Raw genomic sequence first — 112,111 nt, forward strand, 5'->3', positions numbered from 1 at the left:
CGAGCCGGTTTTCCCCCGCACCCCGCGGCCCCGGGGGGGCGGGCCGGGCGCCCCGGACACGGACGGCGCCCCACCGCGGCGCCGCTTTCCCCTCCCCGCCCCCGAGAGCCCGGCCCCGGGGCCGCGGTCGGCCCCGCACCGCGCGTACCCGACTTTCGTCAGATGACGGGACCGGCGCCGGACGTTACCTTCCGAGATATGAGAACCTCCCCGGCAGCGATCCCGCCCGGACACGCCGCCCTGGCGTGCTCGGTCCTCGTGGCTCTGCCGGCTCTTGTGTGGCCCCTCCTCTTTCTCCTCGTCCCGCTGCCCGCCCTGCTCACCGGGCGCCTGTCCTCGGATCCGCGCCCTGCTGTCGCCGTGTACGCGACCGGCGCGGCGGGAGGCGCCGGATGGCTGCTGTTGTCCGGTCAGCCCTTGGGACTGTGGATCACCGGGAGCGTCCTGGTGCTGTTCGCCGTGCCCCTCCCCTGGTTGGTGGGCCTGTACCTGCGCAACGCCGCAGCCCTGGAGGAGGCGGGGTGGGATCGGGCGCGGTTCCTGGAGAGCGAGGCGAGACTCGTCGCCGAACGGGTCCGCATGCGCGAGCGCTCCCGCATCGCCGGCGACCTCCACGACGCCGTGGGCCACGAGCTCAGCCTGCTGTCGCTGCGCGCCGGCGCCCTGGAGATGGCGGAGGACCTGTCCGAGCGGCGGCGTTCCGAGGCCGCCGAGCTGCGCGAGGCGGCGGCACGTGCGGCCGACCGGCTGGCGGAAGCGCTCGGTGTGCTGAGAGTCGATGGCGAGACCGCGCCTCTGGGTCCGGCGGACGACACCCTCACCGCCCTGGTGGAACGCTCCAGGGCGTCCGGGATGGAGGTGGTTCTGAGCCAGGAGGGCGACACGCGTGCGCTGCCCGTGCTCGTGGACCGGGCCGTGTACCGGGTGGTCCAGGAGTCCCTGACCAACGCCGCCCGGCACGCTCCGGGCGCGGCCGTGCGGGTCACTGTCGAGACGGGGGCCGACGAGGTCGTGGTCCGGGTCCTCGGATCCGCGCCCGGGAAGGGATACCCGCGAGCCCACGGGGTGAGTGGCGGAACCGGGCTCGAGAGTCTTCGCGAACGTGTCAGGCTGGTCGGCGGGACGTTCGGTGCGGGGCCCGAGGGACCGGGCTGGGCCGTGTCGGCGCGTATGCCCGTACGGGGGCGGCCGCACCCCGGGGGCGCGGCGGCACGGGACGAGCACGCGGAACCGTCGAGCCTGAGCACCCACCGCCTTGCCCGCCGCCGTACCGGGTGGGCGATAGGCCTGATCGTGGGCCTCGCCATGACAGCGGCTCTCCTGGGATACGGGCTGGCCCTCGCCCTCAACGCGCACCAGGCCGCGACCGCCACACTGGAACCCGAGGTCTTCGAGCAGTTGCGCCCGGGCCAGGACCGGGCCGAGGTGGAGGCCGTCCTGCCCGAGAACCGGCTGGACGCGGCCTCCACAGGCGGGGAGGAGAACGGGATGCGGCCGGGACTGGAGTGCTCCCTCTACCGGTCGAGCCCGCAGATCTTCGACGGTGACCACGATCGGTACCGGCTGTGCTTCGACGCCGAAACCCTGGTGTCGGCCGAGGTGGTGACGTGGTGAGGAGGGTGACGCCGGCCATGGTGCGAGTGCTGCTGGTGGACGACGAGGCGATGATCCGCGCCGGTGTGCGTTCGATCCTCGCCAACGACCCGGGGATCGAGGTGGTGGCGGAGGCCGCCGACGGCCGGGAGGGCGTCGAGATGGCACGTGCGTACCGCCCCGACGTCGCCCTGGTCGACATCCGCATGCCGGTGATGGACGGGCTGGACGCGGCGGCCGAGATGCGGCGCGTCGCACCGGGAACGGGCGTGGTCATCCTGACCACCTTCGGCGAGGAGGAGTACGTGGTCCGGGCCCTCGCCGGAGGCGCCGACGGGTTCCTCCTCAAGACGGGCGACCCCCGTGAGCTGATCCTGGGGGTCAGGGCCGTGGCCGAGGGCGGCGCGTTCCTCTCCCCGCGGGTGGCACGGCGGGTCCTGGACGAGCTGGACCGCGGCCGGGCCGCGGAGCGCCTCGCGGCCGGCGGGCGGGTGAGCGGCCTGACCCGACGCGAGCGCGAGGTCCTGGCCCTGCTCGGCGCGGGGCTGTCCAACCTGGAGATCGGTCGCAGGCTCTTCCTCGTGGAGGGCACGGTGAAGGGCCACGTCAGCACGATCCTCAAGCGCCTGGGGGTCCGCAACCGCGTGGAGGCGGCGGTACTGGCGCACGAGGCGGGCCTGGTCGACCACGCCGGGAACGCCCCCGGGCCCCTTCCGGACGGCGGCTGAGGGGCCCGCCGGGGTCCGCCCCGCGGGGCGGACCCCGGCGCCGGTCAGTCGGCGCCCAGCCCCTCGGCCGGGGCTATCCGCGCCGCCCGCCGGGAGGGGAGCACGGTGGCCGCCGCCGCGATGACCAGGGCGGACACGAGGACGAGTGCCAGCTCCGCCCAGGGAACAGCGACGACGAGGGGTGCGGTCCCCCCGACGACCGCGTTCACCCCGACCAACCCGTAGGGAATGCCGATCACGAGCCCCAGCAGTGCGCCCAGGACGGCGATGACCGCAGCCTCCACCGCGAGTGTGCTCCTCAGCCCCCCTCTGGTCAGTCCCAGCGCCCGCAACAGGGCCAGTTCCCGCGTCCTCTCCAGGACGGACAGGCTCAGGGTGTTCGCCACTCCGAGGCTGGAGATGACCACCGTGACCAGGAGCATCGCCAGCGACAGGTTGACGAGGACGTCGAGGACGTCGGTGAGGCCGGTCCGTTCAGCGAGGGCTCCGCTCAGCGTGATCGCGGGGTCCGCCCCGGCCACCCGGCTCATCTGCTCGGCGAGGGCGTCGTAGTCGGCCCCGGCGGCGGCCGTGCCCCAGACCATGCCCCGCTCGTCACCCGGGGCGACCGCGTCCAGGGCCTCCTCCCGCACCACGGGGCTCGCGGCCCCGGAGGAGGTGGCGAGCTCGGACGCGTACAGCGTGAAGCGGTGCGCCTCGCCGTCGACGGACAGGTCGACGGTCTCCCCCTGCGCGGCGCCGAGCGCGTTCAGCTGGTCCTCGGACACCAGCATGGCCGGGGCTCCGGTGCCGTCCGAGGCCAGGTCCTCGGCCCCGACGGCCCGCGCCAGCTCGGGGGAGACCCCCACCAGGGTGGTCTCGCCCAGACCCTCGACGGTCACCTGTTCGGTGCGCGGCGTCTCCACCAGCACCAGGTCGCCGATGTCGCGGACCATGTCCACGGTCGCCGCGGGCACCGAGCCGGTGTCCGCCCGCGCGCTCACGTCCACGGGGAACCGGTCGTCCAGATCACCGTCGATGGTGGCCCGCCCTGTGCTCGCGGCCGTGGCCAGGGCCGCGATCAGCCCGAGCCCGAGCACCAGGGTGAGGGTGGCCGTGGCCGCCCTGCCCGTGTTGCGCCGGAGGTTGGCCCCCGCCAGCTCGGCGATACCTCCCCGAAGACGCAGCAGGCGGTCGGCCCCTCCGACGAGACGGGAGATCGCGTAGCGCAGGGCCATGAGCAGGCCGACGGCGCCCACGGAACCGCCTGCGATGGACACGGGCAGGTTCTCGGCGAGCATGCCGAACACCATCACCGCCGCACCGGTGACGGCCGCGGCGAGCCCCACCGCGTGGACGGGCCGGAAGCGGACCCCGTTCTGGAGCGGAGCCGAACGCAGTGCCTCGACCGGTGCGGTCCCGGCGGCCTTGCGGGCGGGGAACCACGCGGCGCACACGGTGGTGGCCACACCCGTCAGGAACGCCCCGGCCAGGGCCGGAACACCGACGTGCAGGCCGCCCCCGGTCAGTTCCATCAGCGAAGCGCCCGCGTACCCCGCGCCCACGCCCGCGGCCACACCGATCGCCGAACCGATGGAACCGATGATCAGCGCCTCGGCGAGAACCAGGTTGCGCACCTGGGACCTCTCCGCGCCCACCAGCCTGAGGAGCGCGGTGTCGCGGCGCCGCTGGGAGAGCAGGATGGTGAACGTGTTGGCGATGACCAGGGCGGCCGCGAGCAGGGCGATGAGGGCGAACACGAGCAGGATGAGTTCCAGCTGCTGGGCGCCGCCCGCGAACCGGTCCGCCGCCAGCCGGGACTGTTCCTCCGCCGTCATCGGGTGGAGATCGTCGGGCAGGTCGGCTCCCATGCTCTCGACCACCGCCTCCGGAGAAGTCCCGTCGGCGATGTCGGCCGTGACGCTCAGCGGGCTCTCCCCGGCGAAGAAGCCCTCCGACGTGTAGAACTGGTACTGGACCCCGGTCAGCGGCCGGAATCCGATGTCGGCCGCGCCGACGACGGTCATGTCGGTCGTTTCCCCGTCGCCTCCGAGGAGGCTCACGGTGTCGCCCACCGCGAGCCCCGCGGAGTCGAGGGTCGGTGCGTCGGCCACCATCTCGGCGGCGTTCGCGGGCCACTCCCCCTCCGCCAGCTCGAACCACCGGAGTTCGTCCCGGTCGGAGATGCTGTAGAGGTTGGCGGTGGCGCGGATCTCGTCCGTGACGAGCTGGACGGTGCCCGCGTGGAGGGGGGCCGTGGCCGTGACGTCGGGGTGCTCGGCCACCTGCTCGGGCCATCCGGCACCGGGATCGGCCGCCTCCGGATCGCGGTCCACGATCACGTCGGCAGCCGACAGCGGGGCCGCGGCGACGATGCGCAGGCCGGCGGACGAGGTCGCGGCGAACACGGCGGTGGCCGCCAGGAACAGCGTGCCGAGCACGATCGCCGACAGGACCGAGGCGAGCCGGGCGGGGTGGGCGGCGATCTGCGCCCAGGCGTAGCCGGGCATCAGCCCTCCGCCCGGGCCATGGCGGCCAGTACCTCGGTGGTGGTCGGTCGTTCGATGGTGCCGTGGAGGGCACCGTCGGACAGCAGCAGCACCCGGTCGGCGTAGGTGGCGGCGACCGGGTCGTGGGTGACCATGACGATCGTCTGTCCGAGCCGGGTGCCCGCCTCGCGCAGCCGGCCGAGGAGTTCGTGGCCGGTGGAGACGTCGAGGGCGCCGGTCGGCTCGTCCGCGAAGACCACCGCGGGCTCGGTCAGCAGGGCTCGGGCGATCGCGACGCGCTGCTGCTGGCCTCCCGACATCTCGGAGGGGCGGTGCCCGAGCCGGTCCCGGATGCGCAGGGAGCCCACGATCTCGTCGAAGAACGCCCGGTCCGGGGTGCGGCCGGAGAGCTTGAGCGGGAGCAGGATGTTCTGCTCCGCCGTCAGGGCCGGCAGCAGGTTGAACGCCTGGAAGACGAAACCGATGCGCTCGCGCCGGAGCCGGGTCAGCCGCCGGTCGTCGAGGCCGGCGAGGTCCGTCCCCTCGACCAGCACCCTCCCCGAGGTGGGCGTGTCCAACCCGGCCAGCAGGTTCATGAGGGTGGATTTTCCGGAGCCGGAGGGCCCCATGACGGCGACGAACTCGCCTCGGGAGAAACCGAGGCTCACCCCGGCCACCGCGGTCACCGCCGTCTCGCCCCCGCCGAACCTCTTGACGAGGTCGACCGCTTCGAGAGCGGTGTCGTCCACTGTGATGGTCTGCCTGTTCATGGCGCCTTCCCTCGTCGGACCTTCGGGGTCCCACGCTAGGAAGGCGCGGTGTCGCGCCGACAGTGCCGACCGACGGGGGCCGCCCCCGACGATCGTCGGGGGCGGGCGGGGGCCGGGGCGGGCCGGCCCCCTCAGAAGCGGCTGCCGGGCCTGGCCACGCTCACCTCTCCGGTGAAACCGCGGGCCGCGTGCCTCCTGCCCTCCTCCCACATGCCGGGGTCGGCGAAGTGGGTGAGGACCAGGTGCCCGGCTCCGGCCTCGGCGGCCAGCTCCCCGGCCATCGCGGCGGTGAGGTGGCCATGACCGTTCAGTGCCTGGTCGTCGGCCTCCAGGTAGGTCGCCTCGCACACGAACAGGTCGGCGCCCCCGGCCGCGCGCACGACGGCCTCGCAGTACCCCGTGTCGGAGGAGAAGGAGACCACCCTGCCGTCGGGGTCCTCGAAGCGGAGCGCGGCCGAGGGGACGCTGTGGTGGGCCCGGAAGGAGCGGAAGGACGTCCCGGCCGCCTCGTAGCGGGTCGTCCCGTCCATGGCCATCTCCCGGGGCTCGAAGGACTGGGCGATCGGGCTGTTCATCGTGGGCAGCGTCGGGATGCCGAAGACCGCGTCGAAGGCGGCCAGGCGCGGGGCCTCCCCCGCCGGGTAGTACAGGGGGATGCGCGGCAGGACCTCGGGGAAGGTCCACCGGTAGGCCCAGGCCATGAGGTCCAGGCTGTGGTCGGCGTGCAGGTGCGTCACCACGATCCCGCGCAACCGGTCGAGCCCGTAGCGCGAGCAGTAGGCCAGCAGGGACCCCGGCCCGGCGTCGACCAGCAGGACGCCGTCGCCGGTGTGCAGCAGGTAGCAGGAGGCGGGGCCCTCCGCCGTGGGCGCCGTGGCGTTGGATCCGAGGATTTCGAGTTCGAGCACGGTTGCTCCTTCGTACGGTGGCCTGGCGGTCTCAGGGGGCGGGGACGAGCAGGGTGGCGCGGCCGGGGACGACCGCCAGCGACACGGAGCGGCCGATCCGGGCGTCGGGCGGGACCCGGACCCCGAACACGTGGCCGTGCGCGTCGACCGTGAGGCGGACGGCGTCGCCGACGAACTCGGCGTGCACCACTCGCGCGGTCACCGCGGCCCCGTCGTCGCGGTCGGTGACGGTGAGGCTGTCGTCGCGCAGGAGGAGGCGTGTGCGGCCGTGGCCGGTCGGTCCCGTCCCCAGGTCCTCCGCCGGGATCCTCCACCGCCCGTCGAGCACCGCGGCACCGTCCGGGGAGCGCTCCGCCTCCAGCAGGACCGCGCCGGCCAGGAAGTCCGCGACGAAGGCGTCGGCGGGGTCCTCCCAGAGTTCTCGGGGGGTCCCGAACTGCACCAGGGTCCCCTCGCGCATCAGGGCGATCCGCGTCCCCAGGGAGAGGGCCTCGCGCTGGTCGTGCGTGACGATCAGCGTGGCGCACCCCGAGGAGGAGAGCATGGCGGACAGCTCCCTGCGCAGGCCGCCCCGCAGCTGGGGGTCCAGGGCCGCCAGGGGCTCGTCCAGGAGGAGGACGTCCGGTTCGACGGCCAGGGCCCGGGCCAGCGCCACGCGCTGGCGCTGGCCGCCGGACAGCTGGCCGGGCCGGCGTCCCGCCAGCTCGGTGAGCCGGGTCAGCTCCAGCATCTCGGCGACCCGTCGGCGCCTGCGGTCCGCCGGGAGCCGTCGGGCGCGCAGGCCGTAGGCGATGTTGCCCGCCACGCTCATGTGCGGGAACACCGCGTAGTCCTGCGGGACCAGGCCCACGCCCCGGCGGGCCGGGTCCAGGTGCGTGATGTCGCGCCCGCCCAGGCCGATGGCTCCCCCCGCGACCGGGGTGAGCCCCGCCACCGCGCGCAGGGTGCTGCTCTTGCCGCAGCCGGAGGGGCCGACGACGGCCACGGTCTCGTCGGGCCGCACCTGCACGGACACCCCGCGCACGGCCTCGGTGTCGCCGTAGCGGATGGTCAGGTCGGACACGGTGAGACCGGGCGCCCCGGTCTCGGGTTCACGGGGATCGGTCACGGAGTGCTCCTCAGGGCGCGCCGCCGGGCCAGCACGATGGCCGTCAGCACCGGGGCGACGAAGGCGATGAAGATGATCGACTGCGCGGACGCGGGTTCGAGCCTCTGTGTGGAGTAGGAGTCGAACAGGGCGAACGGCACGGTGGGCGTGGCGGGCGGGTTGACGAAGAAGGAGATGTTGAACTCGCCGAAGGAGAGGGCGAACACCATCGTCACCGCCTGGGTGAGGGCGGTGAGGCAGCCGGGAACGGTGACCGTGGCCAGGACCCTGGCCGAACCGGCCCCCAGGCTGCGCGCCACCCCTTCGTGGAGGCGCAGTTCCTCGTCCGCCAGCGCGGGGACCAGGGCGGCCAGGGTGAAGGGCAGCGTGAACACCACGTGTCCCATGACCAGCAGCAGCCCGCTGGGGCGCAGTGCCGCGTAGGCGCTCACCAGGGCGACGCTCAGCGCGATGCCCGGCACGGCCAGGGGGACGTTGACGAGGTATCCCGTCAGCCGGGTCAGCGGCGAGGGGTGGCGGGCCACCCACCAGGCCAGGGGTCCGGCGAGGACGAGGTTGACCGCCACCACCAGCGCCGCCACGGCGAGGCTGCGGACGATGACGGGGGCGAGCGGGGGCCAGGCGTGGGCGAACCAGTCGAGCGTGAACCCTCCGCCCCAGGGCCCCTGCGAGAAGTCGACGCTGGTGGCGACCACCAGGGTCGCCAGGATCGGGATGAGGACGAAGGCGCAGACGGCCCGGGTGACGGCGCGGTTCACGAGGCCACCGCCCGACCGACCAGGCGTCCCAGGCCGCGTCCGAGGACCAGCGCCGCGACGGCCATGGCCGCCAGCAGCACCGCCAGGGTGGAGGAGGCGGCCAGACGGTAGCCGGTGGTCAGTGCGTTGGCCACGTCGAGCGGGAGCAGGCGGATGCCCTCGGAGAGCGTGGCGACCGTGCCGTACCCGCCCAGGGCGATCGCCGCCGCGGTGCCCCCGGTCTCGATGAGCGCGGGAAGCAGCAGGGGCAGGGTGACCGTGGCCAGTACACGCGCCTTGGAGGCGCCCAGGGTGCGGGCGCTCTCGGTGAGCGAGTGCGGCAGCCCTGCCGCGGCGGCGCGCAGCGGCCCCAGGACGCGGGGCAGCGAGAAGTAGACGTAGGCGACTAGGAGGCCGGGCAGGGTGTAGGCCAGGCCGGCGAACCCCTCCCACAGCGGTGCGAGCAGCCCGGTCCTGCCGTTGAGCACGATCGCGAAGAACCCGATGATGATGCCGGGGAGGGCGATCGGCAGGGTGAGCAGGGCGTCGGTGGAGGCGCCTCCCCTCCAGGCGCGGTCCTGCCGTGCCTGGTGCAGCACGACGGGGACGGCGATCACGAGCGTGGCCAGGACGGCCACCCCGGCGACCAGCGCCGACGCGGCCAGGGACTCGCGGACGGACGCCGAGGCCAGGGCGTCGGCGTAGTGCTCCAGGGTGGGTCCCCCGTCGGCCGGGGCGCTGCCCAGGCCGAGGGAGTTGCCCACCAGCACCGCGACCGGGTAGGCGCTGAACAGGCCGATGACCGCGAGGGCCGGGAGCGCGGCGGTCCACGGGGGCGGCGTGCGCAGGCGCACGCGCGCGGTGCCGGGGGCCACTAGAAGCCGACCTCGCTCTGGTACATGTCGATGAACTCCTGCTGCCGCTCGCCCTGTTCGAGGTAGTCGATGGTGATCGCGCGCTCGTAGTCGGCCTCGGGCAGGACCTTGTCCGCGAGCTCCTCCGGCATCCCGCCGACCACCGGGCGCATGTACCCGTCCGCGAAGAGGCCCTGGCCCCGCTCGGAGAAGTAGAAGTCCAGGAGCTCCCTGCCGTTCTCGGCGTTGGGGGCGCCCTCGACCAGGCCGACGATGTAGGGGATCTGCAGCGACCCCTCCTCGGGGATGACGACGCTGACGTTCGCGCCCTCGTCCCGGAGCTTGTAGCCGTTGAAGTCGGTGTCGATGAGGATGGGGATCTCGCCCTGGGCGACCTTGGCGGTGGCGGTCTGGGCCGAGGTGGAGGCGCCGTTGTCCTTCAGCTCGGCCAGGTAGTCCAGGCCCGGCCCCCAGTCGGACAGGTCGCCGCCGAGCGCGTGGTTGACCGCCGTCGCGGCGGAGTAGCCCACGGCCGCCTGGGTGGGGTCGAGGTAGCCGACCTTGCCCTCGTAGGCGGGGTCGAGGAGGTCCTCCCAGCCTTCCGGCACGGGCGCGCCGTCCAGGTGGTCCTCGTTGACGATGAAGGCGATCGTGCCGGTGTGGACGGCCGTCCAGTTCCCGTCGGGGTCGCGCAGGTCCTCGGGGACCTCCTCCGCCCCCTCCGGCACGTGGGCCTGGAGGACGCCGGCCTCCACGAGCTGTCCGGCGAAGGCGATCCCGGTGTAGGCGACGTCGGCGACGGGCGCCCCCTTCTCCGCCTGGAGCGCGGCCAGGGCCTGTCCGGAGTTCTTCGGGTCGTTGGGGGCCTGGATCCCGGTCTCCTCGGTGAAGGCGGCCAGGACCTCGCCGTAGTTCCCCCACTCGGCGGGAGAGTTGTAGGTGATGACGGTGCCGCCGTCGCCGGTGGCCGAGGCCGGGGGGAGGTCGGCGTTGCCGCAGGCGGTCAGGGCGAGGACGGCGGTGATCGCGGCCGCACTCGGGACGCCGCGGCCGTGGGCGAGGGTCATGGGGATCTCCGTGGTCGGCGCGGCGCCCGTCGGACACCGCTGTTCCGGATCGTGTGATTAAACGATTAATCAGCACTGTGACCTGCCATGACGCAAACGGTGTCCACGGCTTGAACTCCCGAGGAACAGCGCTCGGCGCCACCAGGCCCGCGCCGGTTCCGGTCCCTGCGGGCACACGGTACTTTTCGAGTCCACGGCCGCCGTCCCCGAGGAGTGCCATGCCCGAACCGACCAAGCGCGCGACCCTGCGGGACGTCGCGGCCGGGGCGGGCGTCTCGGTCGCCCAGGCCAGCTTCGCCCTCAACGGCACCGGCCGCGTGGCCCCGGCGACCGCGGAGCGGGTCCGCCGCGTCGCCGCGGAACTGGACTACCAGCCCGACGGCCGGGCCCGGGCGCTGCGCACCGGACGGCGCTCCGCCTACGGCGTGGTGATCCGGAACATGCGCAACCCCTTCTTCCTGGACGTGCTGCGCGGCATGGAGACCGTCGCGCACCGCAAGGGGGCGCTCCTGCTGATCATGAGCTCGGACTACGACCAGGAGCGGGAGGGCGCCGCGCTGCGCAGGCTCGCCGCCGAGGCGGTCGCCGGGATCGCCATCGCCCCCATCGGCCGGCGCGGCCGCCTCCTGGAGTGGATGGACCGCCACACCCATATCCCGGTGGTGGCCTTCAACTGCACACCGGAGCCCGACCGCGAGGGGACCGCGAGCCGCCTGTCCACGGTCGGCCCCGACGACGACGCCGCCGTCTCCCTGGCCGTGGCGCACCTGGCGGAGCGCGGGCACCGCGAGGCCGCGCTGCTGACGGCGCCCGAGGCCCTGGCCGCCGACTGGGGGCGCGAGGAGTCCTTCCTGCGCCGCTGCGCGGAGCACGGGATGGCCGGAGACGTGGTGCGCGGCCCGCTGGACCACGAGGCGGTGGCCCGCAGGTCGTCGGAGATGATGGCGCGTCCGGGTCACCGCGCCCTCGTCGTCAACTCCGACCACCTGAGCGCCGCCGTCTACGACGCCGCCCGCTCCCGGGGCCTGCGCGTGGGCCGGGACGTCAGCGTCGTGGGCCACGACGACCTGCCCACCTCCGCCCTGCTGGACCCGGGCCTGACCACGATCGCCGTGGAGCGCGAGGCCCTGGGGGAGCAGATCATGGACCTGCTCGTGGAGGGCCCCGGCACCGCCGTGCGGCTGCCCGTGCGCCTGGTGGAGCGGGGGTCGGTCGCGCTCCTGGCATGAGGCGGCCGGGGGGCGGGGGCGGGGGAGCGGCTCCCCGGGGCCGAGGAGCGGCGCCCGGGGGACGGCGTGGGCGCCCCGGCGTGGAGCCGGAGCAGCGTGGGCGCGGTGTGGGCCGTCTCCACCGTTCGGCTGAACCCCTGAGACGGGGTGGGACCGCATGCCACGGCGTGCAACTGCAACCAGGACTGCAACCAGCCACGCAAGAGGGGCCCCGCGCCGAAGCGCGGGACCCCTCGTGATCTGCGGAGGATCGGGGATTTGAACCCCGGAAGGCGTTGCCACCTAACCGCATTAGCAGTGCGGCGCCATAGACCTGACTAGGCGAATCCTCCTGGCTGTGACAAGACTACAGACACCACGGACTGTTGCGCAAAACGAGGGCCCGGATCGCGGCACGGGGACACGCCGCGCGCGGGTGGAGCGGCGGAGCGGAAGGCGCACCCCGGTCCGCCGCTCCCGTGGCGGGGCCGCCGCGCGAGGGCCCCGCCACGGTGTTCCACCGGGGCCGCGGGGCTCGTGCCCCGCGGCCCCGACGGGGTCAGCCGGTGTAGTTCGGGTCCTGCTCGACCGGGGGCGCGGGGGCGGCCTCGGGCGCGACCGGGTCCGGGGCGGGGGCCGGCTCGGCGGGAACCCCCTCGCCCGGGCTCGGCGCCTCGGAGGGGGCGGGCTCGGGCTCAACGCACTCCTCCGGCACGCCGGCCCCGCCCTCCTCGGGGGCGACCACGCCCTCGGCGGGAGCGGCCGGGGCGGGAGCCGCCCAGCAGTCGCCCGGGGCGGGCTGGTCGGACGGCTCGTCGGCGGCGAACGCCGGGGCGGCGCCGAACAGGGCGAACGCCGCGATGCCGGCGGCGAACAGGCTGGTCTTCAGACGCATGGTGGGTCCTTCTGGTCGTTCGGTGTGTGCGGGGTACCGCCCCGCGCGGCGGTCCGGGGCCGGGGTCAGCCGGAGATCTCGACCGGCGTGCCGATCGGCAGGTTCTCCGCCATCCACGTGATGTCGTCGTTGGAGACCCGGATGCACCCGTGGCTGACCTGGCGTCCCAGGGCGTCCTCGTCGTCGGTGCCGTGCACCGCGAGCTGGCCGGGGCCGCCCGCGAAGGTCTCCAGCGTCTCGGAGAAGCCGCTCAGCCCGAAGGCGTAGACGCCGTAGTCGCCGTCCGGGTCCGGGGGGCGGAGCAGCTCGGTGAAGTAGTAGCGGCCGGGCGGGGTGGGGGTCTCGTTCGCCCCCGTGCCGATCACCCCGGCGCGCACCTCCTCCTCTCCGTCGTGGACGGTGAACTCGAAGGCCTCCGTGTCGATCTCGACGCGGAACGCGGTGGTGGACAGCTCCACCTCGTCGCTCCTGATCCAGCCCGTGGAACCGTTGGGCCGGACCGGGAGGAGCACCTCCAGCCACTCGCCCTCGTTCCGTTCGACGAGGAACGTGCGGTCCACCCCGAAGTCGTTGGGGCTCGTGAGGGTCTGCGACGCCTCCGCGTCCTCCTTCTCGGCGTGGACGTCGACCTCCCCGCCGACGACCGTGGCGATCTCGACCGCCTCGGCGCCGGCGTCCCCGCTCGCCCCGGCGGCCGGTTCCCCGGTCCCGGGTGCGTCCTCGGACGCGGGTGCGGACGAGCAGGCCGTGAGAGCGGCCAGGGCCGCGGCGGCCGCGAGTGACGGCAGGGCCCCGGTGGTTCGTCGGGGCGGCGTGGATCGACGCATGGAATCCGTCCGGCTTCGTTCGGGGAGGCGTCCGGCGGACCGTTTCCCTGCCGGACGGGATCGAAGAATCGCGGACGGATGTGAAGAACCCGTGTGCCCGTCGTGTGTCTCCTGTGTGGTGACCTGGGGCGGCCCGGAACCGCTGGTCCGGGGCCGGTGGGGGACACGTACGATCGAGCCGCGGCCGGCCCCGGGACCGGCCGCCAACCGAGCCGAGCGGAGGTCGCCGTGTGCGCGCATGTGCTGGTCGCGGAGGACGACGTGAACCAGGCCGACCTGATCCGTCGCTACCTGGAGCACGAGGGCCACTTCGTCCGCGTGGTGCACGACGGGCGCGCCGCGGTCGAGGAGCACCACCGCGAGCGGCCCGACCTGGTCGTCCTGGACGTGATGATGCCGGTCATGAGCGGCCTCGAGGCGTGCCGCACGCTCCGCGCGGAGTCGGACGTCGCGGTGCTGATGCTCACCGCGCGCTCCACCGAGGAGGACCTGCTGACCGGCCTGGACCTGGGCGCGGACGACTACGTGACCAAGCCCTACAGCCCGCGTGAGCTGATGGCGCGGGTGCGCACGCTGCTGCGCCGGTCGCGGCGGGACCCCGACGGTCCGGACCGGGTGCTGCGCGCGGGCCCGGTCGCGGTGGACCCGTCACGGCACGCCGTGCGGGTGGACGGCGAGCCGGTGGAGTGCACGCCGGCCGAGTTCCAGCTGCTCGCCGCGCTGGCCGCCCGGCCGGGGCGGGTCCTCACCCGGGCCCAGCTGCTGGAGTACATCCACGGCATGAGCCGGTTCATCACCGAGCGCACGATCGACGTCCACGTGAAGAACCTGAGGAAGAAGCTGGAGCCGAACCCCCGCAAGCCGGTGCGGCTGGTCACGGTCTACGGCGTCGGCTACAAGCTCGTCGGGGCCGGCGATGGCACGTCGCCGGGATAGGGGCGCCCCGCGGGCCCGCGGCCGCCGGGCGCGTCCCCGGGCCGGGGGAGCCCTGCGGCACAGCCTGCTGGCGCGCCTCCTGGCCAGTTCGGTGCTGGTGGCGGTCTGCTCGATCACCGCGACGGCCTGGCTGGCGGTGCAGGGGACGTCGGAGTCGATCAGCGTCCAGCAGGGCGAGACCCTGGCGGTGGACACCCGCATCCACGACACCCTCGTCGCGTACGCGGCCACCCACCCCGCGTGGGACGGGGTGGGGTCGACGGTGGAGGAGCTGGCGGACGAGACGGGGCGGCGGATCGCCCTGACGACCGAGAGCCACGGCCTGCTGGCGGACTCGGCGGGCGGTGACCGGCCGCTCCCCCACCGCACGTCCTCGGTGATCGACCCGCTGGCGGTGGACGTCACGCTGGCGTCCGACCTCGCGGGGCGCATCGACCCGCGCGCGGTGGGACCGTTCGCCCTGCCCCGGGAGGACCGGTCCCGGCTGCTGGAGGTCGCGGAGTCGGGCGCGGCCTGCCTGAGCGGGGTGTACGGGCTGGCCGCGGAGGTGGAGGCCGGCCCGAGCGGTCGGCCCGCCGTGACCGGGGACCCGGTGGACGACGCCGTGTGGGCCGACTGCGGGCTCGACGCGCTGGACGAGCCGACCGGGAGCGAGCGGGAGGCCCTGGCGGAGTTGAACCGCCTGGTCGCCTCCTGCCTCGACCTCGGGGAGGGCGGGCTGCCCGGGGCGGAGTTCCGCATGGACGGCGCCGCCGGGGTCCCGGTGGCCGAGCCCGTGGGGGACGGGGCCCCGCCGGCGGCGGACGAGGCGCGCGCCCCCCGGGAACCGGTGGAGGAGCGGCCCGGGGACTCCGGGACCGACCCGGGCGTGCCCGCCGTTCCGAGCGAGGAGCCCTCCGACGGCGGATCGGTCGAGGCGCCCGTGGAGGAGCCGGCTCCGCCCGGGCTCCCGGAGGCGCCGATCGCCCCGGGCCAGGAGGCCCCGGCGCCTTCCCCGGCCCCCGACCCCGTGGCCTCGCCGCCGTCCGAGGAGCCGTCCCCTCCCGCGCCCCCGAGGTTCGACGCGCGCACCTCGGCCTGCCTCGACTCCGGTGTCCGCGAACAGCTCGATCCCTACGTGGCCCCCGCCGCGCTGCTGTTCATCGACGACCCGTCGGAGGAACCGGAGACCGGCCTGTCCCTGTCCCGCGAGGGCCTCCTGCGCGTCGCCGGGGTGGTGCTGCTGGTACTGGTGCTGACGGTGGTGGTGAGCGTGGCCGTGTCGACCCGCCTCGTCCGCCCGGTCCGCGCGCTGACCGACGCCGTGCGGCGCATGCGCGCCGGGCAGGGGACGGCGCGGGTCGAGGTGAGCGACTCGGGGGAGATCGGGCAGCTCGCGGCCGCGTTCAACGAGATGTCGGAGCACCTGGCGCGGTTGGAGGACCAGCGCAAGGCGATGGTCAGCGACGTCTCCCACGAGCTGCGGACACCGCTGAGCAACCTGCGGGGCTGGCTGGAGGCCGCCCAGGACGGGGTCGCGGACCTGGACCGGGAGCGCATGGGGATGCTGGTCGGCGAGACGCTCCTGCTCCAGGACATCATCGACGACCTCCAGGACCTGGCGCTGGCGGACGCGGGGAAGCTGCGGCTGTCCCCGGAGCCGGTCGACGTGGGCGCCCTGGCGGCGCAGGTGGTGGACGGCCAGCGCCTGCGGGCGGAGACGGCGGGGCTGCGGCTGGTCGTGGAGGTGGAGGACGCGGTGGCCGTGGTCGACCGGACCCGGCTGCGCCAGATGGTCGGGAACCTGGTGGGCAACGCGCTGCGGCACACCCCGGCCCCCGGGACGGTCGCCGTCCGGGTGCGGCGCGCGGACGGGGCGGCGGGCCCGGCGGGCGGGCCGCTCCGGGACGGCTCCGGCGGCGACGTCGTCGTGGAGGTGGAGGACACGGGGGTCGGCATCGCACGGGAGGACCTCCCGCACGTGTTCGACCGGTTCTGGCGCGCGGACAAGTCGCGCAACAGGCGCACCGGCGGCAGCGGCCTGGGGCTGGCCATCGTGCGCGGTCTGGTGGAGCTGCACGGCGGATCGGTCTCGGTGGAGAGCGTGCGGGGCGAGGGCACCGTCTTCACGGTGCGCCTGCCCTCGGCAGGCCCTCCGGACCGGCCGGAGCCGCCGGGGCCGTCGGCGTCCTGAGCCCCCGGCCCGGCGCCTCCGGCCCCCGCGGCGGGGTCCCGGTCCCCTCCGCCTACTCCAGGCCGCGGCGGCGCAGCAGGGGCTCCATCCGCGGCTCGCGGCCGAGGAAGCCGCGGAAGGCCTCCATCGGGTCGGTGCTCCCGCCGACCGAGAGCACCCGCTCCCGGAAGCGCTCACCCTTCTCCCGGGTGGGGCCGCCGTTGGCGGTGAACCACTCCACGGCCTCCGCGGCGAGGACCTCGCTCCACACGTACGAGTAGTAGCCGGCGCTGTAGTCGTTGGAGAACACGTGCATGAAGTAGGCGGTGCGGTAGCGGGGGCGCACCTGCGCCAGGCCGAGGCCCCAGGCCTCCAGGGCCCGCTCCTCGAAGGCGGCCGGGTCCACGGCCTCTCCGGCGCCGATGCGGTGCCAGGACCAGTCGAGCAGCGCCGCCGCGAGGTACTCGACGGTCGCGAAGCCCTGGTTGAACCGCGTGGCCGCGGCCATCCTCTCGACGAGCTCGGCGGGCACGGGTTCGCCGGTCTCGTGGTGCCTGGCGTAGTTGGCGAGGACCTCCGGCCGGTGCGCCCACATCTCGTTGGCCTGGGAGGGGAACTCGACGAAGTCGCGGGGGACGCCGGTGCCCGAGAAGCGGGGGAAGCGCACCGCCGAGAACAGGCCGTGCAGGGTGTGGCCGAACTCGTGGAAGGCCGTGCGGACCTCGTCGAGGGTGAGCAGCGTCGGCCCGGACGCGGGCTTGGTGATGTTGAGGTTGTTGACCACCACGGGCCGTTCGTCCAGGAGGAACGACTGGTCGACCAGGTTGTGCATCCAGGCCCCGCCGCGCTTGGTGGGGCGGGCGTAGGGGTCGAGCAGGAACAGCCCGAGCCCGGTCCCGTCCTCCTCGAACACCTCCCACACGCGCACGTCGGGGTGGTAGCCGCGCAGGTCCGTGCGCTCGGCGAAGGTGACGCCGTAGAGGAGGGTGGCGGCGTGGAGGACCCCGTCCCGGTAGACCCGGTCCAGCTCGAAGTAGGGCCGCAGGGCGCCCTTGTCGAAGTCGTGGCGCGCCAGTCGGACCTTCTCGGCGTAGAAGGGCCGGTCCCACGGTTCGACGGGGTGCCCGGCGTGCTCGGCGAGCGCCTCGGCCTCCTTCCCGGCGTTGCGGACGGCGGGTCCGACCAGCTGACCGAGCCGTTCCTCGACCGCCCCGACGGTCCTCGCCGTCTGGTCGGAGACCTTGAGGGAGGCGTGGTCGGGGTGGCCGAGGAGGTCGGCCCGCTCGGCCCGCAGCGCGGCGATCCGCGCGGCGAGACCGAGGTTCTCCGGGGCGCGCTCCGTGCTGAGGGTGTACAGCCGCTCGCGGGTGGCGCGGTCGGTGAGCTGGGCGAGCGCGGGCTGCACGGTGAAGTTGAGCAGGGGGAGCACGTACTCCCCGTCCTTCTCGACCGCCCTGATCTGGGCCTCGTCCAGACCGTCGAGCAGTGCGGGGTCGTGTACGACGAGCGCGGACTCCGAGGAGGCGCGGAGCACGTTCTGCGCGAACTCCGTGGCGAGGCCGGCGAGCTCCTCGTTGAGCTGCCGCAGCCCGGCCTGCTGCTCCTCCGCGAGGTCGGCCCCCGCGGCGGTGAAGTCGGTCCTGTACCGCTTCAGGAGGCGGGTCTCCTCCGGCCCCGAGGCGGTGACCTGCTCGATCCGCCGCCACAGGGCGCGGTGGAGGGAGATCGCGTCCCGGTGGTTGGCGGCCCTCGGGGCGATCTCCTTCTCGATCTCCCTGATGCCGTCGGTCGCGTCCGAGCCGGCCAGGGTGCGGAACACGGCCTCGACGCGGCGGAGGGTCCTGCCGGACCGTTCCAGGGCCGCGAGCGTGTTGTCGAAGGTCGGGGGCTCGGGATCGTTCGCGATCGCGTCGACCTCGGCCAGGTGTTCGGCCATGCCCCGCTCGAACGCCGGGAGGAAGTGCTCCTCGCGGATGCTCGCGAAGTCGGGCAGCTGGTAGGGCAGACCACTGGGAGCGAAGAACGGGTTGTCGGTCAAGGCTCGGGCTCCTCGTGATTCGTGCGCGTCGGCCTGGCGGTCCGTGTGCCTGGAATGGACACGTGTGCCGGGAATGCCGGTGCCGTTCTATCGCGGCCTGCCCGCGCTGTCACACCGGTTCCGCCCGGGGCGCGCACGCTCCCGCCTGGAACCGCTGTCCCGTCGGGGTTTCCGGGAACCGGGGTCCCCGCCCGGACGTCCGAGGCAGGGGGGACGGCTCCCGTTCCCCCTCCCGAGCCCCGGGCACGCGCGGCTCCGGACCGGCCGCACTCCCCCGCAGACGCCCCCGGAGGCCCCTGTGCACCGTCCCCCGCACCCCCCGCCGTCCGCGCAGCCGGGCCGGGTCCCGCCCCGGACCGCCGGGGGCTACGCCCGGGCGTACCGGCGGCGGCGCGTCATCGGGTTCGTCCTGTTCGGGGCGGCCCTCGCCGTCATGGTGGGGAACGGCGCGACGATGATCGTCGCCGCCGAGGCGGAGGGGCCCTTCGGCCTGTTCAGAGGCATGGCCTGGGCCCGGACCGTCCAGGCCTGGGCCGACACGGTCGGCGTCCTCGCCCTGGTGGCCGTCCCGCCGCTCATGGGGTCGGCCCTGGTGTACACCATGGTGAACCATTGGCCTCCACCGGATCGGATCCCCCCGTGGACGACGCCGGAGGACCTGCGCGCCGCACAGGCCCTCGTCCGGCAGGGGCTGATCGGCTCCGACGCCCGCACCGGCCAGGTCGCACGGGCGGTGTCGGACGCGCTTCTCGCACAAGCCGCCTTCCTGCCTCCGCCGTTCCGGTCCGCCGTCGTCACCGTGTCGGTCGTGTGCGGCGCGCTCGTGGTCTCGGTCGGTCTCTACGGGACCGTCCGGTCCCTCCTGGAGGAGGACCTGAACGGCCTCGCGACCGGTGTGCACACCGTCCTCGTGTTCATCGGCTTCCTGTGCCTGATCCCCCTCGCGAGTGCCAGGCAGGCGAGGGCGCGCCGGTACCTCGCCCTGTACGACGCGGCCCACCGGCGAGCGCCCCGGTACGGCTGACCGGGCGCCCCGGCGGCCGGACCCGTGTCCGGCCGCCGGGCCTCTCCGCCGTGGCGCGGCCCCGGCTACCCGGCCATGTCGCGGTACCGCCGGACGCAGAGCGGGAAGAAGACCGCGACGATGGCCAGCGGCCACGCCACCGCCATGAGCAGCGCGTTCTGCGCGATCCAGGTCTCACCGCCCCAGCCCGGGTTGCCGAACAGCTCGCGGGTGGCGGTGACGGTGGAGGACAGCGGGTTCCAGTCCGCGGCCGTCCCCAGCCACAGGGGCATGGTCGCGGTGGCCGCGAACGCGTTGGACAGGAACCCCAGCGGGAACTCCAGGGTGTGCACGGCCGTGACCGCCCCCTCCCCCCGGACGGCCAGGCCCACGTAGATGCCGAGCCACACCAGGGAGAAGCGCAGCAGCAGGAGCAGGCCGACCGCCGCCGCGGCCTCGCCCCCGGTGCCGTTCCACTGCCACCCCGCCAGCAGGCCGCAGCCGAGGAGGATCGCCAGCGTGATCGCGGACCTGAGCATGTCGGCCGCGCAGCGCCCCACCACGACGGCGGACGGCGCCATGGGCATGGAGCGGAAGCGGTCGGTGACGCCGCGCGCCATGTCGTGGGAGACGGCGGTGACCGTCTCGCCCACGCCGAAGACCATGGTCATGGCGAACATGCCGGGCATCAGGAACTCGCGGTAGTCCCCGCCGCCGGGCACGGTCATCGCCCCGCCGAACAGGAACCCGAACATCAGCAGCATCATGACGGGGAAGAGCAGCCCCGCGACGAGCTGTCCGGGACGGCGCAGCCAGTGGAGGACGTCGCGCCGGGTAATGGTCCACCCGTCCGCGACCGCCCAGCGGACGCGGGCGGCGAATCCGCCGGCCTCCCCGTGGGCGGAGCCTGCGGCGGACGGAGCGGACGGAGTGGCGGTCGCGTTCATCGTGTGGTCTCCTCCTCGGCCTCCGTGAGGTGCAGGAACACCTCGTCCAGGGTGGGGCGGCGCAGGACGACGTCCTCCACGCCGATCCGCTGTTCCTCCAGGGCCCGCACCACCTCGGTGAGCGCCGCGACCCGGTCCTCCACGCCGACGCCGACCCGGCGGTTCTCCACGTCGGTGTCCGGCTCCGCTCCGACGACCCGCCGCACGATGCCGGCCGCCCCGGCGAGCGCCGCCGGGTCGCGGACCACCAGGTCGAGGCGGTCGCCGCCGAGCCGGGACTTGAGCTCCCCGGGGGTGCCCTCGGCGACGACCCGGCCGGAGGAGACCACGGAGATCCGGTCGGCGAGCCGGTCCGCCTCCTCCAGGTACTGGGTCGTGAGCAGGACGGTCGTGCCGCCCGCGACCAGCTCGCGGACCGCGCCCCACACCTCGTCGCGGCTGCGCGGGTCGAGTCCGGTGGTGGGCTCGTCCAGGAACAGCACGGGCGGTGCCAGGATCATGCTCGCGGCCAGGTCGAGGCGGCGCCTCATGCCGCCGGAGTAGGCGCCGACCGGCTTCCTCCCCGTGTCGGCCAGGCGGAACCGCTCCAGCAGCTCGTCCGCGCGCGCGGCGGCCCGCCGGGAGCCCAGGTGGTGGAGGCGGCCGAACATCTCCAGGTTCTGGCGCCCGCTCAACACCTCGTCGACGGCCGCGTTCTGTCCCACCAGCCCGATGCTCCGGCGCACCCGGTCCCCGTGGGCGGCCACGTCGTGTCCGGCGACGCTCGCCGTGCCCTCGTCGGCGCGCAGCAGCGTGGTGAGCACGCGCACGGCGGTGGTCTTGCCCGCCCCGTTGGGGCCGAGCAGCCCGCACACGCTGCCGACGGGCACATGGAGGTCGAACCCCCTCAGCGCCCAGCTCCGTCCGTAGCGCTTCCCTAGGCCCCGCGCGGTGACCGCGCCCCCGGTCGTCTCCACGGTGATCTCCTCTCCGACAGCCGATCCCCTTTGCCGTACGGCGTACTGTACGGTCTACGGTCCAGAGAACACAAGGGCGCCGGGGATCATTCCTCACGGGGTGAGGCGCACGGCGGGCGGCCCCGGCCGCCCCTCCCGGTCGGCCGGTTCTCCGGGCCCCGCGCCCCCGGGGACGGACGGGGGCCGGCCGCCGAAGGGGTGGGCGGACGCCCGCCGAAGGTGTCCGCCCCCCACCGCCGCGGCGCGGTCGGCGGCGGGCGGAGCGCGCCGGAGTGCCCTATCCCCCGGTTCCGGGCGGGGCCACCGCGTGGCGGGCCTGGTGTGCCAGCCGGGCGTCCGCGCCGTCGGCCAGGTCCCGGAGCACGTCGTCCAGGGACGCGAAGACCTCCCAGGCGGGCAGCTCCGCCGCCTCCGCCAACCGTCGGGTGACGAGGAGCTCCAGCCCCTCGACGCGAGCGCCCTTCCAGATCTTGTCGGAGAGGCTGACCAGCAGGTCCTCCAGCGTCCGGCCCTCGGCGGACCAGTCCCCGTGGGTGGCGCAGAACCCGGCCAGACGCGCGGGCACGCCGCGGGACAGCAGCAGCCGCTCCCCCGCCTCCTCGTGCAGGCGCCCCGGTCCGGTCAGCTCCCCGGGATGCTCGGTCTTGCCGATGTCGTGCACGGCGACGCCGAAGCGGACGGCCCCGGCGTCCACCGGCAGGCCGGGGTGGCGGTCGGCCAGCCAGGCGAGCAGCGCGACCGCCGCTCCGTGGACGAGGTCACCGTGCGCCACCAGGCGGGGCGGCGCCCCGACGTCGGCCAGGAGCCGGGCGGCCTCGTCCGGTACGGCGATGACGTCCATGGGGTTCGGACTCCGTTTCCCGCGCGCTCCCGCGCGCACCGGGGGGACGGCCGCGGGAAGGCCGTGGCCGCGCTCCACGATAGACCCGCCGGTCCGGTTCCCTCCGGGGCCGCCCGCGGACGCCGGACGCCCCGGAGCGCCTCCCCGCGGGCGGAGCTCCCGCGCGCCCGGGGCGGGAAGGACCCCGCCCCGGACGGTCGGCGGTCTCCGCGACAATGCGGTGACCGCAGTCGACACCGAGGAGCACCCATGCCCGACCAGGACCAGCGCTGCGCCTGGGCCCGGAACGCGTCGGACCTGATGAAGGCCTACCACGACGAGGAGTGGGGCAGGCCGTCCCGGGACGACGCGTACCTGTTCGAGCTGCTCGTGCTGGAGGGCGCCCAGGCCGGGCTCTCCTGGTCCACGGTGCTCGGCAAGCGCGAGAACTACCGCCGCGCGCTGCACGGCTTCGACCGCTCCCGGATCGCGGGGTACGGCCAGGAGGACACCGACCGGCTCCTCGCGGACCCCGGCATCGTCCGCAATCGGCTCAAGGTGGCCTCCGTGGTGCGCAACGCCCGCTCCTTCGAGCGGGTGCGCGAGGAGCACGGCAGCTTCGCCGCCTACCTGTGGGGCTGGGTGGACGGCGAGCCCGTGGTCAACCGCTTCACCGAGCCGTCACAGGTCCCGGTGAGCACCCCGCTGTCCGACCGTGTCAGCAAGGACCTCAAGGCGCGCGGCTTCAACTTCGTCGGCACCACGATCGTGTACTCCTACCTCCAGGCCGTCGGGGTGGTCGACGACCACCTGGCCGGGTGCCCCGCCGCCTCCGCCTGAGCCGCCGCGCGCCCCAGTGGTCCGCCGTTCTCCCGCACCCTGTTCCGTACGGTGTACTGTACGCCATACGAAAGAGGCGGGCACGACCCCGCCGCCCCCCACTGGAGGAGAGAGCCATGACGTTCCTCGTCGCGGGCGCCACCGGAACCGTCGGCCGCCACGTCGTCGACCAGCTGCTCGGCGCCGGGCTCCCGGTCCGCGCGCTCACCCGCGATCCCGGTCGCGCCCGTCTCCCGGAGGGAGCGCGGGCGGTGCGCGGCGACCTCACCGACCCCGACAGCCTCGTCCCCCACCTGGAGGGGGTGGTCGGCCTGCACCTGATCACGTTCGGCGGGGACGACTACGCGCCCCTCGACACGGCGCCGAGGATCGTCGAGCTCGCCGAACGGGCGGGGGTCCGCCGGGTGACGGTCCTGTGCGACTTCCACCCGGGTCCCGTCGAGGAGGCCCTGGCCGCGAGCCCCCTCTCCTGGACGCTCCTGCACCCGGTCGAGTTCATGGCCAACACCCTCGACTGGGCCGGGTCCGTCGTGGAGGAGGGCGTGGTCAGGGAGGTCCGCACCCACCCCAGCGCCCTGGTGCACGAGGCGGACATCGCCTCGGTGGCGGTCACCGCCCTCACCGAGGACGGACACGGCGGCCGCGCCTACCCCCTCACCGGCCCCGAGGCGCTGACCCCCGGGGAGCGGGTGGCGGTGCTCTCCCGGGCGGTCGGCCGGGAGATCGCGCTGGTCCGGACCAGCCCCGAGGAGGAGGCCGGGCGGCTGCGCGCCCTGGGCCACGACGAGGAGTACATCGGCTTCGCCGCCCGGCTGGCCGCGGACCCCCCGGAGGTGGGAACCCGGCCCCTGCCCACCGTCGAGGAGGTCACCGGGCGGCCCGCCCGCGGGTTCGCGGCGTGGGCCGAGGAGCACAGGGACGCCTTCCTCGGCCGGGGCTGACCGCTCTCGCGGGGACCGCGCACCGGGAGCCCGTCCCCCCGTGCCGCGGGCCCGGGGGCTGCCCGGAACCGGCGGCCACCCGGCGTGACCGCCCTGCCGTACACTGACCGGGCACCGGACCGGAAGAGCAGGGCGGTCAATGTCCACTCAGCACACCACGAGCGGCGACCCCGCGCGCAGCCTGGCCTTGCTGTGGCGTACCCAGGAGCCCACCAGCAGGCGCAACAAGCCCGACCTGAGCGTGGACCGGATCGTGTCCGTGGCCTCCGGGCTCGCCGACGCCGACGGGCTCGCCGCGCTGTCCATGCGCAAGGTCGCCGAGCGCCTCGGCGTCGGCACGATGTCCCTGTACACCTACGTCCCGGGCCGGGGCGAGCTGATCGACCTGATGCTCGACGCCGCCTACGCGGGCCTGCACGCGGACGGCGGACGGCCCGACGGCTGGCGGGACCGGCTGGGCGCCATCGCGCACGCGAACTGGCGCCTGTTCCTGCGCCACCCGTGGATGCTCCAGGCCTCCCGGGGGCGCCTGCTGGGCCCCAACCTCGTCGCCAAGTACGAGTACGAGCTCTCCGCGGTCGACGGCCTCGGCCTGACCGACGGGGAGATGGACTCCACGGTCAGCCTGGTCAACAGCTATGCGGAGGGCGCCGCCGCCCAGGCCGTCGCGGTCGGCGAGACCGAGCGGGCGTCGGGCATGACCGACGGCCAGTGGTGGCGCGCCCACGGCCCGGTCCTCGCCTCCCTGATCAGGGACAGCGACTATCCGACGGCCTCCCGCGTCGGAAGCTCCGTCGGGCGGGAGCACCGGACCGTCTACCCGGCCGAGCACGACTTCGCGTTCGGGCTGGAGCGCGTCCTGGACGGGATCCAGGTCCTGGTGGACTCCCGGTCCTCCTCCGCGGACGGCGTGTAGTTCCGCCGGGCACGGCTCCCGGCCCCGGCCGCCGGGGGCGCGGACGGGTCGGACGGCCGCGCGGCCCCGCCGGCGCCGACCGCGACCCGCCGGGAGGGAAGGCGCCCGGTTTCCGGTGCCCGGCGCCCCCCGGGTCGATACGGTGAGGACCGGACCCACACGGAGCGAACCGGGGGAGCGGTATGGGGGACATCGGCCTGTCGTTGATCGGGGACCTGTACCGCAAGTACCGCGACCCGCTGGCGAAGGTGCGCGACGCGCAGCGCGCGTTCCACCGCGCCACGCGGGACCGCATGACCCCGCAGCTCGACGACCTGGAAGCGGAGATCACCTACCTGCTCCTGCGCGAGACCCGTCCGGACACGGTGATGGAGCTGGGCACGTTCCACGGCTGGTCCACGACCTGGATCCTGTCGGCGCTGCGCGACAACGGGACGGGGACGCTGCACTCCTTCGACATCGTGGACAACGTGGTGGCGAACGTGCCCTCCGAGCTGTCGCTGGGCCGCTGGGAGTTCCACAAGGGCGACATCCGGGAGAACATGTCCCGGGTTCCGGAGGGGATCGGCTACCTGTTCGTGGACGCGGCCCACAACGGCCGGTTCGCGCGGTGGTACCTGTCGGAACTGTTCCCCCGGGTCGCGCCCGGGACCCCGGTCAGCGTCCACGACGTCTTCCACGGCAGGCGGGCCCTGCCGCTGACCGAGGGGGCGGTCGTGCTGGCGTGGCTGCGGAGGACGGGCACGGACTTCTTCACGCCGTCCCGCAGGAGGGCGCCCGCCCCGTACACGGCGCTCCTGGAGCTCAAGGAGGAGCTGGGCCTGGGGGAGCCGGTGCGCACCAGCAGGGACAACCCGATGATCTACTTCCGGATGCCCGAGCACCTGCCGTCCGCGTGAGCCGCGCCCCGACGCGTTCCGGGCGCGGGACGCGCCGGGGCCGCCGGGCTTCCGCCGACCGCGCGGCGCGCCCTTCGCGCAGGGGCGCCCCGTCGGGGTCTGCGCCCGGCCGCCCCTCGGCGACCGCGGGCGGGGCCCCGGTCAGGGGGCGACGGCGCCCCGCTCCTTGACGAACTCGGTGATGGAGGAGACCACGTAGTCGATCATCTCGTCCGTGAGGCCCGGGTAGACCCCGGTCCAGAACGTCTGGTCGGTGGCGATGTCGCTGTTGTCCAGGTTCTCCGCCACCCGGTGCGGGCGGTCGAGGTAGGCGGGGTGGCGGGTGAGGTTTCCCGCGAAGAGCAGCCGGGTGCCGATCCTGCGGGACTCCAGGAACCGGACCAGCTCCGCCCTGCCGAACGGCGCCTCCGGATCGACGGTGACGACGAACCCGAACCAGCTCGGATCGCTGCCCGGCGTGGCCTCCGGGAGGATCAGGCCGGGCACCCCGTCCAGGCCCTCCCGCATCCGGCGCCAGTTGCGCCGCCGCGCCTCCCCGAAGGAGTCCAGCTTCTCCAGCTGGGTGAGGCCGAGCGCGGCCTGGAGGTCGGTTCCCTTCAGGTTGTAGCCCACGTGCGAGAACGTGTACTTGTGGTCGTACCCCTGCGGCAGGGTGCCCAGCTGGTAGCTGAAGCGCTTCCGGCAGGTGTCGCTCTCCCCCGGCTCGCACCAGCAGTCGCGGCCCCAGTCGCGCATGGACTCCACGACGCGCGCCAGCAGGAGGTTGGACGTGAGCACGCACCCGCCCTCGCCCATGGTGATGTGGTGGGCCGGGTAGAAGCTGACCGTGGAGAGGTCGCCGAAGGACCCCGTCACCTGCCCGTCGTAGTACGAGCCCACCGCGTCGCAGTTGTCCTCGACGAGGAACAGGCCCCGGTCCTCCGCGATCTGCGCGATCTCCCGGGCCTGGAAGGGGTTGCCCAGGGCGTGGGCGATCATGATCGCCCGGGTGCGGGGGCCGATCGCCCTCTCCACGCGCTCCGCCGTCGTGTTGTACGTGCGCAGGTCGATGTCCACGAACACGGGCACGAGCCCGTTCTGGAGGATGGGGTTGACGGTCGTGGGGAACCCCGCCGCCACCGTGACGACCTCGTCGCCGGGGCGCAGGCGCTCGTCCTCCAGCAGGTGGGAGGTCAGGGACGACAGCGCCAGCAGGTTGGCGGAGGACCCCGAGTTCGTCAGGTGGGCCTTGCGGCGCCCGAGCCTCCGGGCGAACACCGACTCGAATCGGCGCGCGCTCCTGCCCGCCGCGATGCGCATGTCGAGGGCGGCCTCGGCGAGCGCCACCCGGTCGTCCTCGTCCAGGACGGCGCCGGACGGCCAGATCTCCGTCACGCCCGGCACGAACTCGCGCTCGGTCCGCCTGGACCGGTGGTAGGCGCGGACCGCGTCGAGCACGGCCGCGGCCTCGTCACTCGTCTCCATGCGTGGTTCTCCCCTCCTGGGCGGGCGGTGCGGGAGGGCGCAAGCGCCGCCGACCGCCCCCGTGGACACCGGATCTCGGCCGTCCGGGGTCTGTGCGCCCCGGCACGGCGCCGGACACACTAGGGCATGTTCCGCGAAAGCCCCCGCCGCGCGGGGGCCGGCGCCCGCGCGCTCCGGGGGAGCGGGGACCGCCCGGCCCCCGGCGGGCCGGGCCCGGGTACGGCGGTGTCCCCCTCCGTCGCGCTCTGGCAGTATGTGCGGCGGCGCGACCGGAGTGGGCCGCGGCAGCCGGCGCTCGGGAGCCGGCCGACACGAGGGAGGTCGTGTGTCCTCGACGCTCGGAAGCACGGGAGCACCGGTGCGGCTCGGGGTGCTCGGCTGCGCCGACATCGCGTGGCGGCGCGTCCTGCCGTCCGTCGCGGCGACGTCCTCGGTGCGGCTCGTCGCGGTCGCCAGCCGGGACGCCGCCAAGGCGCGCCGGTTCGCGGACCGCTTCGGCGGCGAGGCGGTCACGGGTTACGCGGATCTCCTCGCGCGGGACGACCTCGACGCCGTGTACGTGCCGCTGCCCGTCGGCCTGAGGCACGAGTGGGTCGGGCGCGCCCTGGCGGCGGGTCTGCACGTCCTCTCCGAGAAACCCCTCACGGTCGGCCCCGACACGTCGGCCGAACTGCTGGCCGAGGCCGGGCGGCGCGGCCTGACCGTCATGGAGAACTTCGCCTTCCGGTACCACCGGCAGCACCACGAGCTGAGGCGGCTGGTCTCGGAGGGCGCGATCGGGCGCCCGCGCGCGCTCATGTGCGAGTTCGGGGTGCCCGAGCGCGCTCCCGGGGACATCCGGCACGACCCCTCGCTGGGCGGTGGGGCGCTCCTGGACGTGGGCGTGTACCCGCTGGCGCTGGCGCAGTTCCTGTGGGGCGACGGGCTCCGGGTGGGCGGCGCGGTCCTGGAGCACGGCGCCGACACGGGGGTGGACGTGCGCGGCTCGGTGCTGCTGCGCGCCCCGGACGGCAGGACGGCGCAGGTGGGGTTCGGGTTCGGGCTGCACTACCGCAACGAGTACACGGTCTGGGGGGAGGCGGGCGCCGTCCGGCTGGACCGCGCCTTCACCCCGCCGGAGACACTGCGGCCGACCCTGGAGCTGCGGACCGGGGCGGGGGCCGAGGACCTGCTGTCGGAGCCGGACCACCAGTTCCGCAACCTCCTGGACGCCTTCGCCGACGGTGTCCGCGGGGTGGCGCCGGTGGACGCGGCGCCGGTCCTGGAGCTGGCCGACCTCGTCGACCGCGTCCGCCGGAGCGCGGCGGAGGCCGTCACCGGCTGACCGGCCCGGGGTTCAGCCGCGGGCGAGTCCCACGAGCGCGTCCGCGAGTTCGGCCGGGGACGGCAGGGCCGCCATCGCCTCGCGCACGCCCGCGGCCCCCCGGGCGAAGGACGGGTCGTCCAGGAGGCGGGAGGCCGACCGGCTGATCGTCTCCGCGGTCATCGCCCGGTGGGGGACGGTGATGGCCGCTCCCCCGTCGGCGAGCATGTCGGCGAGCATGGGGTCGTCGAACCAGCTGGGGACGATCACCTGCGGAACGCCGTGCGCCAGCCCGGTCAGGACCGTCCCCCATCCTCCGTGGTCGACCATGGCGTCGCAGGTGGGGGCGAGTGCGTGCAGGGGCACGTACTCGGTCAGGCGTGTGTTGGCGGGGACGGGGCCGAGGGCGTCCTGTTCGCGGGCGGGAAGAGTCGCGACGACCTCCGCGTCCAGGTCGGCCAACCCCTCCAGCAGCGCGCGGAACAGGGCCCTGCCCCCGCTGTCCTGGCCCATGAGGGTCGTGCCGAGGGTGAGGGCGATGCGGGGGCGCTCGGGCGGGGTGCGCAGCCAGTGGGGGATCACGGCCCTGCCGTTGTAGGGGACGTAGCGCATCGGCAGGTAGGTGAGGTCGTGGGGGGTGGGGACCCTGAGGGAGGCGGGGATCTGTTCGATGGTGGCCTGTCCGTGGACCAGGGTCTCGGAGTACTCGACGCCGTGGCGGGCGGCGCGGGCGCCCAGCCAGGCGGCCAGGGGGTCCTCCCTCTCGGCCGGGGGCTGCTCGGCCATCCGCGCGAGGAAGCGGCGGCGGGTGCGGGCGAAGATGTCGGCGCCCCACAGGTAGCGCACGTGGGCCGCCCCGCACGCCTGCGCCGCGATCGCCCCCGCGAAGCTCACCGATCCCCAGACGACCAGGTCGGGCCTCCACTCCCGGCACAGCGCCACCAGGTCCTGCTCCATGGGGTCGTTCACCATCCGCCACCACCACGGGACGACCGTGCGGTAGCCCTCCAGCAGGTACTCCCAGGAGACCTCGTCGTCGGGAGCGGTCACCCGCCCGAACAGCGGGGCGTCGTTCAGGGTGTCGTGGAGGTCGAAGACCTTCATCGTCCGCCAGAAGCCGTGGTCCCGGCCGACCGGGACGAAGGGCAGGCCCGTCGCCGCCACCGTCGGCCCCAGCGCGGGCTGGCTCGCCACCCGCACCTCGTGCCCCGCGGCCCGCAGGGCCCACGCCAGGGGCACCATCCCCAGGAAGTGCGGCTTCTCCGCAGCCACCGTCAACAGCACACGCAACGTCCCGCACCTCCTCGAAGCGCTTCGGCAGACTAGGGGAGGGGACGCGGCGCGTCCACCCGGGCGGTCGGTTCGGGGCGGGTGGCACCCCGGCCGGAACTGGTAGACATGGCGCCGCGCCGCGGGATGCCCCGCGCGTCGTCCGATCCCCCCAGCGCCGACGTCGGCCGCGACCCGAGGAGAGCCCACCGTGCGCGTCGTCGTGGCGTCCCTGGCAGAGAAGACGAACTTCCTGAGCCTGGTCCCCGTGGCCTGGGCCCTGCGCGCGGCCGGGCACGAGGTGCGGGTGGCGAGCCAGCCCGCCCTGGGATCCGTCGTCCGGCACACCGGTCTGCCGTTCGTCCCGGTCGGCCGGGACCACGGCTTCTGGCGGCACCTGACCGCGCGCTCCTCCTTCGACGGGCTGCGCGGAGGGGTGCCCCTCTTCTCCGCCTTCGGCAGCGGGCGCGGGCAGCGCCCCTGGGCGGAGGAGCTGGAGGACTACAGGCAGGTCGTCACCTGGTGGTGGCGGATGGTGAACGACCCCATGCTGGACGACCTGGTGGCGTTCTGCCGGGAGTGGAGGCCCGACCTGGTCGTGTGGGAGCCCATCACCTTCTCCGGCGCGATCGCGGCGCAGGCGTGCGGGGCGGCCCACGTGCGCCATCCCTGGGGTGCGGACGTCTTCGGCGCCGTGCGCGCGCGGTTCCTGGCGCGGATGGCCGAGCAGCCCGAGACAGACCGGGAGGACCCCCTGGCCGCCTGGCTGGGGGCGCGCGCCGCCCGGTACGGGGTGGAGTACTCCGAGACCCTGGTCCACGGACAGGCCACCATCGAACAGATCCCCGCCTCCCTGAGGATGGACACGCCCTCCCACCTGGACTACCTGCCCATGCGCTACGTCCCCTACAACGGCAGGGCCGTGGTCCCCGACTGGCTGCGCACCCCACCCGAGCGCCCCCGCGTCGGGCTCTGCCTCGGGACGAGCACGGCGGCGTGGCTGGGCAGGTTCGGGGTGGACGTGCCCATGGTCCTGGAGGGGCTGGCGGACCTGGACGTGGAGATCGTCGCCACCCTGCCCGCCCACGAGCAGGCCAAGCTCGGCGCCGTCCCCGCCAACACGCGTCTGGTCGAGTACGTGCCCCTGCACGCACTCGCCCCCACCTGCGCCGCGATGATCACCCACGGGGGGACGGGCACCGTCCTGACCGGGCTGGCGCACGGGGCGCCCCAGCTGGTCTCCCCCCGGCCCACGTTCGACGAGTCCCTGCTGGCCTCGTCCGTGGCCGGTCTCGGTGCGGCCCGGGTGCTGGACCCCGACCGGCTCACCCCCGACGCCGTGGCCGCCGGGATACGCGCACTCCTGGACGACCCCCGCCACACCCGGGCCGCCGACGCCCTGCGCCAGGAGATGGCAGCCATGCCCACACCCGCCGACCTCGCCCACACCCTCACCGACCGGCGCTGACCGGCGCCGACCCCGCACCGAACCCCGGGGCGAATACCTGCGGAAATGGCGCCGGTATCACTCCGCGCCCCTTCCTATGGTTCACTGACCCGGCACCGGGCGCAGCACGGGAAAGCTCTCCATGAACAATCTCCCGGAGACGGTGGGGGAGAAGCACGATTCCGACTCAGCACGCCCCGGCGGATCTACGCAGGCACCGAGAATTTGAGGAGCACCCGTGCCCATTCTGGAAGTCAGGGGAGTGAGCAAGAGATATGGCAAGAACCAGGCGGTGGACGATGTCAGCTTCTTTATCGAGGAAGGTGAGACCTACGGCCTCCTGGGGCCGAACGGGGCGGGCAAGTCCACCACGATCGGCATGATCACCGGCATCCTGGAGCGCGACTCGGGGTCGATCACGGTCGACGGCATCGAGCACAGCGTGACGAACAGGAAAAGCAAGTCCCTGATCGGCTTCGTCCCGCAGGAGCTCGCCCTCTACCACGACCTCAGCGCGCGCGACAATCTCCGCTTCTTCGCCCGACTCTACGGGTTGTCGAAATCCGAGGCGCGCGCCAAGACCGAAGAGGTCCTGGAAACGGTCGGCCTTTCCGACCGCGCCGGTGAGGCCGTATCCCAATTCTCGGGCGGAATGGCACGCCGTCTCAATATCGGTCTCGGCCTGCTCAACAGCCCCCGACTCCTCATTCTGGACGAGCCGACGGTCGGCGTGGACCCGCAGAGCCGAAACTCCATCCTGGAGAGCGTCCACACGCTGACCCGGGGCGGGGTCTCGGTGCTCTACACGACGCACTACATGGAGGAAGCGGAGCGCCTGTGCGACCGCGTCGGCATCATCGAGGCCGGGAAGATCCGGGCCGAGGGCACGCAGCGTGAGCTGGTCTCGCAGGTCGGTGAGGACGACACGGTCCTGATCACCCTGGACGCCCCCGGTGAGAGGGTGCTGGACGTGCTGCGCGCGCTGGAGCCGATCGACGAGGTGTCCTCCGAGGGGACGCAGGTCCGGCTCCTCACCTCCAACGCCAGGGACGCCCTCCCCCTCATCCTGGACACGCTCACCAGGGCCGGCGCCGGGATCCGGTCGGTCGAGGTCCAGGAACCGGACCTCGAGGCCGTCTTCCTCAGCCTCACCGGGAAGGGACTCCGGGAGTAGCGATGTCGAACGGACCCAACACGCTCACCATGATCGCGGCCATCGTGGCCAAGGACGTACGCCAGCGGCTCCGGGACGGCAGCCTGCTGGTCTTCGGGCTCCTGCTGCCCCTCGGCGTGGCCTTCTTCTTCAACATGCTGCTCGGCGACGACACCTCCCGGCAGACGGGCTCCGAGTACGTCGTCGTCGACAGCGACGCCGGTTCCCTCGGCCAGGAGTTCGTCGACGCGGCCCTGCGGCCCCTGGCCGACGACGGGGTCCTGGAACTGACCACGGCGGACACCGAGGACGAGGCGCGCGCACTGGTCGAGGACGGCGGCGTGGACGCCGCGTTCCTCGTCCCGGAGGACTTCACCGAGTCCCTGGAGAACGGCGACGACGCGGTGCTCACCGTCGTCGGGGACGCCGACGCCCCCGTCGCGACCCACATCGCCCGGGAGATCGGCCGCGCCTTCGCGACCGAGCACCTGCGCATCCGCCTCGCTGTCGCGTCGGGCTTCGACTCGGAGCCGAGCCCCGAGGACGCGGCCCTCCTCCTGGAGGAGGCCGAGGCCGCCGAGGCGCCTCTCGTCCTGTCCGAGGACGCGGATCTGGAGTGGCGGGAGCTGGGCAACGCCACCTACTACTCCGCCTCGATGGCGTTCTTCTTCGTCTTCTTCGCGGCGATGTTCAGCGTCACGAGCATCTTCGACGAGAAGGCCGGCGGGACCCTGGCCCGCCTGCTGGCCAGCCCGGTCCCGCGCGGGGCGATCCTGATCGCCAAGCTCACCAGCGGCCTGGTCATCGGCCTCGCGAACATGGCCGTGCTGGCCGTCGCGACCTCGGTCTTCTTCGGCGCCGACTGGGGCGACCCCCTGGGCGCCGGCGCGCTGATCCTCACGGGCGTGACGGCCGTCATCGGCCTCACCGCGGCCGTGGCGAGCTTCGCCCGGAGCTCGGAGCAGGCCGCCAACTGGCTGTCGGTCCTGGCGATGCTGCTCGGGGTGTTCGGCGGAGCGCTGTTCCCCATCTCGCAGCTCAACGGCCTGGCGATCGTCAGCTACCTGACGCCCCACCGGTGGTTCCTCCTCGGACTGGGCGAACTCTCCGCGGGAGGTCTCGACGTGGTCCTCCTTCCGTGCGCGGTGCTCCTCGCCCTCGGCCTCGTGGGCACCACCGTCGCGCTGTTTCGTATGGGACGGATGGTGAACGCATGAAGCCGCTGATCATCGGGGTCCTCAACCTCCGTCGCGTGTTCCGGGACCGGACGAACATCTTCTTCGTCCTGCTGCTCCCCTTCCTCATGGTCTTCATGATGGGCCTGATGTACGGAGGGGGGCAGCCCGTGCTCGCGGTCTCCTCCCCGTCGCAGGCAGGGCTCGCCGACCGCCTGGTCGACGCGCTGGAGGAGGACGAGCGGATCGACGTCCTGCACATGGACGAGGGCGAGATGCGCGACCTCGTCGAGGGCGGTGACGTCCAGGCCGGGCTCGTCATCCCCGACGACTACGAGGACCGGATCCGGGACGGCGAGCGCGCCGAGCTGGAACTCGTCACTCGCAGTGACGACCTGGCCGCCGCGGACGTGGGCATCTGGGTGCGCTCGGTCGTGACCCGGGAGTCCTCCCTCCTGAGCACCGCGCAGGTGACGGGGGCCGTCCGGGACGACGGTTTCGACGAGCGGTTGGAGAACGCCTCGGAGACCGAGGTGTCCGGCATCGAGGTGGAGGTGACGACCTCAGGGGACGCCACCTTCCCCGAGGGCCTCTCCTCCCACAGCCTCGCGGCGCCGCCCCTGCTGCTGCTCTACACCTTCATCACGGCGCTGACCACGTCCCTGGGCATCGTGCAGGCGAGACGCTCGGGGGTGCTGCGGCGCATGTACGCGTCGCCCACTTCGGCGGGGTCCATCGTGCTGGGCGAGGCCCTGGGCCGGTTCCTCATCGCCCTGACCCAGGCGCTGCTGATCCTGTTCGGATCGGCCCTGATGTTCGGCGTGGACTGGGGCGACCTGCCGGCGACCTCTCTGGTGGTCACGGCCTTCTGCCTCGTCAGCAGCGGAGCCTCGCTCCTGCTCGGCAGCCTCGCCCGGACCGAGGGGGGCGCGTTGGCCGCGGCCGTGGGGATCAGCCTCGGCGCCGGGGCGCTCGGGGGGACCATGCTCCCGCTGGAGTCGTTCGACGAGACGATGACGACGATCGCGTTCCTCACCCCGCACGCGTGGGGTTACGACGCCTTCAGCGAACTGATCCGCAACCAGGCGACCCTCACGGACGTGCTGCCGCACATCGGCGTGCTCCTGGGGTACGCGGCGGTCCTGCTGACGCTGGGCGTCTGGCGCTTCCGCGGCGCCGTCACCGCGTAGGGGACGGGCCCGAAGCGGCGGGTTGCCGCGACCGGAGGACCGGCCGCGGCAACCCTTCTCTCCTCAGGCGGCGGTGGCGGACCCCCTACCGGGGGCCGTCACCGCCCGGGGGGGACGACGTCAGCTGCAGCTCACGAGGCTGAGGCCGCTGTTGAGGAGGACGCCTTCCTCCAGGAGGGACTCCGACTCGAGGACCTGCAGGTCGAGAACTTCGCTCACGGCCATTTTTTCACCTTTCAGGAGAAAGGAATCCCGGCCGGGGCCTCGGAACAAACCGTGACCCCGCCGCGACTCCGTCCGACCTTTGTGGCCAGGACTGCATCACGATAACAGCGCACTCGCCGGGAATCTGTGCCGATTTACCCGGGGGCGATTCCTCCGAGCCGCCCATTCCCCGCACGGCGCCGGTTCCGCCAATGACCCCCGCAGTCGCCGGCAAGCCCGGCGGGAGCCCTCTCCTCCCCGGCGCCGGCCTGGACGGAGGGCCTGCCCGGCCGACGCCGCCGCGGTGTGCCGCCGGTCCTTCCGGCGCCGCTCCCCCGGCCTCCCGGACGCAGGACGGCCCGGACCGCAAGGGCGACGGATGCCTGGTGAACCGGGCCTTGCCGGCCCCTCCGCCCGGCACGCCCCGGGGCCGTCCCGCAGGGCGGGACGCCACCGCGGACGCCCCGTGCCGAGGCCCGGGGCGTCCGGTCCGGAAACGGGACGGAAAGGGCGACTAAGGTACGTGGACCGAGCCCGCGTGTCCCGCTGGCGGGACACGCGGCGAGCGCCCCGTCACCCTTTGCCCCCGGGTTCCGGGAATGGGTTTTCCCCACCGTGCGCCGGGAAGGGCGCCGACGCGAACCGATAAAGAGTCGAGGTAGGAGAGCGTGACAGAAAAACCCGTGGAAACGCGCAGGATCCGGTTGTCCCCCACCCGGAGCCTGGAAACGGAGGGCGTCGTCCGGGCCCTGGCCGAGAAGGGCGTCGGGGAATTCCCCGGAATGGAGGACCTGGTCCGGCCGCTCCCCCGCGACACGGCGGACGTCACGGAGCAGTTCTTCGCCGTCTCCCCGGCCGACGGTACCGTCCTGGGGTTCTGCTCGCTGTCCCGTCTGGACACCGAGAGGCGGTGGATCCAGGTGGACGTGGTCGTGGACGAGGGGTCGAACGCGGTCGGCATCGCCCTGGAGGCGACCGTGCTGACCGTGGACCGCGCGTTCAGGGCCTGGCCGGTGGACGAGGTGCGCTTCTGGTCCGCCGGGGACAGGGCCACCGGCCTGCGGAACCACCCGACCATGGTCATGGAGGAGAACCCTCCCGCGGCCGGCCTTCCGCGCTCCCCCGGCTTGGAGGACGCCTCGCACTTCGTCATCCAGCGCGCGCGCTGGGAGCGCTACGGCGCCAAGTTCGTCCAGCGGCTCTCCCAGGCGCCGAGCAGCAACTGAGAGCGCCCGCCCCCACCACCCCAGAGAAGAGGTTCGGCACCGATGGCCGCAGTTGACCGGAACGAGATCCTGGCCCAGATCAAGGTCCAGGCGATGACCGTCCTGATGTTCACGTCGAACGAGCCCCAGTTCGACCTCCCCGAGCCCTCGCAGATGAGCGACCTGGACTCGTTCTCGATCGTGCAGCTGGTCCTGGCCCTGGAGGACGTCTACAACGTGTCCGTCCTGGAGGACATGTCGGAGTTCTCCGGTGAGAGCTTCGAGGACCTGACCCAGTTCATCGCGGAGCGGATCCAGGAGCAGGCGGTGGCGCCGAAGCAGGTGTGACCGCAGCGGGGCGCGGGCGGACGGGGGTTCTCCGTCCGCCCGTCCTCCGTGTGGGGGCGCGTCCCGCTCGCGCGGGCGCCGGGGAGACCGCGGACACCGTCACCTGAGCCCCTGGAATCACGTGGACCCCGGCAGGACCACCGGTCCCGTCGACGCCTCAGTTTCCCCGGCGCCGGGCCGCCAGGTCCTCCAGGACGGGCACGAGGTCGGCGGGGCTCGGCATCTCCCGGGACTTCTCCGACAGGCGCCGGGCGCCCTCGGCGAAGCGGGGCTCGTCCAGCAGCCGCCCCACCTGGCGGGTGACCTCCTTGCCCGTGAGGTCCGTGCCCTCCAGCGTCAGACCGCCCTCCAGCTCCGTGACGTTGGCGGCGAGCAGCGACTCGTCGAACGCGTACTGGGCCATGGCGAACTCGGGGAGGATCAGCTGCGGGACGCCGTGGGCGACCGCGGTGCAGAAGGTCCCCGCTCCCCCGTGGTGGACCACGGCGGAGCAGCGGGGCATGAGGGCGTGCAGGGGGACGTGCTCCACCACGCGGACGTTGCCGGGGATGCTCCCGAGGCCGGCGGTCTGCTCCGCCGAGAGCGTGGCGACGACCTCCACGTCCAGTTCGGCGATCGCCTCCAGGAGTTCGCCCAGGGGCAGGCGGTACCGGTCGTCGAACCTCTCCGGCGTCCCGGAGCCGAGGGTCAGGCAGACCCTCCGGCGCCGTCCCGGGGCGCGCAGCCAGTCGGGCACCACCGCGGTGCCGTTGTAGGGGACGTATCTGAGGGGGATGTGGCGCGTCCCCGGGGCGGGCGGCAGCCGCAGCCCCGCGGGATAGGGGTCCAGGGTCGCCTGGCCGGAGACCAGCTCCTCCGAGAAGTCGGTTCCCACACGCTCGGCACAACTCTGCAGCCACTCCGCGAGGGGGTCCTCGCGGTCGCCGGCGGGTAGCTCGGCCAGACGGCCCAGGAACCGGCTCCGCGTGCGGGAGAAGACGTCCAGCCCCCACAGCACCCGGGCGTGCGCGGCCCCCGAGGCGCGGGCGGCGACGGGGGCCGCGAAGGTGGTCGGCTCCCACAGGACGAGGTCCGGACGCCACCAGCGGCAGAAGTCGGTCAGGTCGTCGAGCATCGGCGCGCTGACCGGGTGCCACCAGAGGCGCACGAACTCGCGGTACCCCTCCGACAGGTACTCCAGCCCCTCTGCCTCCGCGTCGCTCCTGGCCATGTCGAAGCCCGCGGTGTCCCCGAAGCCCAGGCCCTTCAGCGTGACCAGCAGCTGGTGGAACAGGTGGTCGCGGCCCACGGAGACCGCGGGCAGCCCGGTGCGCGCGATGGTCGGGACCAGCGCCGGCTGGCTGGCCGCCCGCACCTCGTGCCCGGCCGCCCGCAGAGCCCACGCCTGGGGGATCAGGCCCAGCAGGTGGGTCTTCTCCGCCTGGCTGACGATCAGGACGCGCATGGCTGTGGACCCCTTGGTGCGGAAGTGTCGAACGGGTGGGCGCCGCCCGCGGCTCAGGTCAGGGAGTGCAGGCAGACCAGGAGGGTTCTCGCCTCGATGTTGAGGTAGTGGCTGTGCCGCACCAGCCGCATGAGCTGGGAGGCGGTCACCCACAGGAAGTCCGGCGGCGCCTCGACGGGCAGAGCGGGGTCCGCCTCGACGATGCGGTACCTGGTCTGGGCGTGGTGGAAGCGGCCCCCCTCCTCCGAGAGCAGCGCGTCGTAGCGCACCCGGTGGGCCGGCGGCGAGACCGTCTCGTCGGCGAAGGGCTCGGGGCGCCCGAGCGCCGCGGCGGAGGCCGAGTACTGCACGGTGGGCGTGATCTCCACCCGGTCGAGGGTGCCGGGTTCGGCGCGGGCGCGGACCAGGACGTGGAGGACACCGTCGATCTCGCGCACCAGGAAGGCGGCGAACCCGTTCCGGGTCGGCGCCAGCAGGGGTTGGACCCAGGAGGAGACCTCGCGGATGCGGGCCTCGACGGAGACCATGATGATCCTGAACCCGGCGCCGTCGCCGGCGGTGATCTCGTCGTCGGTCCGGTGCCAGCCCTCGGCGCCGGAGAGCGGCAGGATCTGCGACCGGTAGTCGACGACCGTCTTCTCCTCGGTGAACCAGCTGACGACCGCGGTCATCGTGTGCCGGGACTCCTCACCGTAGGAGCGCCGGAGCGCCCGGCCGAAGCGGTCGTCCGGTTCCGGCTGTCCGTCCCGGGTCACGGGGAGGCAGGACAGCACGGTCCGGGCGTCCATGTTGACCAGGTTGTCCCGGCGCAGCGCGTCCTGGATCTGGCGCAGCGTGAACCACCGGTAGTCCTCGTGCTCGGGGACGTCCCCGTCCACCTGGACGATGATGTTCCGGTTGTGCTTGCGCCAGAACCACTCGCCCTGCTCGGACTGGAGGACGTCCACGAGCACCCGCCCGCCGCGCGGGGCGCGGAAGTACTCCACGTAGGGGGTGGGACGGCCGCCGTGAACCCCCGTGTAGTTGCTGCGCGTGGCCTGCACGGTCGGGGAGATCTGGCGGAGGTTGACGTTGCCGGGCTCGAACTTGGCCTGCATCAGGAAGTGGGGCACCCCGTCGAACTCCTTGACGAGGATGCCCAGGATGCCGATCTCCGGCTGGTCGATGACCGGCTGGTGGAAGGTGGTCCCCCCGGCGGAGGCCCGCAGGCCCCGGACCGAGAAGAAGCCCCCGCTGGCGTGGACGAGGTCGCCTGTCCCCTCGGCGAAGGACCAGGGTCCGCCGCGGTCGAAGCCGACCCGCCCGACGGAGAGCATCCGGTGCCGCGGCCTGCTCTCCCACCACCGGGCCAGATCGGCGTCGGACTCCAGGGGCGCTTCCGGGTCCGGCGCCGCGAGCGGGAACCGGACCTCGTCGGCCGCGTGGGTCACAGCCTGGCCAGGGTCTTGGTCAGCGCCTCGATGATCCGCCGCTGCTCCTCGCGCGGCAGGGAGGGGTACATCGGCAGCGAGAAGATCTCGCCGGCCAGCTGCTCGGTCACCGGCAGACTGCCCTTCTCGTAGCCGAGGTGGGAGAAGCCGGACATCGTGTGGACGGGCCAGGGGTAGCTGATGTTGAGGGCGATGTCGTGCGCCTTCATCTCCTCGATGATCCGGTCGCGCTCGGGGTGGCGGACCACGTAGAGGTAGTAGGCGTGCTCGTTGCCGGGCGCGGTCGCGGGCAGGACCAGGTCCGTGTCGGCGAGCGCCTCGTCGTAGATCCGCGCGACCTCCCTGCGGCCCGCGACGTACTCGTCCAGGCGGCCGAGCTTGCGGCGCAGGATCTCGGCGTGCACCTCGTCCAGCCTGCTGTTCTGGCCGTTGGGGGTGACGACGTAGTAGCGCTCCTGGTCCATGCCGTAGTAGCGCAGGCGCCGCAGGCTGGCGTCGACCTCGGGGTCGGAGGTGATGGTGGCGCCCGCGTGGCCGTAGGCCCCCAGGATCTTCGTGGGGTAGAAGGAGAACGCCGCGGCGTGGCCCATGGATCCGGCGACCCGCCCGTGGTGGGTGGCGCCGTGCGCCTGGGCGCAGTCCTCCAGCACGACGAGCCCGTGCTCGGCGGCGAGGGCCTCCAGCGGGGCCATGTCCACACACTGGCCGTAGAGGTGGACCGGCAGGAGGCAGCGGGTGCGCTCGGTGATGGCGGCGGCGACCTGGTCGGTCCGCATCAGGTAGGTGTCCGGGTCGATGTCGACGAAGACGGGCTTGGCGCCCACCAGGTCGATGGCCAGGACCGTGGGGGCCGCCGTGTTCGACACGGTGATCACCTCGTCGCCCGCGCCCACCCCGAGGGCGCGCAGGCCGAGGACGATCGCGTTGGTGCCGTTGTCGACGCCGGCGCAGTGCGCGACCCCGTGGTACTCGGCGAACTCCTGCTCGAAGGCGACGAGGGAGGGGCCCCAGATGAGCTTCCCCGACTTGAACACGGTGTCCACCGCGTCGAGGATGTCCTCTCTCTCCTTCTCGTACTCCTCCAGGTATCCCCAGACATAGGTCGTCATGTGTTCCTCCGTTTTCAGGTCTTCCACGGCCGAAAGAACCGGGAACCCGGGTCGTGGGCACAAGGTGTCGCCCCGCGCGTACGGCGGGCGAACCGCCGGCAGGTGCGGTGGGGAGGGGGGTCCCGACCGGGGCGAGGTACATACATAGCAGAGGGGGAGCAGGTTCAGAGCTCCCGGATCAACCGACCTCGACCATTTTCTTGGCCGCCATGTCCAACGTCGCCGAAGCCCACTCCGGAAGGCTCATACCTGAGCTCTCCGCTGCTTCCTGCCATTGTTTCCGGCGTTCGGGGTTAATGGCCACCTGAACATACATCGTCTCCGGCACCGCGTCCTCGCCCCGGGCGTGGAGCTTGATCCGGCGGCGGAGTTCGTTTCGGGACCAGCGGCCGGCCTCCGCCTCGGAGAGCCACTTCTCCTGTTCGTTCTCGGGCAGCCCGCACACCTCTGCGTGGTGCTGGAAGCTCAGCTTCTCCCGTCGGCGGCCGGGGATGAACTTCCGGGCGACCCACGCGTAGTTGCGCAGGGTCTGGTAGTCCAGGGAGGTGTTCTCTATGGCCTGTTTGTACCGGTGGGGGTAGTTCTCCTGGCCGTAGATCAACCAGTCCCCCAGCCACCAGGCGGAGGCGTCGGAGATGACGAAGATGTGCTGTCCCCAGCGCTCCCAGTCGCCCATGGCCATGCCGTCGGGAAGGTGGAGGCTCGTGCGCCGGGTCGGGTTCCTGCTCCCCGTCCGCCGGCCGGCGAGGTCCACGGCGGGCCGGTGCTCGACCCCGCCCCGGGACTTCGTCCTTCCGTTCGTGTGACCCGGATTCGTCATAGTTTCCATGTGGTCCCCTCATCGACCCTCCCGCTCGGCAAGAGAAATCAACGCTCGGATCAGGATCATTCTCCCGTAGGGAAAATTGGGCTGACATCGGTAAGAGGGCTCACTGCGGGGGATTTTCGAACCGCGGAGGCAAAAGCTCGTAGAAGCGGCGAAAACAGGATTGCAGAAAGCACGCATGAAATGGAGAGCTGTCGGCGCGGAGACACCGACCCCTCGACAGGGGACTCAGCGGGCGCAGCGCGTTTGCATTACCCTGAACCAGACCAAAGCGGTCGACAACAAGGCCTGAACCTGAGTACCCCCTCGGTTGAATTCATGCTTGAAACAACCCTGCACACCGCCGCCGATACATCCACCGGCATGGCCGCGGACACAGCGTATGAGATAGACAAGCGAGCAGCAACCCCCAAATAATAGACACCTTGAGCAATAATTTGTTCACGGTGCGTCACGCAAGTGGGACCAGATTCCTTTTCTTTGGCCGAAACTTCTCCCGCCGATTCGCCGCCGGACCGCCGGCGCATAAGGCATTGCAAGGGAAGCGGACGCGCGTCCTCGACAAAAATAGCCGCCCGGATTAGATTCCCCTACCCTTCCCGAGAACAGCGAGGATTGCCGATGCGTATCTTGTTCACAACGTTCTCCGAGAAGGCTCACTTCATCGGAATGGTGCCCCTCGCGTGGGCTCTGCGCGCGGCCGGGCACGAGGTGCGCGTCGCCAGCCAGCCCGAACTGGCCCCCACCGTGGCGGCGACGGGCCTGCCCTTCGTCGGCGTGGGCACGGACCACCTGCTTCCCCAGGTCATCAGCTGGGTGGGGCGGATGGGGGAGGACATGCGGCCGGACTTCGACATGATGGGCGTGGCCGCCGCGGAGCCGCCGTCGTGGGAGGCGCTCCGGGCGGGGTACCGCGACGTGCTCGTCCCCCTGTGGTGGAAGGTCGTCAACGACCCGATGCTGGACGACCTGGTGTCGTTCTGCCGCGCATGGAGGCCCGACCTGGTCGTCTGGGAACCCCTGACCTTCGCCGGGGCGATCGCGGCACAGGCGTGCGGTGCCCCCCACGCGCGGTTCCTGTGGAGCCTGGACCTGTTCGCCGCCATGCGGGTGCAGTACCTGGAGCGCATGGGCGAGCGGCCCGGGGCCGACCGCGACGACCCCCTCCGCGCCTGGCTGGAGAACCGCGCCGCCCGCTACGGCGTCGGCTTCTCCGAGGACCTCGTCCGGGGGCGGGCCACCCTCGACCCCGTCCCCGACTCCCTGGGCGTCCCCGTGCCCACCGGCACCCGTCGGCTCCCCCTGCGCTACGTCCCCTACAACGGCAGGGCCGTGGTCCCCGACTGGCTGCGCACCCCGCCGGCGCGGCCCCGCGTCGCGCTCAGCCTCGGCATCACGGCCACACGGCGCCTGGGCGGCCACACCGTGGACGTGGGCACCCTCCTGGAGGGGCTGGCCGACCTGGACGTGGAGGTCGTCGCCACGCTGTCGGCGCCGGAGCAGGCCAAACTCGGCGCCGTGCCGCCCAACGCGCGCCTGGTCGAGTACGTGCCGCTGCACGCCCTCGCCCCCGCCTGCGACGCCATGATCACCCACGGTGGCGCGGGCACGGTCCTGACGGGCCTGGCCCACGGGGTGCCCCAGGCCGCGGTGCCGCACCACATGTACGACGAGCCGCTCCTGGCCTCGCTGGTGGCCGCGCAGGGGGCGGGGGTGGTCGTGGACCCGGCACGGGTCTCTCCGGACACGGTCCGTGAGAGTGTGCTGCGCCTGCTCGGCGATCCCGCCCACGCGGGGGCGGCGGGGCGGCTGCGCGAGGAGATGGCCGCCATGCCCTCCCCCGCCGACGTCGCCCGGGACCTGGCCGGCGCGGCGGGAGAGGGCGCTGGGCCGGCCCTCACTCGATCCTGACGTCCGGGACGTACTGGATCCAGCGGCCCCCGGCCTCGCGGAAGCCGACCTCCTTGGCCATGATCTCCTCGGCGTGGTTCCACGCCAGCAGGAGCGCGTAGTCGGGGTAGGAGGCCGTGAAGGCCTCGTGTCCGAGGACCCTGACGCCGGAGCCGGGGGTGAGGCGCCCCTGCTTGGCGGGCGTCGTGTCGCAGACGAACTCCAGGAGTTCGGCGTCGATCCCGCAGAAGTTGAGCACCGTCGCGCTCTTGGCGGTGGCGCCGTAGCCCACCACGCGCCTGCCCTGGTCGCGGAGGGAGCGCAGCTCCTTCGTCAGGCTCTCGCAGTTCCCCCTGACCCGGTCGCCGAAGGAGCGCAGCGCCTCCGGCGAGGTCAGGTCCCGCTCCTCCTCCTCGGCCAGGATCGCGGACACGGCCCGCGAGGGGGTGCGGGCGCCCTCCTTGGCCAGCGTGTAGCGCAGCTCCCCGCCGTGGGTGGGCAGGCGCTCGACGTCGACCAGGTCCAGCCCGAACCGCCGGGCCATGTTGCGCACGGAGGTGGCGGTGAACAGGAAGAAGTGCTCGTCGTAGAACTGGTCGAAGGACGCCTTCGCGCTGACGTCGCCGAAGTAGGGGTCCTCGAAGACGAACACCCCGTCGGGGGCCAGCAGCTCCCCGATCCCCTCCAGGACCGAGTCCACGTACGGGATGTGGCAGAACGTGTTGGCGGCGTAGACGACGTCGGCGGGGCCGTCCTCCTCGCGGACGCGCAGCGCGGTCTCCTTCTCGAAGAACGCGTTGCGCACGCGGACGCCCTTGGAGCGGGCGACCTCGGAGACGGCTCCGGACGGCTCCATCCCGAGGTGGCGCACCCCGGCCCGGGCCACGGTCTCCAGCATGACGCCGTCGTTGCAGCCCAGCTCGACCACGAAGGGGTCGGGCCCGGTCAGGTGCTCGGCGAGCAGCTTCTCCGCGGTGGCCTCGAAGTGGGCGCGCATGACGGTGGAGCCGGAGGAGTAGTAGGGGTAGCCCTCGTGGAACATGCGCTCCCTGGGCACCTCCTCCATCAACTGCACCATCTGACAGTCCGGACAGGCGCCGACGGCCAGGCGGTAGAAGAACTCCTCGCCGGTGTCGTCGGGCTCGCGGAAGGCGTCCGACAGCGGCTGGCGGCCGAAGTCCATGAACTCGGTGACCGTTCCTCGGCAGACACGGCACGTGGTGGTGGGGACCAACCTGAACTCCTCGCGGGCGTCGTGGGACGGGCGCGCCGGGGGTCGGCGGCCCGGGATCGTCGGGCGGCCGGTGGTCGGCCGCCCGACGGGCGGGGGTCAGTCCGTGGTGTTCTCCTGCTGTTCGAGCCACCACGGGCTCTCCTCGGCCCACTCGATGGTGCGGGCCACCCCCTCCCGCAGGGAGGTGGTGCTCTTCCACCCCAGGAGGGAGAGGATCTTCCCGGCGTCGGGGATGCGCCGGTCGAGGTCCTGGTAGGAGTCGCCGAACCTGTCCCGGGTGTCGATCGACGTGAGGCCGACGCGCCCCCCGGTGAGCTCCACGACGAGGTCGACCGCCTCGCGGATCGTGACCTCGTCCGAGCTGCCGACGTTGAAGCACTCCCCGTCCGCCTCGGGCCGGGTGCCGATCTCGACGGTGGCGTCGACGGCGTCGTCGATGTAGGTGAAGCTCCGGGTCTGGCTGCCCTCGTCGTAGACGATCGGGGGCTCCCCGCGCAGCGCCCGGTGGACGCTGCGGCTGATGAGGAAGGCCGGGCGCTGGCGCGGCCCGTAGAGGTTGAAGTAGCGGACGATGGAGGCGTTGAGGCCCCGCTCCCGCATGTAGCCGAACGTCAGGTGCTCGGCCAGCGCCTTGCTGGAGGAGTAGCTCCACCGGTTGGCCGACGTCGTCCCGAGGATCCGGTCGGCGTCCTCCTTCCAGGGGACGTCCGGGTTCTTGCCGAACACCTCGCTGGTGCTGGCGAAGACCACCTTGGCCCCGACCCGCTGGGCCCGGTCGAGCACGTTGCGGGTCCCCGTGAAGTTGACGTCGATGACGTCGAGGGGGGATTCCAGGTAGCGGTCCACCCCCACGACGGCGGCGAGGTGGTACACCACGTCCACCCCGCTCGTGATGGCCTCGGCGAGCTGGTCCGCGGAGCTGACACTGCCCCGGACGTACTCGACCTCGGTCCAGGAGGGCGCGGGTTTGGGCCGCGCCCCCTTCGAGTCGAAGACGACGACCTCGTCCCCCCTGCGCAGGAGGCGGTCGACGAGGTGGCTTCCGACGAAGCCGTTTCCCCCGGTCACTACGGCACGCGCCACGGCGTCTACCGTCCTATCCCTCGGTAGGTGAATCCGAGCCCCGTGAGGGACTCGACGGTCTGCTCGTCGAAGTGGGCCCGGCCGTCCAGGAACAGGCATCCCGGGGCGGTGAGCGCGCGGAGCGCGGCCATGTCCAGTTCGGCGAACTCATCGTGCCACGCGAGAACCGCGAGGCAGTCGGCACCGGACGCCGCCCCTTCCACGCCGGACGAGGGCTCCACGCCGAACTCCTTGCGGATCTCGTCGGGGTCCGCGAGCGGGTCGAAGAGCGCCACGTCGGCCCCGGCCTCGCGGAGCGCGGAGACCACGGGCAGGGTGGGGGTCGACCTCAGGTCGCCGGTGTTGTTCTTGAAGGACAGCCCCAGCACGGCCACCCGCGACCGGTCGGCGGGGGTGCCCAGGGCGGCGAGGCCGTCCACGATGAGCCCGGCGACGTAGCCGGGCATCGCCTCGTTGGCCTCGCGCGCGGTGACCACGGTGCTGAGGTCGACCCCCCGTTCCCGGGCGGAGCGCCAGAGCATCCAGGGGTCCTTGGTCAGGCAGGAGCCGCCCACGCCGACGCCCGGTGAGAGGACGTTGATGTTCCCCTTCCCCTTGGGCACCTCGTTGGTCGCCGCGATGACCTCCATGGCGTCCACCCCGATGGCCGCGCAGTAGCGCGCGAGCTCGTTGGCCAGGGCGATGTTGTGGTCGATCCACCAGTTGTTGAGGAGTTTCACCGTCTCGGCGGCCTCGATGGAGGAGCAGGGGACGGTCTCGACGCCGAGCCCGGCCCGCCAGAACCGCTCGGCCGCGGCTCCGGACCGCTCGTCCCAGCCGCCGACGACCACGGGGAGCCGGCGGATCTCGGCCAGCGCGCTGCCCTGGGAGAGGCGTTCGGGGCAGAAGGCCAGCCCGAAGTCCTCGCCGCAGGTCAGGCCCCCGCCCTCCAGCAGCGGTGCGACGAGGGCGCGGGTCGTGCCCGGGGGGACCGTGCTCTTGAAGATGACGACCTGTCCGGCCCGCAGGTGCAGCCCGATCTCGGTCGCGGCGCTCTCGACCTGCGTCTCGACGAGCGTGCCGTCCTCCTGGACCGGGGTGCCGACGGCGATCACGACCACGTCCGTATCGGAGATCGCGGCGAAGTCGGTGGTGACGCGCAGGCGGCCGGACCCCCGGCCCTTGGCCACCAGTTCGGGCAGCCCCGGCTCCTTGAGACGGCAGCGGCCCGCCTCCATCTCCTCGATCAGGGAGGCGTCGACGTCGACGCCGACGACGTCCACCCCGTTGTCGGCCAGGCTGACGGCGACGCACGATCCCACGTATCCCAGGCCGACGACCGAGACGGTGATGTCCTCCCGATCCAGCAGGAAACGCATATGAGCTCCATTCGACTCTCACCCCGGCGGCACAGGGAAAACAGGTCCCGAGGGATCTTGACGAGAAAGGATCGGTCCAGTATCCGGCCATTCACCTGTCCGGCGGATCGGCCGGTGCCTGGGAATCTACTTCATGCGCGCGGGGCGCACGGGGCAGCACCGGGGAAGTCCTCGTCGGAGGCGGGGCGAACGACTTCCCTACAATCTCCCTTGCCGAAGATAAATGAGGCCCCGGCCGGTTCAGGTGGGCAATGATATGCGCGCGGAAGCAACTCTTGGCAAACCCGGTCGCGTGCCGATTGGTTCGGCCGCCGGGAAAGAATACGCCGCGGCCGGGGCGGACCCGCGGCGCCGGGGGCCTCCCGGCCCGCTCCCGCGGCCGGCGGACGACACAGGGACGGAGGCGATGGCCGTGCGCGTGCTGATCGCGACGCAGGCGGAGAGAACCCACTTCCTGGGGATGGTGCCCCTGGCGTGGGCCCTGCGGGCCGCGGGGCACGAGGTGCGGGTGGCGAGCCAGCCCGCGCTGGGGCCGACGGTGGCGGCGACGGGTCTGCCCTTCGTCCCCGTGGGGCGGGACCACCTCCTGCGCCGGGTCATGCGCCAGTACCACGCGATGACGGGCGGGGAGGAGGACGAGTTCGACATGGCGGAGGACCGGGACGAGGTCCTCACCTGGGAGTACCTGCTGGAGGGCTACCGCCTGATGGTCCCGTGGTGGTGGCGGATGGTGAACGACCCCATGGAGCAGGACCTGGTGGCGCTGTGCCGGGAGTGGAGGCCCGACCTGGTCGTCTGGGAGCCCATCACCTTCTCCGGAGCGATCGCGGCGCAGGCGTGCGGGGCGGCCCACGTGCGCTACCTGTGGGGCGCCGACATCTTCGCCCGCACCCGCCGCCGCTTCCTCGCGCGGATGGCCGAGCAGCCCCCGGCCGAGCGAGAAGACCCCCTGGCCGCCTGGCTGGGCGCCCGCGCCGCCCGCCACGGCGTCGAGTACTCCGAGACCCTGGTCCACGGACAGGCCACCATCGAACAGATCCCCGCCTCCCTCAGGGTCCCCACCCCCCACGACCTCACCTACCTGCCCATGCGCTACGTCCCCTACAACGGCAGGGCCGTGATCCCCCACTGGCTGCGCACCCCACCCGAGCGCCCCCGCATCGCCCTCACCCTCGGCACCAGCGCGGCCGAGTGGTACGGGGAGCACCAGCTCTCGCCCAAGGACGCGCTGGAGGGGCTGGCCGACCTGGACGCGGAGGTCGTCGCGACTCTTCCCGCCCACGAACAGGACGCCCTCGGCCCCGTCCCCGCCAACACCCGCCTGACCGAGTACGTGCCCCTGCACGCACTCGCCCCCACCTGCGACGCGATGATCACCCACGGCGGACCCGGCACCGTCCTGACCGCCCTCACCGGCGGCACCCCCCAGCTCATGGCCCCCAACGTCAACATGTTCGACACCGTGCTGCTGTCGGGCCGGGTGCGGGACCGGGGCGCCGCCCTCGTCCTGGACCCCGACCGGGTCACCCCCGACGCCGTGGCCGCCGGGATACGCGCACTCCTGGACGACCCCCGCCACACCCGGGCCGCCGACGCCCTGCGCCAGGAGATGGCCGCCATGCCCACACCCGCCGACCTCGCCCACACCCTCACCGACCGGCGCTGACCGGCGCCGACCCCGCACCGAACCCCGGTCCACGGGGCACCGCGCGGGTCGCGCGAGGCCGGACGGGGCCGGGGCTCCTCCGGCGTGCGGCGGGGCGCCCCCGAACCGCCGGCGGCGCCCCGCTCAGGTCGGCCCCAGGGACCCCTCCCGCACCAGGTCGGCCAGGACGCGCGCCGTCTCGGCGGGGGAGGGCATGGCGGCCATCTCCTCGCGCAGCAGCCCCGCCGCCGCGGCGTGCCGGGGGTCCTCGACCAGGCGGCGCGCGGTGTCCCGCAGGCTCACGGCCCCGGCGTCCTCCGGCAGCACCACCAGCCCCGCCCCCTGGCGCTCCACCAGCCGCGACAGCAGGGGCGCGTCCAGCCGGGGCCCGGGCACGAGCAGTTGGGGCACCCCGTGGGACAGCCCCGAGCACAGGGTGCCGGGTCCGGAGTGCGTGATCATGGCCGCGCAGGTCGGCGCCAGGACGTGCAGGGGCGCGTAGCCCACCAGCCGCACGTTGTCGGGGAGCGGGCCGAGCCCGGCCTCCTCCTCCGGCGGCAGGGTCGCGACGATCTCCGCGTCCAGCTCCCCCAGCCCCCGCAGGACCTCGCCCAGCGAGAACGTGTGCCCCCCGAACCACTCGGTCGTGCTGCTTCCCACGCTCAGCGCGATGCGGGGGCGTTCGGGCGGGGTGCGCAGCCAGTCGGGGACCACGGCCCTGCCGTTGTAGGGGACGTAGCGCAGGGGGAGGCGCCGGGCGCCGGTGGGCGCGGACAGGGTCAGGGAGTCGGGGAGGTAGTCCAGGGTGGCCTGTCCCCGGACGAGGTCCTCGGAGAACTCCACCCCGTAGCGGGCGGCGCGGTTCTCCAGCCAGGCGCGGACGGGGTCGTCGCGGTCGGCCTCGGGCTGCTCGCCCATGCGCTCCAGGTACTGCACCCGCATGGCGGCGAACAGGTCCAGGCTCCACAGGAACCGCGCGTGGGGCGCACCGCACGCCTGCGCCGCGATCGCCCCCGCGAACGTGGTCGCCTCCCACACCACCAGGTCGGGCTTCCATGCGCGGCAGAACGACACCAGGTCGTCCAGCATCGGGTCGTTGACCATCCGCCACCACCAGGCCGCCGTGTCCCGCGCGCCCCACCGCAGCTCGTCCCACGACAGGTCGTCGTCCCAGGCCTCGCCGACGTCGAACAGCCCCGGGGCCTCTCCCTCACCCCACTGGGTCACCACCTCGAAGTGCTTCTTCAGGAGGTGGTCGCGTCCGACCGCGACCGCGGACAGCCCCGCCCGGGCCAGGAACCCCGTCAGTTCCGGCTGGCTGGCGACGCGGACCTCGTGTCCGGCGGCGCGCAGTGCCCACGCGAGGGACACCATGCCGATGAAGTGCGTCTTCTCCGCGTAGGAGGCGAGCAGTACACGCAAGGGGGCATCTCCGGACAGGAGCCGGAACCGCCGGAGGGCCGGTTCCGGGAGGGGCGGGCGGTGGGGTGCGGCGCGGCGGCGGGAGCAGGGGCTCCGGGCACGGCGGGACGCGGTTGTCGCGGGGTACGGTGCCCTTCGTCCGCGGGCGCCGGGGCTGCCTCTCCGCCGCCGGATCGCGAGCATAGCGGCGCGGGGTCCGCCCGGACGTGGAAGTCTTCTCCACGAGGCCCTTTCCGGATCCTTCCGGAGCGATAACGGCGGCATCCGGCGGCCGGCGCACCCGCACGAGTTCCGTTCGACCCCGAGTCCAGCTTTCTCTGCGAGACACCATGAAACAGGGGAGAGAATGCAGTACACACGCCTTGGCCGTACCGCGCTGGAGGTCAGCCGCCTCTGCCTGGGAACGCTGAATTTCGGCGTGAACACTCCGCGGGACGAGAGTTTCGCGATGATGGACAGCGCGCTCGAACACGGCGTCAACTTCTTCGACACCGCCAACCACTACGGGTGGCAGGTGCACAAGGGAATGACCGAGGAACTCATCGGCGAATGGTTCGACAAGGGCGAGGGGCGCCGCGACCGTTCCATTGTGGCGACCAAGGTCTTCAACCCCATGAGCGACTGGCCCAACGACCGCGGCCTCTCGGCCCGCCACATCATCGCTTCGTGCGAGGAGTCGCTGCGCAGGCTGCGCACGGACTGGATCGACCTCTTCCAGATGCACCACGTGGACCGCAACGCGCCGTGGGAGGAGGTCTGGCAGGCGATGGAGATCCTCGTCCACCAGGGCAAGGTGCGCTACGTGGGCTCCTCCAACTTCGCGGGCTGGCACCTGGCCTCCGCCCAGGAGGCCGCGAACCGGCGCAACTTCCTCGGCCTGGTCTCGGAGCAGTGCGCGTACAACCTGGTCACGCGCCACGTGGAGCTGGAGGTCCTGCCCGCGGCGGCGTCCTACGGCATCGGGATCCTGACCTGGTCGCCGCTGCACGGCGGCCTGCTGGGCGGCGCCATCCGCAAGCTCCGCGAGGGCACCGCCGTCAAGACGGCCAAGAGCCGGGCGATGGAGGTGCTGCGCGAGCGCGGGGACACGATCGCCGCCTACGAGGACCTCTGCGACTCCGTGGGCCGCGACCCGGCCGAGCTGTCGATCGCGTGGGTGCTCTCCCGTCCGGGGGTCAACTCGACCATCGTCGGACCGCGCACCCTGGGCCAGCTCGACGGTGCGATCCGGGCCCTGGAGACGGGGATCGACGCGGAGACCGCCGAACGGATCGACGCCCTGTTCCCCCCGGTGGGCAAGGGCGGCCCCGCGCCCGAGGCCTGGTCGTGGTGAGACCGGGGGCCCGGCGGGCCCCCGGTCCCCCTCACGCGGTCGTCCGCCGGCCGGTCCTCCGGACGCGGGCTCCGGGGCCTGTCCGCGTCCGGCGCCTCCCGCGTCTCAGGAGCCGGGCGGGGCGTCGGCGATCCGCACCACGGCACAGGAGAGCGTGACCCCCGAGCCCAGCCCGCCCAGGACCACGTGGTCCCCGGGCCGGACGCCGCCCTCGTCCAGCAGGTGGCGCAGCCCGATGAAGGGGTCGGCGGCCCCGATGTGGCCGATGGTCCGGCCGTGGCTCCACGTCGACTTCTCCATGGGGAGCTTGAGGACGTCCATCCAGCGGTGCTCCACCGCTCCCGGGCCCAGGTTGCTGAAGGTGGCGCGGGCGATGTCGCCGAAGCCCACCCCGGCCTCCGCGAGGGTGCGGCCGACCAGCAGCATCATCTTCTGCTGGAGGGTGAACCAGGCGAGGTCCACCTCCGGGTCCTCCTCCCCCTTCTTGGTGAGGGCGCGCCCCCGGGCGCGAAGGTCCAGTGCGGTGCCGGTCGTGGCCGCCGGGGGGAACTCGGGCTCCCCCGCCCGGTGCAGCTCCTCCAGCTCGGGGACGACCATCGAGCCCACCGAGAGCACCCGGGCCAGGCCGGGGGCCCGCCCCAGGAGGACCGCGCAGGCGCCGTCTCCCATCACGAAGGCTCCCGAGCGCCACCTGTCGACGTTCGGGGTGCTGAAGTTGTCGGCCGCGACGAGGAGTGCGGTGGCGCTCTCCGGGGCGCCGCGCAGGTGCGGCTCGGTCAGCTCCATCGCGGTGAACAGGGCGTTGCACCCCTGGCGCAGCTCCCCCGCGATGACGTCGCCCCGGACGAGGTGGTGCTGGAGGTGGTACTGCGGGAACCAGACGTCGGGGCCCTGGTGCCAGATGTCCGTGTAGAGGAGGACGCGCGTGTCGTCGGGGTCGGCCCCCGCCTGGTCGTACGCCTCGCGGGCGCTGCGGAGCGCCATCTCCGGGGCGGGGAGCTCGCCCGCGACGGCGGCGCCGGCCATGTCGTGGACGGCCGCCTCCTCCGCCGTGGTGAGTCCCTCGGCCACGGCGGTCTCCACGCTCACCCGGGTCTCGGGGAGGTACACACCGAGGCCCCGGATCCATAGTTCTGGCGTCTGCAAGGCGAACCCTTCCCTGTGGGGTGCGACCTGGCGGTACGCCCCGTCTGACATGCGAACCCCCCGTCCGTGACGCGGACGGGGCGGGTGGGGCCGGGCGGGCGGCGGACGGTCGGCCCGCCGCGCGGCCGGTCTCAGGCGTCCCGGTGCACCCACTCGCCGGACCTGGCCCGGGCCTCCTCCGCGAGGGCGTCGCGCACGGCCCGCACCTCGGCGGCGAGGGGGCGGTCCCGGTCCAGCGGCGGGGACAGCTCCGCGATCCGGGCCCACAGCCCCGTCTCCCCGGTCCTGCCGGTGAGCGCGGCGAGCTGGGCCAGGCCCACGCCGAGCGAGCCGACGACCAGCCACGCCAGGTCCAGGGCCTGGGCCAGGGAGTTCGCGCCGTTGAGCGCCATGGGCACGTGGTCCTGGTTCCCGTTGTTGCAGGGCAGGGCGGTGAGGGTGGCGGGGGTCACGAGTTGGCGGATCCGCGAGACGAACGAGGTGGCGCTGACCTGGACCCCGGCCAGGCCGCTCCCCGCCCCGGGCCGGGGGGTGAGCATCGGCGGGAGTCCGCCGTTGGTGTCCGAGCCGCAGAGCAGGGACAGCTGCCGGTCGGCCATGTAGGCCACCTGCTGGAGGGCCAGGCCGAGCTGGTCCGAGCACAGGCCCACGGGCATCGCGTGGAAGTTGCCGCCGTGCAGGACCTCTCCCTCGCTGCTGACGGGGTTGTCGGTGGTCCCCACCGCCTCGCGCAGCAGGATGCGCTCCGCGGCGGCGAGCTGGTCGAGCACCGCGCCGAGGATCTGCGGCGCGCACCTGAGGCTGTAAGGCTCCTGGAGGGGCCTGGCCTCGTCGCGCTCGGCTCCGGCGGGGATGCCGGACCTGATCCACGCGGCGGCGGCGGCCTGGCCGTTCTGTCCGCGGGCCTCCGCGATCCCCGCCGCGTACGCCTGGGGGTTGGCCCCCAGCAGGTCCACCATCCGGGCGGTCATCAGCGCCGACGCGCGGACCACGTCCTCGACCTGGCGGTGGTTGTCGACGGTGACGGCGAGGCTGACCCCGCTGCCGTTGACGAAGGACAAAGCCTCGCGTGCGTTCCACCGGACCGGGGACGCGCCCAGGCGGCCCAGGGCCTCGGCGGCGGGTCTGCGCGACCAGGCGCCGGAGTCCTCGCGCACCCAGGCCTCGCCCTGGCCCGCGAACGCCAGAGCCGCGCTGGCCAGGGGCTGGAGGTCCCCGCTGGCGCTCACCGTGCCCTCACGCGGGATGACGGGGGTGAAACCGCGGTTCCACAGCCCGACGAGCTCCTGCCAGAAGTCGACCGACACCGCGGAGTAGCCGCGGCGCATGCTCGTGAGCCGGAGGGCGACCACGAGTCGGCTGACCTCGGGCGACAGCGGCTCCCCCTGCGCGCTGCCGAGGTGGGCGATGAGCCCGTCCCCCTGCTCGCCCGCGGACTCCGAGGCGGGGAAGGCCACGAGCGGGCCGAAGCCGCGCGTGACCCCGTAGACGTCGGCGCCGTCGGCCAGGTGCTTGGCCATGGTCGTGGCGCTGGCCTGCATCCGCGAGAGGTCGTCGTCGGTCCAGCCGATGCTCGCGTCCCACGCGGCCCGGCGGACGACCTCGGCCAGGCTGGTCGGCGTTGGCGTCATCTGTCCACTCCTTCGGGGCGGGCGCGCGCGGACTGCACGCGCCGAAGTTTGCCTGTCTCGGAGCGGTCGATCCGCTCCACCGTCCGCACGCTGCGGGGACGGTACTCGATCCGGTCGAGTGCCCTCCGGAGCTCCTCCGCGTCGGGGGTCCCGGCCGACGCCGGGACGATCAGGAGGTCGAAGTGCTCCCCGGTCAGCGGGTCGAGCACCGGGACGCACGCCAGGTCCTCGCAGTCGAGGACGTCGACCAGCCTCTCCTCCATGAGGTCGAGGTCCAGGCGCCGCCCGTTGACGTTGACGAGCCGGGTCCGGCGTCCCGCGAACCCGAAGGTCCGGTCGCCGAGCCGGACCACGTGGTCGTCCATCCGGCACTCCGCGACCGGGGACCCCGTCCCGGGCCGCGCGATGCGGGGGCTGCGGACCACCAGGGGGGCCTCCGTCCCGGGGCGGTCCGGGCCGTGCCCGAACTCGACGTCGGAGAACAGGTGCCACGGGGGGTTGTGGGGGTTCCACTCGCGGTGGGCGACGCCGCCGGTCTCCGTGGATCCGAAGATCTCGGTCAGGCTCGCGCGGTCGCCCGCCGCGGAGAGCAGGTCGTTCGCGCTGCGCGGGACCACCGCCGTGCTGTGGACGAACGCGAGGCGTTCGGCCGCGTCGGTCCAGTTCGTGCGGCCGAGGAGGATCCGGAAGGTCCAGGGGATCGCCATCACCGCCCAGCGGCGGTGGTCGGGGGGCGGCAGCTGGGCGAACTGGGGCACGTACCAGGCGGGCACGCCGAGGAGTGCGGGCACGAGCACGCTGGCGAGCATCCCGTAGAGGTGCCGCGGCGGCGCGAAGGACACGACCGCCTCGGGGCGGGCGTCCTCCAGCAGCGCGGCGAGCAGGCCCGCCTCCGACACGAGCTGCTCGCGGGTGCGGTGCCAGACGGTCGGACGGCCGGTGCTTCCCGAGGTGGTGAACGCCGTCTCGGGGGGCAGCAGGCGGCCGAGGACCTGTTCCGCGGGTTCGTCCAGCGCGTCCCAGCGCACCGTCCACGGCCGTTCCGAGAGTTCGGGCGCCGCGGGGAGCCGTGTGATGAGGTCGCCGGGGGAGAGCTCGTCAACCGACACGTGAGTCCTGATCCGATCGGGGGTCGGGTCCCGGGCGGGGGTCCGGGACGGGGGATACGGGTCCGTGCCGGCGTCGTCTGCTGTCCCGCCGGCGGGACGGGCGGGCCGGGCGCGGGGACGCCTCAGCCGCCGTCCTCCGCTTGGGAGAGGCGCTTCTTCAGCGGTTCCCACCACGCGCGGTTCTCCGTGTACCAGGCGACGGTGCGGGCCAACCCCTCCTCGAAGGAGACGGCGGGCCGGTAGCCCAGCCGCTCGGCGGCCTTGGTCCCGTCCACGGAGTAGCGGCGGTCGTGGCCCTTGCGGTCGGCGACGAAGCGGACCATCGAGGCGTCGTGCCCGAGCAGCTCCAGGAGCGCGTCGGTGACCTCCAGGTTCCGCTTCTCGACCGATCCGCCGATGTTGTAGACCTCGCCGGGCTCACCGTGCTCGGCCGCCAGGGCGAGGGCGTCGCAGTGGTCGTCCACGTGGACCCACTCGCGGACGTTGCCGCCGTCCCCGTAGACGGGCACCGGCGTCCCGTCCAGCAGGTTGGTCACGAAGAGCGGGATCATCTTCTCCGGGAACTGGAACGGCCCGTAGTTGTTGGCGCACCGGGTGACGCAGACCCGCATGCCGTAGGTCCGGTGGAAGGACCGCGCCAGGAGGTCGGAGGCGCTCTTGGAGGCCGAGTACGGGGAGTTGGGCTCCAGGGGGTCGGTCTCGACCCACGACCCCGAGCCGAGCGTCCCGTAGACCTCGTCCGTGGAGACCAGGACGAAGTTCTCCACGTTCTCGGCCAGGGCCGAGTCCAGCAGGTGGAAGGTGCCCATGACGTTGGTGCGGACGAAGCAGCCGGCGTCCGAGATCGAACGGTCCACGTGTGTCTCGGCGGCGCAGTGCACCACGAGGGACACCCCGCCCATGAGTTCGCGCACGAGCTGTTCGTCGCACACGTCACCCCGGACGAAGGTCAGGCGCGGGTCGTCGGCCACGGAGGCCAGGCTCTCCGTCGTGCCGGCGTAGGTCAGCTTGTCCAGGACCACGATCTCGGCGTCCGCGTACCGCGGATAGGAGCCGGCGAGGACACGTCTGACGAAATTGGAACCGATGAATCCGGCGCCACCGGTGACCAGGATCTTCATACACCCGCACCCTGCCACACCCCCGCCGCCCTGCGGGCGGCCTCCATGACGTACGCGCCATAGCGGGAATTGGGCATCTCTTCCCCGAGCCGATAGCACTCGTCCGCTCCGATGAAGCCCATGTGCAAGGCGATCTCCTCAAGACAGGCGACCCGGACACCGGTCCCCCGGGCCGTGGTGGAAACGTATCGGCTTCCCTCCAACAGGGATTCCTCGGTGCCGAGGTCGAGCCAGGTTATTTCGCTCCCCATGGTCACGAGTTCGGCCCGGCCCCTTTCCAGGTAGACGCGGTTGACATCGGTGATCTCCAGTTCGCCCCGCGCGGAGGGGACGATGCTCTCGGCGATGTCCACCACGTCCTGGTCGTAGAAGTAGAGGCCCGTGACCGCGCAGTCCGAGCGCGGGGCGGCCGGCTTCTCCTCCAGGCTCTCGAACCTGCCCATGTCCCCGAATCCCGCGACCGCGTACTGCCGGGGGTCGCTCACCCTGGATCCGAAGAGCGTGCACCCGGACGTCGAGGTCGCGGCCCGGTCGAGCAGTCCGCCGAAGCCCTCGCCGTGAAAGATGTTGTCCCCCAGGACGAGGGCGCTACGGCTCCCCCGGATGTGGTCCCGGCCGATGAGCAGCGCCTCGGCGATCCCCTTGGGCTCGGGCTGGGTCGCGTACCGGATCTCGATCCCCAGCGAACTCCCGGTGCCGAGCACCTGACGGATGAGGGGAAGGCTCTCGGGATTGGTGATCAGGAGGATCTCGCGGATTCCAGCCGTCATCAGCACGGAGATCGGGTAGTAGAACATCGGCTTGTCGTAAACCGGGAAAAGGTGTTTGGAAATACTTCGGGCAGCGGGAAACAGGCGGCTGCCAGTGCCACCCGCCAACACAATACCTTTCATGGTGACTCCCAGAGAGGTCCGAACATCGATATTGCCGGGCAAGTACGGCGCGAACATACCGCTGCGCTACGCCCACCGGCCTGGATCCAGCACCGGTGCTAGGCTCCCAGAACCTCTTCCGAAGGGATCGACACAACCGTACCGCCACGCCGGCTCGGAAGAGGAGAACAGGTTCGGAGTGCAACACCCGCAATGAACATGCAGCGGGCCGGGCTTGTCAAGGAGCGGTGTCGGCTTTCACCGATCGGACCATCGAAATCCCGGAAGTGGGGAACACCTTGCGAATCGTCGTCGCGGCATACGCGGACAAGGCTTATTTCTTTGGCATGGTGCCGACGGCGTGGGCGCTGCGTGCCGCCGGACACGAGGTGCGGATCGCCACCCAGCCCTCCATGACCGAGGCGGCCGCCGAGACGGGCCTGACCGTGGTGCCGGTCGGGGGCGACCACACCCTCGCCGAGGTCGTGGCCCACGGGCGCGAGGAGCCGGGCGAGTCCATCTTCGACCTCTCCGAGGAGCGCCCGGAGCGGCTGGGCGAGGAGAGCCTGCGCGACGCCTACGAGGACCACGTCACCTGGTGGTGGAGACTCGTCAACGAGCCGATGGCGGAGGACCTCGTGGCGTTCTGCCGCGAGTGGAAGCCGGACCTGGTCCTGTGGGAGCCGAGCACCTACTCCGGGGCGATCGCCGCCGAGGCGTGCGGCGCGGCCCACGGGCGGTTCCTGTGGAGCGTCGACCTCTTCGCGCGCCTGCGCGGCCTCTACCGGGCGGCCGACCCCGACCCGGCCGTACCCGACGCGCTCACCGCCTGGCTCACCGAGGCCGCGGCCGCGTTCGGCGTGGACTTCTCCGAGGACCTCGTCCTGGGCCAGTTCTCCGTGCACCAGCTCCCCGAGGCGCTGCGGCTGCGGGAGCTGGAGACCGGTACGCACCTGAGCGTGCGCCCGGTGCCCTACGGCGGGAGCGCGGTCCTGCCGGCGTGGGCCCGCGAGGAGCCCAAGGGCCGGCGCGTGCTCGTCGACTGGGGTTCCTGGAGCAAGTCCCCGGAGGGCGCCGCCTCGTTCGTCGACGTGGTCGACGCGCTGATGGAGCTGGAGGCCGAGCCGGTCGTGCTCTCCCCGCGCTCCTGGGAGGACGCGCTGCCGGCGCTCCCGCCGGAGGTCCGGGTCGCCGACACGGCGGCCGCCCACCTGCTGATGGGGTCGTGCTCGCTGCTGGTGCACGGCGGGGGCTTCGACTCGTACTGCAACGCCCTGGTGGAGGGGCTCCCGCAGTTCGTCGTGCTCAACGCCGACCAGTTCGACGGGGGCCTGATCACGCGCGCGCTCCAGGACCGGGGCGCCCTGCGCTCGGTGTCCCTCGCCTCGGCCCTGTCCGAGGGGGTCGACCAGCACCTGGCCGCCGTCCTCGACGGTCCCGGGGTGAGGGAGGCGGCCGAGCGGATGCGTGACGAGACCCTGTCCGCCCCCGCCCCGGACCAGCTGGTCCCGGCCCTGGAGCGGATCGCCGCCCTCCGGGGCGCCGGCGGGGCCTGAGGGGTCGGACCGGTCAGCGCCGGTCGGCGAGGCCGGTGAGGGTGCGGGCGAGGTCGGCGGGTGTGGGCATGGCGGCGATGTCGTGTCGCAGGGTGTGTGCGGCGCGGGTGAAGGACGGGTCGCGCAGGAGGGCGCCGACGCCGTCGGCGACGGCCTCGGGGGTGACGCGGTCGGGGGGCAGGAGCAGGGCGGCGCCCCGGTCCCGCACCAGGCCGGACAGCACCGGGATGTCGAACATCCGGGGGTGCGGCGCCAGGAGTTGCGGGATCCCGCTGCTCAGCGCGGTCAGGACGGTGCCGGGACCGCCGTGGGTGACCATGGCGGCGCAGGTGGGGGCGAGTGCGTGCAGGGGCACGTACTCGACCAGACGCGTGTTGGCGGGGACGGCGCCGAGCTTGGCCTGCTCGTGGGCGGGCAGGGTCGCCACGACCTCCACGTCCAGATCGGCCAGCCCCTCCAGGAGGGTGCCCACGTCGACCGTGTAGCCGCCCAGTCTCAGGCTCGCGCTCGTGCCGAGGCTGAGCCCGACGCGGGGGCGTTCCGGCGGGGTGCGCAGCCAGTCGGGGACCACGGCCCTGCCGTTGTAGGGCACATAGCGCACGGGCAGGTAGTCCAGGTGGGAGGGCGTGTCCACCCTCAGGGACGCGGGGACCTGCTCGATGGTGGCCTGGCCGTGGACCAGCTCCTCGGAGAACTCCACCCCGTACCGGGCGGCGCGCGCCCCCAGCCAGGCGGCCAGGGGGTCCTCCCGGTCTGTCTCGGGCTGCTCGGCCATCCGCGCCAGGAACCGCGCGCGGACCCGGGCGAACAGGTCCACGCTCCACAGGTGCCGCACGTGCGCGGCGCCGCACAGCTCGGCGGCGAGGGGGGCCGCGTACGTCGACGGCTCCCACACGACGAGGTCGGGTCCCCACTCCCGGCAGAACGCCACCAGGTCGTCCAGCATGGGGTCGTTCACCATCCGCCACCACCAGGTGACCACCTTGCCGTAGCCCTCGCGCAGGTGGTCCCAGGTGAGGACCTCGTCCCGGTCCTCCGCCATGTCGAAGTCCAGATGCCGGTCGGCCAGCCCGTTCCGGCTGACCCTGGCGAAGTGGTGGTCCCTGCCGACGGGGACGAAGGGCAGTCCCGCCCCTGCGGCCACGGACCGCAGGTGCGGCTGGCTCGCCACCCGCACCTCGTGCCCGGCCGCCCTCAGGGCCCACGCCAGGGGCACCGTCCCCAGGAAGTGGGTCCTCTCCGCCTGCGTCGCGATCAGCACCCTCATCGCGGCCGCCGCCCCGCGCCCCCGTGCCGGACGGCGCTCACGCCGACCCGGTCCCCGCAGCCGCCGCGCGTACGTAGACGGCGCCGGCCGCGTCCCACTCCTCCCGGTAGACGGCGAAGATCCGCACGGAGCGCAGCCTCTCCCCGTCGCGCAGGTACTCGGTCAGGGTGCCCTCCCGGGGCGTCGGCGTCCCCGTCGCGCGCAGGCCCGGGAGCCCGCTGTCGACCACCCAGAAGTAGACCTTGCGGATGTTCCACATCGAGAAGGCGTAGTTGACGGCCAGGGCGTGGGCGTCCGTCACGCCCTCCTCCCCGAGCAGTGCCGTGTCCAGGGCGAGGGCGCACTTCACGTAGCGCCCGTTCGGGTTGAGGGAGTGCAGGGAGGCGTACCCGCAGACCCGGCCGGACTCCGGGTCCTCCACGAAGAACTGGGCGGCCACGCCATCGAACTGCCTGGGCCAGAGCGAGGTGAAGACGTCGCGGCTCGGCATCCCGGCCAGACCGAGCCCGGAGAGCTCGTCGTGGATCGCCTCCCCGAACCTCTCGCCGGTGGACGCGAGCCTGGCCGACCGCGTCTCCAGATGGGGGAAAACGATCTCGTGCACAACTTCTCCCGACACTTCTGGGCAGAGCAGAGAAAAGCGCTGTGAAGATTGGCATCTCCACAGCGCGTCAAAACAATCAGCTACAACCGAAGTAGCTGATGCCGCTGTTCAGCAGAACGGCCTCGTCGAGGACGGTGTCCATCTCCTGAAGAGACAGGACGTCGGTGTGAACCATGTCTGGGCTCCTTTCCTGTGCGCAGTCGGATACTGGCGGTTCAGAACCTAGGGCAATTCCTCCGGTGCGACAAGAAGCCCGCGACCCGGCTCCCGGCGGCCGTCCCCTCCCCCGGCCGGCCGCCGACGCGGGGAGCCTCCCGCACCCCGTTCCGCCGACGGCACACGTGCTGTCCCGCCGGCGGGACGCCCGGCCGGCGCCCCGAGCCGCCCTCCGGGCCCCGACCTGGCTCGGCCCCGGATCCCGGCCGGGCACGGGCGGGCGGGGATCCCCGGTCCCGGCCCGGCGGTCGGGCACGGCCCCTAGAGTGTCGCGCCATGCTCACACCGCACCTCGAGACCCCGCGCGTCAGATTCAGCCCCATCGCGCCGGAGAACGTCACGAAACTCTACGACCTCCTGACGGAACTGGGCCTGGAAAGCCTTCCCTCACGCGACGCCTTCTCCGAGTCCTACCACTCGGTGGCCAAGCGATTCGTCGACGTATTCGAGATCCAGCTCCGGCGCACGGGCGAGGTCCTCGGTTTCGGGTCGATCCGCGAGCACGACCCGGCCGGTCATGTGAAACTGGGAATCTTCATGCGCGCCGACCGCCTTCCCGTGGGCGTGGGCGCCGAATCCATGATGCTGCTCGTCAACCACGCCTTCGCGAATTGGGATTACCTCAGGAAAGTGTACGTTCTGACCACGGACGCGAGCCTGGGGCAATTCGGGTCGGCACTCCTGGCCACCCCCCGGGAGGCGTCACTCCCCCGACACGTCTACTTCCAGGGCCGGCTGTGGGACCTGCACTTCTACTCGGTGTCCCGGAGCGCCTGGACCGCCAACGGCGCTCCCATCCTCGACAGGATCGCGCGCGGGCCCAGGTCCAGGGCCGCCGCCGGGGGCTCCCGGCCCGAGTGAGCCGCGCCCCGCGCGGCCGAGCCCGTACCGCCACGCCTCCCGGAGGGAAGCCCATGCTCGACCTGTTCGAGATGTACACGCTCGCGGACCCGCTGTTCTTCGAGGAGCCGAGCCGCCTGGCGGACGGCTCCCGCCATGCCCTCGTGGTCCCGGCGGAGTTCTCCGTGAGCGCGCTGGAGCCCCCGACGGGCTGGAAGCGCACACGGAGCGGTCTCTGGCAGGTTGTCGCCCCCGAGGACCCCTCGCTGCCCGAGCAGGGGTGGAAGATCCACGTCTCGGCGACGGTGGACGGCGCGGACGCGACCTGCCGTGACGTGTGGGACTACTGCACCGGGCACGGGATCGCCTTCAAGTACCTCCTCGACAAGAACATCCTCGTCGCGGCCAACGCCAAGTACGCGGCCCGCGCGTCCAGCGGCAAGCTCCTGACCGTCTACCCGCGCGACGAGGAGGAGCTGGAGCGGACCCTGCACGGGCTCTCGGCCCTGGTCGGCGGGCGTCCCGGACCGTACGTCCTCAGCGACCTGCGGTGGGACCGGGGCCCCCTCTACGTCAGGTACGGCGCGTTCCGGGAGAGGTGGTGCCTCGACGCGCACGGCTCCCGGATCCCCGCGCTGCGCGCGCCGGACGGCTCCCTCGTCCCGGACCGCCGCGTCCCCTCGTTCTCGCCCCCGTCCTGGGCGGCGCTCCCCGACGTCCTCAGGCCCCACCTGGCCGCCCGGTCCTCCGAGGAGCGCCAGCCCTACGTCGTGGAGAAGGCCCTGCACTTCTCCAACGGGGGCGGCATCTACCTGGGCCGCCGGGAGGAGGACGGCCTCCGGGTCGTCCTGAAGGAGGCCCGTCCGCACGCGGGCCTGGACCGGGACCTGCGGGACGCGGTGGCGCGCCAGGAGCGCGAGGAGGAGAACCTGCGCCGCCTGGACGGCGTCCCGGGCGTCCCCCGGCTCCTCGGGAGCTTCACGCTGGGCGGCCACCGGTTCCTGGTGCAGGAGTACAAGGAGGGCCGCACCCTGGGCTCGTGGGGCGCCGTCCACCACCCCGGTGTGACCGACGCCCGGCCCGGCGCCGACAGCCTCGCGGCCTTCACGGAGCGGGCCCTTCGCATCCTGGGACGACTGGAGGCGGTCCTCGCCGCCGTCCACGAACGCGGCCTCGTCTTCGGCGACCTGCACGCCAACAACGTCATCGTCGACTCCGAGGACGACGTCGCCCTCATCGACTACGAACTCGCCTTCGACGCGGACGACGACGGTCGACGGGCTCCGCTCGGCGCCCCCGGCTTCTCCGCGTCGGCCAGGACCGGCCCGGCCGTCGACGCCTACGCCCTCGCCGCGACGCGCCTGTCCGTCTTCCTCCCCTTCTCCCGGATCACCGCGCTCGCCCCGGAGAAGGCGGTCGCCCTGCTCGGCGTGCTCCGCGAGCTCTTCCCCGTGCCCGCGGCGTGGGCGGACGAGATCGAGCGCGAGCTGGTCCCTGACTCCCGTGCCCCGGCGCCGACCCCGGTGACCCCGCGGGCCGTCGCCGCGGGCATCCGGGCGTCCGCCACGCCGGAGCGCACCGACCGGCTGTTCCCCGGAGACCTCCAGCAGTTCGTGTCCGGCGGCTACGGCATGGCCCACGGCGCGGCCGGGGTCCTGTGGGCGCTGGACCGGGCCGGGCAGGGGCGCTCGCAGGAGCACGAGGCGTGGCTGTTGGCGGCGTCGCGCCGCCTGCGCTCCCCCCGGCAGGGCTTCTACGACGGGGTCGCGGGCCTGGCGTACGCGCTGGACCACCTGGGCCACCGCGAGGAGGCCGCCGACCTGCTGGACCGCAACGCCGGGGAGCCGGTCGGGGGCGTCTCCCTCTTCTCCGGGACGGCCGGGGTCTGCGCGAACCTCGTGCACTTCGCCGCGGGGGACGCAGGAAGCGAGTACGCGGTCCGCGCCGCCGAGCTGGGCGGCCGGCTCGCCGAGGCGGTCGCGTCGGCCTCCGGGGACGGCCCGGCCGCCGGGCGGGCGGGGCTCATGCGCGGCTGGAGCGGCGTGGCCCTGGCCCTGCTCGCGCTGTACCGCACCACGGGCGACACCGCCTGGACCGACGCCGCGGTGCGGGCGCTGCACCTGGACCTGGACCAGTGCGTCACCTCCCCCGACGGCGCCCTGCTGGTCCGCGACCGCGGCGCGCGCGCCCTCCCCAACATCGACGCCGGGGGGCTCGGCGTCGCCCTCGTCGTCCAGGAACTCCTGGCGCACAGGGCCGACGAGCGCTGCGCGGAGAGCCTTCCCGCGCTGAGCCGGTCGTGCCACACCCTGCTGTACGCGCAGGCGGACCTGCTCCACGGCAAGGCCGGGCAGGTCGCGGCGCTCGCCCGGCTCGGCGGGGCGGAGGAGGACCTGCGCTCCCGGGTCCGCGAGCTGGAGTGGTACGCCCTGCCCTTCCGCGGCCACACCGCGTTCCACGGCGGACGGGTGCCGCGCCTGTCCATGGACCTCGCCACCGGCGGCGCCGGCGTCCTGCTGGCCCTGGCCGCGGCGTCCGGCGGGGGGAGCCCCTTCCTGCCGTTCTTCTCCGAGCCGCCCGCGACCGCGGGGAACGGGACCGGCTGAGGACCCGCGCCGGGACCGTGCGGTCCCGGCGCCGACGCGGGCGCACCGCGCCCCGGCACGTGCACACAAGGCGGGCCGTCGGGGACTCGGGGCGGTGGACGCCCCCGGCCCCGGCGGCCACGGACGGAAAGGCCCATCCGATGTACGACAGCAGCTACGCGTCCGTGTACGACACCGTCATGATCCACCGCGGCAAGGACTACGACGCGGAGGCCGCGCTGATCGCCGGCCTGGTCCGCGAGCGCAGTCCCGCCGCGGACTCCCTGCTGGACACCGCGTGCGGCACGGGGCTGCACCTGCGCGCCTTCTCCGGGCACTTCGACCGGGTCGCGGGGCTGGACGGGTCCGACGAGATGCTGGAGCTGGCCCGCGCCCGGGTGCCCGGCCTGCGGACGTGGCGCTCGGACCTGCGCGAGGTGGCACTGGACACCCGGTTCGACGTCATCACGTGCATGTTCGCCGTTCCGCACCTGGAATCCGAGGACGAGCTCGTCTCCGTCGTCCAGGGGCTCGTGCACCACCTGACCCCGGGCGGTGTCCTGGTGGTCGAGCCCTGGGTCGGGCCGGAGGGGTTCACACCGGGGCACGTCTCCCGCGACCTGGTCGAGGACGGCGGACGGACGGTCGTGCGCCTGTCCCACTCCACCCGCGTCACAGGCAGGCACGACCGGATGCGCATGGTCGTGCACTACGCGGTGGCCGACCCCGAGGAGGGCTTGAGCCACGCCACGGACGGGTGGGAGATGTCGCTGTTCACGCCGGAGCAGTACGCCGCGGCCTTCGAGAAGGCGGGCTGCACGGCCGAGCACCTGCGGATCGAGCCGTTCGCCCACGGCCTGTGGGTGGCCGTGCGCGCCGACGGCTGACCGGCGTCAGGCCTCCTCCGGCTCCTGCCGTGTCCGGCGCCACGGCAGGGCGGGGAACGCGCGGCCGCCCTCGACGGCCTTTCCGCGTGCGGTGGGGTGCGGGAGCAGCGCCGTGACGGCCGTCGCCACGACGGCCGTGGTCCCGCCCTCGTAGTCCGTTCCCCACAGGCTCCAGTGCACCGCGAAGGGGTCGTACCTGGGCAGGACCGACTCGGTCCTGCCGAAGGGGACGAACCGCAGACTGCCGTCCTCGCCGCTCGCGACGGAGGTCCACCGGACCTCGGCGATCTCCTCCAGGGCGAGCCGCTGGGGACCGGCCGCCCGCTTGGCGGACTCCGCCTTCCAGTTGGGCCGCAGGTAGACGTGGGCGCCGTCGAAGACGACCGAGGCGTCGCCCGCGTCGGCGCGGACCGGGGCCGCGGGGGCCTCGACCAGGTAGCGGTCGGGGTCGGTCGCGTCGCCCGGCGCCAGGGCGGCGATCTCCTCGGTGACGGTCTCGGCGAGGTACTCGGCGACGAGGGCCTTCTCCTTGCCCACGCGCAGCTGGTAGGGGTCGCCGCTGCGGCTCAGGTGCCCGCCCGTCGCCTCGGTGAAGGGGTCGGCGCCCGGACGCGGGTGGGCCCGGAGGGTCCCGCCCCTGCGCCGGGGCTCGAAGACGACGCCCGCCAGCGCGGGCAGCGGCAGCGACACCACTCCGAGGCCGCGGCGCAGGGGGTGGGCTCTGCGCCCGGGGGTGATCCACAGGGCCGCCCCGTCGAAGGACCACGACCCGTGACGCGCGCTTACCTCAGCCATACGGACATAGTAGGGGCGGGCACGGGACCCGGGCCGAGGCAGCGGCGGCGGGCGCACGGTCCGGACTCAGCGCCCGGGGCCGCCGACCAGCGGTTCGGCCCCCCCGCGGTCCTCCCGGGCGGGGCTGTCGATCCCCCGCCCGGTGTGCGCCAGGAAGACGTCGTCCAGCGAGGGCGATCTGACCTGGACCGATGTGATCTCCGCGTCGACCTCGGAGAACACGCGGGGGACGAACCGCCGCCCCCCGGCCACCGTGAACCAGACCGTGTCGCCCTCGACCACCGGGGCGAGGCCGAGCCGTGTGCTCAGCTCCTCCCGGAGGGCCTCCGGGTCGCGGGCGACGATCTCCACGCGGTCCCGGCCGATCTGCGCCTTGAGCTCGGCGGGGCTGCCGACCGTCACGATCTCCCCGCCGTCGATGACGGCGATCCGCCCGCAGTTCTCGGCCTCCTCCAGGTAGTGCGTGGTCATCAGCACGGTGATGCCCTCGCACTCGTTGAGTTCGCGGACGCGGTCCCAGATCGCCTCGCGGGACCTCGGGTCCAGCCCGGCCGTCGGCTCGTCGAGGAACAGCAGGCGGGGGCGGTGGAGCAGGCCCCGTGCGATCTCCAGCCGCCGGCGCATGCCGCCGGAGTAGGTACCGGCCAGCCTCTCCCGGTCCTCCCACAGGCCCACGTCCCGGAGCGCCCGGGTCACCCGCCCGTCGACCTCCTCGGACGGGACGCCGTAGATCTCGGCGTGGAACTTGAGGTTGTACCAACCCGTCAGGTACCGGTCGAGGGTCTGCTCCTGGAACACCAGACCGATGCTGCGGCGCACGTCGGGACGCTCGCGCACGATGTCGAACCCGGCGATGGAGCCCGTCCCCGACGTCGGGGTGATCAGGGTGGAGAGCATGCCGATCAGCGTGGACTTGCCCGCCCCGTTGGGGCCGAGGAGGCCGAACAGCTCCCCCGGGGCCACCTCCAGGTCGACCCCCTTGACCGCCTCGACCTCACCGAAGCTCTTGGCCAGGCCGCGCGCGCGTACCATCGCCTCCGGGCCGGAACCGTCCGTCGCCATAGTCGTTCACCGCTCCTCCGCTGGTGGAGCGCCCGGTCCGGGACGGACCCGGGCGCGTTCTCCCTCCGACGCCTCCGGGCCCGGGCCGGGCCGCGCGGTCAGGCGGGGAGCCCCTCGCCCGCGCGGACCCGCACGAACTCCGCCCCGGTCCGCTCCCACGCCTCCCGGTAGACGGCGAAGACGTGGGCCGTGCGCAGTTCCGCGCCGTCGAGGACGTACTCGGGCAGGGAACCCTCCAGCCGGACCTCGGCCCCGGTCCGCCGCAGGGCCGCGAGGTCCTCGTCCGGGGTCCACAGGTAGAGCTTGCGCAGGTTCCACATCGAGAACGCGTAGTTGACGGTGAGCGCGTAGGCGTCGGTGGCCCCGTCCGGCCCCAGTTCCCGCTCGTCCGCGACGAGGGAGCCGCAGCCGTGGCGGGCCTGGGAGTTGAAGCCGTGCACGGAAGCGTAGCCCGCGACCCGCCCGGTCCCCGGGGCGTGCAGGAGGAACTGGGCTCCCACCTGGTCGTACCTGCCGGGCCAGAGGGCGGCGAAGACGTCGCGGCCGGGAAGGCCGTCCAACCCGTGGCCGACGAGTTCGTCGCGCACCGCCCCGCCCCGTCTGGTGCCGGTGGCGGCAAGCCTCACGCCGACCGTGTCGAGGTGGGGGAAGATCATCGCGTGCGGCCTCTCTCCCGGCCCGGTTCGTCGCGGACCGGCCGGGCGTGCGGGGGAACGCTGCGAAGAGGGCCCTCACAGCGTTCCCGGAGGAACGGCTACTGGGGCTGGGTGATCACGTCGCCGCTGCAGCCGACGAGGCTGAGGCCGCTGTTCAGCATCGCGCTCTCGTCGACGGCCACCTCGAAGGCCTGGAGATCGAGGACGTCGGAAAGTGCCATTTTTCCTCCTGAGAAAGAAAAACACGGGGGATACCTACGGGAGGGAAGATAGGAGAAACCACAGCCGACCACAAGAGACGAATCCGCCCGGCGCCCGGTGCGAAGTCCGGCCGTGCAGGAGCCGTCTCCGCACCGGGATCACGAGATGGGACGACCGGTTGAATCCCCGTCAAATACCGGTCAGCCGGTCAACTCGGCTGGACAATGACGTCGCCGCTGCAGCCGATGTAGCTGAGTCCGCTGTTGAGGAGGGCTTCGGCCTCCAGGCCGATGTCCATGCCCTGAAGCGAGAAGACGTCGGACAATGCCATGGCGTCCACCTTTCTTCGATGGTCCGATAGTGCCGACCCAGAACCTAGGCCGACAATGTCGTCGGCGACAAGGAGGGCATTCCCCCGCGCACGTCCCGCCGGCGGGACAGGAATACACGGAGGAACCCGGTACCGTTTCGAACCCCGTCCGCACCCCTTTGGCGCGGACGGGAGGCGCCCCGGGGGCGCGGCCCGCACCGACCCCCGTGCGCATCGCGTCCTTCCGTGCCAGGATGTCGCCCCCACGGGCTCCGAGCCCCGCGGCAGGCGGAAAGGACGCAACGGTCGGCGATGACATCCCCCCACCTCGAAACCCCTCGTGTCCGCTTTCGTCCCATCGACGAGGAGAACGTCCTCGATCTGTACCAGCTCCTCCTGAAGCTCGGCATAGAGACCCTGCCGTCCCGGGACAACTTCGAGTCGTCGTTCAGGGCCGTGGACGATTCGGAGGTCGCCGTACTTCAGATCGAGACGAAACAGGACGGCGAGGTCCGGGGATTCGCCTCGATCCGGGAACACAGCCCGGCGGGGCACGCGAAGGTCGGCATCTTCATGGATCCCCACGGAATTCCGGTGGGCGTCGGAGCGGAATCCATGATGCTCCTGGTCAACTATGCCTTCACCCGCTGGGAGGATCTCAGAAAAGTATACGCCCTGACGACGGACGCGAGCCTGATGCATTTCGGCTCAGCCCTTTTCGCGACACCCAGGGAGGCCACCCTCCCCGGGCACGTGTATTTTCGGGGCCGGCTGTGGGACCTCCACTACTATTCCGTCTCCCGGGAGTCCTGGGCGGGCACGGGGGCCAAACTCCTCACGAGGATGGCGGGCGGCCGTCCACGGCGGGAGGGCGCCGGCTCCGTGGAGAGGGGGTCCGCGCCGGTGTGGACGGAATGACGGACGTGAGGACGGCGGCCGAACCCGGCGCCGACGGGAACGCCCCGGGTTCGCCAGGGTGGGGTCCGCGGGGCATCCGGCCGGAAGGCTCCCCGGGCGCCGCCCGCTCCCGCGGACGGACGGGGGGAGGGTGCCCCCCGACTCCCGAGCAACCCCCTGACGAGAAGGACACCGGATGACGGCCACGCGGCGCCAGCCCGCCCCCACCTCCCCCTTCGGGCTCGGTCACGACCTGCGCACGATCAGGGTGGTGCTCAAGCGCGACCTCTTCCGCTTCGTCCACGACGTCAGCCGGGGCGTGGCGATGCTCCTGCAATCGGTGATGTGGCTGTTCGTGATCGGTGTGGGCTTCGGCTCGCTCATCCCCCGCGGCGAGGACGACCTGCCGCTGACCGCCGTCATGTTCCCGGGCGTGATCGTCATGACGGTCATCGGCACGGCGGTGTCCTCGGCCGCGACCATCGTCACCGACCGCGAGGTCGGCTTCCTGCGCGGCATGCTCGTCGCGCCGGCCAAGCGCTCCGCGCTCATCCTGGGCAAGGTCCTGTCCGGCGCGGTCCTCGCCACCCTCCAGGCCTGCCTGATCCTCTCGGTCGCGGGGCTGGCGGGGGTCCCCTACGCGCCGGGGCTGATGCTCACCCTGTTCGGGCTCACCTTCATGGTCGGGCTGACGGCCTCCGCGATGGGCGTCTTCATCGCCGTCTCGGTCAAGGGCAGCGAGGCGTTCATGGGCATGGCCCAGCTCGTCATCTCGCCCCTGGTCCTGTTGTCGGGCGCCATGTTCCCCATCGGGAACCTCCCCTCCTGGCTGGCCGCGATCACCCTGGTCAACCCGATCACCTACGTCGTCGACCCCATGCGCCAGGCGGTCTTCGCCCACCTCGACACCTCCCCCGCGACCGAGGCGCTGTTCAACCCCGGGATCACGTGGTTCGGCTGGCAGATCCCCTGGGCGGCCGAGGTCGGACTCGTCGCCGGGGCCGGCGTGCTCCTGGTGTGGCTGACCGTGGTCCGCTTCAACCGGTCGGAGTAGGCGGCGCCGCGGGCGGGGGCGCCCGGCGGAGCGGCCAGGGGCCCTCGACCACGCGGCGGACCGGCGCCAGGCGTCCGGCGGGTGTGGGACGGGCGTCGAGGGCCCTCCGGTACGCCGGTGCGGACGTCGCGATCCGTACCGGGACGTCGAGGGCCCTCGTCGCCTGGGACGGGTGGGGTCGTCGTCACCGCCCCCCGCGGTCAGGACGCCTAGAGGGCCGCGGCCTCCTCGGCCAGGCGGGTGACGCGGCCCCAGTCGCCCGCCGACACCAGGTCGGCGGGGGTCAGCCAGCTGCCTCCCACACAGCCCACGTTTGACAGGGCCAGGTAGGAGGGGGCCGACGCCGCGGTGATCCCCCCGGTCGGGCAGAAGCGCACCTGGGGCAGGGGGCCCGTCAGCGACTTCAGGAACGCCGCGCCGCCCGCGGCCTCGGCGGGGAAGAACTTCAGCGCCGAGAGACCGCGCTCCAGGAGCGCCATCGCCTCGGACACGGTGCCCACCCCCGGGAGGAAGGGCAGGCCGGTGTCGGCCATGGCCGAGGCGAGGTCGGCCGTGCACCCGGGGCTGACCAGGAACCGCGCGCCCGCCTCGGCCGCCGCCCGCGCCTGTCCGGGAGAGACCACGGTGCCCGCGCCCACGACGGCTTCGGGCACCTCGGCCGCGATGCGCCCGATGGCCTCCAGCGCGGCCGGGGTCCGCAGCGTCACCTCGATACCGGGCAGGCCGCCGGCGACCAGGGCGCGGGCCAGCGGCACGGCGGTCTCCGCGTCCGAGACCACCACCACCGGCATCACCGGGGCGAGGTCGAGGATGTCCGCGCCCGAACGGGGGCTCGTCGTCATGTGCGTCTCCGTCTGTGTGGTGGTGCGTGGTCCGGTGCGGGCGCACCGGCGGCCGCCCGCTCCGGCGCGGGCGGCCCGGGGCGGGGCGGGCGCGCCGCGGACCGGTGGGCCGGTCCTTCCGCGCGCCCGCCGTCCGCAGCGTGGGTCGGGGGTCAGAAGACCCCGGCGCCGGCCTCCGCCGGTCCGACCACGCCGCGCAGTGCGGCGAACAGCTCCCGGCCGGTGCCGGTCGAGGAGTCGGCGCTGGGCTGGGCGGGCTCGCGTCCGGAGAGGTCGGCCAGCACCTCCAGTGTGCCCGCGGTGGCGTCCAGCCTGATCGGGTCGCCGTCGCGCACGTACGCGAGGGCGCCGCCCGCGACCGCCTCGGGGGAGACGTGGATGGCCGCGGGCACCTTGCCGGAGGCCCCGGACATGCGCCCGTCGGTCACCAGGGCGACCTTCTGGCCCCGGTCCTGGAGCACCGCCAGCGGCGGGGTGAGCTTGTGCAGCTCGGGCATGCCGTTGGCCCGCGGCCCCTGGAAGCGCACCACGGCGACGAAGTCGCCGGTGAGCTCGCCCGCGGCGAAGGCGTCCTGGAGTTCGGCCTGGTCGGCGAAGACCCGGGCGGGGGCCTCGACGACGCGGCGCTCCGGTGCGACCGCGGAGGTCTTGATGACGGCGCGGCCCAGGTTGCCCGAGAGCATGCGCAGGCCGCCGTCCGGTGCGAAGGGGTCCTCCACCCCGCGCAGCACGGTGGTGTCGCCGCTCTCCTTGGGCCCGTCACCCCAGGTCAGGGTGGCCCCTTCGAGACGGGGGGTCTGCCGGTAGCGGCCCAGTCCCCCGCCCATGACGGTCTGCACGTCCTCGTGGAGCAGGCCGGCGTCCAGGAGGGTGCCGATCAGGTAGGCCATGCCGCCCGCCTCGTGGAACTGGTTGACGTCGGCGGCGCCGTTGGGGTACATGCGGGTGAGCAGCGGCACCACCTCGGACAGGTCCGCGAAGTCGTCCCAGGTCAGCTCGATACCGGCGGCACGGGCGATGGCCACCAGGTGCAGGGTGTGGTTGCTGGAGCCGCCGGTGGCCAGCAGGGCGACCACCGCGTTCACCAGGGCCCGCTCGTCGACCTGCACGCCGACCGGGTTGTGGGAGTCCCCGAGGGCGGTCTGCCCGAGCACGCGGCGCCCGACCTCGGCGGTGAGGGCCTCGCGCATGGGGGTGCCCGGCTGCTCGAAGCTCGCCCCGGCCAGGTGCAGGCCCATGACCTCCATGAGCATCTGGTTGGAGTTCGCGGTGCCGTAGAAGGTGCAGGTGCCGGGCGAGTGGTAGGCGGCGGACTCGGCCTGGAGGAGTTCGCGGCGGTCCGCCTTGCCCTCGGCGAACTTCTGCCGCACCCGCGCCTTGTCCTTGTTGGGCAGGCCGGAGGGCATGGGGCCCGCGGGCACGAACGCCACCGGGAGGTGGCCGAAGGAGAGCGCGCCGATCAGCAGGCCCGGCACGATCTTGTCGCACACCCCGAGCATGAGGGCGCCGTCGAACATGTCGTGGGACAGCGCGACGGCGGTGGCCATCGCGATGACGTCCCTGCTGAACAGGGACAGCTCCATGCCCGCACGGCCCTGGGTGATGCCGTCGCACATGGCGGGCACCCCGCCCGCGAACTGGGCGACGCCGCCCGCCTCGGCCACGGCCGCCTTGATGAGGGCCGGGTAGGACTCCAGCGGCTGGTGCGCGGAGAGCATGTCGTTGTAGGAGGAGACGATGGCCAGGTTGGGCTTGACGTCGCCGGCCAGGGCGAGCTTGTCGGAGACGCCGCAGGCGGCGAACCCGTGGGCGAGGTTGGCGCAGCCCAGTGCGGTGCGGGCGGGCCCCCGGCCCGTCGCCTCGTCGATCCTGGCCAGGTACGCGGACCGGGTCCCGGCGCTGCGCTCGGCCAGGCGGCGGGTGACGTCGGCGACGACGGGGTGGACTCCGGGTCCGTACCCGGTCGTCCCATGGGTGTGCGCGGTCATCGGGGTTGCTCCTCTTCGTGCCACGTGCGGCCGGTGCGGCCGATGAGCCGGTGCGCGCCCTCGGGGCCCGCACTTCCGGCCGGATAGGTCTCGGGGGTGGTGTCCGTGCTGTTCCAGGCCTCGATGATGGGATCCACCCAGCGCCACGCGGCCTCGACCTCGTCGCGGCGCATGAAGAGGGTGGAGTCCCCCGTCAGCACGTCCATCAGCAGCCGCTCGTAGGCCTCGGGCGAGCGGGTGGAGAAGGTGTCGGCGAAGCTGAGCTCCAGCGGCACGGGCCGGAGCCTCAGCGCGCCCGCGCCGGGCGTCTTGGCCAGCATGGTGAGGTGTATGCCCTCGTCCGGCTGGAGGCGGATGACGAGGCTGCCCGCGCCGGGGACCGTGTCGGTGCCGGGGAAGATCGTGTGCGGCACCTCCCGGAAGCGGATCACGATCTCCGAGCGGGCGTGGCCCACGCGCTTGCCGGTGCGCAGGTAGAAGGGCACGCCGGCCCAGCGCCAGTTCGCGATCTCGGCGCGCAGAGCGACGAAGGTCTCGGTGTCGCTGACCGCCGGCCCGCCCGCCTCGTCGAGGTAGCCGTGGACCTCGACCCCCTGGACGGTTCCGCGCCCGTACTGCCCCCGGGCGGTGTCCTCGGCGACCCGGTCGCCGGTGACGGGCCGCAGCGACTGGAGGACCTTGAGCTTCTCGTCGCGAACGGCCTCGCGGTCGTAGCTGGCCGGGGGCTCCATGGCGGTGAGGCAGAGCAGTTGCAGGAGGTGGTTCTGCACCATGTCTCGCATGGCGCCGGAGGTGTCGTAGTAGCCGCGCCTCCCGCCGACCCCGACGGTCTCGGTGGCGGTGATCTGTACGTGGTCGATCCAGCGGGAGTTCCACAGGGGTTCGAGGAAGACGTTGGCGAACCGCAGCACGAGCAGGTTCTGCACGGTCTCCTTGCCCAGGTAGTGGTCGATCCGGTAGATCCGCTGCTCGTCGAAGACGGCGCCCACGGCGTCGTTGACGGCGCGGGAGGAGGCGAGGTCGCGTCCCAGGGGCTTCTCCATGACCACGCGGGACCCGGGGGTGGCCAGACCGGCGCCGTCCAGGCCGCGGCAGATGTCGCCGGAGATCATGGGCGGGACGGCGAGGTAGAAGACCCGGTCGCGGCCCGGGTCGAGGGCCGCGGCGAGGGCGGCCCATCCGGAGGGGTCTCCGCCGACGTCCACGGTGACGTGGGAGAGGCGGTCGAGGAAGCGGCGGAGCACGTCCGGCTCGACCACCTGGACGGCGGGGTGGCCGCGGACCGCCGAGGAGGTCTTGTCCCGCAGGTCGGCGTCGGTGAGGCCGTCGCGCGAGACGGCGATGACGCGCGTTCCCCCGTCCAGGTGGCCGTCGCGGTCCAACAGGTAGAGGGAGGGGAGGAGTTTACGCATGGACAGGTCGCCGGTGCCCCCGAAGACCACCAGGTCGGTGGGGCGGGGCGCGGACTGCTGCGACATCTTCGGGCTGCTCCTGCGGGGAGGGAGAACGGAGAGGGGTGCTGCGACGGGGGGGCGGTGCGGGAGGAGGAACGGCCCTTGGGGTCCGGGGACGTTCGCCACTTTCGACCTTACGCCCGACTATGGTAAAAAACCAAGCACACTTGAGAACACTTCTTTACATAACCTCCCAGTCTTCGAGGCTTAACCCCATGGTTGAATGAGATATGGCCAGAACCCCCGGACGCCTTTCCTCTGCTGCCACCAGCGGCCACATCCTGGAGCTGATCCGCTCCGGCGCCGCGACCAGCCGGTCCGAGATCGCCCGGGTCACGGGCCTGTCCCGCCCCTCCGTGGCCCTGCGCGTCACCGAGCTGATCGGGAGCGGCCTCGTCACGGAGGGGACCGGAGCCGTCTCCAGCGGCGGCCGGCCCCCCACCCTCCTGGAGTTCAACGCCGGCAGCGGGCTCATCCTCACCAGCGCCCTCGGCATGGCCCGCAGCCAGGCGGCCGTGTGCGACCTCAACGGGGACGTCCTCGTCCGGACGCCCGGCTCCCCCGACATGGAGAAGGGGCCCGACGCGACCCTCCCCTGGCTGCTCGACGTGTGGTCCGAGCAGCTCGCCTCCCTCGGCCGCGGGCCCGCCGACGTGCGGGGCGTGGGCATCGGCCTGCCCGGCACGGTCGAGTTCCACGCGGGGCGCGCCGACGACCGGCCCTTCCTGGGCAAGTGGGCGGGGGTGGCGCTGGCCCCGCTGGTCGCCGAGCGCTTCCCGGTCCCGGTGACGGTCGACAACGACGTCAACGTGATGGCCCTGGGCGAGCACATCGCCGGCGGGCACGGCCACCCCGACGACATGGTCTTCGTGAAGGCCTCCACCGGGATCGGCGCCGGGCTGCTGTCGGGAGGGCGCCTGCTGCGCGGCTCCCTGGGCGCCGCCGGGGAGATCGGCCACATCCCCGTGCGCGACGGCGGGGGCCTGCCCTGCCGCTGCGGCAACACCGACTGCCTGGAGGCGGTCGCCGGCGGTCGGCGGCTCCTGGAGCTCGCGGCGGAGCGGGGGCGGCGGGCCGACACCCTCAAGGACCTGGTGGCCCTGGCCGTCGGCGGCGACCCCGTGGCCGTGACCCTCGTCAGGGAGGCCGGACGGCGGCTCGGCGAGGCGCTCGCCGGCGCCGTGAACCTGCTCAACCCCGAGGTGATCGTGCTGGGCGGGGACCTGTCGGAGGCCTACGACCACCTGGTCGCGGGCGTGCGCGAAGTGGTGTTCCAGCAGTGCACGGCCCTGGCCACCCGGCAGTTGCGGGTCGTGGCCAGCTCCCTGTGGGACGACGCCGGCGTGCGCGGCTGCGCGGCGATGGTCACCGAGGAGATCCTGTCGCCGGAGTCGGTGAACAAGCTCCTGGCCGGGTGACGCCGACCCCCGGCGCCCCGTCCACAGGCTGTGGACAGAGGGTGTCACCCCCCACCCGACGGGGCATCCCGAAGGAGGGACCCCGGGGCCCCGCACCGCCCGCCCCCGTCCCGCCCGCCCCCACCCATGCCTGCGATCCCCGGCATGACCTGCGACAACGCTCTCGGCGGCGGGCGTCCGCCCCGCGTTCGCACTTGACAATCACCCCCGATGTGGCGAATAGTCGCCCAGCACCGGTCCCCGCCCCCGCACATCCCCAGTCACCGCCCCGTGACCGCACCCCGTGCGGACCCCCGCCCGGAAAGGTCCTTCCCGTGCTTCTCGAGAACCCGCTCGCGTTGATCCTGCTGGGAGCCGGAATCAGCCTGGCCACCAGTGTCGTCGTGACCGGCCTCCAGGCCCGCCACATCAGGCGCAACGACATCCGCACCTCCTCCCGCTCCTCCGCCCGGAGCCTGACCAGCGCGTTCATCGCCGAGCGCGACTCCGACGGCCGCCAGGAGGGCTTCGTCGCCGAGGCCGAGCTGACGGTCATGTCGATGACCGACCGCAAGACCCGCGAACGGCTGCGCGACGTCATCCGCCTGCTCCGCGAGCGCAACCTCCCCGAGATCGAGGAGCTCAGCGGGGTCAAGGCCGAACGCGCCAGACAGCTGCTGTGCGACCACGCCCTGGAGGTGCTGGGCGCGCACCTGCGCTCCGAGCGGCTGCCGGAGGTCCCCGACCCCGTGCGCAGGATGCTGACCGTCGAGGAGGAGGCGCTGAGCATCCACTCCGGCGAGACGCCGCGCCCCGTCGAGCCCATCGCCAAGAGCGCCGTGACCGCGCGGCCCCGGCACACGGACGCCAAGCCGGCGGCACGGAAGACCGCCAAGGCGACCCCCGCCAAGCCCGCGGCCAAGTCCGCCGCGAAGCCCGCCGCCAAGGGCGGCCGATCCGCCGACGCCGCGGACGGTTCTGAGAAGGAAAGCACCTTCTGGGACGACTGACCGGAAGAAGCCGGATCGTTGCGTGTGATCCCACCGTGAGGCTCTGATCCTCCGTGCACACGGCGGGTCAGAAGTGATTCTTGCGGGCACAGATGAGAAAGTCGGGCGCAAGGCGCCAGCAGGCCATCACCCGACGAAGGAATTGTGCTGCGCAATTGTGGTCAGTAGCCCCGCTCGCGGACAACCCGAGCGCGCAAACGAAGAGAACTTCACCTAGGATCTCTGCCACACGCGGGTTTCCGTGTCGTCGGCCGCGTCCCTCCCACGGTCCGGCCGATGCCCCGTGGGCCGCACCCGGACGCCCGGGCTGCCCCGGGCCGCTCGACCACCCGCCCCAGTGTCCCGCGCGACCTCCGCCCTCCCCCAGACACGGACTCGTGGCCTTTCGGTCCCCTGTCCGACCGTTGGCACGTCCCGCTGTCCGAACTCACCGAGATTGCAACGATGCCCGCTGACGAGAACTCCTCCGCCGGTCCCGGCGCGGACAAGACCCCAGACGAGACACCCGAGAAGACACCCGGCTCGGACCCCGGCCCCGGAGCGGAGCCCTCCGCGGCCGGGCGGCCCGGAGCGGACGGGACCGAGGAGGCCGGCGACGACGGGGTGAACGCGCCGGCGTCCGCCGACCCGGCCCCGGGCGGCCCGGGGGGCGACGAGCGCTCCGGCGACGAGGGCGTCCCCGGGGCTGCCGCCGCCGAGGCGGGCGCGGAGGCCCCGGAGGCGTCGGAGGGGCCCGGCGGAGCCGGGGCCCCCGCCGCCCCGGACGGCGACGGCGCCCCCGACGGTGACAGTGCCCCCGACGGCGGAGGCGCCGGAGGGGAGGGCGCGGAGACCGCGCCCTCCCCTCCCCCCGGCCCGCGCGGGCGCCGCCGGGGCCGCCGGATCGCCGTGTGGACCGCGGCCGTCCTCGCCGTCCTCCTGGTGGCCGGGGTCGCCTCGGCCTACGGCTACTACCACTTCCTGCGCTCGGGCATGGTCCGGCACGACCTGGACACGGCGCTCAAGGAGGAGGAGCGGCCCGACAAGATCAGCGACGCCGTCAACATCCTCTTCATGGGTTCCGACGGCTACGAGGAGGGCTCCACCGCGTACAGCCAGGAGTTCGAGGGCGAGCGCTCGGACTCGATCATGCTGGCCCACATCTCCCCCGAGAACCGGGTCTCCGTGATCAGCTTCCCCCGGGACTCACTGGTCGAACTCCCCCAGTGCGACGCCTACGGCAACACCGAGGGCACGTACGGCTACTTCGGGATGGTCAACGCGGCCATGTACCACGGCGGCCCGCCGTGCGTGGTCCGCACCATCGAGTCGCTGACCGACATCCGCATCGACCACTTCGTGCACCTGAGCTTCATGAGCTTCCGGGACGTCGTCGACGCCATCGGCGGCGTCGACATCTGCATCCCCGAGCCGATGAGCGACCGCCGGTCCCGGCTCGACCTCGACGCGGGGCAGCAGACGCTCAACGGCGACCAGGCCCTGTCCTTCGTCCGCGCCCGCTACGAGATCGGCGACGGCGGCGACATCGGCCGCATCGACCGGCAGCAGATGTTCCTCGCCGCCCTGGCCGACCAGGTGACCAGCAGCGACGTCATGACCAGCCCGACCAAGCTCAACGGCATCCTCCAGGCGGTGGCACAGCACAGCGCCACGGACCAGGAGCTCACACTCGACCGGATGCTCTCGATCGCCGTCACCATGGCCGACGCGGACCTGTCCGACATCGAGTTCCACACCGTGCCCTGGTACCAGGCGCCCTTCGACGCCAACCGGGTCATGTGGCACGAGCAGGAGTCCGCGGAGCTGTTCGCCGCGGTGCGGGAGGACCGGCCCCTGCCCGCCCTGCTCGCGGCCGACGACGCGCCCGCGCCGCAGGAACCGCCGGGCGCCTCCCCCACCCCCGTGGACGCGGCCTCGGCGAGCGACGCCCCGGACGCCGCCGAGTCGGCCCGGCCCGGCGGGGGGCGTGACGCCACGTCCAACCCGTGCGCCGACGGCCTGGGCTTCGGCACCGGCGAGGAAGAGGAGTAGGAACCCGTCCGGGACCGCCTCAGCGTGGGGACGGACCGGACGGACGCCAGGAAGCGGCCCCCGGGCCGGTGGGACGCACGGTCCGCACCGGCCCGGGGGCCGCTCCGCTTTCGGGTCGGGGACCGGCCCGCCGCGGGGCGGTCCCGCGCCCCGGGCACGGTCCCCTCCGTCCCCGGACGGCCCGGGGCGCTCCCGCGTGGTCCCGTCCCCGGACGGGGCGTGGCCCCGGACGACGAGCGTCCGGGGCCACGGTCGGCACCTCGTGCGGCGGGGACACGCCCTGTCCCGCCGGTACGCGCCGCGGAACCCCCACAGTCCCCTCGGCGCCTCGGTCGGCGGGACGGTCCCGCGCGCCGCCCGAGGCCCCGTGCGCCCGCCACGACCGGCGGGCGCACGTTCCGGAAGAGGTCAGACGGCGCCGGAGGGCAGCAGGCCGGTCACCTGGCCGGCGTCGAAGGTCGGCTGCCCCAGCTCGGGCAGGCCCCGCACCCCGACCAGGTCGTTGCCCAGCGCGTCCTCGCGGACCAGGCCGGTCACGGCGTCGGTCGTCTCGGGGGCGGCGAGGGGCAGCACCTCGCCGGGGGCGGGCAGTTCGGGCAGGCCCAGGTCCCCCGCGGACAGCGCGGTCTGCGGCAGGGTGGAGGCCGCCAGGTCGGCGGTGCCCGCCAGGTCGACGGGCAGGGCCTCGGCCGCGCCGCCGGTCGCCTCCGTCCCGGCCATGGGCAGCACCACGTCGTCGGACAGGACCAGGTCGGTGATCAGGTCGGCCTTGCCGCCGGTCAGGTCGGTGTTCTCACCGCTGAAGGGGCCGGCCGGGGAGTCCGCGGCGGCCATGGGGAGGGTCGCCCCCCGGCCCGGGAGGGGGGCGTCGAGGCCGTGCAGACCGCTCCCGACCTCGTGGACGCCCTGCTCCGCGGTCGCACCGACCTCGGAGACGGCCGCGCCGACCGTCTCCGCCGGTCCCCGGACGGGCAGCGTCGAGGCCCCGTGGCTCTGCGGCAGGGTGCCGCCGCCCAGGCCCAGCCCCTCCAGGACGCCGAGGCCTCCGACCAGGTCGGCCACCGGGTCCGAGCCCTGGCTCAGCGGCAGGGACCCGGTCGCGGCGCCCAGGTCGAGCGGGCCGACGTTCGCGGAGTTCTTCTCGTCCCCCTCCAGGGGCGCCGAGACGTTGTCACCGACGACGTGTCCGACCACGTCCCGGGGGGCGGTCTGCCGGGGGGCGGACTGCTGCTGGACGTCGGGCTGGGCGGAGATCTTCCCGGGCTGGACCTTGACCAGGTCGCCCAGGGGGGTCGAGACGCCCTCGGTCAGCTGTGCGGGCACCCGGCTGCCCAGGTCGCCGAGCTGGAGCCCGTCCGTGACGCCGCCGAGGGTGTCCGCCCCGGCGACTCCGGCCCCGAGGGCGACGAAGCCGGCAGTACCGGCGGCCACCAGCAGGGTCTTGGCGGTGGTGCGGGCGGTGGTGAACATGTGTGAGTCCTTCCGAGGTGGTGCGCGGTTGTCAGGGGGGACGGCGGGGCGGGTGTCGTGTCCCGCCGTCCGTGGCTCCGCTCCCCCGCGGGGGAGGGGCGCCGTGCGGTTCGAGCTCTCCGGCCGGGGAGCCCGGCGCGCCTGGAGGGCGCGCGGCGCTCTGCCGGTCGTCAGTCGTGGGTCTGGCTGGCCGACGGCTGACGTGAACCCCGCTGTCGGGAAGCGTGGCTCACGTCAACCCCCAGGGAGTTCCGGGTTCGTCGCTCACCGTGATGACGCGGGAGCGGCCCGGGGCTGGGAAGGGCGTGCCGAGAGGAAGGTCGCCGGACGTGCCGGACGGGGGACCGCGCCGCTAGTCGGGCGAGAAGGTCGGCTCGTCGGCGGACTCGGCGGGCGCCGAGCGCAGGACGTGCCGGGCGGCCTGGAACAGGCCGGGGGACGGGGCCGGGGCCCCGTGCGCGGTCAGGTAGCCCGCGACGAGTGCGCCGCCGGCTGTGCCCGCCCCACCGGGGACGGAGGGCGCGGCGGCCGTGGCGGAGGCCGACGGGGCGTCGTGCCCGACGGGTGCGGCGGGCGTCCCGTCGGCACGGTCGGCGTCCTGGCCCGTCCCGGGGACCGGGTGGGCGGACGGGGACGGCGGGTGGGCCTCGTACACCGGGGGCACGGCGTCGTCCTCGACGGCTTCGGCCGTCCTGCCGGGGGCTCCGCCGTCGGACCCGGCTCCGGGCCCCTGCCCGTCCGCCGGGGGCGTCGGCACGGCCCCCTCCTCCTGGAGGCGCCGCTCCACGGGGTCCGTGACCCCGTCGACGGTGTCGCGGACCTGCCGGGCGACGTCGGCTCCCCCGTCCTGCGCTCCGGGGGCGACCGCCGCGGAGGCGTCGGACACCACCTGCGCGGTGCCCTCCCCGAGCGCGGCGACGGTTCCGGCCAGCGGCGCGCGGAGCGCGGTCGGCGCGATCGGGACGTACTCCCCGGTATGCGCCTCGGCGGTGGTTCCGGCCTGGTAGACCAGGGTGGTGGCCAGGGAGTGCTCGTCCGCCCGCGCCGCGTCGGACGCCGCCGTCCAGGTGGCGACCATGAGGCCGCAGAGGAGGGCGGCGAGCAGCAGCGCGCGCCGGACCGGCGCGGGAAGCACGGCGGCACGGGCGCCGGAGGCGCTCGTGGAGCCGTGGATTCCAGTCACCGGGGTTCCTTCCACCGTGGGACTCGGGGGCCGACGCGCGAGGGCGGGCCGGTGCCGGGAGCGGTGCCGGGGGCGGCACGGTCCGGGCCGTCGTACGCGAGGTCGGCAAGACCTTCGTGCGTCGACTGACCGCGACGTTAGCATGAATTACACGACCGGAGCCCCGAATCCACAGGAATTCCCACCCTCCCGAACAGGCTTCTGAGCAGCCAGATGTGGCAAACCGGGGAAAAACCAACGACAATTCACACATAACGCCCGAGGAAAAGCGCGCATTGCCAACAGAGACCGTCCGACCGGCTCTGCGGAGGTTGACGAACACATGACCGAGAGCCCCCAGAGCCACCCCCTGTCCGCCCGGAGCCTGGACGACCTGCTGACCGAGGTGCACTCCCTGGACTCCCGCCTGTCCGCCCAGGGGCGGGTGCGCTCGCTGCTCCAGGCGGTCCTCTCCATCGGCGGCGACCTGGACCTGGCCACCGTCCTGCGCAGGCTCACCGAGGCCGCGGCGCAGCTCGCCGGGGCCCGGTACGCCGGCCTCGGCGTGGTCGACGAGGAGGGCGGGTTCAGCGAGTTCATCCCGGTCGGCATCAGCAAGGAGCAGGCCGAGCGGATCAACCGGTTCCCGCACGGCCGCGGGGTCCTGGCCGCCCCTCTGAACCGGCGCGCCGCGCTGCGCCTCGCGGACCTGCGGGACCATCCCGAGTTCGGCGGATTCCCCGAGGGGCACCCGCAGATGGCGAGCTTCCTCGGCGTGCCCATCCAGGTGCGGGACGAGGTGTTCGGCAACCTGTACCTCACCGAGAAGGCCAACGGCGGGGAGTTCGACGAGGAGGACGAGGCGATGGTCTCCGCCCTGGCCACGGCTGCCGGGGTCGCCATCGAGAACGCGCGCCTCTACGAGGAGGCGCGGCTGCGCGAGCGGTGGCTGGAGGCCTCCACGGAGATCACCACGCGCCTGCTCTCGGGGGCCGACACCGAGGAGGTCCTCGCCCACCTGGCCGCCCAGGCCCGGGAGATCGGCGGGGCGGACACGGCCGTGGTGATGCTGCCCGACCCGCGCGCCCGCGGCCACCTGTTCGCGGAGATCGCGGACGGCCCCATCGCGCAGGAGATCCTGGGGACGCCCGTCGAGATCCACGACTCCGCGTGCGGGGCGGTCTACGAGACGGGGGAGGCGAGGGCCGTCCCGGACCTGCGCCAGGCGAACTGCCCGATGCTCACCCACCGCGGCTACGGCCCGGGCCTGCTGGTGCCGCTGGGGACCCCCGGCCACACGCGCGGGGTGCTGCTGCTGGGCAAGCTGTCCGACCGGGCCCCGTTCACCGCGACCATACGCCGCATGCTGCACTCGTTCTCGGTCCAGGCCGGGGTCGCCCTCGAACTCGCCGAGGCGCGGAGGGACACCGAGCGCCTGGTGGTGCTGGAGGAGCGCGACCGGATCGCCAAGGACCTGCACGACGTGGTGATCCAGCGCCTGTTCGCGTCGGCGATGACGCTGATGAGCACGATGCGGCTGATCGCCTCCCCCGAGGTGGAGGAGCGGGTGCGGCGCACCGTCGATGAGCTCGACGGCACCATCCGGGAGATCCGTTCGACGATCTTCGCGCTGCAGAACCCGCCGAGCCGCCGCGACACCTCGTTGCGCGGGCGCATCCTGAGACTGGCGGAGAACACCGCCCACAGCCTGGGGTGCCACCCGGGGGTGAGCCTGGACGGGCCGATCGACGCCTCCGTGCCGGACGACGTGGGGGAGCACCTGCTGGCGGTGCTCGGCGAGGGGCTGACCAACGTGGCGAGGCACGCGGGGGCCACGGAGGTCCACGTCTCGGTGGCGGTCGAGGAGGACCCGGCCGCCGGCGGGTCCGCCGCGCTCACCCTGACGGTGACCGACAACGGCGTCGGCCTGCCCCCGGAGGGGCGGCGGAGCGGGTTGCGCAACCTGGACCAGAGGGCCCGGGCGCTGGGCGGCGGGTTCACGGCCGAGCGCGGTGAGACCGGTGGGACCGTGCTGGTGTGGAGGGTGCCGGTCCCCGGCGGCGCGCTGCCCCCGGAAGAGTTCTGACCCGTCCCGGGGCCCGGGGGCGCCGCCCCGGTCCGGGGCGGCACGGGCCGCCGCGGGGCCGCCCTAGTAGCGCCGGCCCCTCAGCTCGGCGACGAGGACGGCGGCCTGGGTGCGGCGCTTCAGGTCCAGCTTGGAGAGCAGGGCGGACACGTAGTTCTTGACGGTCTTCTCGGCGAGGTACAGGCGCTCGCCGATCTGCCGGTTGGTCATGCCCTCGCCGATGAGGTCGAGGATCTGCCGCTCCTGCGGGGTGAGCTCGGCCAGGGGGTCCGGCTCCGCCTGGGCCCCGCGCAGCCGTTCGAGCATCGCGCCGGTGCTGCCGGAGTCCAGCAGCGAGCCGCCCGAGGCGACGGTGCGCACGGCCCCGACCAGGTCCGCGCCGTGGATCTGCTTGAGGACGTATCCCGCCGCCCCGGCCATGACCGCGTCGTACAGGGCGTCCTCGTCCGCGAACGAGGTCAGCATCAGACAGGCGATCTCCGGGTGGTCCGACCGGATCTCGCGGCAGACCTGCACGCCCGATCCGCCGGGGAGCCGCACGTCGAGGACCGCGACGTCGGGGACGACGACCGGGATGCGGGCCAGCGCCTGCTCGGCGGTTCCGGCCTCGCCGACGACGGACATGTCCTCCTCGGTCTCCAGGAGGGCGGCGACGCCGCGGCGGACCACCTCGTGGTCGTCCACCAGGAACACCCTGATCCGCTTCCGAGCACCCTCGGTTCCACCGCCCGTCATCGACCCATCCCCATCCCTGCGCCACCGTTCGTCGGACACCGCTCCGAGGAAGACGGTAATACCTGAGGGGACCCTCGCGCGGGCCCTTAGGCACTGAACTCCCCGGGCAAAGGTCCCGGAAAGGGATATTTCATCCTGCTCGTGGAGCAAAGCACCTGTTCAAGGCCGGTGCGCCTGCGGCCGCGGAGATTCGTCGACATGTTCGCCGCCGCGTCCCCGCGGCCCGCTCCCGGGACCGTTCCGGGCGCGCTCACGGCCTCCGGCCGGCCCAGGGCCGGGCGAGCTCGAACGCGCGGCAGGCGGCCAGCACACGGGCGTCGGCGTGGCGGGGTCCGACCACCTGGAGCCCCACGGGCAGCCCCGCCCCCGTGAACCCGCACGGCACGCTCGCTGCGGGCTGCTGCGTCATGTTGAACGGGTAGCTGAACCCCGCCCAGGACGTCCACCGCTCCCCCGCCAGGTGCGGCGGCGACTCCAGGCCCGCCTCGAACGCCGCGATCGGCGTGGCCGGCGTGATCAGGAGGTCGTAGGAGGTGTGGAAGCGCCCCATCCGCGCGCCCATCTCCATGCGCAGCGCCATCGCGGTGAGGTAGTCCTGCGCCGAGTAGGTCAGGCCCTCCTCGATGATGCCGCGCAGCCCCGGGTCGAGGAGGTCGCGCTGCCGTTCGGTGAGCTTCTCCGTGGCCTTCGCGGCCCCCGAGTACCAGAGCACGTGGAACTCGTCCAGGGACCCGGGGAGGCCGGGGTCGGCCTCCTCCACCCGGGCGCCCAGCGACTCGAACACCGCGGCGGCGCCGGCGACCGCCCGCGCCACCTCGGGGTCCACGTCCAGTCCGCCCAGGGTGGGGCTGTACGCGATCCTCATGCCCCGCACCAGCTCCCCGGGGTCGGTGCTGCGGCGCACGTCGCCCAGGCCGGGCTCCGGGGTCGGCATCGCCATCCAGTCGCGCGCGTCGAAGCCGGACACGACCTCCAGCATCAGCGCCGTGTCGCCCACCGTGCGGGCCATCGGGCCCGTGTGGGCGAGCGACCCGAACGGGCTGGCCGGGTAGTGGGGGACCAGCCCCCAGGTGGGCTTGATGCCGCAGATCCCGCTGAAGCTCGCCGGGATGCGGATCGAACCGCCCCCGTCCGTGCCGGTGGCCAGCGGCCCCATCCCCGCCGCGACGGCGGCGGCGGAACCGCCGCTGGAGCCGCCCGGGGTGGTGGACAGGTCCCACGGGTTGCGGGTGACCCCGGTGAGGGGGCTGTCGGTGACGCCCTTCCAGGCGAGTTCGGGGGTGGTCGTCTTGCCGACGAACACGGCCCCGTTCTCACGCAGGCGCGCGACCACCGGGGAGTCCTCCTCCCACGGCCCGTCCTGGGGACTGGTGACCGACCCCTTGAGCGTGGGCCAGCCCCGGGTGAGGTGGATGTCCTTGACCGACGTGGGCACGCCGTCCAGCGCCCCGTCCGGCCGTCCGCGGCGCCACCGCTCCGCGGACGCGGCGGCGGCCTCGCGCGCCTCCTCCGGCCTGACGAGGCAGAACGCGTTGAGGGCCGGGTTGTCCCGCTCGATGCGCTCCAGGACGGCGTCGACGGCCTCCACCGGGGAGAGCTCTCCGGCGGCGTAGGCCTCGAGGAGCTGTTCGGCGGACAGGTCGGCCGGGGACGGGGAGCCGCCGCGCGCGGCGGCCGGCCCGGGGGCGCGCGAGGCCCCTCCCCCCGGAGCCCCGGATTCCGCTCCAGCGTCGTCGGTCTCGGCCCGGTCGGAACGGATCGTCACTTCAGCCTCCCAAGTCACACCACATGCGGGTCAGCCGGGCACGTAGCCACGGCTCTTGTCGACGACGTTGAGCAGCTCTCGTCCGTCGAGGTAGCGGTCGAGGTTGTCGAGGAACAGGTCCATGAGGTCGTCGCGCCAGCCGACGACGTCACCGGACATGTGCGGCGAGACGACCGAGCCGGGCAGTCCCCAGAGCGGGGAGACCGCCTTGAGCGGTTCGCGCCGGAACACGTCCAGCGCGGCTCCGGCGATGACCCCGGCGTCGAGGGCCGCGGCGAGGTCGGACTCCACCACGATGGGGCCGCGCGCCACGTTGAGCAGTCGGGCCGAGGGCTTCATCAGCTCCAGGAAGCGCCGGTCGACCAGGTCCCGGGTGGAGTCGGTGAGCGGCGCCGCGATCACCACGTAGTCGGCGCGGGGCAGCTCGCCCAGCAGGGTGGGGCCGCCGTCCGTGCCGCTCTCGGCCAGGCTGGACTCGACGACGGCGCCGAAGTCGGGATCGCCCTCGCGGGCGCGGCTGCCGGAGGCGCGCACCTCCATGCCGACCGCCGAGAGCTTGCGGGCGATGCGGCGGCCGATCGGGCCGGTGCCGACCACGAGGGCTCGGCTGCCCGACACGCGCTCGGTCTCGCGGTGCTCCCAGCGGTGCTCGCGCTGGAGGTCCCAGGTCCGGTGGAAGTCCTTGGCGAAGGCGATCACCTGGCCGAGCACGTACTCGGCGATGTGCTCGTCGAAGATCCCGCGCGAGTTCGTGACCACGACGCCGCTGTCGACCAGGCCGGGGAACATCAGGTTGTCCACGCCGGTGGTCGCGGCGTGGACCCACTCCAGGGAGTCGGCCCCGGCCCAGGCGGAGGCGAGTGCCTCCGTGAACAGGTCCCACACGAGCAGCGCCCGCGCTCCGGGCAGCTTGGCCGGGAGCTCCTCGGCGGTGGCGTAGTCGACCCCCTCCAGGCGCGGGTCGCCGTCCACCCGTGCGTGTCCGGGCGGCAGGACGCCCCCGTGCAGGACGAGGAGCCTCGGTCGGTGGGGCGCGGAAGGGACGGAACTGTTCACGGGCGTGCGCTCTCCGGTCGGCGGCGATGGTTCAGAGAGGTCTTCTGCGGTGGGGAGGATCGCCCTGCACGGGAAACGCTAGGGAGCCGACATAGGATTGTCAACAATCCACAAAGCGGTCGTTCCCACCGGATACCGGCCTCTCTCACATCACATCCGACCAGGCGCGCCCCATCCGCACCAGTCGGGTCTATTGCCGCGCCGGTCTTGTTGATCGTAAGATTGTCGACAATCAACAGTCCTGTTGTCCGGAGTGTTCCAGCCGGTCCCCGGCCGAAGGTCCGGGCAGACGCCGAAGGGACTCACCCATTGCCCAGGTACATGACCGTCACCCTGCCCGCCCGCGGGGTCTCCTGCGTGGCCGAGCTCCTCGACGAGGACGCGCCGCGCACCTGCGAGGCCGTGTGGAACGCCCTCCCCCAGGGAGACGCCGTCCAGCACGCCAAGTACGCGCGCAACGAGGTCTACACGATGGTGCCGAGGTTCGCCGAGGTCGAGCCCGGCCAGGAGAACCCCACCGTCACCCCGATCCCCGGCGACATCGTCTACTTCTCCTTCGACGGCGGCATGCTCGACCGCGCGTTCAAGGAGGACAAGGGGATCGGCGACCTGCCCGGCGTCATCGACCTCGCCCTGTTCTACGGCCGCAACAACCTCCTGCTCAACGGCGACGTCGGCTGGGTGCCCGGCAACGTGTTCGCCACCGTCGTCGAGAACCTGCCCGCCATGGCCGAGGCCTGCAACGACGTCTGGCGCTCCGGAAGCGTCGGCGAACGGCTCCTGTACGAACGACTGGAGCGCTGAGCGCCCCGCGGGGCCGCACGGCCCCCCGTCCCGGCGCGACCCGCGCATCCGAGAAGACACGACAACACATCCCGGGAGGTGAGTGACCGATGCGTACCGAGGGGAACCACACGAGCGGCACCGGCGCGGAGCACGGCGTCGTCGAACTGGCCGCGACCACGCGGACGCCATGGCAGTCGGGGGTCGGCGTCATCGCGCCCTACGACTTCGCGCTCGACCGCGAACTGTGGCGCTGGACGCCGGACGACGTCTCACTGCACGTCACACGGCTGCCGTACGTCCACGTGCCCGTGACGGTCGACCAGGCCGCGGCCCTGTCCCGCGAGGAGAACGTCGACCCGGCCGTCAGGGCCCTGCTCGCCCCCGAACCGCTGGCCATCGGCTACGCCTGCGCCTCCGGGAGCTTCGTGCACGGGGCCGAGGGGCAGCGGCGCCTCCACCGGACCATGGTGGACGCCGGGGCGCCCGCCGCCGTCACCACCTCCGGAGCCCTCATCCAGGCCCTCGACGCGCTCGGGGCCGACCGGATCGCCGTCGTCACGCCCTACGTGGACAGCGTGACCGACCGGCTCCTGGCCTACCTCGCCGAGCACTCGGTCGGGGTGACCTCCAGCGTCGGCCTCGGCCTGCTCAGCCACATCTGGAGGGTCACCTACGAGGAGGTGTCCCAGGCGGTGCACGCGGTGGACCGCCCCGACGCCCAGGCGGTCTTCATCAGCTGCACCAACGTGCTCACCTACGACATCATCGCGCCGCTCGAACGCGAGCTCGGCAAACCGGTGATCGCCGCCAACCAGGTGACCATGTGGGCGGTGATGAAGGCCGCGAACCGGCAGGCCGTGGCCCGGGGACAGAGCCTGATCGACGTGGCCGCGCCGAGCGCGGCATGACACGCCCGGGCCGACCGCACAGGAAGGAGAGCCCATGACACGCGTCGGATTCCTCTATCCCGGATTCAGCGCCGAGGACGACTACAAGGCCTTCGAGGAGCTGCTCGGAGGGGACGTCGAGCTGCCGCTGGTGCACACCCTCATGCGTGAGGACGCGCACCGCGTGGACGCCCTGCTCGACGTCGGCGGCGAGGACGTGCTCGCCGAGGGCGCCCGCGAACTGGCCGCGATGGAGGTGGACTCCGCGGTGTGGGCGTGCACGAGCGGGAGCTTCGTCTTCGGCTGGGAGGGCGCCGGGAAGCAGGTCGAGGGGGTGCGCCGGGCCGCCGGGGTGCCGTCCTCGAGCACGTCCTTCGCGTTCGTGCACGCCCTGAGCCAGCTCCGGATCTCCAGGGTGGCGATCGCCGCCACCTACCCCGACGACGTCGCCCGGCGGTTCGTGGAGTTCCTCACGGAGGCCGGGGTGACGGTGCTCTCCCTGGCCAGCCACGGCATCGCGACCGCCGCGGAGGTCGGCCGGCTGGGCCCGGACGACGCCGTGGACTTCGTCATCTCCAACGACCACACGCGGGCCGACGCCGTCCTGGTGCCGGACACCGCCCTGCACAGCGCCCACCTCATCGAGCCCATGGAGGCGCTGCTCGGCAAGACCGTGCTCACCGCCAACCAGGTGAGCGTGTGGGAGGGGCTCCGGCTCGCCGGGGCGGACACCGTGCGGCCGAGCGGGCCCGGAACCCTGTTCCGGGTGGGCGCCGGTGCGGTCAGGAGCGCCCTGCCGGCCCGTTAGCCTCGACCTCGTCGCCCGACAACATCCCCTGTGTCCCGTTTCTCGAGAGGAGGGCGGACCATGCCCGCCCCTGGCCGACTCAGCCCCGTCCCACGTCGCTCCACCGCCGAACTGATCGCCGACCAGCTCCGGTCCGCGATCATGTACGGCTCCCTCGCCCCGGGGGACCAGCTCGGCGAGGCGGAGCTGGCCGGGCAGCTGGGCGTGAGCCGCGGCCCCCTGCGCGAGGCGATGCAGCGCCTCGTCCAGGAGGGGCTGCTGCGCAGCGAACGGCACAGGGGCCTGTTCGTGCGGGAGCTCACCCAGGCCGACGTCCGCGACGTCTACGTGGCCAGGCTGGCGGTCGAGAGGACCGCGTGCGAGCTGATCATGCGGGGCAACCGGGGTGAGGCGGTCGCCCGCCTCACCCCGGCCGTGGAACGGCTCGCCCTGGCCGCCGCGGGGGGCGACCGGAACGCGATGAGCGACGCGGACCAGGCGTTCCACCAGACCCTCGTGAGCTGTGCGGGCAACAGCCGCCTGGAGCGCATGTCGCAGACCCTGCTGGTGGAGACCCGCATGTGCCTGACGGTGATGCAGCACGTCTACCCCGAGCCGGGCGAACTCCTGGAGGAGCACCACCGCATCCTCGACGCCATCGCCGACGGCGCCGAGGACCGGCTGCTCGCGCTGATCGAGTCGCACATGGTGGACACGGTCCAGCGCATCCACGACGGTTTCCCGTCGCCGCCGGAGGCCGCGCCGGGGGCCGGGGTCTAGGACCGCCCTCCCCGGGCCCCGGTCCCGGGACGCGGGGCGGTGCGGACCCCCGCGCCCGGTCCGGTCGACGGACCGCCGCGGGGGGAGCCCCGCGCCCGCGCGCGGGACGCGGGACCCCGCCCGGTCAGATCCCGCCGATGCCCACGTACTTGGTGTCCAGGAACTCGTCGATGCCCACGCGGCCGCCCTCGCGGCCCAGGCCGGAGTGCTTCACCCCGCCGAAGGGCGCGGCCGGGTTGGAGACCACTCCCTGGTTGAGGCCGACCATGCCGGTCTCCAACGCCTCGCTGACCCGCAGCGCCCGGTTGAGGTCCCGGGTGTAGAGGTAGCTGACCAGGCCGAACTCGGTGTCGTTGGCCGCCCGGACCGCCTCCTCCTCGGTCTCGAAGGTGAGCACCGGGGCCACCGGTCCGAAGATCTCCGTCGTGGACAGCTCGCTGGCGAAGGGGACGTTCGCGAGCACGGTCGGCCGGTAGAAGTGCCCGGGGCCGTCGCCGGGGCCGCCGCCGACCAGCACGCTCGCACCGCGTCCGACCGCGTCGTCCACCAGGCGCTGCACCTTGTCGCGGGCCTTGTCGTCGATGAGCGGGCCCACCTCGACGCCCTCGTCCAGCCCCCGCCCCATGCGCAGCGCACCCATGCGGGCGCTGAGGCGCTCCGAGAACTCCTCGGCGATCCCCGACTGCGCGTAGATGCGGTTGGCGGCCGTGCACGCCTCGCCGATGTTGCGCATCTTGGCGAGCATCGCCCCGTCGACGGCCGCGTCCAGGTCGGCGTCGTCGAAGACGAGGAAGGGCGCGTTGCCGCCCAGCTCCATGGACGTGCGCAGGACCTGTCCGGCGCTCTGCTCCAGGAGCTTCCTGCCCACGGCGGTCGAACCCGTGAAGGAGAGCTTGCGGACGCGGCCGTCGCCCAGCAGGGGCTCGGTGACCGCTCCGGGGTCCGTGGTGGGCAGGACGCTGAGAACCCCTTCCGGCAGCCCGGCCTCGGTCAGGACGCCCGCGAGGGCGAGGGCCGACAGGGGGGTCTGGTGGGCGGGCTTGAGGACCATCGTGCACCCGGCCGCGATAGCGGGCCCGATCTTGCGCGTGCCCATCGCCATGGGGAAGTTCCACGGGGTGATGAGCATGCAGGGCCCGACGGGCTGCCGCATGACGAGGAAGCGCGACTTGCCGTCCGGCGACGTGGAGAACCCTCCCTCGATGCGGACGGCCTCCTCCGCGAACCAGCGGAAGAACTCCGCCGCGTAGGCGATCTCCCCCTTGGCCTCGGCCAGCGGCTTGCCCATCTCCAGGGTCATCAGGACGGCGAGGTCCTCCTGGCGCTCCATGAGGAGCCCGTAAGCCCGGTACAGGATCTCGCTGCGCTCCCTGGGAGCCGTCCGCGCCCAGGAGGGCTGGGCCCGGTGCGCCGCGTCGAGCGCGGCGAGGGCGTCCTCCTTCCCTGCGTCCGCGACCTCGCAGAGCACCTCGCGGGTCGAGGGGTCCTCCACCTCGAAGGTGGCCCCGGAGTCCGCGTCGCGCCACTCCCCTCCGACGAAGAGCCTCTTGTCCACCTGCGCGACGACCCGTGCTTCCTGGTCCGACATGTTCACTACTCCCCGGTCGACGGGCCCACCCGTTTCGGTCGGCCTGTGGTCAGAACTGCCCGACGTGCGCCCACTGGACACCGCCACTGCACGGATGTTTCCATAGCAGTGTCGATTGTCAACAATCCTACGGAACCCGAACCACGGAATCGAGGCCACGCATGGCGGAGCTCTCCCCGGTCCTCAAGCAGGCGACACCCGTAGTCGCGGCGCGAGGAGAGGGTGTCTACATCTACGACGAGGACGACCGCCGCTATCTCGACTTCACCGCGGGCATCGGTGTGACCAGCACCGGGCACTGCCACCCCCGGGTCGTCGCCGCCGCGCAGGAGCAGGTGGCGACCCTCATCCACGGCCAGTACACCACCGTGATGCACCGCCCCCTGCTGCGACTCACCGAGCGCCTCGGCGAGGTCCTGCCCGAGGGCGTCGACCGCCTGTTCTACGTGAACTCCGGCAGCGAGGCCGTGGAGGCCGCGCTCCGGCTGGCCCGCCAGGCGACCGGCCGGCAGAACGCCGTCGTCTTCCAGGGCTCGTTCCACGGCCGCACCATGGGGGCCGCCTCCCTGACCACGTCCGGGGTCAAGATCCGCGCCGGCATCGGCCCGCTGGTGCCCGGCGTGGTCGTGTCCCCCTTCCCGTACGCCTACCGGCTGGGCCTGTCCGAGTCCGACGCGGTCGCCCACGCCCTGCGGGAGCTGGACTACCTGTTCTCGACGGTGACCTCCCCGCAGGACACGGCGGCGGTGTTCATCGAGCCCGTGCTCGGCGAGGGCGGCTACGTGCCCGTACCGGACGCGTTCCTGCAGGGGCTGCGTGAGCGCGCCGACAAGCACGGGTTCCTGCTGGTCGCCGACGAGGTGCAGACCGGGTTCGGCCGGACAGGGACGTTCTGGGGCCACGAGCCCTCGGGCATCCGCCCCGACATCGTCATCACCGCCAAGGGGCTGGCCAGCGGGTTCCCGCTGTCGGCCATCGCGGCGCCCGCCCAGATCATGGAGAAGGCGTGGCCCGGCTCCCAGGGCGGCACCTACGGGGGCAACGCGGTGTCCTGCGCGGCCGCCCTCGCCACCCTGGACGTGATCCAGGAGGAGGGCCTGGTGGAGAACTCCGCCCGCATGGGCGAGAGGCTGCGCCAGGGCCTGGAGAAGGTGGCCGGGGCCAACGAGGTGATCGGCGACGTGCGCGGCCGGGGCCTGATGCTCGCCAACGAGTTCACCGCCCCGGACGGCTCGCCCGACGCCGCGACGGCGCTGCGCGCCCAGCAGGCGGCCTCGCGCAACGGGCTCCTGCTGCTCACCTGCGGCCCGGCGGGCAACGTCGTGCGGATGATCCCGCCGCTGATCGTCGACGGCGACCAGGTCGACACGGCCGTCTCCCTGTGGGCGGCCTCCGTCGAGGAGGCCGTCTCCTCCTGACCGCCCGCCCCGGGACCGGGCGGTACGCCGCCCGGCCCCGGGGCGTCGACGCGGCCCGCCCGGGCCCCTCACACCGGGGCGGCCACCGCACCCGCCAGCAGGTGGAGGCCCGCGCCCAGCGGGACGAGCGCGGCGAGCACCGCCAGCGACCGCAGCCGGTCCGCCCGGCCGCCCGGCAGGAGGAGGGGAGCCGCCAACCCGAGCAGCACCTGCGCCCAGACCGTGCCGGGCGCGGACGGGAGGTCCGCCCGGTGGAGGAGCTCGAAGGCGCCCGCGGCCCCCGGTGCGGCGCCGAGCAGGGCCCCCGCGCTCGCCCGCCACCAGCCCGAGCTGCCGCACCACCAGGCCCCGGCGACGCCGAGGAGCGGTCCGTGGACCAGCCCGACCGCTCCCCACACCAGGGGCGCATGGAGGACCTGGCCGCCGCACAGCAGGATCGCGGCGCCGACGTGGCAGCCGGCCACCGCGCCCGCCTGGGTGAGGCCGCCCGCGAGGGCGCACGTCCACCAGCGGTGCCCGCAGCCGACCGCGCCCACCGCGAAGGCGGCCGCCGCCCACACGGCGCACACCGTCCCGGGGTTCGCGATCCACCCCGGCGCACCGGGCAGCAGGAGCCGGGCGGACATGGTGGCCACACCGAGGATCAGCCCGCCCGTCAGGGAGAGGACGAGAAGCGCCCACACGGGCACGGGCCGGGCGACCGGCACGTGGATTTTCGACCCGGCGAAGGCTTCCATGTACATATGCGTACTATCGGGGCGTGGCACGCTCCCGGTTCCGGGCCGAGGCCCTGAACGCGCGGGCGCCGAGGAGGTCCGGGACGGACCGACCCACCCGGCGCCGGAGGCCGACCGCTCCCCGGAGTCCCCGAGGCGTGACCGACGGACGCCCCCGGGCCTCGGCGGCGCCCCGGGCACCCCCTCCTCCGCGCCTCCTCTCGCCGAAAAGCAGAAGCCACAGAAATGGCGCTCTCCACGGCGGGCGAAACTCAACACCCCTTCGCCACCCGCCCCCACCAGGGAATACTCCCCGGTCACGCATCCGTCGGAAAACGTTCATCCGGGAAAACGAAAGCCGTGCGACCGCCCTATGACATGGGACACACGGCGATGTCATTACCAGTGACAACACGGAAACCCTCCGAAAGGGTCGCCGTACCGGGTTGACGCGGCGGATCCACGATCGACAGATTGGGCCCGTCTCCACAGCCCCTCCGGTGAGGCCTCCCCCATGACCGATCGACGACCGCTCCTCGGCGGGGCCCACGGCTTCGCCTCCTACGTCCAGGACCACGCCCCGGTGTCCCTCGACGTGACGCCGGCCCCGTTCTGACCGCCCGTCCCGGGCCGCCCCCGGTCCGGTCCCTCCACACGAATCCGAGGAGTCCCCCCGTGCCCGTCCCCCTCCGCTTCGGCGGCATCGCCCTGGCCTGCGCCGTCACACTCCCCCTCGCGGCCTGCGCGACGGGCTCCCCCGTCCAGGTGGAGACCGTCTCCGACCGGACGTCCACGACGTCCGCCCCGTGCGGCCTGTTCTTCGACGACTTCGACTACGGCGACCACACCGACCCGGCCCTGCGCGCACAGGGCTGGAACGTGCGCAGCTGGGACGGCGGCCCCGGCGTGCCCGGCGCCTCCTGGGACGCCGACAACGTCTCCTTCGCCCAGGAGGGCGGCAACTCCGTCCTGCGCCTGACCTCGACCACGGACGGCACCCCCGCGGGCACGAGCCAGGCCGAGCTGACCTTCGGCGAGGAGAAGTTCCACGAGGGCACCTACGCCGCCATGGTCAAGTTCGCCGACGCCCCGGTCTCCGGCCAGGACGGCGACACCGTGCTCCAGACCTTCTACACGATCACCCCGCTGGCCTACGACAACGACCCGGACTACAGCGAGCTCGACTTCGAGTACCTGCCCAACTCGGGATGGGGCGCCCCCGCGGAGGCCATGTACCTGACCTCGTACCACACCTACCAGCGCGATCCCTGGGTGGCGGACAACGTCAGCGACGTGGTGAACCGCTCCTTCGAGGGCTGGCGCGACCTGGTGATCCAGGTGGAGGACGGCGTGGTCCGCTACTACGTGGACACGCACCTGGTGGCCGAGCACAGCGGCAAGTACTACCCGTCGTCGCCGATGTCGATCAACTTCAACCAGTGGTTCATCGACATGACCGGCCACGTCGGCGGCCCGAGCACCTACGTGCAGGACGTCGACTGGGTGTACCACCAGCAGGGCGAGTCCGTGGCCCCCGAGGAGGTCAACCGGCGCGTGGGCGAACAGCGCAACGCCGGCGTCTCCCGCGTCGACGGGGTCGTCCTCGGCGGAGGGTGCTGACCACCGGCGCCCGACCCTTCCGTTCCGGCGGCCCCGGCGCGCCTCGCGCCGGGGCCGCCGGCCCCTCGCGGGGCGACCGGGGACACGGACCGGCATGACGGGTCACACACGCACACAACGGTTCGAGGCCCTCCGGCACCGTGATAGAGTCGGAGACGTCGCCAGGGAGGCCAGGCCAACCGGGCGACACACAACTGAACAACCTGCACTCGTAGCTCAATGGATAGAGCATCTGACTACGGATCAGAAGGTTGGGGGTTCGAGTCCTCCCGAGTGCACCACCTTGAGACAGTGGAGAAGCTGCCGATCCGCCACCAACGGGTCGGCAGCTTCTTTGTGTCCCCACAACTCGTGCCCGACCTGCTAACCACAGGCCGGGCGCTCTCTTTTGTGCCCGGCCCCTGTGGAGCAGCGTGGCTCCTCAGGTGTAGCAACCGGGATGGATCGCCGACGTTCGCCACGGATCGGAACGCCTACGCGGTATGCTCTTCCGCCTTGACGAGCGGTGGGTCGAGCCCTTCGCGGCCTGGTGTCTGGGATGGGTTGAAATGATCGCTCACTGTCTCGGCAACGACCAGGTGGCCCGCCTACTGTGGGACTACTCCGAGACGCAGTTGGGAGGTCCCTGATGGCACGCCTGGACAGCGATGGCGTCACCGTGCTCGTACCGACCGGAGGCACCCTTCCCGACGGCACCAAGTGGGACGCTGCACAGCGCCTCAGCCCTGGAGACGAGGACTACGACGAGGCCCTGGCCGCCGCCCGCGCTCGTGCCCGTGCGCGCACGCCGCGACCAGAGCCCTCCGACGCGGACATCGATGCCTTCATCGTGTCGCTGAGTCGCGAGTAGCGACACCGCTTCTTCCCGCAAGCCCCGTACCGATCCCGGTGCGGGGCTTTCGCGTGCCCGCACGCCCAGCCGATACCGGGAGGACGGCCGTGCGGGGAAGACGGAGACCTAGTCGTCGACCTGGCCGTCGGTGAACCGTCCGACCGGTTCCAGGTTCAGGCCGCGCAGGGCCCTGGAGATGTCGGACAGGGCCTTGGCGTTCGCCAGGGAGGCGAAGAACCGGGCACTTTCCAGATCTCCCCTCTCCTCGGCCGCGACCGCCTTGTCCACGAAGTGGTCGATCCTGGTGTCCGTGAACCCCATCGCTACCCCCGGTGTTCTCGTCGAACGCACAGTCATGCCAGCTTAGGGCGCGGACGGTGTACGTCTCCGGCAACGCGCCCGGCGACATCGCGCCCGGCCGACGGCCGCCGGGCGGTCCCGCGGCCCGGACGCGACGAGGGCCCGGGGGCGGTGACCGCCCCCGGGCCCTGGTGGGACAGGTGCCTCAGCCCCGTCGGGAGGACACCTCGTCGGCGTCCTTCTCCGGGGTGGGGCCCGCGTCTGCGGCGGCGTCGCCGTCCTCGGCCCCCCGCTCGTGCGGGTGGCGCTTCTCCAGGGCGGCGCCCTCCACGTCGATGTCGGGCAGGATCCGGTCGAGCCACCTGGGCAGCCACCACGCACCGTTCCCCGCCAGGTGCATGAGCGCGGGGATCAGCGCCATGCGCACGACGAAGGCGTCGATGAGCACGCCGAAGGCGAGCGCGAACCCGATCGAGCTGATCATGACGCTGTGGGAGAAGACGAACCCGCCGAACACCGAGATCATGATGATCGCCGCGGCGGTGACCACGGCGCGGCCGGCGTGGAACCCGCGCACCACGGCCACCCGGGCGGGGTCGCCGTGCACGTAGGCCTCGCGCATGCCCGTACCGATGAAGAGCATGTAGTCCATCGCCAGGCCGAACAGGATGCCGGCCAGGAGCGTGGGCAGGAAGTTCAGCACCGGCCCGGTGTTCTCGATCCCGAAGAGGCCTCCCAGCCATCCCCACTGGTAGACGGCCACCACCCCGCCCAGCGAGGCGAAGAAGGACAGCACGAACCCGAGCGTGGCCACGACCGGCACGAAGACCGACCGGAACACCAGCAGCAGGATCACCAGGGACAGGCCCACGACCACGGTGAGGTAGGTCGGCAGCGACTCGCTCAGGGTCTCCGAGATGTCGATGTTGCCGCTGGCCATGCCCGCGACGCCCAGCGGCCCGGCGCCGTCGATCGGCTCCATGTCGCGGAGGGTGTGCACGAGTTCCTCGGTGGTCTCGCTGGACGGGCCGTCCTCGGGCACGACCTGGAAGATGGCCAGGGAGTGGTCGTCGGAGATCCCGATGGGCGCCACCGCCGAGACGTCGTCGTGGGAGTAGAGCTCCTCCGCGACCTGTGCCTGCTCGTCCAGGGCGTTCTGCTCGGCGGCCTCGTCGGTCGGTCCGCCGGTGAGTTCGGCGACGACCAGGAGCGTGCCGTTCTGTCCCGCTCCGAAGTTCTCCTCCACGGCGGTGTAGGCCCGGTACTGGGTGGAGTCGGTGGGCTCCGCGGAGCCGTCCGGCATGCCCAGTCGCAGGCCCAGGGCGGGCAGGGCGATGATGACCAGGGCGATCACGGCGACGGCGGCCTGGAGCACGGCCCGGCCGGTCGACATCGGCCGGATGCTCTCGGACCCGCCCGTGTTCCCGCCCCCGGCGGACGCGGCGGCGTTCTCCGCGAGGCGTCCGCGCTCGCGGCGCGACAGGATGCGCATGCCGATCAGCGACAGCAGCGCCGGGACGAGCGTGATCGCGATGAACACGGCGACGGCGATGGAGATCGCGCCCACACTGCCCATGAGGCCGAGGAAACCGATCCCGGTCAGGTTCAGCCCCAGCAGCGCGACGAGCACGGTCGTTCCCGCGAAGACCACGGCGTTGCCCGCGGTCCCGTTGGCCAGGCCGATGGACTCGCCGACCTCGGCGCCCTGCTTGAGCTGGCGGCGGTGGCGGTTGACGATGAACAGCGCGTAGTCGATGCCGACGGCCAGACCGAGCATCAGGCCGAGGATCGGCGTCACCGACGCCATCTCCAGCACCCCGGACAGCGACATCGCGATCAGGGTGGCGACACCGACGCCGATCAGCGCCGTCAGGATCGGCAGGCCGGCGCCCACCAGGGTTCCCAGCATGACCACCAGCACCACGGCGGCCACGATCACGCCGATCACCTCGGCGGTGCTGACCAGGCTGGGCATCGCCATGGCCATGTCGTTGCCGAAGTCGACGGTGGTGCCGGGCACCGGGTCGCTCTCGAAGACCGCCATGACGGCGTCGCGGGTCTCCTGGGAGATCTCCGTCTGGCTGTCGGTGAAGGCGATGTTGACCAGGGCGGTGCTGCCGTCCTCGGAGACCGTGCGGATCCCGGAGGCCATCTCCAGCATGGCCTCGCCCCGTTCGAGCTCCTCCAGGCCCGTCTCGATCTCCTCGAGGTTCTGGTCGATCACGGCCTGTTCGGCGTCGAGCCCGGTCTCGGCCTGGTCGAGCATCCCGGCGGCCTCGGCCTGGGCGCGGCCCGCGTCGAGCTCCGCCTGGCCGGCTTCGAGGTCCTGGAGTCCGGACTCGAGCTCCTCGCGGCCGTCCTCCAGTTCCTGCTGCTGGTCGGCCCGCTGGTCCTCGGTGGCGAACGGGTCCACCGTCGTCTCGACGCCGGAGGCCTCGGCGGCCTCCTCCGCGCGGTCGGCGATCGCGTCCTGCTGTTCCTCCGTGAAGGCCGAGCCGTCCTCGGTCTGGTAGACGACGGTGCCCGCGCCGCCGCCCATACCGGAGAACTCCTGCGACAGGAGCTGCTCCACCTCGTCGGTGGGCGTCCCCGGGATGGAGAAGCTGTCCTCCAGCTCCCCGGAGAAGAGGAAGAAGGCGGTACCGGCCGCCACGAGCAGCGCCAGCCAGATCGCTATGGCGGTCTTGGCGCGGTGTGCGCACGCGCGCCCGAGTCTGTAGAGAAATTCAGCCATGGTTGTTGTCTGCCAAACGGAGATGGGTGGTGGGAGCGCGTCGTGCGCTCAGGAGGAGGCGGGGCCGACCGAGCCGTACCCGTCCCGGTTGACGGCGATCATGCGGTCCAGCAGCTCGGACCAGACCCGGCGGGAGGACGCGGTGACGACTCCCCCGGTGGTCTGCTCCCAGCGCTGGACCGTGACCGCGCCGCCGCTGATGAGCGCGCCGCACATGAGGTCGACCACGAGCGGGTCGACACGCGGGTGACGGCGCGTCATGATCGCCGCCAGGCGGGCGCTCACGTCGTTCATCGCCCGCTCGAACAGCGCCGCACGGCTCGGGGCCGGTTCGTGCCCCTCCTGTTTGAGGAACTGCTTGAGCCGGGTGATCGGGGTGAGCAGGTCGGTGCTGCGTATCGCCGCGGCGAACTCGTCGAACATGCTCCCCGGGCGGTCGGCGTCCGCCGCAGTGAGGTTGGCCTCGATGCTGTCGACGATCGCCTCCAGCATCTGGCCGAACACCTCGAGGACGATGTCGTCCAGGGACCTGAAGTGGTTGAACACGGTCCGGCGGGAGACGTCGGCCCGTTCCGCGAGCTGGTCGACGGTGAAGCCGGTCCCCCCGCTCTCGGTCATCAGCGCGGCGGCGGCCTCGACGATGGCGCGACGGTGGCGCGACTTGAGAGCCGCACGCCGGTCACGTGAGGGCTGTCGGTGCTGGTCGTTCACGGTTTCACGCTAGACACCAGAGTGCACTAAGTGCAACGAAGCACTGGGTGCACCTAGTCACACTCGAGGCGCGGCCGACCCCGCCCCGGAGGCCGCCGTGCGCGGCGGACCCGCACCGGCCCGCCCCGCCGGCTCCCCGCGGCGTCGTACGGGGAGCGCCGCGGCGTCCCGCCACCCTTCGGGCCGGCCTTTCGCGGTCGAGCCGCGCCGCGGGACGGAGAACCCCTCCCGGTGTCCGTCCCGCGCGCCCCGGGCCCGTTCCCGCAGCGCCCCGGAAAGAGCTAGTCGTCGCCGGACGAGCCGCAGCCGTGCTCACCGAAACCGGGGATGCTGCCCTGGCTCCGCTCCCAGGCGAGCTGGTCGCCCTGGCGTTCGACGGCCTTGCGCTCCTCGGGCGTCAGGTCGTCGGGAATGGGGTCGCGGTCCTTGCGAGCCATGGTGGCCTTCCTGTTCCTTCTCCGTGTCGTGGTCCGGCACCGGACACGGCCGGTACTCCGCGGCGGCGCCTCATCCACCTGACGGAGCCGGGACGGAGGTCTGACGCGGAGAACGCCATGCCATTGAGTGACCTATGTCTCACTCTCCGCATTGACCACTGTACGGGAAAGGGGCCTGCCCCGGACGGCCCGCCGACCGGCAGCGGGGGCCGGGGAACGCCCGGCCTCCTCAGGGCGGACCCCGCCGGGGACCGGGGAGGCCGGGCCGCTGCGGCCCGCGGCCCGACCGCGCACGAAACCCCGGCCGCCCCGGCGGGCCTGTGGCATCCTGCGGCCATGATCGGACGACTGCGCACCATCGCCATCGACTGCCCGGACCCGGCCGCGCTCGCCGGGTTCTACTCCGAGCTCCTGGGGCTGCCCGTCACCTACGAGGGCGCGGACGGCTCCTGGGTGGAGATCGGCGACGGTGAGGGACCGCACCTCGCTTTCCAGCTCGCCCCGGACCACCGGCCGCCGGCGTGGCCGGACCCGGAGCGGCCCCAGCAGATGCACTTCGACATCCGGGTGGACGACATCGACGCGGCGGAGGACCGGGTGGTCGCCCTCGGAGCCACACCGCTGGCGCGTACGCACGACGCCCCCGGCGTCCCGTTCCGTGTCTACGCGGACCCGGCCGGGCACCCGTTCTGCCTGGAGTTCACCGAGTAGCCGCCCCCCGGCAGGCCGTTCGGGCCCGGACCCGGCCCGACGCCGGGTCCGGGCCCGGCGTCAGGCCGGGTCCACCCGGTAGAGCGTGGTCGACCCGGACACCTCGTTGGCCACGGCCAGGAGGGGCACCCCCGGGACGGGCGAGTCGTCGCCCGCGATGAACGCCAGACCCTCGGCGCCGAGGTCTCCGGTCTCCCGGGTCCCGGGCTCGGCGGAGAAGTCCCGGTTGTTGAGGTACTGCACGTGGAAGGCGGCGTTCGGGTCGGTGACGTCGTACACCATGACCCCGCCCACGCGTTCCAGGCCGATGAACGCGTACGTGCGGCCGGACACCTCGCCCAGCACGACGCCCTCCGGCTCGGGGCCCTTGTCGTCGCTGCGGCTCTCGAAGCTGTTCTCCGTGTGGTTGGAGTTGAAGAAGTCCGGCTCGGCCTCCGCGGTGATCCGCTCGAAGTCGGCACCGGAGTCGAAGAGCTGCTCCCCGTCCGCCGTCCAGATCGAGAAGGACCGGCCGCCGAACGCGTACACGTCCTCGTAGCAGGAGCCGTCCTCGCGCAGGCCGTCGGCCGCGGTGACCGTCAGCCTCCCGAGGGCGGCGTCGTCGGCCAGCCCCTCCGGCGAAGTGACGCCCAGGTCGTTGCCGTCGACGAAGTCGCGCAGGCGCGGGGAGTCCTCGCACAGCGGGGTCTCCTCGACCAGGTCGGCCAGCCTGGCCTCCTCCGAGTAGCCGTCCCGGTCCCGGGAGTCCCCCTCGTTGGCGGTGACCAGCAGGGTCCGGCCCTGCCACCGGTAGCTGTCGAAGCCGTCGGGCTGGTACATGCCGTACACCGGCCAGTTCTCGATCCGGACCGCCCCGTCGCGGTCGGACGCGTCCAGTCCGTTGCCGGGCTCCAGGTGGTCCTTGACCCCGAAGGGCACGATGTCGGTGAACTCCACGGTGCGCAGGTCCAGGACGGCGAACGCGTTGGCCTCCTGGAGGACCACGTGCGCGCTGTAGGCGGTGTCCGCGACGATGTACTCGGGTTCGAGGTTGCGCGCCACCCGGCCGGGGGTTCCCGGCTCGCCGGTGGACAGGTCCGGCCCGAACACCCGCACGTCGGGGTGGAGCTCCCTGTCCCCGTCCCAGGCGCGGAAGTCGGCCGTGCGCACGTCGTCCTGGGTGAGGGCGGCCGGCCTGCGGTTCACCCTGATCACGCTGACGGAGCCCTCCGGGTCGACGGTGTGGGCGTCGTCGGGCTCGCCCTCGTTGGCGACCAGGAGGTGTCGGCCGTCGGGGGTGAAGGTCGCCATGTCCGGCAGGGCGCCGACCCGGACCGCGTTCAGCGCCCCGCCCCCGGTGTCGAAGAAGACCACCCAGCCGTCGTCGGTGCGGTCCGCGGCCTCGACGGCCACGGCCACGACGCCGTCGTGGACCGCCACGGAGTTGGCGACCGCCCCCTCCCCGACCACCGACCCGTCCGCGGCCGCCACCCCGGCGACTCTCAGGTCGAGGAGCTTGGCGGGTGCGGACGGGTCCGAGATGTCGAGGACCTCGACCGTGGCGGCCGCGGCGTTGACCACGAACAGCCGCTGGGAGCGCGGGTCGTGGGCGACGATCTCCGCGGCCGCCGCGTCGAAGGAGCCCGTGCGGTAGGTACCGACCGCGGACAGTGCGACGCCCCCGGGATCCGTTCCGGCGGAGTGCCGTTCGTCGGCGTGTACGGGGGCGGCCGTCCCGGTGAGGGCGACGGTGAGAGCCGCTGTGGCCGCCATGGTCTTGCTCATGGGTCGTTCCTGGGGGTGAGGGGGAAGGGGGCGCGGACACGCCCGCGCCGCAGCCAACCAGCTCGGAACGAGGGACAGCCGAACGGGTGGTGGCGCGAGGGTGAAGGGACCGCGGGCTCGGGGGACCAGTATCCCTGTGCGGGGTGCCGCTGTGGCCCTGTTCGGAGAACTCCTCCGAGGTCCCCGCCGGGGCCGGGCCGCGGTTCCGCCGCCGGTCCCGGGCGGCGGCGTCGGACACGGGGACGACGGTGCGGCGGCCGAGACGTCGGGCCGCTTCGAGCTCGGCGAGGGACCTGCCGGAACCCGGCGGGAGGTCGGTCCAGGCGTGCCGGAGCCCCTCCGCACGGTGGGCGCCGACGGCGTCCGGGGCGGTGCGCCGGCAGGGGTGGAACTCGCCGGACCGGCGGGCCGCCGCGAGCGGCGTGGGTGTTTCGGACACGCACGCACAGCAGACGGGGCGGCCGTCTCCGGAGGGGGACGGGCCCCCGGGGGATCAGTACCCGGCGGAGCGGAGCCGCTGCCAGGCGGTGACCCAGCGCCGGCGCTCACCGTCGTCGGTACCCGCGCAGGCGGTGACGAAGGCCATGAGGAACACGTATCTGGGCAGCTCGGTGCCTTCGAGGGCCTGCTGGAAGGTGGAGCTCTTGACCGCTCCCCCGCACAGGTACTCGAGTTCGAGGTAGGACCAGTCGCCCGCCCAGACGAGGTAGCGGCGCATGGTCAGCAGGAACTCGGCGGGGTTCTCGGCGTCCAGGGGGTTGGGGCGCTGTTCGTAGCCGACCAGCGCCTGCACGGGGAGGCGGCGCTCGACGGTTGCGCTGGGGGTGGACAGGACGCTGTCCAGCCATGTGGTGCGGCCGAGGGCGATGTTGGGACCGGTGGGCTCAAGGATGTTTGTGGGACTCACATCGTCTCCTTTTCACCGGTCGAAATCGACGTCATGTAGTTCTTCCGTGCGTGGTACGCCCGAGTGGCGCAAACGCGAACAAGGGGGCTGAGAGAACACCGAAGGCCGGTCTCGGGATGTTGTGGAGGGAACTCCGACGGTTCGGTTACCAGGAAATCTACCGGATGAACACGACACGCGAAAGCGCCTGGTGCCCGGGTTCCGGAGAGGCGTGGGTCTCCCTGGCCTGTGACGTGGACGCCCCGTCGCGCCCCACTGTGGAATTTTTGTGCGCAACACAGCAAATGTCATCTGACACCCCGAGGGAAACGTCCGCAATGATGGGAAATGGTGGGAGCGGCGCGACCTGGGAAAGCATGGAAATGATCTTGCTTCCCCGAAAAGCAGGTTAACCGAATCACTAGTTTTAGCGGGACCGAAACTAGCCCTCCGGAGCCCACGCCAGGACGGTGGCGTCGTCGCTCGCCTTGCCCCGCGGGAACTCCGACCGCTCCGGATCGGCTCTTTCCAGTACGCGGACCCGGTCCACCAGGGAACGGGGTCCCTTGTCCGATACCAGGGCGAGAATCTGTCCCCAATTCAGGTCGCCGAAAGTCTCGGCCACCCGGCCCGCCCCGTCGGTCATCGCTGCGAAGGGGCGTGCGGGCAGGGTTCCGGTGATCGCCTCCTCGGCGGCACGCGTGTCCGCCCCCGCCGTCCAGAAGCCGCCCGGCACGTTGCGCAGGTCCCGGATCGCGCCCCGGCGGTCCGGCTCGGCCCTCAGGTCGTCGAGCCGGGTGTCGGCGACCACGACCGCTCCGCCCGCTCCGTCCTCCACCAGCAGGACGGAGTCGGACAGCACCAGGTACTCCAGCCGCCCGCCGCCCACCCGCACCGCCACCACCGTCGCCGACGGCGTCTGCCGGTTGTCGAGGTCGCAGGTGTCCGCGTGCAGCGCCGAGGCCGTGGCGATGGCCTCGGCCAGGGAGTCGCGGAGGGGCGCCCCCGCGTCCGCTCCGGCCAGCAGGAGCGCGCCGAGCCGCCGCGTGTACCAGGCGACGCCGTGGGAGCAGCCGTCGTCCAGGCCGACCGGGGCGGTGGCCCCGTCCAACAGCACGGCGCTGGTCGCGGTGGCGGCGGCGAAGTCCTCGTTCGGCCGGCCGGGGTCTCCCGGCTCCGTGGCGATCAGGAAGGGCACCGGGGCAGTTCCTCTCCGCCGGGCGGCGCCTGCGCACGGCTGCCCGTCATCTTCCCGCCCGGGCGGCGTTCACGCCGGACCTCCGCCCGGAACGCGCACGGGGCGCGTCGGCCGGAGCACCCCTGCCGGACGCCGCGAGGGCCACGGCGCCCGGCCGGCGCCCGGCGCCGGGGCGGAGCACCCCGGCGCCGGAAGGGGTCAGCGGACGAGGACGGAGGTGTGCACGTCGATGTTCCCGCTCTCCCAGAGCCAGTCCATCGCGGCCAGGCTCACCCGCGCGCACCCCTTGGAAGCGGGCTGTGCGGGAACGCTCGGGTATCCGTGGACGGCGATGCCGCCGTTGAAGTACTTGGGTCGGTAGAGGGCGCCGTAGGGGCCGGGGTCCCAGGCGTCCACGTCGCGGAAGACGGTGTAGGTGCCGGTGGGGGTGGTGGCGATCCGCTCGCTGCCGTCCGAGCCCTCGTAGGGCTGGCCGGAGCCGGTGGAGGTGTTGACGACGCGCTCGACCTCGCCGTCGGAGACCACCAGGAGCAGCTGCCTCTCCAGGTCGATCTCCAGCAGGTCGCCGGAGGTGGTCGTGGCGGAGGGGAGCACGCCCTCGTCGAGCGCTGCGCGGGTGGCGGGGCCGACCACGCCGTCGCGGTCGAGGCCGGCGGCCTTCTGGAGGGCCACGACCGCCTGGTCCGTGTGGAAGCCGAACTGGCCGTCCACGCCGTCGATCCAGTAGCCCAGCTCGGTGAGCCGCTCCTGGAGGGCGGTCACCTCCGGTCCCGTGCTGCCCTGGCGCAGCTCCGGTCCGGAGGCGGCGGGGCCGGGGGCGGCGGACGCCGGGGGCGCGAGCACGACGGCGCCCAGGAGGAGGGCGCACGCCGCGGCCAGGACCGCGACCATCGAGCGGACGGACCGTGTCCGGGCGGGCGGGGGAAGCGTGAGGAGTGAGGGGGGAGTTGCCATACGTCACCTGTACCCACGAAAACGCCGGCTCTCCCCGATTCCACGTACCTGTGGAAGGCTCCCGCGCGTCGTGGCACGTCACGCGCGTGCTCCCTTTTTCCGGCCCCCGTCCCGGCCCCGGGGACGCCGGCCACGGCCCCGCCTCCCGGGCCGCGGCACGGTCCCCCGCACCCCCGTCGCGACCCGTGCGGGCTCAGCCCCGGCGCGTCCGGGCGTGCAGGGAGGAGGCCACCTGGACCAGCGCGCGGCACCGGGCGAACTCCACGGCGGTGAACGGCACCCCGTTCCGGCGGACGGTGAGCACGCCCCCGTCCGGTGCGGGCAGGGTCATGGAGGCGCCCGAGAGGTCCTCCCTCCCCAGCCCGGCGGGAGGGCTGTCGGCGTGCTCCACCTCGTGGGCCGCCGTGAGCGCGAGCAGGGAGCGCTCCAGGGTGGCCGCCCCGGCGATCAGCGCGCTGACCAGGGCGAGGGTGCGGCTGGTGGTGTCGCTGAGTTCGTGGACGTCGGCGGGCCGTACGAGCGCGTCCCGGCCGCCCGCCTCGCGCACGGCGGTGTGCAGCGCCTCCTCCCCCACGTGCGCGGGGGCGCTGACGAAGAACTCGTCCACGGCGTCGGTCCCGGCGGGGTGCACCTGCATCAGCCGGATGTCGACCCCCAGGGCCGCGAACCGGGCGGTGAGCGCCGCCAGGCCGCCGGGCACATCGGCGACGGTCACCCTCACCCCCCACAACCGGTCGTCGGCCGGGTCGTGCGCGGCGTACGGCGCGGTCCCCGCCCCGGCGTCCCCGCCCCTCCCGGATCCGCCGTCCGGTGCGGCCCCGCCGGTCGGGGCCGGGCCCGCTCCGGCCGCGGGCCCGGTCCCCGCCGCGTCCCCCGCCGCGCTCCCGGCCGCGTCCGCGCGCGGTCCGCGGCGCCGGGGCGCGTGCGCGGCTCGGTGCCGGTGCCAGCGGTGCAGCGCGGAGACCGCGAGGAGGAGCACCCCCACGCCGATCAGCGTGCGGACACCGCCGTCGCTGTGTCCGAGGGAGAGCACCACGACGTGCGAAGCCCCCGCCGCGAGGAGCAGTGCGCCCAGGTCGAGTGCCTCGCGGCCGAGGAAGCCGTGGCGGTGGTCGTTGTTCCCGTGGTCACCATCGGAGACGTCCATGGACCCGAAGGTGCCCGGCGGACGTTGCGCCCGTTCGTCACTCCGTGACGACGAGGTAACGACTCGGAGTGACGTCCGTCACGGAGCGGAGTCGCCGCCCGCGGTCCGACCGGCCGCCGCCGTCCCCGCCCGCGGCGGCCCCCGCACCGGAGGGGCCGCCGCGGGTCCGGTCCGCGCGGGTGCGCCGGCCCGGCGCGCCCGCGCGGCATCGCTCCGGGAACACCTGGAGGATGTGAGCGAAACCGCACTCCACCTGCGATGATCCGGACGTTCGTCACCGTTCCACGGGGTGGAGTGCAAGCGAGGTGCGACCACTCGCACGCGACGATCCACGAGGTGCGCGACGTGACCGACATCGAGCCGACCGGAACCGCTGCCGGAGCCCGCGACGCGTCCCCCGGGGCGCGCCGGGGGGCGCAATCCCGACCGCGCGTCCTCCGCCGAGGCCCCCTGTTCGCCGTCAGGGCCGCCGCCGGGGCCGTGACGGTCCTGGCCGCCGCCGAGATCGCCGGCGGCCTGGCGGGCTTCCCCGTCCAGGGCCTGACGTCGATCGGGGCCGGAGTCGGCCTCGGAGTCCCGGGGACCGGCCCCGGAGGGGTCGACGCGGTCTGGCGGTCCCCCGGGATGATGCTCGCGCTGGCGCTGATCAGCGCCGTCGGGCTCTCCCTGATCATGCTCGCGCTCGTGCCCGGCCCGGACGACGGGGCCGGGTCGGACGCGGACCCGGCCGACGGCGCGCCCGGGTCCCGGGAAGGCCCGGGGGCCGCCGCGCCCGCGGGGCGGCCCGGGCCCCGCCGTGCGAGGACGCCGTACGAGGTGGGCGTGGCCTGCGGGCTCAGCCCGCGTGCGGCCCTGCGCGGCGCCGGCCTCCGTGCACGAGACGGCGCATGAGCGCGTCCAGGGGTCCGGGACGCGCCGACCCGGCGAGCCACGCGGCCAGGCCGAGGCCGACCAGCCAGACCAGGGCCGCGACGACCAGCGCGCCGAAACCTCCCACCCTCGGCCCCATCCCCGCGAGGTCGGGGTGGAGCACGGCCGCGACCAGCACCGAGTTGAGGATGTAGAAGGTCAGGGAGCGCTCTCCCACCGCCGCGACGGTGCGGGTCAGCGGCCCCCGGCCGCGGTCCAGGCGGATCGCCCACAGCGTGAACAGGGCCGCGTACCCGGCCCCGCCGAAGACACCGGTCAGCACCTGGAGCGCCATCATCAGGCCCTGCGCGACCGCTCCCGGCTCCAGTGCGCCCACTGCCGTGAGGGCGGAGGGCAGGGCTCCAGCGACGGACACGGCCACGCCGACCGCCGCGACACGCGCCAGCAGCCCCCTGTGCGCCTCCGGGTCGTCCAGCAGCCCCGCGCGGCCCGCCCGGTAGCCGAGCACCACCAGCAGGAACAGCGGGTAGGCGATCGCGACGAACACCGGTCCGAACGGGAGCCCGATCAGGCGGGCCGCCCAGTCCCCGGCGGTGAGGTACCCCGCGACGGCGTACACCTCGCCGCCCTCGGCGCCGGCGGTGCCCAGGCTCATCCCGACCATCGCCAGGGGGACGGTCACCGCGTAGAGCGCGGCGAACGCCACGGCCGCGCGCGTCACGGCCCGGGTGGAGCGCAGCAGCAGCCACCCGGTGACCAGGGCGGCGACGCCGTAGGAGGCGAGGATCTCGCCGGGGAACACCAGCAGCGCGTGCACGAGGCCGAACAGCAGGAGGAAGAGCCCTCGCCTGCGGAGCAGGCGGCGGACCTCGGCCTCGGGGGCGCCTCGCGCGGACTGGCGGGCGACCGTCCACGCCAGTCCGTAGCCGAACAGGATCGCGAACATCGGGAACGCCCGGTTGTCCAGCAGCAGCGTGGTCGCGAAGGCCGCGCCCCTGTCGAGCGGAGCCGCTCCGGAGGCGTCCGTGCCGAAGCCCGCCCCCGCGTACACCCCGGCGTAGGCCATGGCGATGAGCAGCAGCATGAACCCCCGCGCCAGGTCGGGGGCGAGTCGGCGCTCCCCTCGCGCCGGCGGCACCGCTGTGGCGTCCATCTCGTGCGTCCTCTCCTCGGCGTACCCTCCGGCCAAGGGTGGCGCGCGGGGACGCGGCCGGGCATCCCCCGATCGGCCGGACCGGGCCGCCGGACGGCCAGGAGGCGCGGTGCGGAGCCCGCCGGAAGGCCGGGGAGGGGCGGCCCGGGGACCGCGGCGGGTCGGTGCGGAGGCGCACCGGCGGTCTGCCCGGCGCGGCTATCCCGCGGGGTCGTCGAGGTCGACGACGTCGATGTCCACGCGGGCCGCGCGCAGCCCCAGCCGGTCCTCCACCAGGGAGCGCATGGCGCGCCGCGCCTCCTCGGCGGCCTCGACGATCGGCAGGCCGAGGGCCACCCGCGCCGTGGCCAGGACGACGAGCCCCTCCGGCGTCTGCTCGACCCGGCAGCGGCCCACGACCACGCCGGGGACGGACTCGACGGAGGCGCGCAGCATGGCGGCCACGGCGGTCCCCCGGACCTCGGTGCCCCCGGGCCCGGGGCCCGACAGGACGACGGTGCCGCTGGTGCGCCTCTCCGCGCGCACGGCGCGCATCACGTCCGCCAGCAGGCCGGGGGGCGCGCCGACCTCCTGGTCACCGGTCCGCCGGACCGCCGAGACGAGGGGGCGCAGCTCCTCCGCCTGCTCCCGGCAGTACTCGCAGGCGGACTCGTGCGGTGTGGGCTCCCCGGACGTCAGGTGTCGCAGGAGGGCGTCCACCGAATTCCCGCAGGGGAGCCGGTCGTGGTCGTCGGACGGGTCTACCGCCATGGCTCAAGCGCCTCCACGAGATGGGTACGCGCGCGGTGAATGCGTCCACGCACGGCGGTCGGGGTCGTGTCGACGATCGCCGCTATCTCTTCATAACCCAATCCTTCCATCTCGCGCAGGACCCAGCAGGTCCTCTGCGGGGGCGGGAGCCCCGAGAGCGCGTTGAACAGCGCCTCCCGGAGGTCGCCCGCGATCGCCTCCCCCACCGGCCCGGGGCCGGGGGCGGCGAACCCCTCGTCGTCCTCGACGGGCGCCTCCGGCCTCCTGGCCCTCAGGACGTTCAGCGCGCGCCGGCCCACGATCCGGTGGAGCCAGGCGGGAAAGCTCTGGGGGTCGGTGAGCTCGGGGAGCTTGCGCCAGGCCGTGACCAGGGCCTCCTGGGCGGCGTCGCGGGCGTCGCCGGGGTCGCCCACCACGCGGAGGGCGATCCGGTAGACGGTGTCCTGGTGCCTGCGGACGAGGATCTCGAAGGCCCGGTCGTCCCCGTCCTGGGCGCGCTCCACGAGCACGCTCTCCGGCAGTGCGGTTTCCCTGTGCATCGGTGGTAAGGCCACCCCTCCCAGTACACGCGCACAGCGAAACTACCCTAGGTTTTCGATCGAACACGCACAGCACCGCCCCGATGCTCCTATCCTGATAGTGATGCAGGTCACACAAGAGAGGGCGTGAGCCCGGGCCCGTTCCCCGTGTCCTCCCCTGTGACGAAGCGACAACGCAAGACGCATCCCACCGACGAAGGAGAACGGCCCATGACCGCGAAGAACGCTCAGAACGACGGGAACCGCGGTGACGAGGCGGTGGCCGGCGGCGGTCTCGCCCCCGCCCCGCTGCGGGACGCCTCGGCCCCCGCCCGCACCGACCGCGACCGGGAGGCGGGCTCCGGCAACGGACGCACGTCGATCGCCGACCACGTGGTCGCCAAGATCTCCGGCATGGCCGCCCGCGAGGTCCGGGGCGTGCACCAGATGGGCGGCGGGGCCGCCCGCGCCTTCGACGCCGTCCGTGAGCGCATCCCCGGTTCGACCTCCACGAACACCGCCGCGCGCGGCGTGGCCGTCGAGGTGGGCGAGCGCCAGGCGGCCGTCGACATCAACCTGGTCGTCGAGTACGGGGTCTCCATCCCCGACCTCGCGGGCGCGGTACGGCGCAACGTCATCACCGCCGTGGAGCGCATGACGGGCCTGGAGGTCACCGAGGTCAACGTGGCCGTCGACGACATCCACCTCCCCGACGAGGGCGAGGACCAGCCCTCCGCCGAGCCGAGGGTCCGATGAGAACCGGCCGGTCCCCGGACCGGGGGCCGGCCGCAGGGACGAGAGGAGGAGCGGGACCCATGTGGCCGATCGTCGGACTCGCCTTCGGAGCGGTCCTCGGTCTCGCCGCCGCCTTCGGCGGCTTCGGGGCCTTCCTCCTCGTCCTCGTACTCGGGACGGCCGGGTTCCTGGCCGGACGGGCGTACGCGGGCGAGGTGGACCTCGCCGAACTGTTCACCCGGCGCGAACGAGGTGACCGCCGGTGATCCCCGCCGGGGCGCCGGGCCGGCGGGCGCACGCGGCGCGCTCCCCCCTCCGCGGGGGAGCGCCCGCGGGGCCCTCCACGGCCCCGCCGGAGGAGCGGGGTTCCACGACCGTCGCCGACCGGGTGGTGGAGCGCGTGGCGCTCACGGCCGCGGCCGAGCACCCCCGCGTCCGCCCCCTCGCCGAACGGCTCGGGGGGCTGGCGGGGCGCGGACCGGCACGGGCCGGGGTACGGCGCGGGGGTTCCCGCGTCGCGCTGCGCCTGGAGATCGCCGTCGCCTACCCGTCACCCCTCGCGCGGACGGCGGAGGAGGTCCGGGCGCACGTCACCGCGACGGTGGAGGCGCTCACCGGCCTCACCGTCCACAGCGCCGACATCGAGATCGTCGAACTCGTGCCCGCCCCGCGGGTGCGCTGACCCCTGACACGAAGGACGCGGACATGACTTCCCTCCAGGAGGCGTCACAGAAGCAGAGGACACCCGCGGGCCCCTCCCCCGCCGGGGTCCGGACCGCGCGGCGTACCGCCGTGCGGGTCTTCCGGCCGCAGCGGTCGCTGCCCGCCGCCGTCGCGGCGGTCTCGGTGGCCGTCGTCGGCGGGCTGGCGGTCGCGGTGAC

102 protein-coding genes and 2 tRNA genes (1 of these 104 cut by a window edge) are annotated in these 112,111 nt (G+C 73.3%); 44 read left to right on the top strand and 60 right to left on the bottom strand.

Features of this window, described 5'->3' with window-relative positions; all coding sequences use genetic code 11:
* Positions 1-198: 198 nt before the first annotated feature.
* Positions 199-1,614 (top strand): histidine kinase, encoded by a 1,416-nt coding sequence (locus ABZ234_RS06865; protein ID WP_355011337.1) that lies wholly within the window; start codon positions 199-201, stop codon positions 1,612-1,614.
* Positions 1,615-1,631: 17 nt separating this feature from the next.
* On the top strand, positions 1,632-2,321 hold the full coding sequence (locus tag ABZ234_RS06870; RefSeq protein ID WP_355011338.1) for a response regulator transcription factor: 690 nt from the start codon (positions 1,632-1,634) through the stop codon (positions 2,319-2,321).
* 44 nt (positions 2,322-2,365) lie between these two features.
* Here the strand turns inward: ABZ234_RS06870 and ABZ234_RS06875 are convergent, their stop codons facing one another.
* The 7 genes from ABZ234_RS06875 to ABZ234_RS06905 all read right to left on the bottom strand — a co-directional run bounded on the left by ABZ234_RS06875 (position 2,366) and on the right by ABZ234_RS06905 (position 10,233).
* Positions 2,366-4,810, bottom strand: coding sequence for an FtsX-like permease family protein (locus tag ABZ234_RS06875; protein ID WP_355011339.1), 2,445 nt, complete (start codon positions 4,808-4,810; stop codon positions 2,366-2,368).
* Entirely contained in the window at positions 4,810-5,559 is a 750-nt protein-coding gene (locus ABZ234_RS06880) for an ABC transporter ATP-binding protein (RefSeq protein ID WP_355011340.1), read from the bottom strand. The genes ABZ234_RS06875 and ABZ234_RS06880 overlap by 1 nt, the downstream gene beginning before the upstream one ends.
* A gap of 131 nt (positions 5,560-5,690) precedes the next feature.
* Entirely contained in the window at positions 5,691-6,467 is a 777-nt protein-coding gene (locus ABZ234_RS06885) for an MBL fold metallo-hydrolase (protein WP_355011341.1), read from the bottom strand.
* A 31-nt stretch (positions 6,468-6,498) separates the two neighbouring features.
* The gene (locus ABZ234_RS06890) at positions 6,499-7,575 is read right to left on the bottom strand and encodes an ABC transporter ATP-binding protein (RefSeq protein WP_355011342.1); all 1,077 of its coding nucleotides are present in this window, start codon (positions 7,573-7,575) and stop codon (positions 6,499-6,501) included.
* Entirely contained in the window at positions 7,572-8,333 is a 762-nt protein-coding gene (locus ABZ234_RS06895) for an ABC transporter permease (protein ID WP_344181021.1), read from the bottom strand. The genes ABZ234_RS06890 and ABZ234_RS06895 overlap by 4 nt, the downstream gene beginning before the upstream one ends.
* Positions 8,330-9,187, bottom strand: coding sequence for an ABC transporter permease subunit (locus ABZ234_RS06900; RefSeq protein ID WP_355011343.1), 858 nt, complete (start codon positions 9,185-9,187; stop codon positions 8,330-8,332). The genes ABZ234_RS06895 and ABZ234_RS06900 overlap by 4 nt, the downstream gene beginning before the upstream one ends.
* Positions 9,187-10,233 carry an ABC transporter substrate-binding protein gene (locus ABZ234_RS06905; protein WP_355011344.1) on the bottom strand — a complete coding sequence of 349 codons (1,047 nt, stop codon included), beginning with the start codon at positions 10,231-10,233 and terminating at the stop codon, positions 9,187-9,189. The genes ABZ234_RS06900 and ABZ234_RS06905 overlap by 1 nt, the downstream gene beginning before the upstream one ends.
* Before the next feature lie 218 nt (positions 10,234-10,451).
* Here ABZ234_RS06905 and ABZ234_RS06910 point away from each other — a divergent pair, with 218 nt between their 5' ends.
* The gene (locus ABZ234_RS06910) at positions 10,452-11,462 is read left to right on the top strand and encodes a LacI family DNA-binding transcriptional regulator (protein ID WP_355011345.1); all 1,011 of its coding nucleotides are present in this window, start codon (positions 10,452-10,454) and stop codon (positions 11,460-11,462) included.
* A 243-nt stretch (positions 11,463-11,705) separates the two neighbouring features.
* On the opposite strand, the gene ABZ234_RS06915 is transcribed toward ABZ234_RS06910, so the two are convergent.
* The 3 genes from ABZ234_RS06915 to ABZ234_RS06925 form a co-directional block, all read right to left on the bottom strand.
* A tRNA-Ser gene (locus ABZ234_RS06915) sits at positions 11,706-11,794 on the bottom strand.
* Between the two features lie 206 nt (positions 11,795-12,000).
* The gene (locus ABZ234_RS06920; protein WP_355011346.1) at positions 12,001-12,336 is read right to left on the bottom strand and encodes a hypothetical protein; all 336 of its coding nucleotides are present in this window, start codon (positions 12,334-12,336) and stop codon (positions 12,001-12,003) included.
* A gap of 65 nt (positions 12,337-12,401) precedes the next feature.
* Complete coding sequence (locus ABZ234_RS06925; protein WP_267947186.1) at positions 12,402-13,163, bottom strand: L,D-transpeptidase; 762 nt, start codon at positions 13,161-13,163, stop codon at positions 12,402-12,404.
* A gap of 228 nt (positions 13,164-13,391) precedes the next feature.
* On the opposite strand from ABZ234_RS06925, the gene ABZ234_RS06930 reads away from it, so the two are divergent.
* Complete coding sequence (locus tag ABZ234_RS06930) at positions 13,392-14,099, top strand: response regulator transcription factor (protein ID WP_267947187.1); 708 nt, start codon at positions 13,392-13,394, stop codon at positions 14,097-14,099.
* Positions 14,080-16,272, top strand: coding sequence for an ATP-binding protein (locus ABZ234_RS06935; RefSeq protein ID WP_355011347.1), 2,193 nt, complete (start codon positions 14,080-14,082; stop codon positions 16,270-16,272). The genes ABZ234_RS06930 and ABZ234_RS06935 overlap by 20 nt, the downstream gene beginning before the upstream one ends.
* Positions 16,273-16,324: 52 nt before the next feature.
* Here ABZ234_RS06935 and ABZ234_RS06940 read toward each other — a convergent pair whose 3' ends face one another.
* Positions 16,325-18,289 carry a M3 family metallopeptidase gene (locus tag ABZ234_RS06940; protein WP_355011348.1) on the bottom strand — a complete coding sequence of 655 codons (1,965 nt, stop codon included), beginning with the start codon at positions 18,287-18,289 and terminating at the stop codon, positions 16,325-16,327.
* 298 nt (positions 18,290-18,587) lie between these two features.
* Here ABZ234_RS06940 and ABZ234_RS06945 point away from each other — a divergent pair, with 298 nt between their 5' ends.
* Positions 18,588-19,313 carry a hypothetical protein gene (locus ABZ234_RS06945; protein ID WP_355011349.1) on the top strand — a complete coding sequence of 242 codons (726 nt, stop codon included), beginning with the start codon at positions 18,588-18,590 and terminating at the stop codon, positions 19,311-19,313.
* Positions 19,314-19,378: 65 nt separating this feature from the next.
* Here ABZ234_RS06945 and ABZ234_RS06950 read toward each other — a convergent pair whose 3' ends face one another.
* From ABZ234_RS06950 to ABZ234_RS06960, 3 genes are all read right to left on the bottom strand, one after another.
* The gene (locus ABZ234_RS06950) at positions 19,379-20,239 is read right to left on the bottom strand and encodes an ABC transporter permease (protein WP_355011350.1); all 861 of its coding nucleotides are present in this window, start codon (positions 20,237-20,239) and stop codon (positions 19,379-19,381) included.
* Positions 20,236-21,195: an ATP-binding cassette domain-containing protein gene (locus ABZ234_RS06955; protein WP_267947192.1), complete on the bottom strand. Its 960-nt coding sequence runs from the start codon at positions 21,193-21,195 to the stop codon at positions 20,236-20,238. Before ABZ234_RS06955 ends, ABZ234_RS06950 begins: the two co-directional genes overlap by 4 nt.
* A gap of 277 nt (positions 21,196-21,472) precedes the next feature.
* On the bottom strand, positions 21,473-22,036 hold the full coding sequence (locus tag ABZ234_RS06960) for an HD domain-containing protein (protein WP_355011351.1): 564 nt from the start codon (positions 22,034-22,036) through the stop codon (positions 21,473-21,475).
* 249 nt (positions 22,037-22,285) lie between these two features.
* Here ABZ234_RS06960 and ABZ234_RS06965 point away from each other — a divergent pair, with 249 nt between their 5' ends.
* From ABZ234_RS06965 to ABZ234_RS06980, 4 genes are all read left to right on the top strand, one after another.
* Positions 22,286-22,855: a DNA-3-methyladenine glycosylase I gene (locus tag ABZ234_RS06965; RefSeq protein WP_344181001.1), complete on the top strand. Its 570-nt coding sequence runs from the start codon at positions 22,286-22,288 to the stop codon at positions 22,853-22,855.
* 116 nt (positions 22,856-22,971) lie between these two features.
* On the top strand, positions 22,972-23,796 hold the full coding sequence (locus ABZ234_RS06970) for an NAD(P)H-binding protein (RefSeq protein ID WP_355011352.1): 825 nt from the start codon (positions 22,972-22,974) through the stop codon (positions 23,794-23,796).
* 139 nt (positions 23,797-23,935) lie between these two features.
* Positions 23,936-24,712, top strand: a complete 777-nt coding sequence (locus tag ABZ234_RS06975; RefSeq protein WP_267947196.1) for a TetR/AcrR family transcriptional regulator — start codon at positions 23,936-23,938, stop codon at positions 24,710-24,712.
* Positions 24,713-24,894: 182 nt separating this feature from the next.
* Complete coding sequence (locus tag ABZ234_RS06980) at positions 24,895-25,611, top strand: class I SAM-dependent methyltransferase (RefSeq protein WP_267947197.1); 717 nt, start codon at positions 24,895-24,897, stop codon at positions 25,609-25,611.
* 141 nt (positions 25,612-25,752) lie between these two features.
* On the opposite strand, the gene rfbH is transcribed toward ABZ234_RS06980, so the two are convergent.
* A complete protein-coding gene (gene rfbH, locus ABZ234_RS06985; RefSeq protein WP_267947198.1) occupies positions 25,753-27,075 on the bottom strand; it encodes a lipopolysaccharide biosynthesis protein RfbH in 1,323 nt (440 codons plus the stop codon).
* Between the two features lie 325 nt (positions 27,076-27,400).
* Between rfbH and ABZ234_RS06990 the strand changes: the two genes are divergently transcribed.
* Positions 27,401-28,399, top strand: a complete 999-nt coding sequence (locus ABZ234_RS06990; protein ID WP_355011353.1) for a Gfo/Idh/MocA family oxidoreductase — start codon at positions 27,401-27,403, stop codon at positions 28,397-28,399.
* A gap of 12 nt (positions 28,400-28,411) precedes the next feature.
* On the opposite strand, the gene ABZ234_RS06995 is transcribed toward ABZ234_RS06990, so the two are convergent.
* Positions 28,412-29,668 carry an activator-dependent family glycosyltransferase gene (locus tag ABZ234_RS06995; RefSeq protein WP_355011354.1) on the bottom strand — a complete coding sequence of 419 codons (1,257 nt, stop codon included), beginning with the start codon at positions 29,666-29,668 and terminating at the stop codon, positions 28,412-28,414.
* A gap of 190 nt (positions 29,669-29,858) precedes the next feature.
* On the opposite strand from ABZ234_RS06995, the gene ABZ234_RS07000 reads away from it, so the two are divergent.
* From ABZ234_RS07000 to ABZ234_RS07015, 4 genes are all read left to right on the top strand, one after another.
* Positions 29,859-31,115: an activator-dependent family glycosyltransferase gene (locus ABZ234_RS07000; RefSeq protein ID WP_355011355.1), complete on the top strand. Its 1,257-nt coding sequence runs from the start codon at positions 29,859-29,861 to the stop codon at positions 31,113-31,115.
* Between the two features lie 217 nt (positions 31,116-31,332).
* Positions 31,333-32,268 (top strand): ABC transporter ATP-binding protein, encoded by a 936-nt coding sequence (locus ABZ234_RS07005; RefSeq protein WP_344181811.1) that lies wholly within the window; start codon positions 31,333-31,335, stop codon positions 32,266-32,268.
* A gap of 2 nt (positions 32,269-32,270) precedes the next feature.
* Complete coding sequence (locus ABZ234_RS07010; protein WP_355011356.1) at positions 32,271-33,464, top strand: ABC transporter permease; 1,194 nt, start codon at positions 32,271-32,273, stop codon at positions 33,462-33,464.
* Positions 33,461-34,612, top strand: a complete 1,152-nt coding sequence (locus ABZ234_RS07015) for an ABC transporter permease (RefSeq protein WP_355011357.1) — start codon at positions 33,461-33,463, stop codon at positions 34,610-34,612. The genes ABZ234_RS07010 and ABZ234_RS07015 overlap by 4 nt, the downstream gene beginning before the upstream one ends.
* Before the next feature lie 120 nt (positions 34,613-34,732).
* On the opposite strand, the gene ABZ234_RS07020 is transcribed toward ABZ234_RS07015, so the two are convergent.
* The gene (locus tag ABZ234_RS07020) at positions 34,733-34,837 is read right to left on the bottom strand and encodes a SapB/AmfS family lantipeptide (RefSeq protein ID WP_267947205.1); all 105 of its coding nucleotides are present in this window, start codon (positions 34,835-34,837) and stop codon (positions 34,733-34,735) included.
* 647 nt (positions 34,838-35,484) lie between these two features.
* Here ABZ234_RS07020 and ABZ234_RS07025 point away from each other — a divergent pair.
* A complete protein-coding gene (locus ABZ234_RS07025) occupies positions 35,485-36,042 on the top strand; it encodes a hypothetical protein (protein WP_267947206.1) in 558 nt (185 codons plus the stop codon).
* Between the two features lie 42 nt (positions 36,043-36,084).
* Entirely contained in the window at positions 36,085-36,369 is a 285-nt protein-coding gene (locus tag ABZ234_RS07030; RefSeq protein WP_267947207.1) for a hypothetical protein, read from the top strand.
* Between the two features lie 157 nt (positions 36,370-36,526).
* Here ABZ234_RS07030 and ABZ234_RS07035 read toward each other — a convergent pair whose 3' ends face one another.
* The 4 genes from ABZ234_RS07035 to ABZ234_RS07050 form a co-directional block, all read right to left on the bottom strand.
* Positions 36,527-37,813, bottom strand: coding sequence for an activator-dependent family glycosyltransferase (locus ABZ234_RS07035; RefSeq protein ID WP_267947208.1), 1,287 nt, complete (start codon positions 37,811-37,813; stop codon positions 36,527-36,529).
* Positions 37,814-37,866: 53 nt separating this feature from the next.
* Positions 37,867-39,243: an NDP-hexose 2,3-dehydratase family protein gene (locus ABZ234_RS07040; RefSeq protein WP_355011358.1), complete on the bottom strand. Its 1,377-nt coding sequence runs from the start codon at positions 39,241-39,243 to the stop codon at positions 37,867-37,869.
* Positions 39,240-40,352 (bottom strand): DegT/DnrJ/EryC1/StrS family aminotransferase, encoded by a 1,113-nt coding sequence (locus tag ABZ234_RS07045; RefSeq protein WP_267947210.1) that lies wholly within the window; start codon positions 40,350-40,352, stop codon positions 39,240-39,242. The genes ABZ234_RS07040 and ABZ234_RS07045 overlap by 4 nt, the downstream gene beginning before the upstream one ends.
* Positions 40,353-40,530: 178 nt before the next feature.
* Entirely contained in the window at positions 40,531-41,172 is a 642-nt protein-coding gene (locus tag ABZ234_RS07050; RefSeq protein WP_267947211.1) for an LmbU family transcriptional regulator, read from the bottom strand.
* Positions 41,173-41,799: 627 nt separating this feature from the next.
* Here ABZ234_RS07050 and ABZ234_RS07055 point away from each other — a divergent pair.
* The gene (locus ABZ234_RS07055) at positions 41,800-43,089 is read left to right on the top strand and encodes an activator-dependent family glycosyltransferase (RefSeq protein WP_355011359.1); all 1,290 of its coding nucleotides are present in this window, start codon (positions 41,800-41,802) and stop codon (positions 43,087-43,089) included.
* Here ABZ234_RS07055 and ABZ234_RS07060 read toward each other — a convergent pair.
* The 3 genes from ABZ234_RS07060 to ABZ234_RS07070 all read right to left on the bottom strand — a co-directional run bounded on the left by ABZ234_RS07060 (position 43,076) and on the right by ABZ234_RS07070 (position 46,743).
* Entirely contained in the window at positions 43,076-44,302 is a 1,227-nt protein-coding gene (locus ABZ234_RS07060; protein ID WP_267947213.1) for a class I SAM-dependent methyltransferase, read from the bottom strand. The genes ABZ234_RS07055 and ABZ234_RS07060 overlap by 14 nt on opposite strands.
* Before the next feature lie 96 nt (positions 44,303-44,398).
* On the bottom strand, positions 44,399-45,385 hold the full coding sequence (locus tag ABZ234_RS07065) for an NAD-dependent epimerase/dehydratase family protein (protein WP_355011360.1): 987 nt from the start codon (positions 45,383-45,385) through the stop codon (positions 44,399-44,401).
* A gap of 5 nt (positions 45,386-45,390) precedes the next feature.
* Positions 45,391-46,743: a nucleotide sugar dehydrogenase gene (locus tag ABZ234_RS07070; protein WP_267947215.1), complete on the bottom strand. Its 1,353-nt coding sequence runs from the start codon at positions 46,741-46,743 to the stop codon at positions 45,391-45,393.
* Positions 46,744-47,155: 412 nt separating this feature from the next.
* On the opposite strand from ABZ234_RS07070, the gene ABZ234_RS07075 reads away from it, so the two are divergent.
* Positions 47,156-48,409 (top strand): activator-dependent family glycosyltransferase, encoded by a 1,254-nt coding sequence (locus ABZ234_RS07075; RefSeq protein WP_355011439.1) that lies wholly within the window; start codon positions 47,156-47,158, stop codon positions 48,407-48,409.
* Between the two features lie 123 nt (positions 48,410-48,532).
* On the opposite strand, the gene ABZ234_RS07080 is transcribed toward ABZ234_RS07075, so the two are convergent.
* On the bottom strand, positions 48,533-49,810 hold the full coding sequence (locus tag ABZ234_RS07080) for an activator-dependent family glycosyltransferase (RefSeq protein ID WP_355011361.1): 1,278 nt from the start codon (positions 49,808-49,810) through the stop codon (positions 48,533-48,535).
* Positions 49,811-50,156: 346 nt separating this feature from the next.
* Here ABZ234_RS07080 and ABZ234_RS07085 point away from each other — a divergent pair, with 346 nt between their 5' ends.
* The gene (locus ABZ234_RS07085; RefSeq protein ID WP_267947217.1) at positions 50,157-51,143 is read left to right on the top strand and encodes an aldo/keto reductase; all 987 of its coding nucleotides are present in this window, start codon (positions 50,157-50,159) and stop codon (positions 51,141-51,143) included.
* 105 nt (positions 51,144-51,248) lie between these two features.
* Here ABZ234_RS07085 and ABZ234_RS07090 read toward each other — a convergent pair whose 3' ends face one another.
* The 5 genes from ABZ234_RS07090 to rfbA form a co-directional block, all read right to left on the bottom strand.
* Positions 51,249-52,289 (bottom strand): ketoacyl-ACP synthase III family protein, encoded by a 1,041-nt coding sequence (locus tag ABZ234_RS07090; protein ID WP_267947218.1) that lies wholly within the window; start codon positions 52,287-52,289, stop codon positions 51,249-51,251.
* A gap of 131 nt (positions 52,290-52,420) precedes the next feature.
* On the bottom strand, positions 52,421-53,920 hold the full coding sequence (locus ABZ234_RS07095) for an aromatic amino acid ammonia-lyase (RefSeq protein ID WP_344181788.1): 1,500 nt from the start codon (positions 53,918-53,920) through the stop codon (positions 52,421-52,423).
* Positions 53,917-55,029 carry a class I adenylate-forming enzyme family protein gene (locus tag ABZ234_RS07100; protein WP_355011362.1) on the bottom strand — a complete coding sequence of 371 codons (1,113 nt, stop codon included), beginning with the start codon at positions 55,027-55,029 and terminating at the stop codon, positions 53,917-53,919. Before ABZ234_RS07100 ends, ABZ234_RS07095 begins: the two co-directional genes overlap by 4 nt.
* A gap of 122 nt (positions 55,030-55,151) precedes the next feature.
* Positions 55,152-56,150 (bottom strand): dTDP-glucose 4,6-dehydratase, encoded by a 999-nt coding sequence (rfbB, locus tag ABZ234_RS07105; RefSeq protein WP_267947221.1) that lies wholly within the window; start codon positions 56,148-56,150, stop codon positions 55,152-55,154.
* Positions 56,147-57,043 carry a glucose-1-phosphate thymidylyltransferase RfbA gene (gene rfbA, locus ABZ234_RS07110; RefSeq protein ID WP_355011440.1) on the bottom strand — a complete coding sequence of 299 codons (897 nt, stop codon included), beginning with the start codon at positions 57,041-57,043 and terminating at the stop codon, positions 56,147-56,149. The genes rfbB and rfbA overlap by 4 nt, the downstream gene beginning before the upstream one ends.
* Before the next feature lie 326 nt (positions 57,044-57,369).
* Between rfbA and ABZ234_RS07115 the strand changes: the two genes are divergently transcribed.
* Positions 57,370-58,578 carry a nucleotide disphospho-sugar-binding domain-containing protein gene (locus ABZ234_RS07115; RefSeq protein ID WP_355011363.1) on the top strand — a complete coding sequence of 403 codons (1,209 nt, stop codon included), beginning with the start codon at positions 57,370-57,372 and terminating at the stop codon, positions 58,576-58,578.
* Between the two features lie 13 nt (positions 58,579-58,591).
* On the opposite strand, the gene ABZ234_RS07120 is transcribed toward ABZ234_RS07115, so the two are convergent.
* The 3 genes from ABZ234_RS07120 to ABZ234_RS07130 all read right to left on the bottom strand — a co-directional run bounded on the left by ABZ234_RS07120 (position 58,592) and on the right by ABZ234_RS07130 (position 60,624).
* Complete coding sequence (locus tag ABZ234_RS07120; protein ID WP_355011364.1) at positions 58,592-59,845, bottom strand: activator-dependent family glycosyltransferase; 1,254 nt, start codon at positions 59,843-59,845, stop codon at positions 58,592-58,594.
* A 37-nt stretch (positions 59,846-59,882) separates the two neighbouring features.
* Complete coding sequence (locus ABZ234_RS07125) at positions 59,883-60,449, bottom strand: N-acetyltransferase (protein ID WP_355011365.1); 567 nt, start codon at positions 60,447-60,449, stop codon at positions 59,883-59,885.
* Between the two features lie 76 nt (positions 60,450-60,525).
* Positions 60,526-60,624, bottom strand: coding sequence for a SapB/AmfS family lantipeptide (locus ABZ234_RS07130; RefSeq protein ID WP_267947225.1), 99 nt, complete (start codon positions 60,622-60,624; stop codon positions 60,526-60,528).
* 317 nt (positions 60,625-60,941) lie between these two features.
* Between ABZ234_RS07130 and ABZ234_RS07135 the strand changes: the two genes are divergently transcribed.
* The 3 genes from ABZ234_RS07135 to ABZ234_RS07145 all read left to right on the top strand — a co-directional run bounded on the left by ABZ234_RS07135 (position 60,942) and on the right by ABZ234_RS07145 (position 64,977).
* On the top strand, positions 60,942-61,526 hold the full coding sequence (locus tag ABZ234_RS07135) for a GNAT family protein (RefSeq protein ID WP_355011366.1): 585 nt from the start codon (positions 60,942-60,944) through the stop codon (positions 61,524-61,526).
* Between the two features lie 53 nt (positions 61,527-61,579).
* On the top strand, positions 61,580-64,111 hold the full coding sequence (gene lanKC, locus ABZ234_RS07140; RefSeq protein WP_355011367.1) for a class III lanthionine synthetase LanKC: 2,532 nt from the start codon (positions 61,580-61,582) through the stop codon (positions 64,109-64,111).
* A 140-nt stretch (positions 64,112-64,251) separates the two neighbouring features.
* Complete coding sequence (locus ABZ234_RS07145; protein WP_355011368.1) at positions 64,252-64,977, top strand: class I SAM-dependent methyltransferase; 726 nt, start codon at positions 64,252-64,254, stop codon at positions 64,975-64,977.
* A gap of 6 nt (positions 64,978-64,983) precedes the next feature.
* Here the strand turns inward: ABZ234_RS07145 and ABZ234_RS07150 are convergent, their stop codons facing one another.
* The 5 genes from ABZ234_RS07150 to ABZ234_RS07170 all read right to left on the bottom strand — a co-directional run bounded on the left by ABZ234_RS07150 (position 64,984) and on the right by ABZ234_RS07170 (position 68,022).
* Complete coding sequence (locus ABZ234_RS07150; protein WP_267947229.1) at positions 64,984-65,772, bottom strand: DUF4429 domain-containing protein; 789 nt, start codon at positions 65,770-65,772, stop codon at positions 64,984-64,986.
* A 66-nt stretch (positions 65,773-65,838) separates the two neighbouring features.
* Positions 65,839-66,834 (bottom strand): ATP-binding cassette domain-containing protein, encoded by a 996-nt coding sequence (locus ABZ234_RS07155; RefSeq protein WP_355011369.1) that lies wholly within the window; start codon positions 66,832-66,834, stop codon positions 65,839-65,841.
* A 98-nt stretch (positions 66,835-66,932) separates the two neighbouring features.
* Complete coding sequence (locus ABZ234_RS07160; RefSeq protein WP_267947231.1) at positions 66,933-67,490, bottom strand: GNAT family protein; 558 nt, start codon at positions 67,488-67,490, stop codon at positions 66,933-66,935.
* Positions 67,491-67,588: 98 nt separating this feature from the next.
* On the bottom strand, positions 67,589-67,711 hold the full coding sequence (locus tag ABZ234_RS07165; RefSeq protein WP_267947232.1) for a SapB/AmfS family lantipeptide: 123 nt from the start codon (positions 67,709-67,711) through the stop codon (positions 67,589-67,591).
* A gap of 188 nt (positions 67,712-67,899) precedes the next feature.
* The gene (locus ABZ234_RS07170; protein WP_267947233.1) at positions 67,900-68,022 is read right to left on the bottom strand and encodes a SapB/AmfS family lantipeptide; all 123 of its coding nucleotides are present in this window, start codon (positions 68,020-68,022) and stop codon (positions 67,900-67,902) included.
* Positions 68,023-68,313: 291 nt separating this feature from the next.
* On the opposite strand from ABZ234_RS07170, the gene ABZ234_RS07175 reads away from it, so the two are divergent.
* The gene (locus ABZ234_RS07175; protein ID WP_344181765.1) at positions 68,314-68,919 is read left to right on the top strand and encodes a GNAT family protein; all 606 of its coding nucleotides are present in this window, start codon (positions 68,314-68,316) and stop codon (positions 68,917-68,919) included.
* A 175-nt stretch (positions 68,920-69,094) separates the two neighbouring features.
* Entirely contained in the window at positions 69,095-69,952 is an 858-nt protein-coding gene (locus ABZ234_RS07180; protein WP_267947235.1) for an ABC transporter permease, read from the top strand.
* Positions 69,953-70,161: 209 nt separating this feature from the next.
* Here the strand turns inward: ABZ234_RS07180 and eda are convergent, their stop codons facing one another.
* The 3 genes from eda to zwf all read right to left on the bottom strand — a co-directional run bounded on the left by eda (position 70,162) and on the right by zwf (position 74,260).
* Positions 70,162-70,794, bottom strand: a complete 633-nt coding sequence (eda, locus tag ABZ234_RS07185; RefSeq protein WP_267947236.1) for a bifunctional 4-hydroxy-2-oxoglutarate aldolase/2-dehydro-3-deoxy-phosphogluconate aldolase — start codon at positions 70,792-70,794, stop codon at positions 70,162-70,164.
* 152 nt (positions 70,795-70,946) lie between these two features.
* The gene (gene edd, locus ABZ234_RS07190) at positions 70,947-72,782 is read right to left on the bottom strand and encodes a phosphogluconate dehydratase (protein WP_267947237.1); all 1,836 of its coding nucleotides are present in this window, start codon (positions 72,780-72,782) and stop codon (positions 70,947-70,949) included.
* A complete protein-coding gene (gene zwf, locus ABZ234_RS07195) occupies positions 72,779-74,260 on the bottom strand; it encodes a glucose-6-phosphate dehydrogenase (RefSeq protein ID WP_267947238.1) in 1,482 nt (493 codons plus the stop codon). The genes edd and zwf overlap by 4 nt, the downstream gene beginning before the upstream one ends.
* Before the next feature lie 206 nt (positions 74,261-74,466).
* Here zwf and ABZ234_RS07200 point away from each other — a divergent pair, with 206 nt between their 5' ends.
* The 3 genes from ABZ234_RS07200 (at position 74,467) to ABZ234_RS07210 (ending at position 78,674) form a co-directional block, all read left to right on the top strand.
* Positions 74,467-75,654, top strand: a complete 1,188-nt coding sequence (locus ABZ234_RS07200; RefSeq protein WP_267947239.1) for an ROK family transcriptional regulator — start codon at positions 74,467-74,469, stop codon at positions 75,652-75,654.
* Positions 75,655-75,968: 314 nt separating this feature from the next.
* Positions 75,969-76,643 carry a hypothetical protein gene (locus ABZ234_RS07205; RefSeq protein WP_355011370.1) on the top strand — a complete coding sequence of 225 codons (675 nt, stop codon included), beginning with the start codon at positions 75,969-75,971 and terminating at the stop codon, positions 76,641-76,643.
* Positions 76,644-77,087: 444 nt separating this feature from the next.
* Entirely contained in the window at positions 77,088-78,674 is a 1,587-nt protein-coding gene (locus tag ABZ234_RS07210; RefSeq protein WP_355011371.1) for an LCP family protein, read from the top strand.
* Positions 78,675-79,082: 408 nt separating this feature from the next.
* Here ABZ234_RS07210 and ABZ234_RS07215 read toward each other — a convergent pair whose 3' ends face one another.
* Both ABZ234_RS07215 and ABZ234_RS07220 read right to left on the bottom strand, forming a co-directional pair.
* Complete coding sequence (locus ABZ234_RS07215) at positions 79,083-80,144, bottom strand: hypothetical protein (protein ID WP_355011372.1); 1,062 nt, start codon at positions 80,142-80,144, stop codon at positions 79,083-79,085.
* 352 nt (positions 80,145-80,496) lie between these two features.
* Entirely contained in the window at positions 80,497-81,327 is an 831-nt protein-coding gene (locus tag ABZ234_RS07220) for a hypothetical protein (RefSeq protein ID WP_355011373.1), read from the bottom strand.
* Positions 81,328-81,649: 322 nt separating this feature from the next.
* Between ABZ234_RS07220 and ABZ234_RS07225 the strand changes: the two genes are divergently transcribed.
* Entirely contained in the window at positions 81,650-83,392 is a 1,743-nt protein-coding gene (locus ABZ234_RS07225; RefSeq protein WP_355011374.1) for a GAF domain-containing protein, read from the top strand.
* 63 nt (positions 83,393-83,455) lie between these two features.
* Here the strand turns inward: ABZ234_RS07225 and ABZ234_RS07230 are convergent, their stop codons facing one another.
* From ABZ234_RS07230 to ABZ234_RS07240, 3 genes are all read right to left on the bottom strand, one after another.
* Positions 83,456-84,127, bottom strand: a complete 672-nt coding sequence (locus ABZ234_RS07230; protein ID WP_267947245.1) for a response regulator transcription factor — start codon at positions 84,125-84,127, stop codon at positions 83,456-83,458.
* A gap of 250 nt (positions 84,128-84,377) precedes the next feature.
* Positions 84,378-85,892, bottom strand: a complete 1,515-nt coding sequence (locus tag ABZ234_RS07235) for an amidase (RefSeq protein WP_355011375.1) — start codon at positions 85,890-85,892, stop codon at positions 84,378-84,380.
* Positions 85,893-85,922: 30 nt separating this feature from the next.
* A complete protein-coding gene (locus tag ABZ234_RS07240) occupies positions 85,923-86,948 on the bottom strand; it encodes a D-2-hydroxyacid dehydrogenase (protein WP_355011376.1) in 1,026 nt (341 codons plus the stop codon).
* Between the two features lie 321 nt (positions 86,949-87,269).
* Between ABZ234_RS07240 and ABZ234_RS07245 the strand changes: the two genes are divergently transcribed.
* From ABZ234_RS07245 to ABZ234_RS07260, 4 genes are all read left to right on the top strand, one after another.
* Positions 87,270-87,752, top strand: coding sequence for a DUF3830 family protein (locus ABZ234_RS07245; RefSeq protein ID WP_267950573.1), 483 nt, complete (start codon positions 87,270-87,272; stop codon positions 87,750-87,752).
* Between the two features lie 89 nt (positions 87,753-87,841).
* Positions 87,842-88,642, top strand: coding sequence for an Asp/Glu racemase (locus tag ABZ234_RS07250; RefSeq protein WP_344180194.1), 801 nt, complete (start codon positions 87,842-87,844; stop codon positions 88,640-88,642).
* Positions 88,643-88,676: 34 nt separating this feature from the next.
* The gene (locus ABZ234_RS07255; protein ID WP_352982240.1) at positions 88,677-89,429 is read left to right on the top strand and encodes a maleate cis-trans isomerase; all 753 of its coding nucleotides are present in this window, start codon (positions 88,677-88,679) and stop codon (positions 89,427-89,429) included.
* A 60-nt stretch (positions 89,430-89,489) separates the two neighbouring features.
* Positions 89,490-90,188, top strand: a complete 699-nt coding sequence (locus ABZ234_RS07260; RefSeq protein WP_267947250.1) for a GntR family transcriptional regulator — start codon at positions 89,490-89,492, stop codon at positions 90,186-90,188.
* 124 nt (positions 90,189-90,312) lie between these two features.
* Here ABZ234_RS07260 and ABZ234_RS07265 read toward each other — a convergent pair whose 3' ends face one another.
* A complete protein-coding gene (locus ABZ234_RS07265; RefSeq protein WP_355011377.1) occupies positions 90,313-91,776 on the bottom strand; it encodes an NAD-dependent succinate-semialdehyde dehydrogenase in 1,464 nt (487 codons plus the stop codon).
* A 161-nt stretch (positions 91,777-91,937) separates the two neighbouring features.
* On the opposite strand from ABZ234_RS07265, the gene ABZ234_RS07270 reads away from it, so the two are divergent.
* On the top strand, positions 91,938-93,194 hold the full coding sequence (locus tag ABZ234_RS07270; RefSeq protein WP_355011378.1) for an aminotransferase class III-fold pyridoxal phosphate-dependent enzyme: 1,257 nt from the start codon (positions 91,938-91,940) through the stop codon (positions 93,192-93,194).
* A gap of 68 nt (positions 93,195-93,262) precedes the next feature.
* On the opposite strand, the gene ABZ234_RS07275 is transcribed toward ABZ234_RS07270, so the two are convergent.
* Entirely contained in the window at positions 93,263-93,931 is a 669-nt protein-coding gene (locus tag ABZ234_RS07275) for a DUF6518 family protein (protein WP_355011379.1), read from the bottom strand.
* 654 nt (positions 93,932-94,585) lie between these two features.
* On the opposite strand from ABZ234_RS07275, the gene ABZ234_RS07280 reads away from it, so the two are divergent.
* From ABZ234_RS07280 to ABZ234_RS07290, 3 genes are all read left to right on the top strand, one after another.
* Entirely contained in the window at positions 94,586-95,530 is a 945-nt protein-coding gene (locus ABZ234_RS07280; RefSeq protein ID WP_267947254.1) for a glycoside hydrolase family 16 protein, read from the top strand.
* Positions 95,531-95,735: 205 nt separating this feature from the next.
* Positions 95,736-95,811: transfer RNA gene (locus ABZ234_RS07285), tRNA-Arg, on the top strand.
* A gap of 347 nt (positions 95,812-96,158) precedes the next feature.
* Positions 96,159-96,380: a hypothetical protein gene (locus ABZ234_RS07290; protein WP_355011380.1), complete on the top strand. Its 222-nt coding sequence runs from the start codon at positions 96,159-96,161 to the stop codon at positions 96,378-96,380.
* Between the two features lie 108 nt (positions 96,381-96,488).
* On the opposite strand, the gene ABZ234_RS07295 is transcribed toward ABZ234_RS07290, so the two are convergent.
* From ABZ234_RS07295 to ABZ234_RS07310, 4 genes are all read right to left on the bottom strand, one after another.
* Positions 96,489-96,683, bottom strand: a complete 195-nt coding sequence (locus tag ABZ234_RS07295; RefSeq protein WP_267947255.1) for a hypothetical protein — start codon at positions 96,681-96,683, stop codon at positions 96,489-96,491.
* Positions 96,684-96,867: 184 nt separating this feature from the next.
* Positions 96,868-99,396, bottom strand: a complete 2,529-nt coding sequence (locus ABZ234_RS07300; protein ID WP_355011381.1) for an MMPL family transporter — start codon at positions 99,394-99,396, stop codon at positions 96,868-96,870.
* Between the two features lie 48 nt (positions 99,397-99,444).
* The gene (locus tag ABZ234_RS07305; RefSeq protein ID WP_267947257.1) at positions 99,445-100,107 is read right to left on the bottom strand and encodes a TetR/AcrR family transcriptional regulator; all 663 of its coding nucleotides are present in this window, start codon (positions 100,105-100,107) and stop codon (positions 99,445-99,447) included.
* A 281-nt stretch (positions 100,108-100,388) separates the two neighbouring features.
* Entirely contained in the window at positions 100,389-100,544 is a 156-nt protein-coding gene (locus tag ABZ234_RS07310) for a hypothetical protein (protein WP_267947258.1), read from the bottom strand.
* A 336-nt stretch (positions 100,545-100,880) separates the two neighbouring features.
* Between ABZ234_RS07310 and ABZ234_RS07315 the strand changes: the two genes are divergently transcribed.
* Complete coding sequence (locus tag ABZ234_RS07315) at positions 100,881-101,255, top strand: VOC family protein (protein ID WP_267947259.1); 375 nt, start codon at positions 100,881-100,883, stop codon at positions 101,253-101,255.
* A 60-nt stretch (positions 101,256-101,315) separates the two neighbouring features.
* Here ABZ234_RS07315 and ABZ234_RS07320 read toward each other — a convergent pair whose 3' ends face one another.
* From ABZ234_RS07320 to ABZ234_RS07340, 5 genes are all read right to left on the bottom strand, one after another.
* On the bottom strand, positions 101,316-103,019 hold the full coding sequence (locus ABZ234_RS07320) for a choice-of-anchor I family protein (RefSeq protein ID WP_355011382.1): 1,704 nt from the start codon (positions 103,017-103,019) through the stop codon (positions 101,316-101,318).
* Between the two features lie 493 nt (positions 103,020-103,512).
* Positions 103,513-103,926: a hypothetical protein gene (locus ABZ234_RS07325; RefSeq protein ID WP_267947261.1), complete on the bottom strand. Its 414-nt coding sequence runs from the start codon at positions 103,924-103,926 to the stop codon at positions 103,513-103,515.
* Positions 103,927-104,347: 421 nt separating this feature from the next.
* Complete coding sequence (locus ABZ234_RS07330) at positions 104,348-105,103, bottom strand: hypothetical protein (RefSeq protein ID WP_355011383.1); 756 nt, start codon at positions 105,101-105,103, stop codon at positions 104,348-104,350.
* 198 nt (positions 105,104-105,301) lie between these two features.
* Entirely contained in the window at positions 105,302-106,057 is a 756-nt protein-coding gene (locus tag ABZ234_RS07335; protein ID WP_355011384.1) for a L,D-transpeptidase family protein, read from the bottom strand.
* Positions 106,058-106,250: 193 nt separating this feature from the next.
* A complete protein-coding gene (locus ABZ234_RS07340) occupies positions 106,251-107,204 on the bottom strand; it encodes an ACT domain-containing protein (protein WP_355011385.1) in 954 nt (317 codons plus the stop codon).
* Positions 107,205-107,549: 345 nt separating this feature from the next.
* On the opposite strand from ABZ234_RS07340, the gene ABZ234_RS07345 reads away from it, so the two are divergent.
* Positions 107,550-108,095 (top strand): hypothetical protein, encoded by a 546-nt coding sequence (locus ABZ234_RS07345; RefSeq protein WP_355011386.1) that lies wholly within the window; start codon positions 107,550-107,552, stop codon positions 108,093-108,095.
* On the opposite strand, the gene ABZ234_RS07350 is transcribed toward ABZ234_RS07345, so the two are convergent.
* The 3 genes from ABZ234_RS07350 to ABZ234_RS07360 all read right to left on the bottom strand — a co-directional run bounded on the left by ABZ234_RS07350 (position 108,040) and on the right by ABZ234_RS07360 (position 110,516).
* The gene (locus ABZ234_RS07350) at positions 108,040-109,227 is read right to left on the bottom strand and encodes a DUF418 domain-containing protein (RefSeq protein ID WP_355011387.1); all 1,188 of its coding nucleotides are present in this window, start codon (positions 109,225-109,227) and stop codon (positions 108,040-108,042) included. The genes ABZ234_RS07345 and ABZ234_RS07350 overlap by 56 nt on opposite strands.
* A 198-nt stretch (positions 109,228-109,425) precedes the next feature.
* Positions 109,426-109,977 carry a hypothetical protein gene (locus ABZ234_RS07355; RefSeq protein WP_355011388.1) on the bottom strand — a complete coding sequence of 184 codons (552 nt, stop codon included), beginning with the start codon at positions 109,975-109,977 and terminating at the stop codon, positions 109,426-109,428.
* Positions 109,968-110,516, bottom strand: a complete 549-nt coding sequence (locus ABZ234_RS07360) for a sigma-70 family RNA polymerase sigma factor (protein WP_267947268.1) — start codon at positions 110,514-110,516, stop codon at positions 109,968-109,970. Before ABZ234_RS07360 ends, ABZ234_RS07355 begins: the two co-directional genes overlap by 10 nt.
* Positions 110,517-110,726: 210 nt before the next feature.
* On the opposite strand from ABZ234_RS07360, the gene ABZ234_RS07365 reads away from it, so the two are divergent.
* The 4 genes in view from ABZ234_RS07365 to ABZ234_RS07380 are tightly spaced (at most 59 nt apart) and all read left to right on the top strand, a layout consistent with a single transcriptional unit that may run on beyond the window.
* Positions 110,727-111,251, top strand: coding sequence for an Asp23/Gls24 family envelope stress response protein (locus tag ABZ234_RS07365; protein WP_355011389.1), 525 nt, complete (start codon positions 110,727-110,729; stop codon positions 111,249-111,251).
* A gap of 59 nt (positions 111,252-111,310) precedes the next feature.
* Positions 111,311-111,496, top strand: a complete 186-nt coding sequence (locus ABZ234_RS07370; RefSeq protein WP_330159983.1) for a hypothetical protein — start codon at positions 111,311-111,313, stop codon at positions 111,494-111,496.
* Positions 111,493-111,912 carry an Asp23/Gls24 family envelope stress response protein gene (locus ABZ234_RS07375; RefSeq protein WP_355011390.1) on the top strand — a complete coding sequence of 140 codons (420 nt, stop codon included), beginning with the start codon at positions 111,493-111,495 and terminating at the stop codon, positions 111,910-111,912. The genes ABZ234_RS07370 and ABZ234_RS07375 overlap by 4 nt, the downstream gene beginning before the upstream one ends.
* 23 nt (positions 111,913-111,935) lie before the next feature.
* Positions 111,936-112,111 carry the start of a DUF6286 domain-containing protein gene (locus tag ABZ234_RS07380; RefSeq protein ID WP_344180224.1) on the top strand. 445 nt of this gene lie beyond the right edge of the window, so 176 of the gene's 621 nt are visible here — the first part of the coding sequence; the start codon lies at positions 111,936-111,938; its stop codon lies off the right edge, out of view.

It is taken from the genome of Nocardiopsis sp. NPDC006198 (assembly GCF_040613895.1).
GTDB classification, from domain to species: Bacteria; Actinomycetota; Actinomycetes; order Streptosporangiales; family Streptosporangiaceae; genus Nocardiopsis; species Nocardiopsis tropica.

Coding starts and splice junctions, on each gene's coding strand:
- ABZ234_RS07095 (WP_344181788.1), bottom strand. CDS start 53,920: ATGACGCCAACGCCGACCAGCCTGGCCGAGGTCGTCCGCCGGGCCGCG.
- ABZ234_RS07360 (WP_267947268.1), bottom strand. CDS start 110,516: ATGCACAGGGAAACCGCACTGCCGGAGAGCGTGCTCGTGGAGCGCGCC.
- ABZ234_RS07145 (WP_355011368.1), top strand. CDS start 64,252: ATGTACGACAGCAGCTACGCGTCCGTGTACGACACCGTCATGATCCAC.
- ABZ234_RS07150 (WP_267947229.1), bottom strand. CDS start 65,772: ATGGCTGAGGTAAGCGCGCGTCACGGGTCGTGGTCCTTCGACGGGGCG.
- ABZ234_RS06905 (WP_355011344.1), bottom strand. CDS start 10,233: ATGACCCTCGCCCACGGCCGCGGCGTCCCGAGTGCGGCCGCGATCACC.
- ABZ234_RS07225 (WP_355011374.1), top strand. CDS start 81,650: ATGACCGAGAGCCCCCAGAGCCACCCCCTGTCCGCCCGGAGCCTGGAC.
- ABZ234_RS07265 (WP_355011377.1), bottom strand. CDS start 91,776: ATGTCGGACCAGGAAGCACGGGTCGTCGCGCAGGTGGACAAGAGGCTC.
- ABZ234_RS07030 (WP_267947207.1), top strand. CDS start 36,085: ATGGCCGCAGTTGACCGGAACGAGATCCTGGCCCAGATCAAGGTCCAG.
- ABZ234_RS07230 (WP_267947245.1), bottom strand. CDS start 84,127: ATGACGGGCGGTGGAACCGAGGGTGCTCGGAAGCGGATCAGGGTGTTC.
- ABZ234_RS07320 (WP_355011382.1), bottom strand. CDS start 103,019: ATGAGCAAGACCATGGCGGCCACAGCGGCTCTCACCGTCGCCCTCACC.
- ABZ234_RS06965 (WP_344181001.1), top strand. CDS start 22,286: ATGCCCGACCAGGACCAGCGCTGCGCCTGGGCCCGGAACGCGTCGGAC.
- ABZ234_RS07350 (WP_355011387.1), bottom strand. CDS start 109,227: ATGGACGCCACAGCGGTGCCGCCGGCGCGAGGGGAGCGCCGACTCGCC.
- ABZ234_RS06865 (WP_355011337.1), top strand. CDS start 199: ATGAGAACCTCCCCGGCAGCGATCCCGCCCGGACACGCCGCCCTGGCG.
- ABZ234_RS06980 (WP_267947197.1), top strand. CDS start 24,895: ATGGGGGACATCGGCCTGTCGTTGATCGGGGACCTGTACCGCAAGTAC.
- ABZ234_RS07245 (WP_267950573.1), top strand. CDS start 87,270: ATGACCGTCACCCTGCCCGCCCGCGGGGTCTCCTGCGTGGCCGAGCTC.
- rfbH (WP_267947198.1), bottom strand. CDS start 27,075: ATGGAGACGAGTGACGAGGCCGCGGCCGTGCTCGACGCGGTCCGCGCC.
- eda (WP_267947236.1), bottom strand. CDS start 70,794: ATGACGACGAGCCCCCGTTCGGGCGCGGACATCCTCGACCTCGCCCCG.
- ABZ234_RS07310 (WP_267947258.1), bottom strand. CDS start 100,544: ATGGCTCGCAAGGACCGCGACCCCATTCCCGACGACCTGACGCCCGAG.
- ABZ234_RS06870 (WP_355011338.1), top strand. CDS start 1,632: ATGGTGCGAGTGCTGCTGGTGGACGACGAGGCGATGATCCGCGCCGGT.
- ABZ234_RS07020 (WP_267947205.1), bottom strand. CDS start 34,837: ATGGCCGTGAGCGAAGTTCTCGACCTGCAGGTCCTCGAGTCGGAGTCC.
- ABZ234_RS06935 (WP_355011347.1), top strand. CDS start 14,080: ATGGCACGTCGCCGGGATAGGGGCGCCCCGCGGGCCCGCGGCCGCCGG.
- ABZ234_RS07035 (WP_267947208.1), bottom strand. CDS start 37,813: ATGCGCGTCCTGATCGTCAGCCAGGCGGAGAAGACCCACCTGCTGGGC.
- ABZ234_RS07155 (WP_355011369.1), bottom strand. CDS start 66,834: ATGGCGACGGACGGTTCCGGCCCGGAGGCGATGGTACGCGCGCGCGGC.
- ABZ234_RS07175 (WP_344181765.1), top strand. CDS start 68,314: ATGACATCCCCCCACCTCGAAACCCCTCGTGTCCGCTTTCGTCCCATC.
- ABZ234_RS07160 (WP_267947231.1), bottom strand. CDS start 67,490: ATGATCTTCCCCCACCTCGACACGGTCGGCGTGAGGCTTGCCGCCACC.
- rfbB (WP_267947221.1), bottom strand. CDS start 56,150: ATGAAGATCCTGGTCACCGGTGGCGCCGGATTCATCGGTTCCAATTTC.
- ABZ234_RS07055 (WP_355011359.1), top strand. CDS start 41,800: ATGCGTATCTTGTTCACAACGTTCTCCGAGAAGGCTCACTTCATCGGA.
- ABZ234_RS07045 (WP_267947210.1), bottom strand. CDS start 40,352: ATGACGACCTATGTCTGGGGATACCTGGAGGAGTACGAGAAGGAGAGA.
- ABZ234_RS06875 (WP_355011339.1), bottom strand. CDS start 4,810: ATGCCCGGCTACGCCTGGGCGCAGATCGCCGCCCACCCCGCCCGGCTC.
- ABZ234_RS07050 (WP_267947211.1), bottom strand. CDS start 41,172: ATGACGAATCCGGGTCACACGAACGGAAGGACGAAGTCCCGGGGCGGG.
- ABZ234_RS07215 (WP_355011372.1), bottom strand. CDS start 80,144: ATGTTCACCACCGCCCGCACCACCGCCAAGACCCTGCTGGTGGCCGCC.
- ABZ234_RS06880 (WP_355011340.1), bottom strand. CDS start 5,559: ATGAACAGGCAGACCATCACAGTGGACGACACCGCTCTCGAAGCGGTC.
- ABZ234_RS07210 (WP_355011371.1), top strand. CDS start 77,088: ATGCCCGCTGACGAGAACTCCTCCGCCGGTCCCGGCGCGGACAAGACC.
- ABZ234_RS07300 (WP_355011381.1), bottom strand. CDS start 99,396: ATGGCTGAATTTCTCTACAGACTCGGGCGCGCGTGCGCACACCGCGCC.
- ABZ234_RS07315 (WP_267947259.1), top strand. CDS start 100,881: ATGATCGGACGACTGCGCACCATCGCCATCGACTGCCCGGACCCGGCC.
- ABZ234_RS07275 (WP_355011379.1), bottom strand. CDS start 93,931: ATGGAAGCCTTCGCCGGGTCGAAAATCCACGTGCCGGTCGCCCGGCCC.
- ABZ234_RS06950 (WP_355011350.1), bottom strand. CDS start 20,239: ATGAACGCGACCGCCACTCCGTCCGCTCCGTCCGCCGCAGGCTCCGCC.
- ABZ234_RS07340 (WP_355011385.1), bottom strand. CDS start 107,204: ATGGACGTCTCCGATGGTGACCACGGGAACAACGACCACCGCCACGGC.
- ABZ234_RS07295 (WP_267947255.1), bottom strand. CDS start 96,683: ATGGGGTTCACGGACACCAGGATCGACCACTTCGTGGACAAGGCGGTC.
- ABZ234_RS07085 (WP_267947217.1), top strand. CDS start 50,157: ATGCAGTACACACGCCTTGGCCGTACCGCGCTGGAGGTCAGCCGCCTC.
- ABZ234_RS07010 (WP_355011356.1), top strand. CDS start 32,271: ATGTCGAACGGACCCAACACGCTCACCATGATCGCGGCCATCGTGGCC.
- zwf (WP_267947238.1), bottom strand. CDS start 74,260: ATGTCGCAGCAGTCCGCGCCCCGCCCCACCGACCTGGTGGTCTTCGGG.
- ABZ234_RS06960 (WP_355011351.1), bottom strand. CDS start 22,036: ATGGACGTCATCGCCGTACCGGACGAGGCCGCCCGGCTCCTGGCCGAC.
- rfbA (WP_355011440.1), bottom strand. CDS start 57,043: ATGAAAGGTATTGTGTTGGCGGGTGGCACTGGCAGCCGCCTGTTTCCC.
- lanKC (WP_355011367.1), top strand. CDS start 61,580: ATGCTCGACCTGTTCGAGATGTACACGCTCGCGGACCCGCTGTTCTTC.
- ABZ234_RS07270 (WP_355011378.1), top strand. CDS start 91,938: ATGGCGGAGCTCTCCCCGGTCCTCAAGCAGGCGACACCCGTAGTCGCG.
- ABZ234_RS06910 (WP_355011345.1), top strand. CDS start 10,452: ATGCCCGAACCGACCAAGCGCGCGACCCTGCGGGACGTCGCGGCCGGG.
- ABZ234_RS06920 (WP_355011346.1), bottom strand. CDS start 12,336: ATGCGTCTGAAGACCAGCCTGTTCGCCGCCGGCATCGCGGCGTTCGCC.
- ABZ234_RS07250 (WP_344180194.1), top strand. CDS start 87,842: ATGCGTACCGAGGGGAACCACACGAGCGGCACCGGCGCGGAGCACGGC.
- ABZ234_RS06925 (WP_267947186.1), bottom strand. CDS start 13,163: ATGCGTCGATCCACGCCGCCCCGACGAACCACCGGGGCCCTGCCGTCA.
- ABZ234_RS07135 (WP_355011366.1), top strand. CDS start 60,942: ATGCTCACACCGCACCTCGAGACCCCGCGCGTCAGATTCAGCCCCATC.
- ABZ234_RS06970 (WP_355011352.1), top strand. CDS start 22,972: ATGACGTTCCTCGTCGCGGGCGCCACCGGAACCGTCGGCCGCCACGTC.
- ABZ234_RS07200 (WP_267947239.1), top strand. CDS start 74,467: ATGGCCAGAACCCCCGGACGCCTTTCCTCTGCTGCCACCAGCGGCCAC.
- ABZ234_RS07165 (WP_267947232.1), bottom strand. CDS start 67,711: ATGGCACTTTCCGACGTCCTCGATCTCCAGGCCTTCGAGGTGGCCGTC.
- ABZ234_RS07130 (WP_267947225.1), bottom strand. CDS start 60,624: ATGGTTCACACCGACGTCCTGTCTCTTCAGGAGATGGACACCGTCCTC.
- ABZ234_RS07365 (WP_355011389.1), top strand. CDS start 110,727: ATGACCGCGAAGAACGCTCAGAACGACGGGAACCGCGGTGACGAGGCG.
- ABZ234_RS07290 (WP_355011380.1), top strand. CDS start 96,159: ATGGCACGCCTGGACAGCGATGGCGTCACCGTGCTCGTACCGACCGGA.
- ABZ234_RS07180 (WP_267947235.1), top strand. CDS start 69,095: ATGACGGCCACGCGGCGCCAGCCCGCCCCCACCTCCCCCTTCGGGCTC.
- ABZ234_RS07170 (WP_267947233.1), bottom strand. CDS start 68,022: ATGGCATTGTCCGACGTCTTCTCGCTTCAGGGCATGGACATCGGCCTG.
- ABZ234_RS07255 (WP_352982240.1), top strand. CDS start 88,677: ATGACACGCGTCGGATTCCTCTATCCCGGATTCAGCGCCGAGGACGAC.
- ABZ234_RS07370 (WP_330159983.1), top strand. CDS start 111,311: ATGTGGCCGATCGTCGGACTCGCCTTCGGAGCGGTCCTCGGTCTCGCC.
- ABZ234_RS07355 (WP_355011388.1), bottom strand. CDS start 109,977: ATGGCGGTAGACCCGTCCGACGACCACGACCGGCTCCCCTGCGGGAAT.
- ABZ234_RS06975 (WP_267947196.1), top strand. CDS start 23,936: ATGTCCACTCAGCACACCACGAGCGGCGACCCCGCGCGCAGCCTGGCC.
- ABZ234_RS07260 (WP_267947250.1), top strand. CDS start 89,490: ATGCCCGCCCCTGGCCGACTCAGCCCCGTCCCACGTCGCTCCACCGCC.
- ABZ234_RS07070 (WP_267947215.1), bottom strand. CDS start 46,743: ATGCGTTTCCTGCTGGATCGGGAGGACATCACCGTCTCGGTCGTCGGC.
- ABZ234_RS07115 (WP_355011363.1), top strand. CDS start 57,370: ATGGTGCCGACGGCGTGGGCGCTGCGTGCCGCCGGACACGAGGTGCGG.
- edd (WP_267947237.1), bottom strand. CDS start 72,782: ATGACCGCGCACACCCATGGGACGACCGGGTACGGACCCGGAGTCCAC.
- ABZ234_RS07335 (WP_355011384.1), bottom strand. CDS start 106,057: ATGGCAACTCCCCCCTCACTCCTCACGCTTCCCCCGCCCGCCCGGACA.
- ABZ234_RS07120 (WP_355011364.1), bottom strand. CDS start 59,845: ATGAGGGTGCTGATCGCGACGCAGGCGGAGAGGACCCACTTCCTGGGG.
- ABZ234_RS07015 (WP_355011357.1), top strand. CDS start 33,461: ATGAAGCCGCTGATCATCGGGGTCCTCAACCTCCGTCGCGTGTTCCGG.